Annotated in this window: 102 protein-coding genes, 1 tRNA gene and 1 pseudogene (2 of these 104 cut by a window edge); 55 read left to right on the forward strand and 49 right to left on the reverse strand. The window is 73.8% G+C overall.

The genetic code is table 11. The features are described 5' to 3' along the window. The 3 genes from ACFY23_RS04140 to ACFY23_RS04150 form a co-directional block, all read right to left on the reverse strand. Window positions 1-92, reverse strand: the 5' portion of a protein-coding gene (locus tag ACFY23_RS04140) for an AAA family ATPase (protein WP_350677993.1). The gene continues 535 nt to the left of window position 1, outside the view; only the first 92 of its 627 coding nucleotides appear in the window; its start codon is at window positions 90-92; its stop codon lies off the left edge, out of view. A gap of 99 nt (window positions 93-191) precedes the next feature. After that, window positions 192-788: a hypothetical protein gene (locus ACFY23_RS04145; protein ID WP_350677992.1), complete on the reverse strand. Its 597-nt coding sequence runs from the start codon at window positions 786-788 to the stop codon at window positions 192-194. A gap of 190 nt (window positions 789-978) precedes the next feature. Then, window positions 979-2,250, reverse strand: a complete 1,272-nt coding sequence (locus tag ACFY23_RS04150; RefSeq protein ID WP_350677991.1) for a hypothetical protein — start codon at window positions 2,248-2,250, stop codon at window positions 979-981. A gap of 257 nt (window positions 2,251-2,507) precedes the next feature. On the opposite strand from ACFY23_RS04150, the gene solA reads away from it, so the two are divergent. Further along, a complete protein-coding gene (gene solA, locus ACFY23_RS04155; RefSeq protein ID WP_350677990.1) occupies window positions 2,508-3,653 on the forward strand; it encodes an N-methyl-L-tryptophan oxidase in 1,146 nt (381 codons plus the stop codon). 57 nt (window positions 3,654-3,710) lie between these two features. On the opposite strand, the gene ACFY23_RS04160 is transcribed toward solA, so the two are convergent. Both ACFY23_RS04160 and ACFY23_RS04165 read right to left on the reverse strand, forming a co-directional pair. Continuing rightward, on the reverse strand, window positions 3,711-3,902 hold the full coding sequence (locus ACFY23_RS04160; RefSeq protein WP_350677989.1) for a general stress protein CsbD: 192 nt from the start codon (window positions 3,900-3,902) through the stop codon (window positions 3,711-3,713). 298 nt (window positions 3,903-4,200) lie between these two features. After that, window positions 4,201-4,746 carry a M23 family metallopeptidase gene (locus tag ACFY23_RS04165; protein WP_350678146.1) on the reverse strand — a complete coding sequence of 182 codons (546 nt, stop codon included), beginning with the start codon at window positions 4,744-4,746 and terminating at the stop codon, window positions 4,201-4,203. Between the two features lie 251 nt (window positions 4,747-4,997). Between ACFY23_RS04165 and ACFY23_RS04170 the strand changes: the two genes are divergently transcribed. Beyond that, window positions 4,998-5,687: a hypothetical protein gene (locus ACFY23_RS04170; protein WP_350677988.1), complete on the forward strand. Its 690-nt coding sequence runs from the start codon at window positions 4,998-5,000 to the stop codon at window positions 5,685-5,687. 86 nt (window positions 5,688-5,773) lie between these two features. On the opposite strand, the gene ACFY23_RS04175 is transcribed toward ACFY23_RS04170, so the two are convergent. From ACFY23_RS04175 to ACFY23_RS04185, 3 genes are all read right to left on the reverse strand, one after another. Further along, window positions 5,774-6,778, reverse strand: coding sequence for a DUF4352 domain-containing protein (locus ACFY23_RS04175; protein WP_350818886.1), 1,005 nt, complete (start codon window positions 6,776-6,778; stop codon window positions 5,774-5,776). Between the two features lie 152 nt (window positions 6,779-6,930). Next, window positions 6,931-7,587, reverse strand: coding sequence for a 4'-phosphopantetheinyl transferase superfamily protein (locus ACFY23_RS04180; protein WP_350677984.1), 657 nt, complete (start codon window positions 7,585-7,587; stop codon window positions 6,931-6,933). Next, entirely contained in the window at window positions 7,580-8,692 is a 1,113-nt protein-coding gene (locus ACFY23_RS04185) for a DNA glycosylase AlkZ-like family protein (RefSeq protein ID WP_350677982.1), read from the reverse strand. The genes ACFY23_RS04180 and ACFY23_RS04185 overlap by 8 nt, the downstream gene beginning before the upstream one ends. 174 nt (window positions 8,693-8,866) lie before the next feature. On the opposite strand from ACFY23_RS04185, the gene ACFY23_RS04190 reads away from it, so the two are divergent. After that, window positions 8,867-9,103 carry a hypothetical protein gene (locus ACFY23_RS04190; protein WP_350677980.1) on the forward strand — a complete coding sequence of 79 codons (237 nt, stop codon included), beginning with the start codon at window positions 8,867-8,869 and terminating at the stop codon, window positions 9,101-9,103. 16 nt (window positions 9,104-9,119) lie between these two features. On the opposite strand, the gene ACFY23_RS04195 is transcribed toward ACFY23_RS04190, so the two are convergent. The 7 genes from ACFY23_RS04195 to ACFY23_RS04225 all read right to left on the reverse strand — a co-directional run bounded on the left by ACFY23_RS04195 (window position 9,120) and on the right by ACFY23_RS04225 (window position 19,927). Beyond that, window positions 9,120-9,944, reverse strand: coding sequence for a BPL-N domain-containing protein (locus ACFY23_RS04195; RefSeq protein ID WP_350677978.1), 825 nt, complete (start codon window positions 9,942-9,944; stop codon window positions 9,120-9,122). A gap of 16 nt (window positions 9,945-9,960) precedes the next feature. Then, window positions 9,961-11,289, reverse strand: coding sequence for a heparan-alpha-glucosaminide N-acetyltransferase domain-containing protein (locus ACFY23_RS04200; RefSeq protein WP_350677976.1), 1,329 nt, complete (start codon window positions 11,287-11,289; stop codon window positions 9,961-9,963). After that, complete coding sequence (locus tag ACFY23_RS04205; RefSeq protein ID WP_350677974.1) at window positions 11,286-12,089, reverse strand: BPL-N domain-containing protein; 804 nt, start codon at window positions 12,087-12,089, stop codon at window positions 11,286-11,288. Before ACFY23_RS04205 ends, ACFY23_RS04200 begins: the two co-directional genes overlap by 4 nt. After that, complete coding sequence (locus tag ACFY23_RS04210) at window positions 12,089-12,898, reverse strand: arginine deiminase-related protein (RefSeq protein WP_350677972.1); 810 nt, start codon at window positions 12,896-12,898, stop codon at window positions 12,089-12,091. The genes ACFY23_RS04205 and ACFY23_RS04210 overlap by 1 nt, the downstream gene beginning before the upstream one ends. Before the next feature lie 82 nt (window positions 12,899-12,980). Then, window positions 12,981-17,060 carry a Pls/PosA family non-ribosomal peptide synthetase gene (locus ACFY23_RS04215; protein WP_350677970.1) on the reverse strand — a complete coding sequence of 1,360 codons (4,080 nt, stop codon included), beginning with the start codon at window positions 17,058-17,060 and terminating at the stop codon, window positions 12,981-12,983. Between the two features lie 273 nt (window positions 17,061-17,333). Further along, window positions 17,334-17,630: a hypothetical protein gene (locus tag ACFY23_RS04220; protein WP_350677968.1), complete on the reverse strand. Its 297-nt coding sequence runs from the start codon at window positions 17,628-17,630 to the stop codon at window positions 17,334-17,336. A 605-nt stretch (window positions 17,631-18,235) separates the two neighbouring features. Beyond that, the gene (locus tag ACFY23_RS04225) at window positions 18,236-19,927 is read right to left on the reverse strand and encodes a phospholipid carrier-dependent glycosyltransferase (RefSeq protein ID WP_350677966.1); all 1,692 of its coding nucleotides are present in this window, start codon (window positions 19,925-19,927) and stop codon (window positions 18,236-18,238) included. Window positions 19,928-20,018: 91 nt separating this feature from the next. Between ACFY23_RS04225 and rsmI the strand changes: the two genes are divergently transcribed. Continuing rightward, window positions 20,019-20,858, forward strand: a complete 840-nt coding sequence (gene rsmI, locus ACFY23_RS04230) for a 16S rRNA (cytidine(1402)-2'-O)-methyltransferase (RefSeq protein ID WP_387035866.1) — start codon at window positions 20,019-20,021, stop codon at window positions 20,856-20,858. A gap of 13 nt (window positions 20,859-20,871) precedes the next feature. On the opposite strand, the gene ACFY23_RS04235 is transcribed toward rsmI, so the two are convergent. Beyond that, complete coding sequence (locus ACFY23_RS04235) at window positions 20,872-21,819, reverse strand: hypothetical protein (RefSeq protein ID WP_350684203.1); 948 nt, start codon at window positions 21,817-21,819, stop codon at window positions 20,872-20,874. 158 nt (window positions 21,820-21,977) lie between these two features. Between ACFY23_RS04235 and metG the strand changes: the two genes are divergently transcribed. Beyond that, window positions 21,978-23,780 carry a methionine--tRNA ligase gene (gene metG, locus ACFY23_RS04240; protein ID WP_350684204.1) on the forward strand — a complete coding sequence of 601 codons (1,803 nt, stop codon included), beginning with the start codon at window positions 21,978-21,980 and terminating at the stop codon, window positions 23,778-23,780. A gap of 105 nt (window positions 23,781-23,885) precedes the next feature. On the opposite strand, the gene ACFY23_RS04245 is transcribed toward metG, so the two are convergent. Further along, a complete protein-coding gene (locus ACFY23_RS04245; protein WP_350684205.1) occupies window positions 23,886-24,737 on the reverse strand; it encodes an alpha/beta hydrolase in 852 nt (283 codons plus the stop codon). 70 nt (window positions 24,738-24,807) lie between these two features. Then, complete coding sequence (locus tag ACFY23_RS04250; protein ID WP_350684206.1) at window positions 24,808-26,037, reverse strand: hypothetical protein; 1,230 nt, start codon at window positions 26,035-26,037, stop codon at window positions 24,808-24,810. A gap of 95 nt (window positions 26,038-26,132) precedes the next feature. On the opposite strand from ACFY23_RS04250, the gene ACFY23_RS04255 reads away from it, so the two are divergent. The 7 genes from ACFY23_RS04255 (at window position 26,133) to ACFY23_RS04285 (ending at window position 32,368) form a co-directional block, all read left to right on the forward strand. Continuing rightward, the gene (locus ACFY23_RS04255; protein ID WP_350684207.1) at window positions 26,133-27,020 is read left to right on the forward strand and encodes a TatD family hydrolase; all 888 of its coding nucleotides are present in this window, start codon (window positions 26,133-26,135) and stop codon (window positions 27,018-27,020) included. A 100-nt stretch (window positions 27,021-27,120) separates the two neighbouring features. Beyond that, complete coding sequence (gene rsmA / locus ACFY23_RS04260; protein ID WP_350684208.1) at window positions 27,121-27,990, forward strand: 16S rRNA (adenine(1518)-N(6)/adenine(1519)-N(6))-dimethyltransferase RsmA; 870 nt, start codon at window positions 27,121-27,123, stop codon at window positions 27,988-27,990. A 9-nt stretch (window positions 27,991-27,999) separates the two neighbouring features. Then, a complete protein-coding gene (locus ACFY23_RS04265) occupies window positions 28,000-28,140 on the forward strand; it encodes a hypothetical protein (protein ID WP_350684209.1) in 141 nt (46 codons plus the stop codon). Further along, window positions 28,137-29,093 (forward strand): 4-(cytidine 5'-diphospho)-2-C-methyl-D-erythritol kinase, encoded by a 957-nt coding sequence (locus ACFY23_RS04270; protein ID WP_350684210.1) that lies wholly within the window; start codon window positions 28,137-28,139, stop codon window positions 29,091-29,093. Before ACFY23_RS04265 ends, ACFY23_RS04270 begins: the two co-directional genes overlap by 4 nt. A 174-nt stretch (window positions 29,094-29,267) precedes the next feature. Then, window positions 29,268-31,076, forward strand: coding sequence for an ABC-F family ATP-binding cassette domain-containing protein (locus ACFY23_RS04275; RefSeq protein ID WP_350684211.1), 1,809 nt, complete (start codon window positions 29,268-29,270; stop codon window positions 31,074-31,076). A gap of 114 nt (window positions 31,077-31,190) precedes the next feature. Beyond that, complete coding sequence (locus ACFY23_RS04280; RefSeq protein WP_350684212.1) at window positions 31,191-31,646, forward strand: DUF4383 domain-containing protein; 456 nt, start codon at window positions 31,191-31,193, stop codon at window positions 31,644-31,646. Window positions 31,647-31,891: 245 nt separating this feature from the next. Further along, window positions 31,892-32,368, forward strand: a complete 477-nt coding sequence (locus ACFY23_RS04285) for a DUF4383 domain-containing protein (protein ID WP_350684213.1) — start codon at window positions 31,892-31,894, stop codon at window positions 32,366-32,368. Between the two features lie 56 nt (window positions 32,369-32,424). Here the strand turns inward: ACFY23_RS04285 and ACFY23_RS04290 are convergent, their stop codons facing one another. Together ACFY23_RS04290 and ACFY23_RS04295 are read right to left on the reverse strand one after the other, a co-directional pair. After that, a complete protein-coding gene (locus ACFY23_RS04290) occupies window positions 32,425-33,108 on the reverse strand; it encodes a TetR/AcrR family transcriptional regulator (protein WP_350684214.1) in 684 nt (227 codons plus the stop codon). Between the two features lie 226 nt (window positions 33,109-33,334). Continuing rightward, window positions 33,335-34,294 carry an acyl-CoA desaturase gene (locus ACFY23_RS04295; protein WP_350684215.1) on the reverse strand — a complete coding sequence of 320 codons (960 nt, stop codon included), beginning with the start codon at window positions 34,292-34,294 and terminating at the stop codon, window positions 33,335-33,337. Between the two features lie 197 nt (window positions 34,295-34,491). Between ACFY23_RS04295 and ACFY23_RS04300 the strand changes: the two are divergent. From ACFY23_RS04300 to cysN, 10 genes and pseudogenes are all read left to right on the forward strand, one after another. Further along, window positions 34,492-34,566 (forward strand): annotated as a pseudogene (locus tag ACFY23_RS04300) (helix-turn-helix domain-containing protein); the annotation flags it as partial. A 69-nt stretch (window positions 34,567-34,635) separates the two neighbouring features. Next, window positions 34,636-35,013 carry a hypothetical protein gene (locus tag ACFY23_RS04305; RefSeq protein ID WP_350684216.1) on the forward strand — a complete coding sequence of 126 codons (378 nt, stop codon included), beginning with the start codon at window positions 34,636-34,638 and terminating at the stop codon, window positions 35,011-35,013. An 81-nt stretch (window positions 35,014-35,094) separates the two neighbouring features. Then, a tRNA-Gln gene (locus ACFY23_RS04310) sits at window positions 35,095-35,165 on the forward strand. A gap of 32 nt (window positions 35,166-35,197) precedes the next feature. After that, window positions 35,198-36,811 carry a bifunctional UDP-N-acetylglucosamine diphosphorylase/glucosamine-1-phosphate N-acetyltransferase GlmU gene (glmU, locus tag ACFY23_RS04315; protein WP_350684217.1) on the forward strand — a complete coding sequence of 538 codons (1,614 nt, stop codon included), beginning with the start codon at window positions 35,198-35,200 and terminating at the stop codon, window positions 36,809-36,811. Window positions 36,812-36,868: 57 nt separating this feature from the next. Continuing rightward, window positions 36,869-37,849 carry a ribose-phosphate diphosphokinase gene (locus ACFY23_RS04320; protein ID WP_350684218.1) on the forward strand — a complete coding sequence of 327 codons (981 nt, stop codon included), beginning with the start codon at window positions 36,869-36,871 and terminating at the stop codon, window positions 37,847-37,849. A 446-nt stretch (window positions 37,850-38,295) separates the two neighbouring features. After that, window positions 38,296-38,985, forward strand: a complete 690-nt coding sequence (locus ACFY23_RS04325; protein ID WP_350684219.1) for a 50S ribosomal protein L25/general stress protein Ctc — start codon at window positions 38,296-38,298, stop codon at window positions 38,983-38,985. Between the two features lie 105 nt (window positions 38,986-39,090). Continuing rightward, window positions 39,091-39,681, forward strand: coding sequence for an aminoacyl-tRNA hydrolase (gene pth, locus ACFY23_RS04330; protein ID WP_350684220.1), 591 nt, complete (start codon window positions 39,091-39,093; stop codon window positions 39,679-39,681). A gap of 111 nt (window positions 39,682-39,792) precedes the next feature. Beyond that, entirely contained in the window at window positions 39,793-40,626 is an 834-nt protein-coding gene (locus ACFY23_RS04335) for an inositol monophosphatase family protein (RefSeq protein WP_350684221.1), read from the forward strand. 80 nt (window positions 40,627-40,706) lie between these two features. Further along, complete coding sequence (gene cysD / locus ACFY23_RS04340) at window positions 40,707-41,618, forward strand: sulfate adenylyltransferase subunit CysD (protein WP_350684222.1); 912 nt, start codon at window positions 40,707-40,709, stop codon at window positions 41,616-41,618. After that, the gene (cysN, locus tag ACFY23_RS04345) at window positions 41,618-42,922 is read left to right on the forward strand and encodes a sulfate adenylyltransferase subunit CysN (protein WP_350684223.1); all 1,305 of its coding nucleotides are present in this window, start codon (window positions 41,618-41,620) and stop codon (window positions 42,920-42,922) included. Before cysD ends, cysN begins: the two co-directional genes overlap by 1 nt. A 3-nt stretch (window positions 42,923-42,925) precedes the next feature. On the opposite strand, the gene ACFY23_RS04350 is transcribed toward cysN, so the two are convergent. The 3 genes from ACFY23_RS04350 to galE form a co-directional block, all read right to left on the reverse strand. Further along, on the reverse strand, window positions 42,926-44,203 hold the full coding sequence (locus ACFY23_RS04350; RefSeq protein ID WP_350818882.1) for a tetratricopeptide repeat protein: 1,278 nt from the start codon (window positions 44,201-44,203) through the stop codon (window positions 42,926-42,928). A 77-nt stretch (window positions 44,204-44,280) separates the two neighbouring features. After that, window positions 44,281-45,441 (reverse strand): galactokinase, encoded by a 1,161-nt coding sequence (gene galK / locus ACFY23_RS04355; RefSeq protein WP_350679242.1) that lies wholly within the window; start codon window positions 45,439-45,441, stop codon window positions 44,281-44,283. Next, window positions 45,438-46,460 carry a UDP-glucose 4-epimerase GalE gene (galE, locus tag ACFY23_RS04360; RefSeq protein ID WP_350679244.1) on the reverse strand — a complete coding sequence of 341 codons (1,023 nt, stop codon included), beginning with the start codon at window positions 46,458-46,460 and terminating at the stop codon, window positions 45,438-45,440. Before galE ends, galK begins: the two co-directional genes overlap by 4 nt. A 136-nt stretch (window positions 46,461-46,596) precedes the next feature. On the opposite strand from galE, the gene ACFY23_RS04365 reads away from it, so the two are divergent. The 6 genes from ACFY23_RS04365 to ACFY23_RS04390 all read left to right on the forward strand — a co-directional run bounded on the left by ACFY23_RS04365 (window position 46,597) and on the right by ACFY23_RS04390 (window position 51,243). Beyond that, complete coding sequence (locus ACFY23_RS04365; protein ID WP_350679246.1) at window positions 46,597-47,622, forward strand: hemolysin family protein; 1,026 nt, start codon at window positions 46,597-46,599, stop codon at window positions 47,620-47,622. Window positions 47,623-47,655: 33 nt separating this feature from the next. Next, complete coding sequence (trpS, locus tag ACFY23_RS04370; RefSeq protein ID WP_350679248.1) at window positions 47,656-48,681, forward strand: tryptophan--tRNA ligase; 1,026 nt, start codon at window positions 47,656-47,658, stop codon at window positions 48,679-48,681. Between the two features lie 22 nt (window positions 48,682-48,703). After that, entirely contained in the window at window positions 48,704-49,285 is a 582-nt protein-coding gene (locus tag ACFY23_RS04375) for a 2'-5' RNA ligase family protein (RefSeq protein WP_350679298.1), read from the forward strand. A gap of 111 nt (window positions 49,286-49,396) precedes the next feature. Next, window positions 49,397-50,320 (forward strand): YhjD/YihY/BrkB family envelope integrity protein, encoded by a 924-nt coding sequence (locus tag ACFY23_RS04380; protein WP_350679250.1) that lies wholly within the window; start codon window positions 49,397-49,399, stop codon window positions 50,318-50,320. Window positions 50,321-50,334: 14 nt separating this feature from the next. Further along, window positions 50,335-50,709 (forward strand): GntR family transcriptional regulator, encoded by a 375-nt coding sequence (locus ACFY23_RS04385; protein WP_350679252.1) that lies wholly within the window; start codon window positions 50,335-50,337, stop codon window positions 50,707-50,709. 90 nt (window positions 50,710-50,799) lie between these two features. Next, a complete protein-coding gene (locus tag ACFY23_RS04390) occupies window positions 50,800-51,243 on the forward strand; it encodes a hypothetical protein (protein WP_350679254.1) in 444 nt (147 codons plus the stop codon). Window positions 51,244-51,378: 135 nt separating this feature from the next. On the opposite strand, the gene ACFY23_RS04395 is transcribed toward ACFY23_RS04390, so the two are convergent. The 3 genes from ACFY23_RS04395 to ACFY23_RS04405 all read right to left on the reverse strand — a co-directional run bounded on the left by ACFY23_RS04395 (window position 51,379) and on the right by ACFY23_RS04405 (window position 54,944). Next, window positions 51,379-51,750, reverse strand: coding sequence for a VOC family protein (locus tag ACFY23_RS04395; protein WP_350679256.1), 372 nt, complete (start codon window positions 51,748-51,750; stop codon window positions 51,379-51,381). Between the two features lie 179 nt (window positions 51,751-51,929). Further along, the gene (locus ACFY23_RS04400) at window positions 51,930-53,564 is read right to left on the reverse strand and encodes a glycoside hydrolase family 13 protein (protein ID WP_350679258.1); all 1,635 of its coding nucleotides are present in this window, start codon (window positions 53,562-53,564) and stop codon (window positions 51,930-51,932) included. A 288-nt stretch (window positions 53,565-53,852) separates the two neighbouring features. Continuing rightward, window positions 53,853-54,944: a LacI family DNA-binding transcriptional regulator gene (locus tag ACFY23_RS04405; protein ID WP_350679260.1), complete on the reverse strand. Its 1,092-nt coding sequence runs from the start codon at window positions 54,942-54,944 to the stop codon at window positions 53,853-53,855. Window positions 54,945-55,145: 201 nt separating this feature from the next. On the opposite strand from ACFY23_RS04405, the gene ACFY23_RS04410 reads away from it, so the two are divergent. The 4 genes from ACFY23_RS04410 to ACFY23_RS04425 all read left to right on the forward strand — a co-directional run bounded on the left by ACFY23_RS04410 (window position 55,146) and on the right by ACFY23_RS04425 (window position 60,986). After that, window positions 55,146-56,399 carry a maltose ABC transporter substrate-binding protein gene (locus ACFY23_RS04410; RefSeq protein WP_350679262.1) on the forward strand — a complete coding sequence of 418 codons (1,254 nt, stop codon included), beginning with the start codon at window positions 55,146-55,148 and terminating at the stop codon, window positions 56,397-56,399. After that, window positions 56,399-58,033: an ABC transporter permease subunit gene (locus ACFY23_RS04415; protein ID WP_350679264.1), complete on the forward strand. Its 1,635-nt coding sequence runs from the start codon at window positions 56,399-56,401 to the stop codon at window positions 58,031-58,033. Before ACFY23_RS04410 ends, ACFY23_RS04415 begins: the two co-directional genes overlap by 1 nt. A 5-nt stretch (window positions 58,034-58,038) precedes the next feature. Next, a complete protein-coding gene (locus ACFY23_RS04420; RefSeq protein WP_387035863.1) occupies window positions 58,039-58,956 on the forward strand; it encodes a sugar ABC transporter permease in 918 nt (305 codons plus the stop codon). A gap of 218 nt (window positions 58,957-59,174) precedes the next feature. Further along, window positions 59,175-60,986 (forward strand): glycoside hydrolase family 13 protein, encoded by a 1,812-nt coding sequence (locus ACFY23_RS04425; protein ID WP_350679266.1) that lies wholly within the window; start codon window positions 59,175-59,177, stop codon window positions 60,984-60,986. Between the two features lie 72 nt (window positions 60,987-61,058). Here the strand turns inward: ACFY23_RS04425 and ACFY23_RS04430 are convergent, their stop codons facing one another. Then, window positions 61,059-61,658, reverse strand: coding sequence for a TetR/AcrR family transcriptional regulator (locus tag ACFY23_RS04430; protein ID WP_350679268.1), 600 nt, complete (start codon window positions 61,656-61,658; stop codon window positions 61,059-61,061). A 90-nt stretch (window positions 61,659-61,748) separates the two neighbouring features. Between ACFY23_RS04430 and ACFY23_RS04435 the strand changes: the two genes are divergently transcribed. The 9 genes from ACFY23_RS04435 to ACFY23_RS04475 all read left to right on the forward strand — a co-directional run bounded on the left by ACFY23_RS04435 (window position 61,749) and on the right by ACFY23_RS04475 (window position 71,934). Then, window positions 61,749-62,777: a hypothetical protein gene (locus tag ACFY23_RS04435; RefSeq protein ID WP_350679270.1), complete on the forward strand. Its 1,029-nt coding sequence runs from the start codon at window positions 61,749-61,751 to the stop codon at window positions 62,775-62,777. A 46-nt stretch (window positions 62,778-62,823) separates the two neighbouring features. Beyond that, on the forward strand, window positions 62,824-63,165 hold the full coding sequence (locus tag ACFY23_RS04440; protein WP_350679272.1) for a hypothetical protein: 342 nt from the start codon (window positions 62,824-62,826) through the stop codon (window positions 63,163-63,165). Between the two features lie 278 nt (window positions 63,166-63,443). After that, window positions 63,444-64,508, forward strand: coding sequence for a BMP family ABC transporter substrate-binding protein (locus ACFY23_RS04445; RefSeq protein ID WP_350679274.1), 1,065 nt, complete (start codon window positions 63,444-63,446; stop codon window positions 64,506-64,508). A 148-nt stretch (window positions 64,509-64,656) separates the two neighbouring features. After that, on the forward strand, window positions 64,657-66,312 hold the full coding sequence (locus tag ACFY23_RS04450; protein WP_350679276.1) for an ABC transporter ATP-binding protein: 1,656 nt from the start codon (window positions 64,657-64,659) through the stop codon (window positions 66,310-66,312). Window positions 66,313-66,388: 76 nt separating this feature from the next. Continuing rightward, complete coding sequence (locus ACFY23_RS04455) at window positions 66,389-67,720, forward strand: ABC transporter permease (protein WP_350679278.1); 1,332 nt, start codon at window positions 66,389-66,391, stop codon at window positions 67,718-67,720. A 3-nt stretch (window positions 67,721-67,723) separates the two neighbouring features. After that, window positions 67,724-69,004, forward strand: a complete 1,281-nt coding sequence (locus ACFY23_RS04460) for an ABC transporter permease (protein WP_350679280.1) — start codon at window positions 67,724-67,726, stop codon at window positions 69,002-69,004. A 14-nt stretch (window positions 69,005-69,018) separates the two neighbouring features. After that, window positions 69,019-69,723 (forward strand): cytidine deaminase, encoded by a 705-nt coding sequence (locus ACFY23_RS04465; RefSeq protein WP_350679282.1) that lies wholly within the window; start codon window positions 69,019-69,021, stop codon window positions 69,721-69,723. 138 nt (window positions 69,724-69,861) lie between these two features. Next, a complete protein-coding gene (locus ACFY23_RS04470) occupies window positions 69,862-71,142 on the forward strand; it encodes a thymidine phosphorylase (protein WP_350679284.1) in 1,281 nt (426 codons plus the stop codon). Window positions 71,143-71,253: 111 nt separating this feature from the next. Further along, window positions 71,254-71,934: a DUF4272 domain-containing protein gene (locus ACFY23_RS04475; protein ID WP_350679286.1), complete on the forward strand. Its 681-nt coding sequence runs from the start codon at window positions 71,254-71,256 to the stop codon at window positions 71,932-71,934. 80 nt (window positions 71,935-72,014) lie between these two features. On the opposite strand, the gene ACFY23_RS04480 is transcribed toward ACFY23_RS04475, so the two are convergent. From ACFY23_RS04480 to ACFY23_RS04500, 5 genes are all read right to left on the reverse strand, one after another. Next, window positions 72,015-72,890: a putative RNA methyltransferase gene (locus ACFY23_RS04480; protein WP_350679288.1), complete on the reverse strand. Its 876-nt coding sequence runs from the start codon at window positions 72,888-72,890 to the stop codon at window positions 72,015-72,017. A 1-nt stretch (window position 72,891) separates the two neighbouring features. Further along, a complete protein-coding gene (locus ACFY23_RS04485) occupies window positions 72,892-73,536 on the reverse strand; it encodes a response regulator transcription factor (protein WP_350679290.1) in 645 nt (214 codons plus the stop codon). After that, window positions 73,524-74,741, reverse strand: coding sequence for a sensor domain-containing protein (locus ACFY23_RS04490; protein ID WP_350818880.1), 1,218 nt, complete (start codon window positions 74,739-74,741; stop codon window positions 73,524-73,526). The genes ACFY23_RS04485 and ACFY23_RS04490 overlap by 13 nt, the downstream gene beginning before the upstream one ends. After that, window positions 74,738-76,945: an MMPL family transporter gene (locus tag ACFY23_RS04495; protein ID WP_350818879.1), complete on the reverse strand. Its 2,208-nt coding sequence runs from the start codon at window positions 76,943-76,945 to the stop codon at window positions 74,738-74,740. Before ACFY23_RS04495 ends, ACFY23_RS04490 begins: the two co-directional genes overlap by 4 nt. A 113-nt stretch (window positions 76,946-77,058) precedes the next feature. Continuing rightward, the gene (locus tag ACFY23_RS04500; protein WP_350685439.1) at window positions 77,059-77,532 is read right to left on the reverse strand and encodes a MarR family transcriptional regulator; all 474 of its coding nucleotides are present in this window, start codon (window positions 77,530-77,532) and stop codon (window positions 77,059-77,061) included. 146 nt (window positions 77,533-77,678) lie between these two features. On the opposite strand from ACFY23_RS04500, the gene ACFY23_RS04505 reads away from it, so the two are divergent. Genes ACFY23_RS04505 through ACFY23_RS04515 form a run of 3 tightly spaced genes read left to right on the forward strand, consistent with a single transcriptional unit; the run spans window position 77,679 to window position 79,359 of the window. After that, the gene (locus ACFY23_RS04505) at window positions 77,679-77,810 is read left to right on the forward strand and encodes a hypothetical protein (protein WP_350685437.1); all 132 of its coding nucleotides are present in this window, start codon (window positions 77,679-77,681) and stop codon (window positions 77,808-77,810) included. Then, window positions 77,807-78,220, forward strand: coding sequence for a PPOX class F420-dependent oxidoreductase (locus tag ACFY23_RS04510; RefSeq protein ID WP_350685436.1), 414 nt, complete (start codon window positions 77,807-77,809; stop codon window positions 78,218-78,220). Before ACFY23_RS04505 ends, ACFY23_RS04510 begins: the two co-directional genes overlap by 4 nt. Window positions 78,221-78,279: 59 nt before the next feature. Further along, complete coding sequence (locus ACFY23_RS04515) at window positions 78,280-79,359, forward strand: adenosine deaminase (RefSeq protein WP_350685434.1); 1,080 nt, start codon at window positions 78,280-78,282, stop codon at window positions 79,357-79,359. A gap of 21 nt (window positions 79,360-79,380) precedes the next feature. Here the strand turns inward: ACFY23_RS04515 and ACFY23_RS04520 are convergent, their stop codons facing one another. After that, window positions 79,381-79,902, reverse strand: a complete 522-nt coding sequence (locus tag ACFY23_RS04520) for an ATP-binding protein (protein ID WP_350685432.1) — start codon at window positions 79,900-79,902, stop codon at window positions 79,381-79,383. 277 nt (window positions 79,903-80,179) lie between these two features. On the opposite strand from ACFY23_RS04520, the gene ACFY23_RS04525 reads away from it, so the two are divergent. From ACFY23_RS04525 to ACFY23_RS04540, 4 genes are all read left to right on the forward strand, one after another. Next, window positions 80,180-83,770, forward strand: a complete 3,591-nt coding sequence (locus ACFY23_RS04525; RefSeq protein WP_350685431.1) for a nitrate- and nitrite sensing domain-containing protein — start codon at window positions 80,180-80,182, stop codon at window positions 83,768-83,770. Beyond that, window positions 83,767-84,171, forward strand: a complete 405-nt coding sequence (locus tag ACFY23_RS04530; RefSeq protein ID WP_067370442.1) for a roadblock/LC7 domain-containing protein — start codon at window positions 83,767-83,769, stop codon at window positions 84,169-84,171. The genes ACFY23_RS04525 and ACFY23_RS04530 overlap by 4 nt, the downstream gene beginning before the upstream one ends. A gap of 96 nt (window positions 84,172-84,267) precedes the next feature. Continuing rightward, window positions 84,268-84,645: a DUF742 domain-containing protein gene (locus ACFY23_RS04535; protein ID WP_350685443.1), complete on the forward strand. Its 378-nt coding sequence runs from the start codon at window positions 84,268-84,270 to the stop codon at window positions 84,643-84,645. 1 nt (window position 84,646) lies between these two features. Continuing rightward, window positions 84,647-85,240 (forward strand): ATP/GTP-binding protein, encoded by a 594-nt coding sequence (locus tag ACFY23_RS04540; RefSeq protein WP_350685429.1) that lies wholly within the window; start codon window positions 84,647-84,649, stop codon window positions 85,238-85,240. 157 nt (window positions 85,241-85,397) lie between these two features. On the opposite strand, the gene ACFY23_RS04545 is transcribed toward ACFY23_RS04540, so the two are convergent. The 3 genes from ACFY23_RS04545 to ACFY23_RS04555 form a co-directional block, all read right to left on the reverse strand. Further along, on the reverse strand, window positions 85,398-86,618 hold the full coding sequence (locus ACFY23_RS04545; protein WP_350685428.1) for an ABC transporter substrate-binding protein: 1,221 nt from the start codon (window positions 86,616-86,618) through the stop codon (window positions 85,398-85,400). 131 nt (window positions 86,619-86,749) lie between these two features. Continuing rightward, entirely contained in the window at window positions 86,750-89,101 is a 2,352-nt protein-coding gene (locus tag ACFY23_RS04550; protein ID WP_350818878.1) for a transposase, read from the reverse strand. A 40-nt stretch (window positions 89,102-89,141) separates the two neighbouring features. Then, window positions 89,142-90,083, reverse strand: coding sequence for a DNA primase (locus tag ACFY23_RS04555; RefSeq protein WP_350687079.1), 942 nt, complete (start codon window positions 90,081-90,083; stop codon window positions 89,142-89,144). A 117-nt stretch (window positions 90,084-90,200) separates the two neighbouring features. Between ACFY23_RS04555 and ACFY23_RS04560 the strand changes: the two genes are divergently transcribed. Beyond that, window positions 90,201-90,542 carry a helix-turn-helix transcriptional regulator gene (locus ACFY23_RS04560; RefSeq protein ID WP_350687074.1) on the forward strand — a complete coding sequence of 114 codons (342 nt, stop codon included), beginning with the start codon at window positions 90,201-90,203 and terminating at the stop codon, window positions 90,540-90,542. Window positions 90,543-90,611: 69 nt separating this feature from the next. On the opposite strand, the gene ACFY23_RS04565 is transcribed toward ACFY23_RS04560, so the two are convergent. The 10 genes from ACFY23_RS04565 to deoC all read right to left on the reverse strand — a co-directional run bounded on the left by ACFY23_RS04565 (window position 90,612) and on the right by deoC (window position 102,131). Then, entirely contained in the window at window positions 90,612-91,280 is a 669-nt protein-coding gene (locus ACFY23_RS04565) for a permease prefix domain 1-containing protein (protein WP_350687075.1), read from the reverse strand. A 92-nt stretch (window positions 91,281-91,372) separates the two neighbouring features. Further along, a complete protein-coding gene (gene cydC, locus ACFY23_RS04570) occupies window positions 91,373-93,229 on the reverse strand; it encodes a thiol reductant ABC exporter subunit CydC (RefSeq protein ID WP_387035859.1) in 1,857 nt (618 codons plus the stop codon). A gap of 11 nt (window positions 93,230-93,240) precedes the next feature. Next, window positions 93,241-94,920: a thiol reductant ABC exporter subunit CydD gene (gene cydD, locus ACFY23_RS04575; RefSeq protein WP_350818876.1), complete on the reverse strand. Its 1,680-nt coding sequence runs from the start codon at window positions 94,918-94,920 to the stop codon at window positions 93,241-93,243. Then, entirely contained in the window at window positions 94,917-95,924 is a 1,008-nt protein-coding gene (locus tag ACFY23_RS04580; RefSeq protein WP_350685889.1) for a cytochrome d ubiquinol oxidase subunit II, read from the reverse strand. Before ACFY23_RS04580 ends, cydD begins: the two co-directional genes overlap by 4 nt. A 9-nt stretch (window positions 95,925-95,933) precedes the next feature. Continuing rightward, complete coding sequence (locus ACFY23_RS04585) at window positions 95,934-97,184, reverse strand: cytochrome ubiquinol oxidase subunit I (protein WP_350685888.1); 1,251 nt, start codon at window positions 97,182-97,184, stop codon at window positions 95,934-95,936. Window positions 97,185-97,323: 139 nt separating this feature from the next. After that, window positions 97,324-98,226, reverse strand: a complete 903-nt coding sequence (locus ACFY23_RS04590) for a M56 family metallopeptidase (protein WP_350685887.1) — start codon at window positions 98,224-98,226, stop codon at window positions 97,324-97,326. A 10-nt stretch (window positions 98,227-98,236) separates the two neighbouring features. After that, window positions 98,237-98,701 carry a BlaI/MecI/CopY family transcriptional regulator gene (locus tag ACFY23_RS04595; protein WP_350685886.1) on the reverse strand — a complete coding sequence of 155 codons (465 nt, stop codon included), beginning with the start codon at window positions 98,699-98,701 and terminating at the stop codon, window positions 98,237-98,239. Window positions 98,702-98,887: 186 nt separating this feature from the next. Further along, window positions 98,888-99,712: an aldehyde dehydrogenase family protein gene (locus ACFY23_RS04600; RefSeq protein WP_350685884.1), complete on the reverse strand. Its 825-nt coding sequence runs from the start codon at window positions 99,710-99,712 to the stop codon at window positions 98,888-98,890. Next, complete coding sequence (locus ACFY23_RS04605) at window positions 99,705-101,135, reverse strand: aldehyde dehydrogenase family protein (protein ID WP_350818874.1); 1,431 nt, start codon at window positions 101,133-101,135, stop codon at window positions 99,705-99,707. Before ACFY23_RS04605 ends, ACFY23_RS04600 begins: the two co-directional genes overlap by 8 nt. A gap of 6 nt (window positions 101,136-101,141) precedes the next feature. Continuing rightward, window positions 101,142-102,131 carry a deoxyribose-phosphate aldolase gene (gene deoC, locus ACFY23_RS04610; protein WP_350685882.1) on the reverse strand — a complete coding sequence of 330 codons (990 nt, stop codon included), beginning with the start codon at window positions 102,129-102,131 and terminating at the stop codon, window positions 101,142-101,144. A gap of 133 nt (window positions 102,132-102,264) precedes the next feature. On the opposite strand from deoC, the gene upp reads away from it, so the two are divergent. The 4 genes from upp to ACFY23_RS04630 all read left to right on the forward strand — a co-directional run bounded on the left by upp (window position 102,265) and on the right by ACFY23_RS04630 (window position 105,497). After that, window positions 102,265-102,897: a uracil phosphoribosyltransferase gene (gene upp, locus ACFY23_RS04615; RefSeq protein ID WP_350685881.1), complete on the forward strand. Its 633-nt coding sequence runs from the start codon at window positions 102,265-102,267 to the stop codon at window positions 102,895-102,897. Window positions 102,898-103,097: 200 nt separating this feature from the next. Further along, window positions 103,098-103,628, forward strand: a complete 531-nt coding sequence (locus ACFY23_RS04620) for a sigma-70 family RNA polymerase sigma factor (protein WP_350685880.1) — start codon at window positions 103,098-103,100, stop codon at window positions 103,626-103,628. Between the two features lie 10 nt (window positions 103,629-103,638). Next, complete coding sequence (locus ACFY23_RS04625) at window positions 103,639-104,679, forward strand: CU044_5270 family protein (RefSeq protein WP_350818873.1); 1,041 nt, start codon at window positions 103,639-103,641, stop codon at window positions 104,677-104,679. Between the two features lie 140 nt (window positions 104,680-104,819). Then, a complete protein-coding gene (locus ACFY23_RS04630) occupies window positions 104,820-105,497 on the forward strand; it encodes a GPP34 family phosphoprotein (RefSeq protein WP_350685906.1) in 678 nt (225 codons plus the stop codon). Between the two features lie 141 nt (window positions 105,498-105,638). Here ACFY23_RS04630 and ACFY23_RS04635 read toward each other — a convergent pair whose 3' ends face one another. Further along, window positions 105,639-107,363: a phospho-sugar mutase gene (locus ACFY23_RS04635; protein ID WP_350685904.1), complete on the reverse strand. Its 1,725-nt coding sequence runs from the start codon at window positions 107,361-107,363 to the stop codon at window positions 105,639-105,641. Between the two features lie 48 nt (window positions 107,364-107,411). Further along, window positions 107,412-109,565, reverse strand: a complete 2,154-nt coding sequence (locus tag ACFY23_RS04640) for a protein kinase (RefSeq protein ID WP_350685903.1) — start codon at window positions 109,563-109,565, stop codon at window positions 107,412-107,414. Window positions 109,566-109,773: 208 nt separating this feature from the next. Here ACFY23_RS04640 and ACFY23_RS04645 point away from each other — a divergent pair, with 208 nt between their 5' ends. Then, window positions 109,774-111,357: a methylmalonyl-CoA mutase family protein gene (locus ACFY23_RS04645; RefSeq protein WP_350685901.1), complete on the forward strand. Its 1,584-nt coding sequence runs from the start codon at window positions 109,774-109,776 to the stop codon at window positions 111,355-111,357. Window positions 111,358-111,995: 638 nt separating this feature from the next. Beyond that, window positions 111,996-113,255, forward strand: coding sequence for an amidohydrolase (locus ACFY23_RS04650; RefSeq protein ID WP_350685899.1), 1,260 nt, complete (start codon window positions 111,996-111,998; stop codon window positions 113,253-113,255). Here ACFY23_RS04650 and ACFY23_RS04655 read toward each other — a convergent pair. Then, on the reverse strand, window positions 113,212-113,962 hold the 3' portion of the coding sequence (locus ACFY23_RS04655) for a DUF4349 domain-containing protein (RefSeq protein ID WP_350685897.1). It continues 227 nt past the right edge of the window; only the last 751 of its 978 coding nucleotides appear in the window; its start codon lies beyond the right edge, outside the window; the stop codon is at window positions 113,212-113,214. The two genes, ACFY23_RS04650 and ACFY23_RS04655, sit on opposite strands and share 44 nt — an antisense overlap.

The raw sequence follows: 113,962 nt of genomic DNA on the forward strand, positions 1-113,962 counted from the left end.
AGGCGGCGCGCCGTTGCCGAGGCAATGGTGGTCTTTCCTGCTCCCGGGGACCCGCACACGGCGACCACCACCGGTCTTTCCCTCCCGAGCATCCGCCGATAGTGCCAGAACTCCAGCAGTGCTGCCGACGAGCCCCAGCGTGAACTGCGAGGCCCAGTTGCGCTTCGAGGCGCCGAGGACCTGATCGCGAGCTAGGCCGGCAGCAGCGGGGCGCTCCGCCAGCTCCATTCCTTCAGTTGCGGGTGCCCCGGCAGCTCGATCCGGCCGGTGGACCACCGCAGCGCCGCCCACGGGTCGACGGCGGCCAGTTCCTGCGCCGCCTCAGGAAACAGGCGAGCGAGTACCCGGGTGCACACCTCGCGCGGGGGATCGATGGCGAGACCCAGGCCCTGGGCGATGTCATCGCCGTGCAGCAACGTCTCCACGCACCCCATGGCGGCGAAGCCCTCCGGGTCGGCCTGACCGCTGGGGTGGTAGGCCCGGGTGTCCGGTCCGGATGTGCGTATCGTGGCTGCCAGGATCCGGCCACCCGCCTCGGCGAACTCCAGCACCTCTTCTGAGGAGGCGTCCTGGTCGGCGTTTGCCACGAAGCGTACGAACCGCTTCTCCGGCCGGGCCACGAGTTGGCCCGCGAACGACATCAGGCAATCACCGATGTGCTCGGCGGTGTGCCAGCAGTCCCACTCCAGGCTGCCCGCCCGCGCAGACCAGTCCAGGCCGGTCGCTGGTCGTAGGGTGGCAACAACGCTGGACAATGCTGCGTCGAGATCATCGGCGGTGACTGTCACGGTTTCCTCCAGGTTCGCCAGGCCGATGCCGCACTGGCCTTGATCAGTAGCGGCCCAGCTTGCCTGATGGGTGTGACGAAACCAAGTGACGAGACCTGGGTGCCGGCCCCCGCCCGGCGACAGGTCGACGCGGGCGGGGGCCGGGTCCCGGGCGGCGGGAGGGCCGGCCCCGGGTTCGAGGATCAGTCGGTCAGCAGCGGACCACGGCGGCGTCGATGACCACCTCGCCGGCCGGAGCCAGGGTCGCCGGGTTGCTGGCGGCGGTGCCGCCGCCGTACGAGTAGTTGTGGTACATCGCCAGATCGCCGTCGGTCGAGTCGGCGAAGCAGTACGGCGCCTGGATGGTGAAGCTGGCGACCACCCCGCCGGGGCGGAACAGCGCCGTCCAGGTGCCGTCCGCGGCCACGGTGGCCCGTACGGACGTCTGGCCGGTCTGGTCGTCCTGTACCCAGACCGACAGTTGGCCGCCGGTCACGCCGGTCTCCTCGGCGTCGCGTACCCCGTCCCGGTCGGCGTCCAGCCAGACCGTGCCGCGTACCGTCCCCGGCTCGGCCACCGTGACGGAGACCTGGCCGGTGTTGTCGGCGAGGTCGTCCTCCGGGGAGGTGGTGGTCGCCTTGGCGGTGAAGGTCACCACGTCGCCCGGGGCGGCGGTGGCGATGGTGGCCGACAGGTCCAGCGGCTCGTCCGTCCACCCGTTCACCATCTGGTAGTTCACGCAGTCCCAGCCGGGCTGGCCGGCGACGAGGGTGTCGCCGAATTCGCAGTACCAGGGGCTGTTGTAGTCCTCACTGACGCGGGTGACGCCGGCGGGCAGCGGCACCAGGACGTGGACCTGTTCCGCCGTCATGTTCCCGGTGTTGTGCACCTGCACGCTGACGTTGACGGTGTCGCCCACGATCGGTTGGGCGGGTTCGGCCTGGGTCGCGATGACCTCCAGGTCGGTCACCCCTCGCACGTACGTGATCGGGGCGCTGCCCGTGTTGTTGCTGGTGGAGAGTTCGGGGCTGGTGGTCTTCGCGGTCGCGGTGACGGCCGAGACGGTGCCCGCCGGCGCGGGCGGGAAGTAGAAGTGGAACCGCAGTGACGGTGCGCTCGCCCCCGCGGCCAGCGCTTCGTATGTGCAGCTGGCAGCCGGGCCGAAGTCGCAGGTCCAGCCCTGGGGGGCGCCGTTGCCGTCGGTGAAGTACGCGCCGTCCGGCAGGCCGTAGGTCAGGGTGACGTCCGACGCGGACCGGGTGCCGGCGTTGCGGACCTGGACCTCGACGGTCACCCCACCGCCGACGTCGACGACCTGGTCGCGGGGGGCGATGGCGGTGGCGGTGACCGTCAGGTCCGCCCGGGACGGCGCGGCGCCGGCCGGCGCGGCCGGGAGCGTCGCGGCCGCGAGCGAGAGCAGCGCGGCGAGGCCGGACGCCGCGGCGAGCCGGCTACGGCGGGTCGGATGGGGAGTGGGACGCATCAGATCCTCGTCTGTGACAGGAATCGGCCGGCGTGAGTCCGGCCGGAGCGGGCCTCCGTGCCCGCCCCGTGATCCAGCGCCGGAGGCTGGCTATCCGTCACAGTCGATTGGTTCCGCTGGTACTCCACGCCTCGGCTTCGCCCAGCTCAAGGCCCGTTTTCCCGGGTGGGAGGCGGCTCATTGGGTTCTGTACGGTAGCGGCGGGCCAGGCAATGCGCCGTTTGCCGATCATGCCCGAAATTGTGAGGAAGTGGGATATGTCGGTCTACGACGTCATCGTCGTGGGGCTCGGTGGGATGGGCAGCAGCGCCGCCTACCACCTGGCCGCCCGGGGGCAGCGCGTGCTGGGACTGGAGAGGTTCGGGCCGGCGCACGACCGGGGGTCCAGCCACGGCGGCTCGCGGATCATCCGGCAGTCGTACTTCGAGGACCCGGCCTACGTGCCGCTCCTGCTCCGCGCGTACGAGCTGTGGGAGAAGCTGGAACGCGACGCCGGACGGGAGATCGTCTCGCTCACCGGCGGGCTGTTCGTCGGCCGGCCGGAGAGCCTCGCCTTCGCCGGCAGCCTGCGCGCGTCGCGCGAGTGGGGCCTGCCGCACGAGATCCTCGACGCGGGTGAGCTGCGCCGCCGCTTCCCGACGTTCAGCCCCCGGGACGACGAGTTGGCGCTGTACGAGGCCAACGCGGGCTTCGTCCGCCCCGAGGCGACCGTCGCCGCTCACCTCGACCTCGCGGCCCGGCACGGCGCCGACCTGCGCTACGGCGAGCCGGTGGCGCGCTGGCAGGCGCTGCCCGAGGGCGGCGTACGCGTGACGACCGAAAATGGTTCCTACGCCGCCGACCGGCTCGTCGTCTGCCCCGGGGCCTGGGCGCCCGAACTCCTCGCCGACCTCGGTGTGCCGTTGACCGTCGAGCGGCAGGTCATGTACTGGTTCCAGCCGGAGACCGGGGTCGGCCCCTTCGAGCCCGAGCGGCATCCCATCTACATCCACGAGGACGCCGCCGGCACGCACGTCTACGGCTTCCCGGCCATCGACGGGCCCGACGGCGGCGCCAAGGTGGCGTTCTTCCTCGGCGGTGAGGTCTGCACTCCGGAGACCATCGACCGGCAGGTGCACCCGAAGGAGGTCCAGGACATGCGACAGCATCTCGCCGGCGTCCTGCCGACGCTTCCGGGCCGGTTCCTGCGCGCCGCGACCTGCATGTACACGAACACGCCGGACCAGCACTTCGTGATCGCGACACACCCGCGGCACCCGCAGGTCACCGTCGCGTGCGGATTCTCCGGCCACGGCTTCAAGTTCGTCCCGGTCGTCGGGGAGATCCTCGCCGACCTGGCGACGAGCGGCGCGACCGCGCACCCCATCGGGCTCTTCGACCCGCGACGCGACTTCTCCGGATAGCCCGCGACGTGGAGCACCGCCCCCGGCGCGTGGGCCGGGGGCGGGCGACGGGCCGGGTCAGGTCGTGAAGCTGTCCCGCGCGTCCCGCGCGTCCTCCTGGACGTGTTCGCCGGGCTGTCTGCCCCGGATCTCGTCCCGCTTCGCCACCCGCTCCGCCTGTGACCGTTCGTCCTGGGTCATGTCGCCCATACGTGCCCTGGCGGCGCCGGCCACCCGCTCGACCTTGTCCTTCGCCCTCTCCAGGCTCATGTCGCCTCCCTGCCGTCCGCACCGGGGCGCTTTCGCCCCGCCGGACTCGCGTCCCCGCCTCTCCGGGGGGTGAAACCCCTGATCGGAAACCCGGGCACACGGCGCGGCAGGTCGGCGGTCCAGCCGCCGCCAGGGTGCGATCGAGGAGAGGGACCCGCCGGCCACCGCGAGGCCGCAGGGACCGTACGGGGATGCGGCGCGCGCCCACCCGGCCACGCGCCGCATCCCCACCAGGGCCCCACCGCGTGCTCGTCGTCGTGCCGTCACGGCAGCGCTAGACCGGCGAGGGGCGTGGGCGTCAGGCGTAGTAGTTCACGCTGACCGGATAGGTGCCCGTCCACGGCGTCCAGCCCTGGAGCGTGGCGGGGATGCCCACCCGGTTGTAGCAGTTGATCACCTGGAAGTGCAGGTGCGGTCCGCTGGACGCGCCGGTGCTGCCCGACCAGCCGATGACCCGCCCCTGCGGGACCCAGGTGCCGGCGTTGTAGATGGCCCGGTTCAGGTGCGCGTAGTGGGTGCACTGACCGTTCGAGTGCCGGATGATCACCTCGATGCCGTTCTGCCAGTACGGCGACCAGTTCGAGTAGATGATGGTGCCGCCCTGCGAGGCGGAGACCTCGTAGTTCGCCGGCAGGCCGAAGTCCCAGGCGTACTCGTTGTACGCGCCGACGTGCGAGTACGTGCCCTCCGGCCCCTGGGTGACCCGGTAGGCCTCGCCCGCCGGGTACGGCAGCTCGTAGTAGTAGTTCGCGGCCGAGGCCGGCGTGGCCCCCACGACCGTGGCACCGGCAACCATCAGCAGCGCGCTCACGGTCGCGCCGATCCGGCGCAGCACCGTCGTCATTCTGTTCACCGTGGATCTCTCCCTCTAACGGGCAGCAGAGATTCAGCCTCGTCGTCGTTGACGGTGCCGGTGGAAACTGAACCGCACGCCGGACGGTGGATCAACGAGCCCTGTGGATGTCTGGGGTGCGATCGGTGGTCGGCAGGGGTCGGCACGACGCTGGGTGACGGAGGGGCGGCGTGCCGTCGGCGGAACCCCGTAAGGCGTTCCGAGGGCCGGCGGGCGTGCGGTCGGTCACTACGCTGCCGCCCGTGGACCGATTGACGACCGTGTTCTGGATGGGTGGCTGCGGGGCGCTCGCCGTCCTCCTCGTGGTGGGGCTCGTCGCGCTGGTCGTGACGGCCCACCGGCAGGAGCGGGAACGGCGGGACCGGTGGCGGCAGTGGGCCGCCCGGTACGGCTGGACGTACGCCGAGCATCCCCAGGTCGCCTGGACCGACCGGGTGCCGGGCCGGAGCCGACGGGGCGTGCGGTTCCTGCTGACCGGGATGCTGCACGGCCGCCCGGTGGGGGTGGCCGAGTACGCGTACACGGAGACGCACACCTCGACCGGCGCGGACGGCAACCAGACCACCAACTCGCAGACCCACACGTACGTCGTCTGTTCGGTGTGGCTGCGGCGGCAGTTCCCGGCGCTGGCGGTCGCGCCGCGCCACGTGTTCTCGAAGCTGGGACGCGCGCTGTTCGGCAGCGACAGCTACGCCACCGGGCACGAGGAGTTCGACCGGCAGTGGCGGGTGGGCGCGGCGGCCCCGGGGCAGCAGGCCCTGGTCGGGCCGACCCTGATCGGCGCGCACCTGGCGGGGGCGGTGCCGGCCTGGAGCGTGCGCGGCACCGAGCTGATCACCTACCGGCGCGGCCGGCTGGAGGACCCCGCCCTGGTGCCGTCCCTGGTGACCCCGCTGATCACGGTGGCCGACCTGCTGGAGCAGGGCCGGTGACCAGGCGCCGGCCCGGGGGAGGGGAGGGTCGGTGACAGCACGGGAGGCCGGCCCGAAAGGACCGGCCTCCCGTCACCAGGCGCGGACTACGGCTTCCAGGAGCCGGCGCTCTCGAACTTGTGCTTGTACTCCAGCGCGCCGTTCTTGTCGCGGACGTCGAACACCACGGTGCCCGCACGCTTGCTGCCCTCGCGCAGGTTGTTGCCGGAGCTCAACGTGTCGCCGCAGCCGGAGAGCGCGCTCGCCAGCCCGTTGGTCGTGGTGCCGTCGCTGGCCACCCACTCGAAGTAGAACGGGTTGATCGAGCCCTTGCCCTTGGTCACCGTGGCGGTGACGTGGGCGATCAGGTACATGCCCTTGTCGGGGTCCGGAGCGTACTCGCGGCAGCCCTTGGTGGCGGTGGTGAACCGGGTGACCGTGACCTCGACCGTCCCTTCCTCGTCGGAGAGGACCAGCGTGTCGCCGGGCTTCATGTTGTAGGTCTCGTCGTCCTCGCCCGGGGCGGCGCTGCTGGCGGGCGCGCCGCCCGGCGCCACGTTGGTGGTCGCCGGGGTGGGCAGGGCCTTCTCCAGGTCGTCCGCCGCCTTGTCGGCGCCGGCGACGACCGCCGCGATGCCGCCGACGCAGCAGAGCAGGGTCAGCACGACCGCCACGATCGCGATGATCAGGACCGTCTTCTTCTTGTTGTTCGGCGGGGCGACCGGCTGCGGCGGGCCGAGCGGGTAGCCGGGCGCGCCGGACGTCACCTGCGGGTACGGCGTGCCGGAGACCGGCGGCTGCGGCATCCCGGACGTCGGCTGATGCGGTGCCGCCCACGGCTCGCCCGGGCCCCCGGACACCGGCGGCTGCGGCGCGCCGGAGACCGGCGGCTGGGGCGCGGCCCACGGGTCGTTGGTCGGCTGCTGCGGCACGGGCGGGAGCGGGGCCCACGGGTCGCCCGCGGGCTGCGGGCCGCCGGAGACCGGCGGCTGGGGCGCATAGCCGCCCTGGCCGGTGGGGAACTGCGGCGTCGGTGCCGGCGGGTACGGCTGCGGCTCCGGGCTCGGCTGGTAGGGATCCTGAGGCCCGTATGGGGGCTGGGGGTGACTCACCGTACTCCTAGGCACCTGACGACGACGGCAAACGCGGGTGACGCTACCGTGCGCGGACAACGGAACATCCTCGCGTCTCCGGCGGCCCGGCGTCGTCCCCTGAACGGGTCCCGTTCGGGTCGAAGGGGCCAGGAAGCCCGTGGCGGGTCGGGTCAGCGGGGCAGCAGCACGGCGGCGGTGCGCACCAGGGCGTCGTCGACGCTGAACCGGCCGGCGACCAGGGCCGGCGGGTCGGCCACCGGGGCGGCGTCGGTCCGGGCCGGCGTGATGCGGGCGGTGAACGTGCCGGCGTCCGGGTCGAGCTCCACCAGCGCGTCGTGGAAGTCCAGCCAGGTGCCGACCACGGGGTGCCACACCTTGTAGACGGTCTCCTTCGCGCTGAACACCACCGCCGGCCAGGAGATCCCCGCCGGCAGGCGGGCGCACCGCTCCTCCTCCTCGGGCAGGCAGATCAGTCGGCGTACGCCCGCGTTGAGCTCCTTGTGCCGCTCGGCGTCGATGCCGATCGACCGGATCTCGGCGCCGCGGGCCACGGCGGCCGCGCAGTAGTCGCGGGTGTGGGTGATGGCGCCGACCACGCCCGCCGGCCAGACCGGCGACCGGTCGGCCGCCGCCGGCACCGGGGCCGCGGGCACGCCGAGCGCCGCCATCGCCCGGCGGGCGCACACCCGCCCGGCGGTGAAGTCGCGCCGACGGCTCTCCACCGCTCGCGCGCTGAGGCACGCCCGCTCGGCCGGCAGCAGCTCGCCCGTCCAGTCCGCCGGCCCGGCCACCGCCACCGCCACCGACGGCGGCAGCAGGTCACGCATCGTCGCCCCCCGAGAGGTACGCCCGCACGCGCGCCCGCTCGGCGTCGAGCCCGCCGGTCGGCACCGGCGGCGACTCCGGCCACAGGTCCACCACCGGCTCGCCGTCGCGGGCCTCCCAGGTGCCCACGATCCGCCCCCGGTGCACCACCACCGGCGAGATCCACCCGGCGGCCCGGCTGACCGAGGCGCGCCGGTCGGCGGGGATGATCGTGGTGTCCTTCGTGCCGGGCCCGAGCACCCACTGGTCGAAGGCGGGCAGCAGGCGTACGGCGTCGTCGGGGCGGGCGGCGGCGATCTCGTCCACGTCGACGGCCCGGGCGTACGCGGGCCGCTCGTCGACGGTCACCGGCACCAGCTCGCCCGCGTCGACGAGGCGGGCGAACCAGCCGCGCAGCGCCGCCCGCTTCGAGCCGCCCCGGCTCAGCCACTGGTCGAAGGTCTCCGCGCTCGCCGGCCCGTACGCGCCGAGCCAGGCCGGCACCACCCGGGACGCGGCCTCCGCCGGGTCGGGCAGGCCGGGCCAGTCGGGCAGCATCGTCTCCGGCCGGGTGAAGGTGACCCGGTTGGCCTCGGCCGGCCCCTGCACCAGCAGGCCCTGCCAGGCCAGTGGCTTGAGCACGGCCCCCCACCCGGAGTCGAGGTGCGCGGCGACCGTCCGGTCGCCGGTGCGCTCCACGATCTCCGCGGTGAGTTGCTCCCGGGTCAGCGTCCGGCCGTCCAGCGCGGCGGCGGCCGCCTCGGCGATCGCCGCGAGCCGGTCCACGGTCACGAAGGCGCGCTGCCACGAGCCCTTCTCCCAGAACCGGCCGGCGGCCAGCAGGGAGAGGCAGGCGGGCGCGTCCTCGACGCGCAGCACGTGCAGGGTGCCGCGCATCGCCCAGGTGCGCAGCAGCCGACGCCGCGCGAGCGCGGCCGCGACCGCCCCGGGCCGGGGGTCGGCCTGTCGGGCGGCGACGGCCTGCTCGGCGGCGGAGGCGACCTGCGCCTGCACGCCGACCAGCCGGCCGACCACGTCGACGGGGTCCACGCCCGCCGGCCGGTGCAGCAGATGCCGGCCGGCCCGCCAGGCCAGCACCTGGTCCACGGTCAGCGTCGTGATGGCCATGGTTGGTGAACGTACCGCAACGGCGTAACGCCGCAGCGTTCCGTGGCGCTGTTGGGGCGTCGCAGGGGGGACGACTCTCATCCATTGTCGACCGTGGTCCGTCGGGGGTGGACCCGCCACGTGAACCGGAGAGGGAGTGCGATGACCGATGGGGTGGAAGGTCCACCGTCCCCCATGGACGACCATGCGCCGCTGACGCCGGGCTGGACCTGCGGCACCTGCGGCGCCGACTGGCCGTGCGCCGCCAAGCGCGCCCGGTTGCTGGAGGAGTACCGGGTCGACCGCGCCATGCTCAGCGTCTACCTGGGCTCCTGCCTCGCGGCCGCCGCCCAGGACCTGACGCCGGCCCCCGGGACCACCCTCCAGGACCGGTTCATCGGCTGGCTGCCCCGGCAGCACCGGCGCGAGTGACGGACGCGCCGGTCGATCAGCTCCCGCCGGACGCCGGGACCCACCCGCCCACCGTGCTCTGGACCAGGTCATGGCCCAGGTCGAGGCGGATGCCGTCCGGGTTGGTCAGCTCGGCGTCGGCGTACCACGACCGGTCGGCCTCGGGGTGCGGTCCCACGAGTCCGACCCGCCCGGCGCCGAACGCGGTGACGACCGCGGCGGGCGTGCCGTTGTCGTAGGTGGCGAGCACGATGCCCGGCGCCCCGGGTCGCAGGGTGAACGTCGGCCCGTCCTGGAAGAACATGTGCCGGGACCGGCCGCGCCACCGGACGGGGACCACCGCGTCGTCGACGCTGTCGACGCTCGCCCCGGCGGTCCTGATGTACTGGCCGACCTTCCCGTCGAGCAGGCCGAAGCCGGGCTGGGCGGCGGCGAGGTACGCCCCCAGGCAGAAACCGAGGTAGTGGCCGCCGTCGCGGACGAAGTCACGGATCTCCTCGGCGTGGTCACGCAGCCTGCGCCAGGCCGGGCCGACGTTGCCGCCGCCGGGCTGGGCGTATACCACCGCCTCGGTCAGCGTGCTCCGCGAGATCGGCCGCTGCTCGTCCGGGCCGCAGTATTCGGTGCGGAACCCGCCCGGCGCGCTGCGCAGGAGAGCGGCCACGGCCTCGGCGCAGCCGGAACAGGCGGCCGGCCCCCGGTAGACCAGCGCCAGCGGCCGATCGCCGTCCCCGGTGACCGCCGACACCCCGGCCAGCCCGAGGGCGGCCAGGGTGCCGGCGGCGCCGGCACCGACGACGAGGCGCCGCCGGTTGATCCGTCGTGTCTCGCCGCGCGGCAGGCCCCACATGGTCCGTCCCATGTCGCACCGCTGCCGTTCAGCCGCGCCAGGTGGCCGCGTGCCGGTCGGCGGGGTGCGGCGCCGGCCGTGCGTACATCCCCATGCCGGCCCGACCGCGCGATGCCCGGCCCGGCCGGGTTGCCAGTCGACCGGCGCCGCGCGAGAGCAGCGTCACGAGCCCTTCCAGCGGGCCACGGCCCGCGGTGGCCCACCACGCCGTCCCGACCAGCACGATGGCCACGACCTGCGCGAGGTATCCGGCCATGGGCTCGAACGAGTCGAGTTCGGAGTTGATGAACACGATGTGCGCGGTGTAGAGCGTCAGCGTCATGCTGCCGGCCGCGGCCAGAGGCACCAGCAGGACGGCGGCCGCCCGCCGTGCCACGTGGCCGAGGAACAGCATGGCGGCGAGCACGGCGACCGCGCTCCCGATCGTGCCGAGCAGATCGAGCGGGGTGCTGGTGTGCGGCGCGTCGACCGCGAGCCACCACCACGTCGAGGTGGGCGTGCGGCCGTCCCCGCCGAACAGGAGGAGTTCCGCCGTCTCGGCCTCGGTCAACCCGCTCCTCGGCTGCGTGAGCCAGATCTGGTGCAAACCCTCGTACCGGTTCAGCAGGATCCACGACGCCACCGGCGCCGCCGCGGCGAGCGCGACTCCGGTGTAGAGCAGGCCGACGATCACCGCGACCCGGGTGAGGGTCAACCGCCCGACCACCAGCCCGGCGCAGAGGTACGCCAGCCAGATCACCGCAGGGAACTCCCCGGTGATCGACAGCTCGGTGAGCAGCACGCCGGGATCGTCGACGAGGTGCGCGAACGCCGGGTTGTCATAGGTCGGTGCCGGCAGCCGCGGCAGCAGGAGCTGGCGGAGCACGGGACCGCCGCCGGCCACGGCGAGGCCGGTGAACGCCACCAACCAGGTCGGCAGGAACACCAGCGGGATGGCCAGCACGAACATCACCGCGTAGAAGGGCAGGATCACCGACGCCAGGGACGCGTCGGCGTAGCCCAGCGCCAACCCGATCGCGCCGATGGCCAGGGCCCGGATGCCGAGCGCCGCCACCGGACCCGCGCCTTCGGTCAGGCGGACCCGCCGTCGGCCGGTCATGAACGCGATACCGACCCCGGCCAGCACGGCGAACAGGGCGGCCGCCCGACCGCCGAAGATCGTGAACGACCAGGTCGGCCGGCCCAGCGCGTCGGAGTCGTAGAGCGAATGCACGGCGATCATCCCGAACAGGGCGACGCCACGCGCGGCGTCCACGCCGAGCAGCCGGGAGCGCCCGACCGACACGTCACCCGTCGCGGGCGGATGGTCGCCGGCCCGGTCCAGGGCGGCGCGGCTGAGGTGAGCGGTCAGTGTCATGGCCTCATCACGGTGTCGATCAGGTCGCAGCCGAGATCCGTGCCGAGCCGGTCGGCGATCGGCAACCCGGCGTCGACGTACCAGTCGTCGGTGGCTTCGGGGTGGGGGCCGACGACTGCGACCCGGCCCGCGCCGAAGGGGGCGACCATCGCGGCGACGGCGCCGTTCGGGTAGGTCGCGAGGACGTCGGCCGCGGCCTCCGGGCGCAGCCAGAAGTACGGGCCGTCCTGGAAGAAGAGCGTCCGCCGCCGGCCGCGCCAGGAGACCCGGACGACGGTGCTCTCCGCCGAGTCGACGGTGGCGGCGGACGAGGCGATGTACTGGTCGGTGTCCCCGGGCAGGAGGTCGAAGCCGGGGGTGGCCCCCGCGAGGTAGCCGCCGAGGCAGATGCCGAGGTAGTTGCCGCCGGAGCGGACGAACTGCCTGACGTCGTCGCGGTGGCGCCTCAGGTGGCGGTAGCCGCGTCGGAGGGTGCCGCCACCGGGCTGGGCGTAGAGCGTCGCCCCGGCCAGGGTCCGCCGGGTCAGCGGCAGGTCCTCGTCCGGCCCGACGTACCGGACGTCGAAGCCCCAACGGCTGGACTTGAGCAGCGCCGCCACCGCCTCCGGGCACCCGGGCAGCGTCGCCGGCCCCCGGTAGACCAGCGCCACCGGCGGCTCCGCGATCAGCGCCACCGGCGGCTCCGCGATCAGCGCCACCGGCGGCTCCGGCAACCCGGGCAGCGGCGAGCGGACCGTCCGGCCACGGCCGGCGAGGGCCCGCCCGGCGGCGAGCAACCGGCCCACCTTCCCCATCGCCATCACGACCCCGCCGGCAGCGGGTTGTCGAGGGTCAGCGCGGTGCAGCGGACCCCACCCCCGCCCTTGGCGAGCTCGGTCGTGTCGAGTTCGACGACCCGCAGGCCGCGCTCACGCAGCGCGGCCGCCAGCCGCGGTGCCCCCCTGGTCATGGTCACGGTCGTGCCGTCGCTGATCAGGTTCAGCGCGAAGCGCGCCGCCTCCTCGACGCGGACCTCGATCAGGTCCATGCCGAGGCCCTGCAGCCGCTGGCGGCTCGGCTCGTCGAGGGCCTCCGGGCAGTAGGCCAGCGTGCGCCCCGGCTCGACCACCCCGACCGCCAAGTCGAGGTCGTACCACTGCTGGCTCACCGTCCGCAGTGGCACGATCTCGTAGCCCAGCTCACGCGCGAGCACGGCGTGCATCCGTCGGTCGGTCCGCTGGCCGTAGCCGGCGAGCAGCAGGTCGCCGCAGGCCAGGGCGTCGCCCTGCCCGCTGAACGGGTACGGCGCCTCCAGCACGTCGAAGTCGTGGTTGATCAGCCACTCCTGGAAGTACGGCAGCTCCGCCTTGCGCTCGGGTGGCGGTGCTCCCAGCACGGCCCGGCGGCCCCGTACCAGCGCGGCGTTCGCGGTGAAGACCATGTCCGGGCACTCCGGCGCCGACGTCACGTACTCGATGCGGCGGCCCGCCGCCCGGTGCGCGGCGACGATGCGCTCGTGTTCGAGGATCGCCACCGCGTGGTCGGGCTGGATCTCGGTGTGCATGTACGGGTTGATCTCGTAGTCGACCCGGAAGTGGACCGCGTCGGAAACCAGCAGTGCCTTGTTCATCGATCGTGCTTTCCTCTCGGTGAGTGGATGGTGGACGGATCGGGCCGCCGCCCGGTGCGAGCCGCAGCCGTACGGCGCGGCATCAGGCCGCCTGCGGTCTGGTGGTGTCGCGGGCGAGCACGCCCTGGGCGGGGATCCCGCGCCACCGGGTCCCGCGGACCAGGTGCTCGCCCTTCATCAGCAGCGAGAGGGAGCCCAACATGACGTCGTCGCCCACGACCGCGTCGTAGAGCACGATCGCGCGGGTGCCGATCGTGGCGCCGGCACCGACCGTGACGACGGACATCTTCATCACCCGGTCCTCGAACAGGTGGGTCTGCAGCGACACCTCGGTGCCCACGGTCGCGTCGTCGCCGATCTCGACCAGGTCGAACTCGGTGATGTACGTCGTGCCGATCCAGGTGCGTCGGCCGACGCGGACCCCGAACCAGCGCAGCACCGGCGGCAGGAACGGCGTGCCGACCAGGAGCCCGATGCCGGCGGGGACCGCCGCGGCCTCGTAGAGGCCGGTGACGAACTCGGTGCGCCGGACGAAGCCGCTCCACAGCGGTTCCACCCGGGGCCGGTAGGTGCCGACGACGTTGCGCTTGGTCGCCGCGCAGAAGGCGATGACGGCGACGCTCGAGGTCATCGCGACGAAGGGCGACACCAGCGCGGGCACGAGCAGGTCCCGGCCGTTGGCGAGCTGGGACAGCGCCAGGAGGTAGAGGTAGAAGCTGGCGCCGAGCACCGACACGGGCAGGGTCGCGCGGAAGAACTCGACGAACAGCCGGCGGGCCACCACGGGGCGCGGCGGGCGGTACGTCACCTCCTCGGAGAAGGAGCCGCTGCTCTGGCGCGCCGGTAGGTGCATCGCCGGTGAGCCCAACCAGGACGTCCCCTCCGGGACGCCGTCGTCGGGCGGGAGCGTGCCGACGCCGATCAGGGACCCCTCGCCCAGCACCGTGCCGGCCGGTACGAACGCGGCGTTGCCGACGAAGGCTCGGTCACCGACCGTGGTGGGCAGGAACGCCATCCGGCCGTTGGCGAACGTCGCGGCGCCGAGGCTGGCCATGTCGGCGACGAAGCTCTCCGATCCCAGGGTGAGCAGGTCCGGGTCCAGGTGTGCGGCGGTGGAGACCTCGGCGCCGCGGCCGACCCGGGCACCGAGCAGTCGCAGCCACGGCCCGGTGTAGAGGGTCGCGTAGAGCGAGTTGGTGAACATCAGGCTGCACTCGAGCAGCTTGTCGGCGATCCACTTGCGTACGCCGAGCATCGAGTGGACGCGGTGGTGGACGCCGACCGGCACCCGCGGCAGCACGAGACGCTTGCCGGCGGCGACCAGCGCGCAGACGGTGAGCACGTAGACGACTCCGGCCGGGATGGTCGCGACCAGGCCGGCGAGCAGGCCCCGGGTCAGCAGCACCCACCACACCAGCGCCACGCTGGGCAGGACCATCGCGATCGCCATGAGTTCCAGTCCGATCGCGCCGACCAGTGCGGCGGCGATGTGGTGCGGGCGCCAGCCACGCCGCAGGCGGCGGTAGCTGAGCAGGGATTCCGCGGTGGGAGCGAGCCGTGGGGTCGGTGCCGGCGGCGAGCCCGCCCAACGTGCCCCGGGCGGCACCGTCTCCCCGTGGACGAGGACGGACTGTTCGCCGAGGCCGGCGTCCTCCCCGACCGAGGCGCCGGGCTCGAGGACCGCGTTCGCGCCGACGAAGGCGTTCGCCCCGATCGTGACCGGCCCGACGACGACCCAGCCGTCCTCCGCCCGCCACGGCCGCAGCGAGACGCCGTATCCGACCGCGGCGTCCGGCCCGATGGAGATCAGGGTCGGCAGGCTGATCGCGCTGGTCGCGATCGTGGTCCGGCGGCCGATCCGGGCACCGAGCAGCCGCAGGTAGGTCGCCATCAGCGGAGAACCGCTGAGCACGGGCAGCGGCCCGACAGCAAGCAGCGTGTTCAACGCCCAGAGCCGGACGTACGTGGGTCCCCACAGGCGGTAGCGGCCGGGCCGGATGCGCGCGGCCAATGGCCGGGCCAGCAGCACCGGCAGCACCCACCGCACGCCGAGGTAGCTGAGCAGGACCGCGACCATCAGCTCCACGAGGACGCGGACGGACACGAAACCGTCGTTGCGGGTGTAGACGTAGGAGACGGGGAGCGTGACCGCCAGCAGCAGCAGGTAGATAACCGCCGCCTGGCCGGACCCGGCCAGCGCGATCCGCCGGCTGCTGTGCCGCAGTGGGGCGGGACGGGGCGCGGCGCTGGGCGCGCCGGCCCGATCGGCGGCGCCGAGATGAGCGGCCATGCCTCGTACGGTCGGGTGGGCGTACAGGTCGCGGACCGCCGGACTCGCGCCGACCTTGCGGGCGCGCAGCAGCGACACCACCCGCGCCGCGAGCAGCGAATGCCCCCCGAGGTCGGCGAAGAAGTCCGCCTCGACCGACAGCGCCTCGGACTCGATGCCGAACGCCTCCGCCCACGCCGCACGCACCTGCTCCTCCAGCTCGCTCGCGGCGGCCACGACCGGGCCGGTGGCGAGGGTGAGCCGGCGGTTCGGCGGGGGCAACCGCTTCCGGTCGACCTTTCCGCTGGGCATGGTCGGCAGCGCGGAGACGACATCCAGGAAGGAGGGCACCATGTAACCGGGCAGCCGGGTCTGCAGCGTCTGGCACAGCCGGGCGACCAGTTCCTCGCGCCCGCCCTCGTCGCTGTCGTGCGCGACGAGGTAGGCGGCCAGCTCGTGGGGGGCGTCCGGGCCGTCGGCGACCGGGACCAGGGCCGCGACGGCCTCGGCCACCCCCGGGTCCTCCAGCAGCACGCTCTCGATCTCGCCGAGGTCCACCCGGTGGCCACGGATCTTGACCTCGGAGTCCGCCCGGCCCAGGTACTCGATCTCGCCCTCCCCGGTGATCCGACCGAGGTCCCCGGTGCGGTACAGCCGACCACCGGGCGGCGCCAGGGCATGCGCGATGAACCGGTCGGCGGTCAGGTCCGGGCGCCCCACGTACCCGCGCGCCACCCCCGGGCCGCCGATGCAGATCTCACCCACCTCGCCGTCGGCGACCGGCTGCCGCTGCTCGTCCAGCAGCACCACGGAGTAGGTCGGCAGGGGCCGCCCGATGGTGACCGGGCGTCCGGGAAGCAGCTCTCCCCAGGTCGCGGTGACCGTGGCCTCGGTCGGCCCGTAGGTGTTGAGGATCCGCCGGCCGGGCCGGCTCCACCGGTCGACCAACTGCCCCGGGCAGGCCTCCCCGCCGACGAGCAGGTTGCGGATCCGGGGCAGGTCGCGCGGAATGGTGGCCAGCAGGGTGGGCACGCAGTAGAGGACGGTGACGCGTGCCTCGTCCAGGAAGTCCGCCAGCTCCGCGCCGAGGCGGCGGGAGTCGTTCGGGCCGGCGACCAGCGTGGCGCCGACCGACCACGTCGGCCAGATCTCCTCGATCGCGAAGTCGAAGGCGATCGTCATGCCCTGGTAGACCCGGTCCGTCGCACGCACGTCGTACACGCCGGGCACCACGTCGAGGAAATTGCAGATGCTCGACTGCGCGACCTCGACGCCCTTGGGCCGACCGCTCGAACCCGAGGTGTAGATCACGTAGGCGCTGGGGTCCTGGGAGCCGCCGAGTTCCGGCCGGTCGGCCGGCCTGGCGGCGAGTTCGGCGGCACACTCGTCGACGACGAGAGCAGGTCGGTCGCCCACCCGGTCGGCGAGCGCCGAGGACGTCAACGTCAGGTCGACGGCGGAATCCTCGGCGATGTAGGCGACCCGGTCGGCCGGGGACTCGGGGTCGATCGGCACGAACGCGGCACCGGCCTTCCCCACGCCCAGCAACGCCACGTACGTCTCGACGGAGCGCTGGAGCAGGATGGCCACCCGCGAGCCGTCACCCACACCGAGCGCGCGCAGGTGGTGGGCCAACCGGTTGGCGCGCTCGTCCAGCTCGCGGTAGGTCAACCGCGCCCCGCCGCATTCGAGCGCGACGGCCGACGGGTTCCGGTCGCACGCGGACTCGAACACGTGGTGCAGGCGCCGCGTGCGCCTGACGGCGCCCTCGTCCCGCGACTTCCGCACGGCATCGACAACCAGCGAGCCGACCGCGGCGCGCGCCTCCGCGTCCGGGAGACGCTCCAGCCGCGGGGGAGACGTGGGCGTACCGGTGAGACCTACCTGTTCCACGGAACCGCGAACCTCCTGCGTCGATCACGAGCGGGCAACCGGCGCCCTGCGGCGGACGACTGTGCCCCCGTCGTCACCGGACCGGTGGCAGGGGTGTCGACAGAAGCCACATGCAGGGCTTGGGCAATGGACAGCGAGACTGCCGTGAAGCCCGCAGGGCGTCACGGAAGTAGCGAATGGTCGTAGCGGGTGCCGGCTGAACCGTCGACCGTCAGCCGGCGCTTCCGCCGGCGGCCGAACCGTCAGCCGGCGCTTCCGCCGGCGGCCGAACCGTCAGCCGGCGCTTCCGCCGGCGGCCGGGCGGGGCCGATCGGTCGCGTGCGGGTGGGGCGCGCCGTCGACATCCCGGGGGCCGCGGGCCGAGTGCGCCGGTCCGGACAGGACGGTGGCGGCGACGGCCGAGCGGTGCGTCAGGGCGCCCGCCGCGGCGCGGACGCCGCTGCGGCGCGCCGGGCGATGTCGCTGCCCGGTGGCGGCGACGAGGGCCGGGGCGGCGACGGCGGGACGGCCGGCGACGGACAGTCCATCGAGGACGGCAGGTGACCCACCGTCGTGAATGTAAACGACCACTCGGACGAGAGTAGGGAGGCAATAAGAGGTTTATGTCGGGTTATGCCACGTTGCGCGAGGGGGAGTTTCCAGAAGGTGAATATCTGGATGAACGGCCTGTGAGGCGACGCCGGTGACGATCGACGCAGCCGGTCGGATACCGAATGGCCGGGCATAAAACACGCGCCCCGGAGGGAGACGGTGGGCCGGACGAACCGGACCGGCGATGGTCTCGGTCCGGTTCCCTGCTCGATGTCCGGGTCGGACGGTTCGGTCGCGGAGGTCGCGCCGCCCGCCGGTCAGGGGTTGGCCGATGGGGAACCGGGTCGGCTGCCGACCTGCGGGTGGCCGCCGATCCGCACCGTTTGCGCAGGATGACGGACCGTAAGATGCCGGATGTAAACCATCCGTTCGGTGTCGCGTAGGTCGGAAATCTGACCGAAGTCGACCCGTTGTGCCAGTGGTGTGGGGTGGTTAAGCTCTTCATGCGCGCCCCAATCGCCCGCTTCCCCCGTGGCAGGCGATCGGGGCGCGCTTCTATGTCGACGGGCCCGCACGCCACCGCGTGCGGGCCCGTTCTCGTGCGTCCGCCGCGGCCCGGAGCCGCGGCGGGTCGCGCGTCGTCGTCAGATCCAGCGGCCGTCCAGCCACATCCGCGCCGACCACTCGGCGTACGGGAGCAGCTTGCCGACGAAGATCGGATAGAAGTACGCGGAGCAGAGCGCGACCAACAGGACGTACGCCCCGGCGATCACCCCGCCCACGAGCCGGCGGTCCTGGCCGGCGTCCGGCGGCGCGAGGGTGCCGCCCCCGGACGGGCCGGCGGGGGTGACGATCGCGCCGAGCACGTAGACCACCGCCAGTACCAGGAACGGCAGCGCCGGCGCGGTGTAGAAGGAGAACATCGTCCGGCCGTCCAGCGCGAACCAGAACCAGGGCAGCAGACCGGCCGCCACGACGAGCAGGATCGCGCCGGCCCGCCAGTCCCGCCGGGCCAGGCCCAGCCACGCCAGCGCCACCAGGGCGGGCAGGAACGACCACCAGAGCAGGGGCGTGCCGAGCAGCAGGACCTCCGAGGCGCAGCTCGGCGCGCCGCAGGCTCCCTCGCCCGACCAGTAGAAGGCGACCGGCCGGCCCAGCAGCAGCCACTGCCACGGCCACGACTGGTACTTGTGCGGGTCGTCCAGGCCGGTGTGGAAGCCGTACGCCGCCTTGTGGTACTCGACGAGGTTGTGCAGCGCCCCGATGACCGGGGTGTCGCTCAGCGGGGCGTTCGGCCACCGCTGCCCGTCGACGACCCGGTAGTAGCCGTCGTCGCCGAGCAGCCAGCCGGACCAGGTGGCGACGTAGGTGACCACCATCAGCAATCCGGCCAGCACCAGCCAGGGCAGCTCGTCGAGGGCGGTGTCCCGCCACGGTCGCCGGGCGCCCGCGGAGCGGCGGACCCCGACCTCCCAGAGGATCACCAGCAGCGCGAACACGGGCAGGAAGTAGAGCGCGCTCCACTTCACCGCGCAGGCGCAGCCGAACAGCACGCCGGCGGCCAGCCGCCACCACGGCCAGTTCCGCCAGCCGCCCGCCGGCCGCCCGGCCCGCCCCGGCCGGCCCGGGTCGAGGCCCGCCTCCAGCGCCCGGGCCCACCTGCGCCGCCGGGCGTCCCGGTCGAGCACCAGGGCGCCGAACGTGGCCAGCACGAAGAACAGCAGGAAGATGTCGAGCAGCGCCGTGCGGGACAGCACCAGGTGGAAGCCGTCCAGCGCGAGCAGCAGGCCGGCGGCGCAGCCGAGCGTGGTCGAGCGGAACATCCGCCGACCGATGCGGACCAGCATCAGCACCGACAGGGTGCCGACGACCGCCGCCGAGAACCGCCAGCCGAACTCCGGCGCGGTGGTCACCAGGTGCCCGGGCACCGAGATGCCGTGCTCGGCGTCGGAGTAGCCGAAGGCCCACTCGCCGAGCCCGATCAGCCACTTGCCCAGCGGCGGGTGGACGACGTACGAGGGGCCGTCGTCCTTGTAGTTCCACTCGACGCCCTTGTCGACCAGGGCCCAGCCCTCGCGGGCGTAGTAGATCTCGTCGAAGATCTTACCGGGCGGGTGGCTCAGGCCGACGAACCGCAGGATCGCCGCGATCGCGACGATCACGCCGGTGGCCAGCCAGGAGCGCCCGTCCAGCCGGGCCTCCACGCTCCCGAGCCGGCGCCGGACGATGCCGGGAACACCGCCGCCGGGAGTCGGGGAGGACCCCTCCGCCGCCGCCCCCGTCGTGGGATCCGATCCCGCCTGGCCCGCGCTCTGTGCTGTCGACGCACTCGTCACCCGGCGATCGTAGGCTGCGGAGGTGCCCGGTGGCGCCCGTCGTCTCCGATACCGGCACCCCTGTCGATGAAGGAGCCGTTCCGTGGGTGAAATGTCCGACACCGGGCGCCTGATCCTCCTCGGCGCGCCGCTCGGCAACCCGGCCGACGCCTCGGCCCGCTTCCGCGAGGTGCTCGCCACCGCCGACGTGGTGGCCGCCGAGGACACCCGCCGGCTCACCCGCCTGGCCCGCGACCTGGACGTCACCGTCGGGGGCCGGATCGTCTCCTACTTCGAGGGCAACGAGGAGCGGCGCACGCCCGAGCTGGCCGACGTGCTGACCGCGGGCTACGTGGTCGCCCTGGTCACCGACGGCGGCATGCCGAGCGTCTCCGACCCCGGCTACCGGCTGGTCCGGGCCGCACTGGACGCCGGCGTGCCGGTCACCGCCGCGCCCGGCCCGAGCGCCGTCACCACCGCGCTGGCGCTGTCCGGGTTGCCCTGCGACCGGTTCTGCTTCGAGGGCTTCCTGCCGCGTACGCCCGGCGCCCGCCGGTCCCGGCTGCGGGCGCTCGCCGCCGAGGAGCGGACGCTGGTCTTCTTCGAGGCGCCACACCGGATCGCCGGCGCGCTCGCCGACCTGGCCGCCGCGTTCGGCGCCGACCGGCCCGCCGCGCTGTGCCGCGAGCTGACCAAGACGTACGAGGAGATCGTCCGCCGCCCGCTCGGCGAGCTGGCGGACTGGGCCGCCGCGGGGGAGCCGCGCGGCGAGATCACCCTCGTCGTGGCGGGCGCGCCCGAGACCGCCCCGGAACGGCCCGACGACGACACGCTGCGCGCCGCCGTCGCCGCCCGGGAGGCCGCCGGCCTGTCCCGGCGGGACGCGATCACCGAGGTCGCCACGGAGTACGCCCTGCGCCGGCGCGACGTCTACGGCGTCGTGCACGCCTGACGCGCGAGGCGGCTCACCAGGCGGCGACGAGGAAGCCGAGGGCGATCACCAGCGGGCCGGCCACGGCGCCGGCGACCGCCCAGCGGCGGGCCCGGGGGTCGGCGAGCCGGGTGGCCCCGGTCCACCGGGCGATCCCGGCGCAGCAGCCCAGCACCACCAGCAGGCCGAGCAGCCAGCGCAGGTGCCCGGCCACCCCGCCGTCCGCGTACGCGGTGCCGCCGTCCGGGCCGGTCATCCGGGCCGGCAGCGTCGAGCCGGTCGCGGTCCGCTCCTCGGCCACCCCGCTGACCCGTACGCCGTGCGCGATCCACGGCTCGCCGGCGGGGGCGAAGTTGCCCCGGCAGCGCTGGGCGAGCCCGCCCCCGGTGCAGTCGACGATCACCACCGTGCCCCGGGTGGCGTGCCCCACCGCCAGCCAGAACGGCCCCGCGCTGACCCAGGCGAAGAAGGCCGCGACCAGGCTCAACGCCAGCAGCACGGCCAGCCCCGGCAGCGGGTCGGGCGGGCGCGGGGCGCGCCGGGCCCGCCGGTCCCCGTCCCGGGACGACCGCTGCGCCTCGTGCGGCGGCACCTCCCTGATCGGCGTGCCGTCCCAGTGCACCTGCTCGATCGGCGGCCAGTACGCGTCGTCGTCGGACGTACCGGCGGGGTCGTCGCCGTCCGGCGTACCGCCGTCGGCGGGGCGTCCCGGGCGGGCGCGGTGGGACTGGCGGACCGGGACCCGGCGCGGCACGGCGTCGACCGGCGCCCCGGTCGTGGGTTCGACCTCGGCGGCCGGCTCGACCGACCCGGCGGGGTCGCTGGGTGGCCCGGCGGGGTCGGCGGGCGGCTCCGCCGGCGCGGCGGCCGGGACCACCCGCGGATGCGGCGCGACGGTGCCGCGCGATGCGCCCGCCGTACCGCCGTCCGGCGGGCCGGAGGGCCGGTCGTCGTGATCCCGGGCCGTTCGTCTGCCAGTCACGACGTTCATTGCACCCCGCCACCCGCACGCAGACGGGCAGGTCAGGCCGCGTGTCGACGACAAATCGGACAAATAGCCGACCCGGTCCGGCCGGTCCGCCGACCCGCGAGCCCTATTGGTTCGCGGTCACCCGAAGCGGGTCACTAGGCTTGCTGGTCATGAGTCACGTTCTCGCGGCGGTTGCCTGGCCGTACGCCAACGGCCCGCGCCACATCGGCCACGTATCCGGTTTCGGCGTTCCCTCCGACGTCTTCAGCCGGTACATGCGGATGGCCGGCCACGACGTGCTCATGGTGTCCGGCACCGACGAGCACGGCACCCCCATCCAGGTGCAGGCGGACGCCGACGGCGTCACCCCGCGCGAACTGGCCGACCGGTACAACCGGGTGATCGTCGAGGACCTGCACGGCCTCGGGCTCTCCTACGACCTGTTCACCCGCACCACCACCCGCAACCACTACGCCGTGGTGCAGGAGCTTTTCGAGGGGATGTACCGCAACGGCTACATCGTCCCGAAGACCACCATGGGCGCGATCTCCCCGTCCACCGGCCGGACCCTGCCCGACCGCTACATCGAGGGCACCTGCCCGATCTGCGGCTACGACAGCGCCCGCGGCGACCAGTGCGACAACTGCGGCAACCAACTCGACCCCATCGACCTGATCGACCCCAAGTCGCGGATCAACGGGGAGACCCCGAAGTTCGTCGAGACCGAGCACTTCTTCCTGGACCTGCCCGCCCTGGCCGAGGTGCTGCGGCAGTGGCTGGACACCCGGGAGGGCTGGCGGCCGAACGTGCTGCGCTTCTCGCGGAACCTGCTCGACGACCTCCAGCCCCGGGCCATCACCCGCGACCTGGAGTGGGGCGTGCCGATCCCGCTCGACGGCTGGCGGGACCGCCCCGACAAGCGCATCTACGTCTGGTTCGACGCGGTGATCGGCTACCTCTCCGCCTCGATCGAGTGGGCCCGCCGCTCCGGCGACCCGGAGGCGTGGCGCAGGTGGTGGTCCGCCGACGCCGAGGGCAAGGACGCCCGCGCCTACTACTTCATGGGCAAGGACAACATCGTCTTCCACTCGGTGATCTGGCCGGCGCTGCTGTCCGGCTACTCCGGCGAGGGCGACCGCGACGGCGAGTCGGGCGAGCTGGGCCGGCTCAACCTGCCCACCGAGGTGGTCTCCAGCGAATACCTGACCATGGAGGGGCGCAAGTTCTCCTCCTCCCGACGGGTCGTCATCTACGTCCGCGACTTCCTGGAGCGGTACGACGCCGACGCGCTGCGCTACTTCATCGCCGCCGCCGGCCCGGAGAGCAACGACACCGACTTCACCTGGGCCGAGTTCCTCCGCCGCAACAACGACGAGCTGGTCGCCGGCTGGGGCAACCTCGTCAACCGCTCCATCTCGATGGCGGCGAAGAACTTCGGCGCGATCCCGCCGGTCGACCCGGCCGGGCTCACCGAAGCCGACGAGGCCCTGCTCGCCGTCGCCCGGGCCGGCTTCGCGACGGTCGGCGACCTGATCGCCCGGCACCGCCAGAAGCAGGCCATCGGCGAGGCGATGCGGGTGGTCGCCGAGGCCAACAAGTACCTCTCCGAGCAGGCCCCGTGGAAGCTCAAGGGCGAGGCCGACAAGCCCCGGATGGGCACCATCCTGCACGTCGCCCTCCAGGTTGTCAGCGACGCCAACACACTGCTCACCCCGTTCCTGCCGCACTCCGCGCAGAAGGTGCACGAGCTGCTCGGCGGCACCGGGGTGCACGCCCCGATGCCGGTCATCGAGGAGGTCGACGACCTCGACGGCGGGCCCGCGTACCCGGTGCTGACCGGCGACTACTCGGTCGGCGCGCGCTGGGAGTCCGTGCCGCTGGAGGTGGGCCGGGCGCTGGCCGCGCCGAAGCCGGTCTTCCGCAAGCTCGACCCGTCGATCGTCGACGAGGAGCTGGCCCGCCTGGCCGGCTGATCCCGAGCGTGCCGACGGGCGCGGCCCCGAGGGGGTCGCGCCCGTCGTCGTCCGCGCCCGTCGTCGTCCGCGCCCGTCGTCGTCCGCGCCCCGGGGGCGGGGCGGTCAGGCCCGCGCCATCGCCGGCGCGCCGATGAAGTCCATGATGCTGCGGTTCACCTCGAACGCGTTCGTCCAGGGGATGCCGTGCGGCGCGCCCTTCAGGGTGACCAACTGGCTGCCGGCCAGCAGCGGTTGCAGCCGCTGCCCGGTCTTCGGGTACGGCAGCACCGCGTCGGCGTCGCCCTGCACGATCAGCACCGGCACGTCGATGCGGGACACGTCGCCCCGGAAGTCGGTCTGCCAGGCGTCCACGCAGTCGTGCGTGCCCTTCGCCGAGGCCCGGGAGCCGATCTCCCAGTGCGCCCGGAACGCCTCCTCGCTGACCAGCCTGCCCCTGTTCTCCTGGTAGTTGAAGAACGCCTCGCAGAAGGTGGTGAGGTACGCGAAGCGGTCGTCGACGATGGCCTGCTGGAAGCCCTGGAAGAGGCTCTTCTCGACCCCCTCCGGGTTGTCGGAGGTCTTCAGCAGGAACGGCGCGAGCGGGGCCAGCAGCACCGCCCGGTCGACCCGCTGCGAGCCGTACACGCCCAGGTAGCGGGTCACCTCGCCGGTGCCCATCGAGTGGCCCACCAGGATCGCGTCGCGCAGGTCCAGCTCGGTCATCAGCAGGTCGAGGTCGGCGGCGAACGTGTCGTAGTCGTACCCGAACGCCGGTTGGGCGGAGGCGCCGAAACCCCGCCGGTCGTACGTGATCGTCCGGTATCCGGCGGCCAGCAGCGGCCCGGTCTGCTTCTCCCAGGTCGCCCCGTTGAACGGGAAGCCGTGGATCAGCACGATCGGCTGACCGGAGCCGTGGTCCTCGTAGTACAGGTCGATGGGGGCGGAGTTCTCCGTCCCCACGGTGATGAACGGCATGCGCGTCTCCTGGTCCCGTGACGGTCCGACGCGTGCGGGTTCCCAACCCGTCCTCGGATATGCCGCCGGGTCAGAGCCGGTACGGCAGGTCCACCACCCGGTCCTCGGCGACCTCGGCGGACGGCGCCCACGCCTCGTAGACGCCCCGCTCCTGGCACTGCGCCCCGGTCTCCGCCACCGCGTCCGGATCCGGTCGGCGCAGCCGCAGGCGGAGCCAGCCCGTCTCCTCCCGCAGCACCAGGCAGGGCACGCCCCGCCAGTCAGCCAGCCGCAGCCGGCGGGCCGCCCACTCCACCGGGTACCGGGCGGCGCGGGTCATCGCCAGCACCCGGAACCCGCCCGGCAGGTCGGCCACCGCCTCGTACTCGCCGCCGGCGAAGCCACCGACCAGCCGGGTGGAGCGGGGCGCCTCGCCCGTCGGCACGTACTCCTGGTCGGGGGAGAGCCCCGGCACCGCCGCGAGCAGGTGCCGCCACTGCGGGCCGACCATCCGCAGCCAGCCGCGCTGCTCGGCCTGGTAGCTGTAGAGCACCACCTCCGAACCGTCTCCCGGGTAGGCGAGCAGGGTGGCGTTCGCCGGCATCGGCAGGTCCGCGAAGTCCCGCGTGACGAACTCCGGAACGAGCTGTCCGTTGCTCGGCGCGAACCCCGTGCCGAGGACCGCCGCGCCGAGCCGGTCCCGGGGCGCCAGCGCCGTCAGGCCGCGGTGCGCCTCGCCGACCGGCACGTCGTAGTCGTCCGGGTCGGCGGCCCGCCAGCGCAGCGCGTAGGTCACGTCCGCGCCGTCGCGGCCGTCCGAGCCGTCGGTGCGCAGCACGGTCGTCGCCGCCGGGGTACGCAGGTGCGCCACGTCGTGCTCCCGGTAGCAGAAGCCGTGCGGCAGCCAGCCCCGCACGTGCCCGGCGAGCTGCCGGGCGGAGAGCACCTTCACCATGCGGGTGCCACGCCGGACCACCGCCGAGGCACGCACCGCCGTCAGCGTCGGGTCACCGGCCGCCGACGGCTGCTGGCTGAGCTGCTGCACGTACGACCAGCCCCGCTCCCGGTGCAGCGGCACCAGCAGCGGCGCCTCCGGCTCCTCGACCGGCTCCGTCACCGGACGCACGTCGGTGACCTCGGTGGCGTGCACGAACTTGCGCCACGGCCGGGTCGTGCCCGGCCGGGTCCACTCGAAGCCGGGCGCCTCGGCGGCGCTGGACAACTCGTACGCCGCGCCCCGGGCGATCTCCTCCGCCGGGTACACCGCGCCCCCGTACGTGACGCTGAGGCCGTTGCCGCTGGTCTGAGGGGTGACGGTCACCCCGCCGACGCTAGGCCCGGCATGTGCCGAGTCGGTGAACGGCCGGTGGCGTCCCCGCGACGCGGGCCGCCGACGGTGTGTGATGCTGGCCTGCGATGAGCGAGCCCACCGAATCCCGCAAGCAGCGCGCCGCCCGCCGGGCCGGGGAGTTCCCGCCCGCCCCCGAGCCGCTGCCCCGTCCCGTGCTGGACAGCCACACCCACCTCGACATCACCGTCAGCGAGGCCGGCGTGCCCGGCGGGGGCACGACGGACGACCCCGTCGCCGCGGCCGTCGCCGTCGCCGCCTCGGTCGGCGTGGACCGGCTCGTGCAGGTCGGGGTGGACGTGGCCTCGTCCCGCTGGGGCGCCGACGCCGCCGACGCCCACCCCGCCGTGCTGGCCACCGTGGCGCTGCACCCGAACGAGGCGCCCCGCCTGGCCGACCTCGACGAGGCGCTGCGCGAGATCGAGGCGCTCGCCGCCCGCGACCGGGTACGCGGCGTCGGCGAGACCGGAATGGACTTCTTCCGCACCGGGGAGGAGGGGCGGGCCGTGCAGGAGGAGAGCTTCCGCGCGCACATCGCCATCGCCAAGCGGTACGGCAAGGCGCTGGTCATCCACGACCGCGAGGCCCACGCCGACGTGCTGCGGATCCTCGACGACGAGGGCGCCCCCGACACCGTGGTGCTGCACTGCTTCTCCGGCGACGCCGACTTCGCCGCCGAGTGTGTCCGCCGCGGCTACCTGCTCAGCTTCGCCGGCACGGTCACCTTCGGCAGCGCCGGGGCGCTACGCGAGGCCGCCGCGCTGACCCCGCTCGACCAGATCCTGGTGGAGACCGACGCGCCGTACCTGACCCCGATGCCGCACCGCGGCCGGCCCAACGCGTCGTACCTGATCCCGCTGACGGTCCGGTCGCTGGCCGAGACGACCGGCGCGGACCTGGACGACCTCTGCGCCGCCATCTCCGCCACCGGCGACCGCGTCTTCGGCCCGTGGTGACCTCCGCGCCGACGCCGCCGAGCCGGGTGGTGAGGCCCGGCGGGTCCCCCGCCACGGGCCCCCTCCGCACACCCGCGCCGGCCCGCATAGGCTACGGGGCGTGACCGGTCTCCTCGGCCCGGCGGAGATCCGGGAACTGGCCGCCCGGCTGGGCGTCGCCCCCACCAAGAGGCTCGGCCAGAACTTCGTGCACGACCCGAACACGGTGCGGCGCATCGTCACCACCGCCGGGCTGACCCCGGACGACGTGGCGCTGGAGGTCGGCCCCGGCCTCGGCTCGCTCACCCTGGCCCTGCTCCCCGCCGCCGCCCACGTGCACGCGGTGGAGATCGACCCGACGCTGGCCGGTGCGCTGCCCGAGACCGCCGCCCGGCACGCCGGCCCGGACGCCGCCCGGCTCACCGTGCACCACGCCGACGCGCTGCGCGTACGCGCCGCCGACCTGGCCGACCCGGCGCCGACCGCGCTGGTGGCGAACCTGCCCTACAACGTGGCCGTGCCGGTGGTGCTGCACCTGCTCGCCGAGCTGCCCAGCCTGCGGCACGGCCTGGTGATGGTGCAGAAGGAGGTCGCCGACCGGCTCGTCGCCGGCCCCGGTTCCAAGGTGTACGGCGTTCCGTCGGTCAAGCTCGCCTGGTACGCCCGAGCCCGCGCCGCCGGGAAGGTACCGCCGAACGTGTTCTGGCCGGTGCCGAACGTCGACTCCGGACTGGTCGCCTTCACCCGCCGCGAGCCGCCCCGCGACGACGTACCGCGGGAACGGGTCTTCGCCGTGGTGGACGCGGCGTTCGCGCAGCGCCGCAAGACCCTGCGCGCCGCGCTGGCCGGCTGGGCCGGCGGCGCGGACCGGGCGGCCGCCGCGCTCGCCGCCGCCGGGGTCGACCCCGCCGCGCGCGGCGAGTCGCTCTCCGTCGAGCAGTTCGCCGCCATCGCCGCGTCGGCCCCGGCCGCCCCGTCGGCCGCACAGTAGGCTGACGCCGTGCCCGCCCAGGGCCACCCGCACGTGTACGCGTACGACCTGGTCGACGGCCGGTGCCAGCCGGCCGCCGACGCCGCCGAGGAGCTGATCGTGGAGAAGCCGTTCGACATCCGCCTGCGCCTGCGGGACACCGCCCCGTGACCGAGGCCTGGGGACCGGACGACGAGGACGACCAGCGGCGGCGCGGCGCCAGCGGACCGGTGCGGGTCCGGGTGCCCGCCAAGGTCAACCTGCATCTCGGGGTGGGGCCGCTGCGCCGCGACGGCTACCACGAGCTGAACACCGTCTACCACGCCATCTCCATCTACGACGAGCTGACCGCCCGCCGGGGCGACACGCTCGCCCTCACCATGGAGGGCGAGGGCGCCGGCGAGCTGGCCCTGGACGACTCCAACCTGGTCGTCCGGGCGGCCCACGCCCTCGCCGGGTACGCCGGGGTGACCCCACACGCCCGGCTGCACCTGCGCAAGCAGATCCCGCTGGCGGGCGGGCTGGCCGGGGGCAGCGCCGACGCCGCCGCCGCGCTGGTCGCCTGCGACGCGCTCTGGGGCACCGGGCTGTCCCGCGACGAGCTGGCCGGGATCGCCGCCGACCTGGGCTCCGACGTGCCGTTCCTGATCCACGGCGGCACCGCGCTCGGCACCGGCCGAGGGGAGGCGGTCAGCCCGGTGCTGGCCCGCCCCACCTCCTGGCACTGGGTGGTGGCCGTCGCCGACGGCGGCCTCTCCACCCCGGCCGCCTACCGCGAACTGGACCGGCTCCGCGACGCCGGCACCGCCGGCGAGCCGCTGGGCAGCACCGACGCGCTGCTCGCCGCGCTGCGCCAGCGGGACCCGCGGGTGCTCGCCGCGACCCTCGGCAACGACCTCCAGGACGCCGCCCTGGCCATGCGCCCCTCGCTGGCGGCGACCCTGAAGGCCGGCGAGGCCGCCGGCGCGCTCGCCGGCATCGTCTCCGGCTCGGGGCCGACCTGCGTCTTCCTCGCCGTGGACGCCGTTGACGCCGAGCGGATCGCCGCCGAGTTGGCGTCCGCCGGGGTGTGCCGCGAGGCGCGGACCGCCCACGGCCCGGTCGCCGGCGCCCGCATCATCTGACCGCCGACGCCCCCGGCGCCCGCCTGACCTGGAACAAGCCGGCCCCGCCGTCGGTTGATCCGCGGCGGGCCCGGCTCCGGCCGGGGCGGGCCCCGACGTCCGCGTACCCTGGGAGGCTCAGGCGTCCCAGGTGCCGACCGGCACGGGGACGCCTTGATCATGGGAGGTGAGGTCGTGGCCAACATCGTCAACCTGGACCGGGTGTCCAAGGGCTACGGCGCCGCCGGGCCGCTGCTCACCGACGTCTCGCTCGGCCTCGACGACGCCGACCGGATCGGCGTGGTCGGCCTCAACGGCGCCGGCAAGTCCACCCTGCTGCGGATGCTCACCAAGCAGGAGGAACCGGACGACGGGCGGGTCACCCACCGCCGCGACCTGCGGGTCGCCTGGCTGCCGCAGAGCCTCACGCTCGCCCCCGACGCCACCGTCCGGGACGTGGTCCTCGGCACCGCCTGGCTCGGCGAGAGCATGGGCGCCGAGCACGAGTGGGCCGGCGACGCCGGCGTCCGCGCCATCCTCGACGGCCTCGGCATGCCCCACCTCGGGCTCGACCAGCCGGTCGGCCCGATGTCCGGCGGCGAACGGCGCCGCGTGGCCCTCGCGGCGCTGCTGGTCCGGGAGTCCGACCTGCTCATCCTCGACGAGCCCACCAACCACCTCGACGTCGGCGGCGTCGACTGGCTGGCCCGCCACCTCGTCGGCCGCAAGGGCGCGCTCGTCGTCGTCACCCACGACCGGTGGTTCCTCGACGCCGTCTGCACCACCACCTGGGAGGTCGCCGACCAGACCGTCCGGGCGTACGAGGGCGGCTTCGCCGCCTGGACCCTCGCCCGCGTCGAGCGCGAGCGGGTCGCCGCCGCCACCGAGGCCCGCCGGCAGAACCTGCTCCGCAAGGAGATCGCCTGGCTGCGCCGCGGCGCCCCGGCCCGCACCTCGAAGCCGAAGTTCCGCATCGACGCGGCCAACGCGCTCATCGCCGACGTCCCGCCGCCGCGCGACACCATGTCGCTGCAACGGCTCGCCACCGCCCGGCTCGGCAAGCAGGTGTACGACCTGGAGCAGGTGACCCTGCACGCCGGCCCGAAGGAGATCCTGCGCGACGTCACCTGGCAGGTCGGCCCGGGCGACCGCATCGCGATCCTCGGCCGCAACGGCGCCGGCAAGACCACCCTGCTGCGGATGCTGGCCGGCGTCACCCGCCCCGACGACGGGCGCCTCGCCACCGGCTCGACGGTCCGGCCGGCCTTCCTCTCCCAGGAGCTGGCCGAGCTGCCCGGCCACCTGCGGGTGCTCGAAGCCGTCGAGGAGGTCGCCCGCCGGGTGCAGCTCGGCGACCGGGAGGTCTCCGCCGCCCAGCTCGCCGAGGTGTTCGGCTTCGACGACCGGCGGCTCTGGACCCCGGTCAGCGACCTGTCCGGCGGCGAGCGCCGCCGGTTGCAGATGCTCCGGCTGCTCGCCGGCGAACCCAACGTGCTCCTGTTCGACGAGCCCACCAACGACCTCGACACCGACACCCTCGCCGCGCTGGAGGACCTGCTCGACTCCTGGCCCGGCACCATCGTCGTGGCCAGCCACGACCGCTACCTGATCGAGCGGGTCGCCGACGTCGCGTACGGGATGTTCGGCGACGGCCGGCTGGTGCACCTGCCCGGCGGCGTCGACGAGTACCTCGCCCGGGCCGCCGGCCGACCCGGCCCGGCCCCGACCGAGCCGGCCTCCGCGGCCCGCTCCGACGCGCCGGCCGCCGGGACCGGCATGTCCGCCGCCGAGGCGCGCCAGGCCCGCAAGGAACTGGCCCGGCTGGAACGGCAGATCGCCAAGCTCGAGCAGAAGGAAGCCACCCTGCTCGACCAGCTCGCCGCGCACGCCACCGACTACGCCAAGGTCGCCGAACTCGACGCGCAGCTCAAGGAGCTGCGGGCCGAGCGGGAACGGACCGAGGAGACCTGGCTGACCCTGGCGGACGAGATCCCGGCGAGCTGAGCGACCCTCGTCGTTCGCGCCGCACGCGGGAGGCCCCCCGTGTGCGGCGTCACACCGCCACGTGCGGGACAATCGTCCGCGACCCCTCACCCGAACGGCGTTGGAGACACAGACATGGCCCACACCCCCGTCAACCACCCCGCGCGGCCGGTCTACCGGGCGATCGGCGGGCTGACCGGTCTGTACCTGGTGGCCTTCGGCGTGCTCGGCATCATCGCGAGCGCCGGTAACGAGGTTCTCGCCCAGGACGACACCCAGGTCCTCGGCCAGGGCACGAACCTCGGCTTCTCGCTGCTCAGCGCCCTGCTCGGGGCGGCGGTGCTGGCCGGCACCGTGATCGGTCGCAACATCGACGTCATGATCAACCAGTGGCTGGCGTACGCCATCATGGTGGTCAGCCTCGCCGGTCTCGCCTTCATCCAGACCGAGGCCAACATCTTCAACTTCAACATCATCACCGTCATCGTGCTGATGGTGGTCAGCCTGGTCCTGCTGATGGTCGGCATGTACGGCAAGGTCGGCACCGACGCGGAGAAGGAGGCCTGGCAGAAGGCCCGCCTCGTGCTCTGAGCCGTTCGCTGCTCTCCGGGTCGTCGCCGGAGCCCGCCCCGCTCCGGGCGGTCAGGCTTGATCCCTGCGCGGGTCGGGCTCCGGCGACGACCGACGTGGTCCCGCTCCGTTCCGGCCCTGCGGCCGGTGGGGTGGGACCTTTGTGGTTCCGCCTCTGCCGGGTGTGGTATCCGGGTGTTTTGCCGGACATCGGGCGTCTGCCCGGGTGACAATCGGGTGATCGTCACTACTCGGGCGGAGGGGTCATGGCGCACTTTCCGGTGAACCACCCGGCGCGGCCGATCTACCGGGTCCTCGCCGGGCTGGTCGGGCTCTACATCCTGGTCTTCGGGGTCTGGGGCACCGTCCAGACGGTGGGCGAACCGCTCTTCGACCGGGGCGACACCTGGGTCCTCGGGCTTCGCACCAACCTGGCGTTCTCGCTGGCCTCGGTGATCTTCGGGATCGTGCTGATCGTCGGCGCATCCCGGCGCGGCAACCTCGGCCACTACATGAACCTGACCGCCGGGGTCGTCTTCCTGGTCACCAGCATCCTCATGATGGCCGTGCTCCAGACCGAGGCCAACTTCCTCAACTTCTCGATGTCCACCGTCATCGTGTCGATGCTCTTCGGCCTCCTCCTGCTCGGCACCGGCCTCTACGACAAGGTCGGCACCGACGAGCACGCCGAGGCGGAGCGGCTCCACCGCCACCACCCCGTCTCCGAGGCACACACCCGCTGACGGTCCGGAGGCCCAGCAATGGCCGGCGGTTGCCGCTCGCCGACGTCCGGTGGCGCTCAGCGCCCCCGCACCGTGATCAGGCCCGGCTTGGCCTCCAGGTGCGACAGCCCGTTCCAGGCCAGGTTGACCAGGTGCGCCGCCACCGTCTCCTTCCGCGGCTTGCGCACCTCCAGCCACCAGCGGCCCGTCAGCGCCACCATACCCACCAGCGCCTGCGAGTAGAGTTCGGCCAGCTTCGGGTCGTACCCACGGCTGGAGAACTCCGCGCCCAGGATGTGCTCCACCTGGTGCGCGACGTCGTTCATCACGCTGCTGAAGTTGCCCGTCGCCGACAGCACCGGCGACTCGCGCACCAGCACCCGAAAGCCGCTGGTCTCCTCCTCGATGTACGTCAGCAGGGCCATCGCCGCCTGCTCCAGCAGCTCCCGTGGGTGGCCGGCCGTCAGGGCCGTGGTGATCCGGTCCAGCAGGGCCCGGACCTCCCGGTCCACCACCACCGCGTAGAGCCCCTCCTTGCCGCCGAAGTGCTCGTAGACCACCGGCTTGGAGACCTTCGCGCGGGCCGCCACCTCCTCTATGGAGGTGGCGTCGAACCCGCGCTCGGCGAAGATCTGCCGGGCGATCGAGATGAGCTGCTCGCGGCGCTGGGCGGCCGACATGCGTACCCGTGCGGAGGGCTTGCCGGCGGCGACCGCTCGCCGCCGGCCGGTGCTGCCGTCGCTGCCAGGGACATCCGCCATGTCGTCGCTCCGCCGGCGCTCGGTGACGCCCTGTCGTGGGATGGTCCCGCCGGTGTGCTGGCTCATCCGGCCGCCCCACCGGCGGCCGGCCGGGTGGCGCCGCCGCGCCGTCCGACCGTATCCCCGCCGGGCCCGGCCGCCACGGCGCCGGTCCGTCCGTCGTTGCCCCCGCTGTGCTCGGTCACCCGGCCATACTGCCAGGTAGCCTCCGTAGGCACCGCCCGGTTTACTGCTCGGTGACCGGCTTGACGAGTTTCGCCGCGATGCGTTCGGGCTTCGGCCAGCGCACGTCCCAGGCCGCGCCGACCCGCTCGAACAGCCAGATCACCCGCGCCGAGATGTCCACCTGACCCCGCAGCACGCCGTGCCGGGCACTGGTCGGGTCGGCGTGGTGCAGGTTGTGCCAACTCTCGCCCAGCGACAGGATCGCCAGCGGCCAGAAGTTCGACGCCCGGTCGCCCTGGCGCATCGCGAACGGCCGCTCGCCGTAGACGTGGCACACCGAGTTGATCGACCAGGTCACGTGGTGCAGCAGCGCGATGCGGACCAGGCCGCCCCAGAAGAGGGCGGTCAGCGCGCCCTGCCACGACCAGGTGAGCAGGCCGCCCATCAGCGCGGGCCCCAGCACCGAGACGGTCACCAGCAGCGGGAAGAGCCGGTCCACCCGGTTGATGTCGCGGTCGGCGAGCAGGTCCGGGGCGAACCGCTTCCGGTTGGACAACTCCCGGCCGAACAGCCAGCCGACGTGCGCGTGGAACAGGCCCTTGACCAGGCCGCCGACGCTCTCCCCGAACCGCCACGGCGAGTGCGGGTCGCCCTCCAGGTCGGAGAAGGCGTGATGGCGCCGGTGGTCGGCCACCCACTGGATGATCTCGCCCTGCACCGCCAGCGAGCCCGAGACCGCCAGCGCCACCCGCAGCCACCGCTTCGCCTTGAACGAGCCGTGCGTGAAGTACCGGTGGTAGCCGACGGTGATGCCCAGCCCGGAGATCACGTACCAGACCGCGGCGACGGCCACATCGGTCCAGCTCAGCCAGCCGCCCCAGGCGACCGGTACGGCGGCGACGAGGGCCAGGAAGGGAACCACCACGAAGGCCCAGAGGGCGACGAGGATGCCTCGGGACTGGCTGCCCTGGGTAAGGGGTTTGGGGCCGGCTGCGGCGGGCTCGAGGAGTGTGGTGGACATGGCACCTCGCAGAGGGACGGAAGATCACGAAGTTACGCCTACGTCACCGTAACTTAGGTTCCCGGGGGGCGCAGCGGACAGCGGCGGGAATGAATGTTCGGGGCTGTCGTACCTGCGTTCTAGCGTGCTGTTCATGACCATTTCCTCGGCCGACGGGTCGCGGGCCAGTCCCAGAGCTGTACGAGGAAGCGCTTCGCCTGCGCCGGCGAGGATGCACCGTCCCGGAGATCGCGAAGCGCGTCGGCGTGGCACGTTCCACCGCGTTCCGGTGGGTCCGTCACCTCCCGATCGACCGCGACTCAGAGGAGGCGAGGGCGCGCCGGCAGGCGCACTCCAAGGTGATGACCGACGCGCAGTGGGGCCAGCACCGCGAGGCTCGCGACGCCGCCCGGGCGGAGGCGGTGGCGAAGGTCGCGGCCTGGGTGAAGCAGCGGCGCCGCCGGGAGTTGATCCTCGTCGGCGCGGCGATCTACTGGTGCGAGGGCGGCAAGGCCAAGCCATGGCGACCCAACGACTGCCGCGTCAAGTTCGTCAACAGCGACCCGGTCCTGGTGTTGTTGTTCCTCCGGTTCGTGGAGGCGCTCGGAGTCGGCCCGGCCGCGTTGCGGTTCCGGGTCAGCATCCAAAACGGCAGAACGTCGGAGAGGGCTACCGGGGCTGCCTTACCGTCAACGTCCTGCGATCGAGCCGCCTCTACTGGAAGATCGAGGGGATCATGAAGGGAATGAGCGATGGCGTCTCGGACTGGGGGCGCTAAGGTGTAGGGGCCGACGGGCCGAATTCTTGTCCGTTTTAGACCGTCCCGGGTCGTCTAATGGCAGGACGTCAGGTTTTGGTCCTGATTGTAGGGGTTCGAGTCCTCTCCCGGGAGCTTCCGCTCGTCGCGGACGATGTCTGGTTAGCATGGCCGCGAGACTGTCCGCCGTCCCGACGGGAGCCCGCGTCGTGTCCCAGCCCCACCTCCGCACCGTTGTCGTGCTCGCCGCCGGGGAGGGCAAGCGGATGAAGTCGGCGCTGCCCAAGGTGCTGCATCCGCTGCTCGGTCGTACCCTCGTCGGCCACGTGCTCACCGCGGCCGCGCCACTGGCCGCCGACCGCACGGTGGTCGTGGTGGGGCACGGCGCCGACCAGGTCCGCGCGCACCTGGCGGAGATCGCCCCCCGGGCCACGCCGGTGCTCCAGGCCGAGCAGCTCGGCACGGGGCACGCCGTCCGGATCGCCCTGGACGCCGCGCCGGACGCGACCGGCACGGTGGTCGTGATCAACGGCGACGTGCCGCTGCTCCGTCCGGAGACGGTGGCCGCGCTCGTCGAGGCGCACGAGGGGGTGGGCGCGGCGGCGACCGTGCTCGCCGCGGAGGTGCCCGACCCGACCGGCCTGGGCCGGATCGTGCGGGACGCCGACGGGCGGCTGGAGCAGATCGTCGAGGAGCGCGACGCCACCCCCGCGCAGCGCGCGATCCGGGAGATCAACGCCGGCATCTACGCGTTCGACGCGGCTCGGCTGCGCGACGCGCTCGGCAAGCTGTCGACCGACAACGACCAGGGCGAGGAGTACCTGACCGACGTCTTCGGCCTGCTGGTCTCGGCCGGCGAGCCGGTGGCGGTGCACGTCGCCGCCGACCACGTCGAGACGCTGGGCTGCAACGACCGGGTCGAGCTGGCCGCGCTGCGCCGCCTGTTGCGGGACCGGGTCAACGAGGGCTGGATGCGCACCGGGGTCAGCCTGCTCGACCCGGAGACCACGTGGATCGACGTGACGGTCGCCCTGGACCGGGACGCGGTGGTCGACCAGAACACCCAGTTGCGCGGCGGCACGGTGGTCGGCACCGGCGCGGTCGTCGGGCCGGACGTGACGCTGATCGACACCGTGGTCGGCCCGGGCGCCACCGTGCTGCGCAGCCACGCGGTGGGCGCCGAGGTCGGCCCGGGAGCCACCGTCGGGCCGTACGCGTACCTGCGGCCGGACGCCCGGCTGGCGGAGAAGGCCAAGGTCGGCACGTTCGTCGAGGTGAAGAACTCCGAGGTGGGCGCGGGCGCGAAGGTGCCGCACCTGTCGTACGTGGGGGACGCGACGATCGGCGCGAAGGCCAACATCGGCGCGGCGACGATCTTCGTGAACTACGACGGGGTGAACAAGCACCGCACGACGGTCGGCGAGGCCGCCTTCATCGGCTGCGACACCAGCCTGATCGCGCCGGTCGAGGTGGGCGCGGGGGCGTACGTGGCGGCGGGCAGCGCGATCACCCAGGACGTGCCGCCCGGCGCGCTCGGGGTGACCCGGGCGCCGCAGCGCAGCATCGAGGGCTGGGTGGCCCGCAAGCGGGCCGGCACGGTCTCCGCTGCGGCGGCCGCGCGGGCTGGCGGGGCTGGCGGCGCCGGTGGGGCTGGTGGGGCTGATCGGGCCGACGAGGGTGCGTCGGCGCGCGCTGTCGGGGCAAGTGAAGGTGAGGCAATCCACGGGGATGCCGAGGCGGTCAGCCCGGCGTCCGGCGCGGGGGATACTGCAACCGAATAGTCCCCGGCCCACCACCACCATGCCGGGTACCACCGACCAACGGGAGCAGACGGGCCCATGGGCAGCATCGTCGCCGAAAACCGCAAGAGCCTGATGCTTTTTTCCGGACGTGGCTTTCCGGAGTTGGCCAAGGAGATCGGTGAGGTGCTCGGCGTCGCGCCGACGCCGGCCGACGCGTACGAGTTCGCCAACGGTGAGATCTTCGTACGCTTCAAGGACTCGGTGCGCGGTTCGGACGCCTTCGTGGTGCAGTCCGTGACGCACGGGGTCAACACCTGGGTCATGGAGACCCTGATCATGATCGACGCGCTGAAGCGCGGTTCGGCCAAGCGGATCACCGTGGTCCTGCCGTTCTACCCGTACTCCCGGCAGGACAAGAAGCACCGCGGCCGGGAGCCGATCTCGGCGCGTCTGATCGCCGACCTGCTCAAGACGGCCGGGGCGAACCGCATCCTCACCGTCGACCTGCACACCGCGCAGATCCAGGGCTTCTTCGACGGCCCGGTCGACCACCTGTTCGCGATGGACATCCTCGCCGAGTACGTCCAGCACAAGTACGCGGGCCGCCCGATGACCGTGGTCGCGCCGGACTCGGGCCGGGTGCGGGTGGCGGAGCGGTGGACCGACCGGCTGGGCGGCTGCCCGCTGGCCTTCATCCACAAGACGCGGGATCCGCTGAAGCCGAACCAGGTGGTGGCGAACCGCGTGGTCGGCGAGGTCGAGGGGCGGGTCTGCCTGATCGTCGACGACATGATCGACACGGGCGGCACGATCTGCAAGGCGGCGGACATCCTCCGGGAGTCCGGCGCGGCCGACGTGATCGTCGCCTCCACCCACGCCCTGCTCTCCGACCCGGCGACGGAGCGGCTGAAGAACAGCCCGATCAGCGAGGTCGTGGTGACCAACACGCTGCCGCTGCCGCCGGAGAAGCAGCTCGACAAGATCACCGTGCTGTCGATCGCGCCGCTGCTGGCGCGGGCGATCCGCGAGGTGTTCGATGACGGTTCGGTGACCACCCTCTTCGGCGGCCTGAGCTGACGACCTGACGCGTCCCGGGCCGGCCGGGCACCACCCGTCCGGCCCGGTGCTCCTGGCCCGGCGTCGCGTCCGGGTCTGCACCCCCGGCGGGGTCAGCCAGGCACCGGGGGCGCGCGGCGGGCCAGGCGGCCGAACGGCGCGGCGGGTCGGAGTTCGGGTGCCGCCCGGCGGGCGGGCGTGGCCGCCCAGGGCGGGCTCGGATCGTCCTGCGGGCCGGCGGGAACGGTGACGAGGGGACTGCCGGATAGCGCGGAATCAGCTCGGGTAGACTGGTGCGGTTGCCACGGCGAGGGTGCCCGGCGGGCCGCTGACAAGCGCCGCACGGAGGCACCGTCATCGACGCGGTGCTCCGGGCAGTCGTTCTCGACGCATGAGCCCCAGCGAGCCCCTCGCCCCAGCACCGCCAGTCGACAAGCCGCCGCAGCGAAAGCATCAGGAGTTTCCCCGTGTCCGAGGTAAAGATCAGCGCCGAGCCCCGTACCGAGTTCGGCAAGGGTGGTGCCCGTCGTACCCGCCGGGCCGGCAAGGTGCCCGCCGTGCTGTACGGCCACGGCGAGAAGCCCAAGCACATCGCGCTGCCGGCCCGTGAGTTCGCGGCCGCGATCCGCAAGGGCGGCGCCAACCAGCTCTTCGCGATCGAGGTCAGCGACGGCACCCAGGTGCTCGCGCTGCCGAAGGCGATCCAGCGTGACCCGATCAAGGACACCTTCGAGCACGTGGACCTGCTCCTGGTCCGTCGCGGCGAGAAGGTCACCGTCGAGGTCCCGGTCCAGCTGACCGGCGAGGCCGCGAAGGACACCCTGATCGTGCACGACCACGACACCCTCTCGGTGACCGCCGAGGCCACCAAGGTGCCGGACCACCTGGAGGCGTCGATCGAGGGCCTGGAGGCGGGCAACCAGATCACCGCCGGTGACGTGGAGCTGCCGGCCGGCGTCGAGCTGGCCGCCGACCCGGAGCTGCCGGTCGCCGCGGTGACCGCCGCGCCGACCGCCGAGCAGCTCGAGGCCACCCTCCCCGAGGTCGAGGAGGCCGCCGAGGAGGCCGAGGCCGAGGTCGGCGAGGAGACCGCCGAGGGCGCCGAGGCTCCGGCCGCCGAGGGCGAGGAGACCGCCGAGGCGAAGACCGAGGCCTGATCGGTTCGCAGCGTTGCGACAGGCGTCCCCGCGCGGTCGGGGGCGCCTGTCGGCGTATCGGTGTCCGGGCGGGTGGGTGACGGCGAGCAGCGGGAGGGGCGGGGCGTGACGGACGAGACGGGGCCGTGGCTGGTGGTCGGCCTGGGCAACCCGGGTCGGGAGTACGCCGGCAACCGGCACAACGTCGGCTTCATGGTGGCCGACCTGCTGGCGGGCCGGCTCGGGGCGAAGTTCGGCCGGCACAAGCGGGCGGTGGCGGAGGTCGCCGAGGGGCGGCTCGGGTTCGGCGGGCCGAAGCTGGTGCTGGTGAAGCCGTTGACCTACATGAACCTCTCGGGCGGGCCGGTGGCCGGCCTGGCCCAGTTCCACAAGGTGCCGCCGGGCCAGGTGATCGCCGTGCACGACGAGCTGGACATCGGCTACGGCCAGGTGCGGGTGAAGTGCGGCGGTGGCGAGGGCGGGCACAACGGCCTGCGGTCGATGTCGAAGTCGCTGGGCACGAAGGAGTACGTCCGGGTGCGGTTCGGCATCGGCCGGCCGCCGGGGCGGCAGGACCCGGCGGACTACGTACTGTCGGATTTCGGCGCGGCCGAGCGCAAGGAACTGGAGTTCCTGGTGGACCGGGCGGCGGATGTGGTGGAGTCGGTGATCACCAAGGGCGTGGAGCCGACGCAGAACCTCTACCACGGGGTGTGAGCGCCGGATCGCCCGCGGTGGGCCGGTAGTCTTCGCCTTTCGGCCTGGCGCACCGGCGACGCGGCTCGGCGCGCCGGCGCGGAGCGTGGCGAGGCGACGGGAGCATGAGTCATGGGCAGTCCTCCGATGATCGACGGCGCGTTCGCCCGGTGGCTGGCGGCCCGGGCCGGTCAGGCGCTGCTCGGCCTGCGGGCCGAGATGGGTTTCGCCGACGTGGGCGCGCTGAAGTCGGCGGGCGACAAGGTCTCGCACGACCTGATCCGCACCGAGCTGGCGAAGTGGCGGCCGGGTGACGCGGTGCTCTCCGAGGAGGACGAGGGGTCGCGGCTGGCCTGGGCGGCGGAGGTGAACGCCGGGGCGGTGTCCCGGCTGACCGCGGACCGGGTGTGGATCATCGATCCGCTGGACGGCACCCGGGAGTTCGCCGAGGAGGGCCGGGCGGACTGGGCGGTGCACGTGGCGCTCTGGTCGCGCACCGCGCCGACGCCGCACGGCCTGGTCGCGGGCGCGGTCGGGCTGCCGGCGCAGCACCGGGTGCTTGCCACGGACTATCCGCCGGCGTACCCGCCGATGACGGTGGAGGCGGCGACCGCGCCCGGCGGGCGGACGATCCGCCTGGCGGCGAGCCGGAGCCGGCCGCCGGTGTTCCTGACCGACCTGGCGGAGGACGTCGGGGCGCACCTGGTGCCGATGGGCTCGGCCGGGGCGAAGATCGCCGCGGTGGTGACCGGTGAGGTGGACGCCTACATCCACGCGGGCGGGCAGTACGAGTGGGACTCGGCGGCGCCGGTGGCTGTGGCGACGGCCACCGGACTCCACGCTTCCCGGATCGACGGTTCTGCGCTGAAATACAACGAGGCGGATCCGCGTCTACCGGACCTGCTGGTCTGTCGCAAGGATCTCGCCAGTCGGTTGCTTGCAGCGCTGCAGCGTCATTCCGGGTAGCCTGAGCGGCACTTCTTGGCATGCCCGACCGGAAAGGTCTGGAATCAGATGAGCGGATTCGACCGAAGCGAGCCCGTGTCATGACCGCCCCCGCCGCCTACCAGGTGTCCCACCTCGACGCGCTGGAGGCCGAGAGCATCTTCGTGATGCGCGAGGTGGTCGCCGAGATGGAGCGGCCGGTGCTGCTCTTCTCCGGCGGCAAGGACTCGATCGTCATGCTCCGGCTGGCCCAGAAGGCGTTCGCCCCGGCCAACATCCCGTTCCCGGTGATGCACGTGGACACCGGCCACAACTTCCCCGAGGTCCTCGAATACCGCGACCAGCGGGTCGCGGAGCTGGGGCTGCAGCTGGTGGTGGCGAGCGTGCCGGAGGCCCTGGCCAGCGGCCTGGTCCGCGAGTCGGCCGACGGGATGCGCAACCGGATCCAGACCCCGGTGCTGCTGGAGGCGGTGGAGAAGCACCGCTTCGACGCGCTCTTCGGCGGCGCCCGCCGCGACGAGGAGAAGGCCCGCGCCAAGGAGCGGGTGTTCAGCTTCCGCGACGAGTTCGGCCAGTGGGACCCGAAGAACCAGCGGCCCGAGCTGTGGGCGCTCTACAACGGTCGCCACCACCCGGGCGAGTCGATCCGGGTCTTCCCGCTGTCCAACTGGACCGAGCTGGACGTGTGGCACTACATCGCCCGCGAGCGGATCGCCCTGCCGTCGATCTACTACGCGCACGAGCGCGAGGTGATCGAGCGGGACGGGATGCTCTACGCGGTCAACGAGTTCTTCCGTCCCCGGGCGGGCGAGGAGCAGTTCAAGGCGCGGGTGCGCTACCGGACGGTGGGCGACGCGTCCTGCACCGCGGCCGTCCGCTCCGACGCCGACACGGTGGAGAAGGTCATCGAGGAGGTCGCCGCCACCCGGATCACCGAGCGCGGCGCGACCCGCGGCGACGACCGGGTGAGCGAGGCCGCTATGGAGGACCGCAAGCGGGAGGGCTACTTCTGATGACCACCGAGACCGTCGCGCCGGCGACCGCCGAGGCGACCGCCCGGCCCATGGACCTGCTGCGCTTCGCCACCGCCGGCAGCGTGGACGACGGCAAGTCGACCCTGATCGGGCGGCTGCTCTACGACACCAAGTCGCTCTTCACCGACCAGCTCGCCGCCGTGGAGGCGGTCAGCGCGGCGCGCGGCGACGAGTACACCAACCTGGCGCTGCTCACCGACGGCCTGCGGGCCGAGCGGGAGCAGGGCATCACCATCGACGTGGCGTACCGCTACTTCGCCACGCCGCGGCGGAAGTTCATCATCGCCGACACCCCGGGGCACATCCAGTACACCCGGAACATGGTCACCGGGGCGTCGACCGCCGACCTGGCGCTGATCCTGGTGGACGCCCGCAAGGGTTTGGTCGAGCAGTCCCGCCGGCACGCGTTCCTCTGCTCGCTGCTGCGGGTGCCGCACCTCGTCCTCTGCGTCAACAAGATGGACCTGGTCGACTACTCGCAGGAGGTCTTCGAGCGGATCGCGGACGAGTTCACCGCGTTCGCCGCGAAGCTCGACGCCCCCGACCTGACCGTGGTGCCGATCTCCGCGCTCAAGGGCGACAACATCGTCAGCCGGTCGGAGAACATGCCCTGGTACGAGGGGCCGTCGCTGCTGCACCACCTGGAGCGGGTGCACATCGCCAGCGACCGCAACCTGGTCGACGTCCGGTTCCCCGTGCAGTACGTGATCCGGCCGCAGTCCACCACCGTCACCGACTACCGGGGCTACGCCGGCCAGGTCGCCTCCGGCGTGCTCAAGTCGGGCGACGAGGTGATGGTGCTGCCGTCCGGCTTCACCAGCCGGATCTCCGCCGTGGAGACCGCCGACGGGCCGGTCGCGGAGGCGTTCCCGCCGATGTCGGTGACCGTACGCCTGGAAGACGAGATCGACATCTCCCGGGGCGACATGATCTGCCGGCCGAACAACGCCCCGGCGGTGGCCCAGGACATCGAGGCGATGGTCTGCTGGATGGACGAGACCCGCCCGCTCCAGGTCGGCGGCAGGTACGCCATCAAGCACACGACCCGGTCGGCGCGGGCCATCGTGCGCGGCCTGCACTACCGGCTGGACATCAACTCGCTGCACCGGGACGATTCGGCCGGCGAGTTGCGGCTCAACGAGATCGGCCGGGTGCGGCTGCGCACCACCGTGCCGCTGCTCGCCGACGAGTACCGCCGCAACCGCACCACCGGCGGGTTCGTGATCATCGACGAGACCACCAACCGTACGGTCGGCGCGGGGATGATCGTCGAGGCGCAGTGACCCTCACCGACGGGCGGGCGCCGACGCCCGCCCGTCACCCGCCGGGCTGACCACGCCACTCGCCGGGCCGACCACGCCGCCCGTCGCGCTGGGCGCGCCGGCCGCCGGGCTGGCCGCGTCCGCCGCAGCGCCGGCCCCGTCCTCGGTCGGGGTGGCGGCGCCGGCGACCGTGGCCCGCGCGGCCGCCCGGGCCACGAGGCGCATCCAGACCCGGTAGCCGATCCAGCGGACCACCGGGACGGCCCGGCGCGTGAGCTGCCGCCAGGCGCGGAAGGCGAGGACCGCGCCGGCCGGGATCAGCAGTAGCGCGGCCACCCCGCCGGCGGGGGTGTCCCTCCCCGGGGCGAGGCCGCTGACCACCAGCCCGCCCAGCGCCGTTGCGGTGAGCGCCAGGCAGAGCACGACGGACGTCGAGCCGAGCTGGCGGCGCAGTTGGAGACGGACCGCCGGCGGCTGCCGCCGCCACACCGGCGGGGCCGACCCGGCGACGACCGCCAGGAGTGCCAGGGCGGCGGCGAGCCGCCCGGGTCGACCGCCGTCGACCAGCGCGAACAGCGCCCAGTGGCCGACGCCGGCCAGCGCCGCCGCGTCGAACAGGCGCCAGCACAGGGCCACCGCGACGGCCTCGTGCGCCGCGGCGGCCCCCCGCGCGTGCGGGTTGGCGGCCAGGGCGTCGGTGAACCCCCGGGCGGCCCGGCCGACCCGGTCCCGCGACGCCTCCATCCGCGCCAGCAGGGCCAGCGCCGGCTCGTACGTCGGCTCCAGGACGAGGGCCTGCCGGCACGCGTCCCGGGCCGCCCGGAGCCGGCCCATCCGCAGGTGGATTCGGGCGTCCAGCAGATGGACGTCGGGGATGTCGTGGCGGATCTCCCGCGCGGTGTCGGCGTGCCGGCGGGCGACCACGACGCGGGTGGGGTTGCCCAGGGTCAGCAGTGCCTCCGCGAACAGCGCGTGGGCCTCCCAGGACCGCGGCGCCAGCTCCAGGGCGCGTCGGGCGGCGGCTGCCGCGTGGCCGGGGTGCCCGGCCGCCAGCAGGATCCGGGCCTTCTCCGCGAGCAGGTGCTCCTGGGCGCGGGCGGTGCCGAGGGCCTGGTCCACCAGGCGCATGGCCTCCGCCAACTGGCCCATCGACCGGTGACAGCGGGCCAGGTGGAGCAGCAGACCGGCGTGCTGGGGTTGCTCGGCCAGCGCGCCGCGCAGCACCTGCGCCGCCTCGGCGTGCCGTCCGACGCGGCTCAGCGCCTGGGCGCGCTCCTGCGCGACCATTCCGGCATCGCTCACGTCGCCTCCCTTTCCGGCACGATCCGGTCGACGCCACACCCTACCGACCGTCCCGATCGGCCCGTCGTCGCGCGCGGTCAGTCCAGCCGGGTCGCTCCGGGGCCGGGCAGGACGGTGACGTGGCCGGGCGCGGCGAAGCCACGTTCGGCGTACGCGGCCGTGACGGCGGCGGCGACCGCGTCGGCGCGGTCCGCGTCGACCAGGGCGAGGACGCAGCCGCCGAAGCCGCCGCCGGTCATCCGTGCCCCGAGGGCCCCGGCCGACAGGGCGGCCTCGACGGCGGTGTCGACCTCCGGCACCGTGATCTCGAAGTCGTCGCGCATCGAGGCGTGCGAGGCGGTCAGCAACTGGCCGATCTCGCGTACCTTGCCGGCGCGCAGCAGGGCGACGGTGTCGAGCACCCGCTGGTCCTCGGTCACCACGTGCCGCACCCGGCGGCGGGCCTCGGCGTCGTCGAGCCGGGCCAGCGCGTCGGCCAGCCCGTCGGCGGGGACGTCCCGCAGCGCCGCGACGCCGAGCAGACCGGCCGCCGCCTCGCAGGACCTGCGGCGGGCGGCGTACTCGCCGTCGGCGTGCCGGTGCGGGGCCCGGCTGTCGACCACCAGCACGGCCAGGCCGGCCGTTTCCAGGTCGAACGGGATGTGCTCGACGGACTCGTCGCGGCAGTCCAGGAAGAGCGCGTGCCCGGCGCGGCAGCGGATCACCGCCGACTGGTCCATGATCCCGGTCGGCGCGCCGACGTAGCCGTTCTCGGCGCGCTGGGCCAGCCGGGGCTGCCGGTCGGCGGGCAGGTCCAGCCCGCCCAGGTCGACCAGGGCGGCCAGCACGGCGGCCTCCAGCGCCGCCGACGAGGAGAGCCCGGAGCCCAGCGGCACGTCGGAGGCGATCGCCAGCCGGGCGCCGGGCACGGCGTGCCCCGCCTCCCGCAGCGCCCAGACGACCCCGGCCACGTACGCGCCCCAGCCGGTGACCCGGCCCGGCTCGGCGATCTCGTCGGCGCCGAAGGCGATCGTCTCGCCGGACAGCTCGGACCAGACCGTCCAGCGCTCGCCGGGTTGCGGCGCGGCGGCGGCGACCGTGCGCAGCGGCAGGGCGAAGGGCAGCACGAAGCCGTCGTTGTAGTCGGTGTGCTCGCCGATCAGGTTGGCCCGGCCGGGAGCCGCCCAGCGGCCGGCGGGCGGCTCCGCGTACGCAGAACGGAAGCCGGCGGCGGCGCGGGCCGCGACGTCGTCGGTCACCGCGGCAACGCGACGTGCGTGCGGTAGAAGGCCCAGGCGTCGCCCACCATGTCGTGCAGGGTCGGCTTCCGCGGCACCCAGCCCAACTCCTCGCGGGCCAGCGCGGAGGAGGCCACCAACTCGGCGGGGTCGCCCTCGCGGCGCGGGGCGACCTCGACGGGCACCGGGTGCCCGGTGACCTCGCGGACCACGTCGACGACCTGGCGGTTGGTGAAGCCGTTGCCGTTGCCCAGGTTGTAGATCCGGTGCTGGCCGGCGGTCGCCGCGTCGAGCGCGAGCAGGTGGGCGCGGGCCAGGTCGGCGACGTGGATGTAGTCGCGTACGCAGGTGCCGTCGACGGTGGGGTAGTCGTCGCCGAAGAGCTGGAGCTTCTCCCGCCGCCCGGCGGCCACCTCCAGCGCGATCGGGATCAGGTGGGTCTCCGGGTCGTGCCGCTCGCCGAGCGCGACGTCGCCGTCGAGGTGTGCCCCGGCCACGTTGAAGTAGCGCAGCGACACGGCGGCCAGGCCGTGCGCGACCGCCTCGGAGGTGAGCGCCATGTCCACGGCGAGCTTGGTGGCCCCGTAGGTGTTGGTGGGCGCCTTGACCGCGGTCTCCGGGATCGGCAGCTCGGCGGGGTTGCCGTAGACGGCGGCGGTCGAGGAGAAGACCAGCCGGGGCACGCGCGCGGCCCGGACGGCGTCGATCAGGGCGAGCGAGCCGACGGTGTTGGTGTGCCAGTAGAGCTCCGGCTTCACCATCGACTCGCCGGCGGCGATGAGGGCCGCGAAGTGCAGCACCCCGTCGAAGCCCGCCTCTGGCGTGAGCACCTGGGCGGCGTCGTGGATGGTGGCGTCGACGTGCGTGGCGTCGGGGGCGAGCGCCTCCCGGTGGCCGGTGCGCAGGTCGTCGAGGACGACCACCTGGTGGCCGGCGTCGAGCAGCATCCGGGTCACCACGCTGCCGATGAAGCCGGCGCCGCCGGTGACGAGCAGTTTCACGTCGATCTCCTCCCACCTGGCCGCCCGCGTCGCGGCCATGTCGTGATCACCCTAAGGCCGGGCGCCGTGCTTCCGCTCTCCGTCGACACTCCCGCCATCCCATCACGAACTCCCATGTTCGAACAGAGGCGAACATGGCGCGCCCGGCGGCCCGGCGCTGTCTACCATCACTGTCATGCGGGAAGCGGGTGGTCCCGGGCCGCGTCGACGTGCCCGGGCGCGACCGCGCCGCGAGCCGGGCCCGCTGGCCCGGGCCGTCGCCCGGATCGTGGTACGCGCCGCCGACGGCGCCACCCGCGCGGTGACGGACCTGCTCGGCGCCAGCCCCGCGGCCGGTCGGGAGCGGATCAGCGAGGCGGAGCTGCGCGACCTGGTCGCCGCCAACACCCTGCTCGACCCGGTCGAGCGCCGGATCATCGACGAGGTGCTGGTGGCCGGCGCGAGCCTGGTCCGCGAGGTGATGATGCCCCGCACCGAGGTGGTCTTCCTCTCCGCCCGGCTGACCCTCGCCGAGGCGGAGCGGCTGGTCCGGGCCGAGACGCACACCCGCTACCCGGTCGTCGACGGCACCCACGACGACGTGGTCGGCTTCGTGCACCTGCGCGACGTGCTGCTGCGTCCCGACCTGGACCCGTGCACCACGGTCGGCGAGCTGACCCGGGAGGTGAAGCAGCTGCCCGGCAGCAAGCGGGTGCTCGCCGCGCTCAGCGAGATGCGCCGGGAGCGCCACCACCTCGCCGTGGTGGTCGACGAGTACGGCGGCACCGCCGGCATCGTCACCCTGGAGGACCTGATCGAGGAGCTGATCGGGGAGATCCACGACGAGTACGACACCGCCCCCGACCCGGTGCACGCCGGCCTGCCCGCCGTGGTGGACGGCCGGCTCAACCTGGCCGACTTCGCCGAGCGGACCGGGGTGACCCTGCCCCCGGGGCCGTACGAGACGGTGGGCGGCTTCGTGATGGCGGCGCTCGGCCGGCTCCCGGTCGCCGGCGACGAGGTGCCGGTGGCCGGCGGCCCGGCCGGCGCCGGCGGCCCGGCAGCCGACGACCCGCCCGGCGGCTGGCTGCTGCGGGTGCACACGCTGGAGGGGCGCCGCGTGGCCCGGCTCACCGTCTCCGCCGTGCGCCTTCCGGAACCCCGGCGCGAGGTCACCGCTCCGGCGCCGGTGGGTCCGAGCCGACCCGCCGGCCCGTCATGACGTACGCCAGGCGTTGCTGACAGAATTGCCGGCATGTCCGACGTTCCCGCCCGGCCCCGCGTCTTCTCCGGCATCCAGCCGACCGCCGACTCGTTCCACCTCGGCAACTACCTGGGCGCGGTGCGGCACTGGGTGGCCCTGCAGGACACCCACGACGCGTACTACTGCGTGGTCGACCTGCACGCGATCACCGCCGGGCACGACCCGAAGGTGCTGACGCAGCGCTCCCGGCTGGCCGCCGCGCAGCTGTTCGCCGTGGGTCTCGACCCGGAGCGCAGCACGCTGTTCGTGCAGTCGCAGGTGCCCGAGCACCCGATGCTCGCCTGGGTCCTGGGCTGCATCACCGGGTTCGGCGAGGCGAGCCGGATGACCCAGTTCAAGGACAAGTCGCAGAAGCAGGGCGGCGAGCGGGCCAGTGTCGGCCTGTTCACCTACCCGATCCTGCAGGCCGCCGACATCCTGCTCTACCAGGCCCACGCCGTGCCGGTCGGCGAGGACCAGCGCCAGCACCTGGAGCTCTCCCGCGACCTCGCCCAGCGGTTCAACACGCTGTTCGGGCAGACGTTCACGGTGCCCGCGCCGCACATCGTCAAGGACACCGCGAAGATCACCGACCTGCAGGACCCGACGGCGAAGATGTCGAAGTCGTCGTCCTCGCCCGCCGGCATCATCGACCTGCTGGAGGACCCGGCCCGCTCGGCCAAGAAGATCCGCTCGGCGGTCACCGACACCGGCCGGGAGATCGTCTTCGACGCCGAGACCAAGCCGGGCGTCTCCAACCTGCTGACCATCTACTCCGCGCTGACCGGGCGGAGCATCGACGACCTGGTGGCCGCGTACGCCGGCAAGGGCTACGGCGACCTGAAGAAGGACCTCGCCGAGGTGGTGCGGGAGTTCGTCACGCCGATCCAGGAGCGCACCCGGACCTACCTCGACGACCCGGCGCAGCTCGACAAGCTGCTCGCCGCCGGCGCGGAGAAGGCCCGCGTGGTCGCCGCGGCGACGCTGCGGACCGCGTACGAGCGGGTGGGCTTCTTCCCGCCGGTGCGCGGCGAGTAGCGCCGCGGCGCGACGGGTGAGGGTGGACAGGTCGGTGGCCGGAGGGGTGGCGCGGAGCGTGGATCGCAGGGACGGGGCGCCGGACGCCGGCGACACCATCCAGATCGGCATCGCGGTGGACATCCCGGAGCCGTGGGGCGGCATGCTCACCCGACGCCGGGTCGAGGCCGGCGACCCCCAGGTCGTGCCCGCGCACGTGACCCTGCTCGGGCCGACCGAGATCCCGGTGGCGGCGCTGCCGGCGGTGGAGCGGCACCTCACCGCAGTCGCCGCCGCCCACCTGCCGTTCACGCTGCACCTGCGGGGCACCGGCACGTTCCGCCCGGTGACCCAGGTGGTCTTCGTGGCGGTGGCCGCCGGGATCAGCGAGTGCGAGCTGCTCGCCGCCGCGATCAGCGCCGCCCCGGAGCTGCGCCGGGAGGCGCGCTTCCCGTACCACCCGCACGTCACCGTGGCGCAGGACGTCGCGCCGGAGGCGCTGGACAAGGCGTACGAGGACCTGGCCGACTTCTCCGCGATGTTCGAGGTGGAGGCGTTCACCCTCTTCTCGCACAGCGGGCAGACCCGGTGGCAGCCGCGCCGGGACTTCCGGCTGGGCGGCTGACCCGTCCGCCGGTGGGCCGGGGCGACGACCCCGACCGGGCGACGCGCCGGGCCGGCGAGGGTCGGCGGCCGGTTGCCCCCGTGACCGCTGGAGATCGGCGAGGATGACGGCGTGAACGTGTGGGGCCGCATCGAGGCGGACATCGACCGCCGGATCAGCGCCGCGCGCCGCCGGTCCGGTGCCGTCGACCACCTGTGGCGGGCCGGCGTGCTCTACAACGACGTGCTGGGCGGGCGGCTGGCCGCGGCAATCGCCTACTACGGGTTCTTCGCGGTGTTCGCGCTCGCGCTGGTCGCGTACTCGGTCTTCGGGGCCATCCTGGAGGACAGCGACGAGGTCAGCGCCGCCGCCGCCGACTTCCTGCGGGAGAACCTGCCGTTCCTCGACCCGGTGCAGATCGCCGACAGCAGCGGCACGGTCGGGGTGGTCGGCCTGATCATCCTGGCCCTGACCGGCATCGGCTGGGTGGAGGCCATCCGCTCCTCGCAGCGGCTCATGTACGGGCTCAACCAGCAGCCCGGCAACCTGGTGGTACGCCGCCTCGTCGACCTGGGCGTGCTGCTCGTCGTCTTCGTGCTGCTCGGCGTCTCGGTGGCGGCGGTGGACGCGCTGGAGTCGCTGCTGCGCTTCCTGCTGCGCAGCACCGGCTCGGTCGGCCTGACCACGGTCAGCGCGCTGCTCAGCGTGCTGGTCAACGCGGTGCTGGCCACCCTGCTGCTGGTGGCGGTGCCGAGGCTGCGGATGAGCCGGGCGCGGCTGCGCCCCGTGGTACTGCTTGTCGCGGTCGGTATCACGCTGCTGAACACCGTCGGGCGCTACTACGTGGTGCGCACCGAGCGGAATCCGGCGTACACGGTGGTGGCGGGCGCGGTGGGCCTGCTGCTCTACCTCTACCTGCTCAACCAGTTGGTGCTCTTCGGCGCGGCGCTCGCCGCGACCAGCCGGCGCGGGCGGGTGGTGGACCTGGCGGAGGGCCCGCCGCCGGTCGACCTCGACGCGGACACGGAGCCCGGCGCCCCCGGCGGGGCCGGATGAACGGAGGAGCGGGCGTGCGGATCTCGGTCGACCCGGGCTCGGCGGTGCCGCCGTACGAGCAGGTGCGCGGGCAGCTCGCGGAGCTGATCGGGACGGGCCGGCTGGCGGTCGGCACCCGGCTGCCGACGGTGCGGCAGTTCGCGGCGGACCTCGGGCTGGCGGTAAACACGGTGGCTCGGGCCTACCGGGAGCTGGAGGCGGCCGGCCTGCTGGAGACCCGGGGGCGGCACGGCACCTTCGTCGCACCCGGCCGCGATGACGCGCTGGACCGGTTGCAGCGCGTGGCGGCCGACTACGCCGCCGAGGCCGCCCGGTTGGGGGTGCCGGCGCCGGCGGCCCTCGACCTGGTCCGCGCGGCTCTCGACGCCGCCCACCCCTCTTCGCGTTGATCAAGAAGTTTGCGCCTCCAGAACCCCGATTTCGGGCCCAAACTTCTTGATCACGGGAGCTGGAGGGGGCGGACGGACGATGATGGGCGCGTGGGCGCACTCGTGACACTGGACCTGCCGGAAGACTCCCCGATGCTCGGCCTGCCGTGGATCATCACCTTCGGCCCGCTCGGCAACGCCGACGAGTGGGAGCCGGTGGTCTGCGGCCCGTACGAGCGGCCGCACGCCCTCGCGTTGGCCGAGGCGGTGGTCGCCGAGGAGCAGCTGATGGCGGTGGTCGAGCCGCTGCTGCCGGCGGTGTCGGCGGACGAGGTCCGGGGCGAGATCGCCGCCGCGCAGGTCGCCGCCGAGAACGAGGCGGCGCGGATCGAGGAGGCCGACCTCTACGGCGACTTCGAGGACACCATCGACGAGGAGCTGGAGGCGGCGGCCGCGGAGAACCACCGCACCGAGCCGCTCGCCCCGCCCACCGAGGCGGAGCTGCGGGCCGGCTTCGCCCGCATCGCCGCGAAGCTCACCGGCGGCACCGCCTGAGCCGACCGGAGCGCGGACGGCCACGCGGCGGCGCGGGCGGGGCTCGCGGGGGCGCGGGCGGGGCTCGCGGGGGCGACGAGACCGCGGGGCGCAGGCGCGGGGCTCAAGGGCGACGAGACCGCGGGGCGCGGTCGGTCAGGGGCGGTGCGGCGGCCGGTGCAGCACGCAGAACTCGTTGCCCTCCGGGTCGGCCAGCACCTCGAAGCCCTCGTCGCCGCGCTGTCCCACGTCGGCGCGCCGGGCGCCGAGCCCGATCAGCCGGCGCACCTCGTCGGCCGGGTCACCGTCGGCGACGAGGTCCAGGTGCAGCCGGTTCTTGCCGGGTTTCGGGGTGCCGGAGCCCTGGAGCCAGACCGTCGGCGCACCGGCCCGGCCGTCCGGCGGCCAGAGCTTCGCGCTGCCGTCACCGCCCGCATGGACCGTGTAGCCGAGGGCGGCCGACCAGAAGTCGGCCATCAGGTCGAGGTCGACGACGTCGAGGGTGTACTGCGTGACACGAACCACCATGGGTCCGTCGTACCCGGGTGGGCCGGGGGCGACACCCGTCCGAGATGGACGCCGGCGCCCCGGGAGCGGACTCCACGAGGCGCCGGCGCCACCTCACCCCCCACCACAAGGGGTCGGTGGCCCAGCCGCCCGTCGGCGCGGGGCACAACGGACGACCAGGTCGATGACGGGTTACCCGCTCAGCGCCGTTCGAACCAGGCAGCCGCGTCGACCGGGAGCAGGTGACCCGTGCCCTGGCCGGTGAGCGCCTCGCTGGCGGCGATCGGCTCGCCGTACCCGTCGATCAGGGCCGGGGCACCGCTGATGTTGACCACGCAGGTCAGCACGGTGTCGCCGGCGGCGCGGCTGAAGGCGAGCACGCCCGGCCCGGTCTCCAGCCAGGTGACCCCGCCCGCGTCGGCGGCCAGCGCCGGGTGCGCGTGGCGGATCCGCAGGGCGGTGCGGTAGAGCTCCAGCGTCGAGCCCGGCACCCCGGTCTGGGCGGCCACCGACAGCTCGCGCCAGGTCGCCGGGGCCGGCAGCCAGCTCAGTTCGCTGCCCTCCGGCCCGAAGCCGTACGGGGCCAGCTCGCCGCTCCACGGGATCGGCACCCGGCAGCCGTCCCGGCTCTCGCCGGTACGCAGGAACGCCGGGTCCTGGCGCAGCTCGTCCGGCAGGTCGAGCACCTCCGGCAGGCCCAGCTCCTCGCCCTGGTAGATGTAGGCGCAGCCGGGCAGGGCGAGCATCAGCAGGGTGGCCGCCCGTGCCCGGCGCAGCCCCTCGGCGCCGTCGCCGTAGCGGGTGACGTGCCGCTGCTTGTCGTGGTTGGACAGCACCCAGGTGGTCGGCGCGCCGACGATGGTCGACTCGGCGAGCGCCGTGTCGATCACCTTGCGGAACGATTCGGCCGACCACGTCGCGTCGAGGAAGTCGAAGCTGAACGCCTGGTGCAGCTCGTCCGGGCCGATATACCGGGCCAGCCGCTGCGGGGTCTCGGCCCACGCCTCCGCGACGGCCATCCGGCCGCCGGGGTAGCTGTCCAGGATCGGCCGCCAGGCGCGGTAGATCTCGTGCACCTCGTCCTGGTCGAAGTAGGGGAGCCGGCCCTTGCCGAGCAGCTCCACCTGGCGCTGCCCGGTGGTCATCGTGCTGAAGCCGACGTCCGGCAGGCCCTCGGCCTTGATCATGCCGTGCGCCACGTCGATCCGGAAGCCGTCCACGCCCCGGTCCAGCCAGAAGCGCAGGACGTCCTCGAACTCGGCGCGGACCTCCGGGTGGCGCCAGTTCAGGTCCGGCTGGGCCGGGTCGAACAGGTGCAGGTACCACTGGCCGTCGTCGACCCGCGTCCAGGCGGCGCCGCCGAAGATGCTCTCCCAGTCGTTGGGGGGCAGCTCGCCGTCCGCGCCCCTGCCGTCGGCGAAGAGGTAGCGCTCGCGCTCGGCGGAGCCCGGGCCGGCGGCCAGGGCGGCCTGGAACCACGGGTGCCGGTCGGAGGTGTGGTTGGGCACCAGGTCGACGATGATCCGCAGGCCGAGCGCGTGCGCGTCGGTGATCATCGCGTCGAAGTCGGCGAGGGTGCCGAACATCGGGTCGACGTCCCGGTAGTCGGCGACGTCGTACCCGCCGTCGATCATCGGGGAGGTGTAGAAGGGGGTCAGCCAGAGGGCGTCCACGCCGAGGTCGCGCAGGTACGGCAGACGCTCGCGGATGCCCTGCAGGTCGCCGATCCCGTCGCCGTTGGAGTCGGCGAAGCTGCGGACGTAGACCTGGTAGACGACCGCGGAACGCCACCAGTCGTCGTCGGAGGTCAGCGGCGTGGGGTTGCTGACGGTCATCGGAGGCGGTTCCCCGTTCTGTGACGCGCGGGACAGCGCACCCGGCGCGGTGCGGGTGGAAGGCGCGGGATGTCTGAGCAGGATGCCGCCCGGATGCTGCAAGAGTCAAGCATTTCTTGCGCAAGGAATGACGCCGGTCACGCGCGAGACCGCCCACGGCCGCTCCGCCGGGTCCCGGGCCGGGCCGGTCGGACCGGGACGGCTTCGAACCGGGGGGGCGGCCGGCCGGGACGGCGCGGACCGGGGCGGGTGGTCAGCCGGGGACGGCGCGGGCCCGAAGGCGGGCGGTCAGGCGGGGACGGCGAGCGCGGGCGGCGCGGGGCGCTGGTGACCCGGGGCGCCGCCCCGGGCCGGGCGGGAGCCCTCTGCCGGGGCGACCGCGGTGGAGCCGCGCACCACCAACTCGGGCCGGAACAGGTACTCCGAGTGGGGGGCCGCGTGCCCGTTGATCTCGTCGACCAGGGCCCGGACGGCAGCGACCGCCATCGCGGCCACCGGCTGGCGCATGGTGGTCAGCGGCGGGTCGGTGAAGGCCATCAGCGGGGAGTCGTCGTAACCGACCACCGAGAGGTCGGCCGGCACGGACAGGCCGCGCTGCCGGGCGGCCCGGATCGCGCCGAGCGCCATCAGGTCCGAGCCGCAGACGATGCCGGTGACGCCCCGGTCCAGCAGCCGCGCGGCGGCCGCCTCGCCACCCTCCACACCGAACAGGGAGAGCTCGGCCAGCTCGCCGAGGTCCGCCTCGGCCGTGCCGACCAGCCGGCTCATCGCGGCGCGGAAGCCGGCCACCCGCCGCTGCACCGGCACGAACCGGTCCGGCCCGGTGATCAGGCCGATGCGGCGGTGCCCGAGCGCCACCAGGTGGGCCACAGCCAGCTCGGTGGCCTCGCCGTCGTCGCAGGAGACGAAGGGGGCGGGGATGCCCGGCGCGTACCCGTTGATCATCACGATGGGCAGCGGACGGGCGATCAGGGCGCGGTACCGGTCGTGGTTGGCGGCGGTGTCGGCGTGCAGGCCGGAGACGAAGACGATCCCGGAGACCTGCCGGTCCAGCAGCATCTCGACGTACTCGTCCTCGGTGACGCCGCCCGGCGTCTGGGTGCACAGCACGGGGGTGAACCCGCTCTGCGCCAGCGTCGACTCGATGACCTGGGCGAAGGCGGGGAAGATCGGGTTGTCCAGTTCGGGGACCACCAGGCCCACCAGGCCGGCGCTGCGCTTGCGCAGCCGGGCCGGGCGCTCGTAGCCGAGCACGTCGAGGGCGGTCAGGACGGCCTGCCGGGTTTCGGGAGCCACTCCCGGGCGGTCGTTGAGCACCCGCGACACCGTGGCCTCGCTGACTTCGGCCTGCTGGGCGATGTCGGACAGTCGAGCGCGCATGGCCCGCACTTTAGCTCACAAGCAAGATCTTGCGTACACTTCTGCAAGCCCTTCCATTCTCTGAAACCCCTTGCTAACGTCCCCGCAACACGCGAGAGCAGCGGCGCAGCACACCGGGCGCCGGTTTGGCAAGAAATTCACAGAGGTTTCCACTGGCGGGTCGCCTTCCCCCGGCGGGCCGCCATGACGACAGGAGTACCGATGCGCATCCGTACCGCGGGTGTGGTCGCCGTCCTCGGCCTGGCGCTCGCCGCCTCGGGCTGCGGCAGCGACAGCGGCGACGAGCCGGCCGCGAACGAGTCCACCAAGGCCGCCGCCGGCGGCAAGCTGGTGATCTGGGCCGACGACAAGCGCACCGCCGCCCTCAAGCCGTTCGCCGAGAAGTTCGGCCAGGAGAACGGCGTCACGGTCGAGGTCCAGGCCGTCTCCAAGGACCTCCAGACCAACTTCGTCACCGCCTCGCAGCAGGGCAGCGGCCCGGACGTCGTGGTCGGCGCGCACGACTGGATCGGCAACCTCGTCCAGAACGGCGCCATCGACCCGGTGCAGCTCGCCGCCGAGCAGAAGAGCGGCTTCAACGAGACCGCCGTCAAGGCCGTGACCTTCAACGGCCAGCTCTACGGCGTGCCCTACGCCATGGAGAACCTGGCGCTGATCCGCAACACCGAGCTGGCCCCCGAGGCGCCGAAGACGATCGAGGACCTGGTCGCCGCCGGCAAGAAGCTCAAGGCCGAGAAGAAGGCCAGCGAGATCCTCTGCCTCCAGTCCGGCCAGAACGGCGACGCGTACCACATCTACCCGCTCTACACCTCCGGTGGCGGGTACCTGTTCGGCACCGCCGCCAACGGCGACTACGACCCGAAGGACCTGGGCGTCGGCAAGCCGGAGTCGATCGAGGCGTTCAAGAAGATCGCCGCGCTCGGTGAGAAGGGCGAGGGCGCGCTCAAGCGGTCGATCACCCCCGAGAACGCGATCGCCACCTTCACCGGCAAGAAGTGCGCCTTCCTGGTCTCCGGCCCGTGGGCCGTCGCGGACGCCAAGAAGGCCAACATCAAGTACGACATCTCCCCGGTCCCCGGCTTCGCCGGTGGCAAGGAGGCCCAGCCGTTCGTGGGCGTCCAGGCGTTCTACGTGGCGTCGAAGGGCAAGAACAAGGCCCTGGCCCAGGAGTTCGTGGCCAACCACGTCACCACCCCCGAGCTGGCCGTGGCGCTCTACAACGCCGAGCCCCGTCCGCCGGCGCTGACCGCCGCGCTGGACCAGGTCAAGGGCGGCGACCCGGACCTGGCCAAGTTCCAGGAGGCCGGCAAGAACGGCCAGGTGCTCCCGGCGATCCCCGCCATGGCCACCATCTGGGACCCGTTCGGTAAGGCCGAGGCCGCCATCATCGGCGGCGCCGACCCGACCACGACGATCACCGCGGCCGGCAAGACCATCTCCGGCCAGATCAAGTAATGAGCACGTCGCTGTCCGGCCCGGGCCCTGTCACGCAGGACCCGGGCCGGGAGCCCGTTGGCTCCGGGCTTCCGCGCCGCGCCGCGCGACACCACGCGCCGATCACCGCGACCGGTCTACTCGTCAAGGTGATCCTGCTCGGCCTGACGGCCGGGATCGCGATCTGGGCGGCCTTCCCGCTCGTCGAGGCGGAGAAGTGGATCGGGCTGGCCGTGCTGGCCGCCACCACCGCCGGGCTGTTCTACCTCTACCTGACCCGCCGGCACATCCCGGCGAAGTACCTGGTCCCCGGCACGCTCTTCCTGATCGCGTTCCAGGTGGTCCCGGTCCTCTACACGGCGAGCACCGCCTTCACGAACTTCGGCGACGGGCACCGCGGCACCAAGGACGACGCGATCGTCGCCATCCAGACCGCCTCGGTCAAGCAGGTGCCCGGCTCCACCGAGTACGCCCTGTCGGTCGCCACCGAGGGCGACCCGGCCACCGGCCCGCTCGTCTTCCTGGTCTCCGACCCGGCCACCGGCGTGGTCTCGGCCGGTGACACCGGGGGACTGCGCCAGCTCGACGCCGGCCAGGTCACCGTCGCGCCCGGCGGCAAGGTCACCGCCGCCGAGGGCTACACCGTGCTCAACTTCGGTCAGGCCAGCGCGCGCAGCCAGGAGATCACCGACCTGGTGGTGCCGACCTCCGGGGGCGCGCTGCGCTCCGCCGGCCTGTCCCGCGCCTACGAGGGCAAGGCGGTCCGGGCGTACGACGCGGGCTGCGACTGCATCCGGGACACCGAGACGGGCAAGACCTGGACGGCCGACGAGGAGACCGGCGCCTTCGTCGCCGCCGACGGCGAGCGGCTGGCCCAGGGCTGGAAGGTCACCGTCGGGCTGAAGAACTTCTCCCGGGTGCTCACCGACCCGGCCATCTCCGGGCCGTTCTTCGGCACCCTGCTGTGGAACTTCGCCTTCGCCATCGGCTCGACCGGCGGCACGTTCCTCCTGGGCATGTTCATCGCCCTGGCGCTGCACTCGCCCCGGATGCGGGGCACCAACCTCTACCGGGTCCTGCTGATCCTGCCGTACGCCATGCCGTCCTTCGCGATGCTGCTGGTCTGGCGGGACATGTTCAACACCGACTTCGGCCTGATCAACAACCTGTTCGGGATCGGGGTGGACTGGTTCGGCCAGGAGTGGTCGGCCCGGATCGCGGTGATCCTGGTGCAGCTCTGGCTGGGCTACCCGTACATGTTCCTGGTCGCCACGGGCGCGTTGCAGGCGATCCCGCGCGAGCTGACCGAGGCGACCTCGGTCGACGGGGCGTCGCCCTGGCAGTCGTTCCGGGCGGTCACCCTGCCGCTGCTGCTGGTCGCGCTCTCCCCGCTGCTGATCGCGTCGTTCGCGTACAACTTCAACAACTTCAACGCGATCTACCTGACCACCGAGGGTGGCCCCTTCCCGGCCGACAACCCGACCGCAGGGGCGACCGACCTGCTCATCACGTACACCTACCGGCTGGCCTTCGGCGCCCAGGGGGCCCAGTTCGGCCTGGCGGCCGCGGTGTCGATCTTCATCTTCACCATCGTCGCGGTGGTCTCGGCGGTGAGCTTCCGGCGCACCCGCAAGCAGGAGGAGGTGTACTCGTGACCGCGCTGCACGGCACTCCGGTCGCGGGCGGCGGCACCGGCGCCGCCCCGGCCGCCAACCGCAACGCGGGGCGGGGCCGCAACCGTTGGTTCGCCCAGGTCGGCTGGCGCCACCTCGTCGGCGTGCTGGCGGTCGCGTTCAGCCTCTTCCCGATCCTGTTCGTGCTCTCCGCCGCGCTCAACCCGCTCGGCACGCTCTCCTCGACCGAGCTGGTGCCGACCGGCGCGTCCTTCGGGAACTTCGTGGACCTGTTCGACCGCACAGCGTTCGAGTGGTGGTTCTTCAACTCGCTGCTGATCGCCGGGGTGGCCTCGTTCGCGTCGGTGTTCCTGTCGGCGCTGGCGGCGTACGCCTTCTCGCGGATGCGGTTCTCCGGGCGGCGCGTCGGGCTGCTGTCGCTGCTGCTGATCCAGATGTTCCCGCAGTTCCTGGCGATCGTGGCGATCTTCCTGATCTTCACCACGATCACCGACCTGTGGCCGGCGATCGGCTTCAACACGCCGTGGGGCCTGCTGCTGCTCTATCTGGGCGGCGCGCTCGGCGTGAACACCTGGCTGATGAAGGGCTTCTTCGACACGCTCCCCCGGGAGCTGGACGAGTCGGCCACGATGGACGGCGCCACACACGCCCAGGTCTTCTTCCGGATCATGCTGCCGCTGGTGGCGCCGATCCTGGCGGTGACCGGCCTGCTCGCCTTCATCGGCACCATCAACGAGTTCCTGATGGCGAACGTCTTCCTGACCAACAGCGAGTCCAAGACCCTCGCGGTCGGCATGTTCGGTCTGGTGGCCGGGGAGCGGAACAACAACTTCGGCATCTTCGCGGCGGGCACCCTGCTCACCGCCATCCCCACGGTGCTGGTCTTCCAACTGGTCCAGCGCTACATCGTCTCCGGCCTCACCGCCGGAGCTGTCAAGGGATAAATCGGATAGGTGGCACCCTCGCCGAGGTCGAGGCGAGGAGTGCCGCTCCGTCGCGAGCAGCCGGGTCCACCGGCCGTTCAGCGACAACGCAGCGCTGCGGCAAGGGCGTCGGCGTCCGACGTACACCGGAGCAGTCGCGGGTCGACCGCCGCGGTCGGGAAACCGGCCGCGGCGGGTGACCCTTTCTCTCCCGTCCGAACGACGCGAAAGGTACCCCCATGTCCCTGTTGCCGCACCACGACGGATCCGCCCTGTACGTCCCCGAGCAGGAGCCCTCGCTCGGCGACACCGTCGACGTCTTCGTCCGGGTGCCGGCCGGTGCCGACGTCCGCCAGGTGCACGTGCGCACCACCGGCGACGGCGAGCCCCGGTTCGCCGAGGCCGTCGTCGACCGCACCGACGGCGACGACGTCTGGTGGCGGGCCGCGGTCGAGGCCCGCAACCCGGTCAGCAACTACCGGTTCATGCTCACCGGCCGCCGCGGCTACCGCTGGCTGAACGCCGCCGGCGTGGTCGACCACGACGTGCCGGACAACGGCGACTTCAAGCTGGTCACCCACGCCCCGCCGCCGGCCTGGGCCCGGGACGCGGTGATCTACCAGATCTTCCCGGACCGGTTCGCCCGGTCCGCCGCCGCAGACGGGCGCGAGCTGCCGGACTGGGCGATCCCGTGCGACTGGGACACCCCGGTGATCGGGCGCGGCCCGGAGACCCCCTACCAGTTCTACGGCGGCGACCTGGACGGCGTCACCGAGCGGCTGGACCACCTGGACCGGCTCGGCGTCAACACCGTCTACCTGACCCCGGTCTTCCCCGCCCGCTCCAACCACCGCTACGACGCGTCCAGCTTCGACACCGTGGACCCGCTGCTCGGCGGGAGCGCCGCGCTGGCCCGGCTCGCCGACGCCGTACGCGCCCGCGGCTGGCGGCTGCTCGGCGACATCACCAGCAACCACACCGGCGACGCGCACGAGTGGTTCACCCGGGCCGCCTCGGACGTGTCCGCGCCCGAGCGGGAGCTGTACTACTTCGACGAGGTGACCGGCGACTACGAGTCCTGGAACGGGGTCAAGTCGCTGCCGAAGCTGAACTGGGGTAGCGCCGAGCTGCGCCGGCGCTTCGCCACCGCCGAGGACTCGCTGCTGCGCCGCTGGCTGCGCCCGCCGTACGGGCTGGACGGCTGGCGGGTGGACGTGGCCAACATGACCGGGCGGCGGGGCGCCGACGCGTACACCCACGAGGTGGCGGCGCTGCTGCGCCGGGTGGTCGCCGAGACCCGCGCCGACGGCCTGCTGCTGGCCGAGCACGGCCACGACCACACCGGCGACCTGGACCGCGACGGCTGGCACGGGACGATGAACTACGTCGGCTTCACCGACCCCGTGTGGTCCTGGCTGCGGCACGGCGACGACCCGCTGCCGAACTTCCTCGGCACCCCCGGCGGGGTGCTGCGGCGGAACGCCGACGCCGTGCTCGCCACCATGAACGCCTACCGGTCGCTGGTCTCGTGGCGGTCGTACACGCACTCGTGGCAGCTGCTCGGCTCGCACGATTCGGCCCGGATCCGTACGGTCGTGGGCGACGCCGCCCGGCAGGAGGTCGCCGCCGGCCTGCTCGCCACGATGCCGGGCACCCCGGTGATCTTCGCCGGCGACGAGCTGGGCCTGACCGGCACCAACGGGGAGGGCTCCCGGACCCCGATGCCGTGGCACCGGCCCGAGACCTGGGACGCGTCCACGTTCGCCAGCTACCGGGCGCTGGTCGCGTTGCGCCGCGCCGAGCCCGCCCTGCGTCACGGCGGCCTGCGTTGGCTGCACCACGACGCGGACACCCTGGTCTTCCTGCGGGAGGCGGCGACCGGCAGCGTGCTGGTGCTGGCCCGCCGGGCGGCCGGCGCCCCGGTCCGCCTGGCCGGGCTGCGGGCGGCGGAGAACGTCTACGGCGGCGCACCCGCCCTCCGTCCCGACCAGGACGGCACGGTCACCCTGCCCGCCGACGGCCCCACCTTCCAGGCCTGGCGCCTCGCCTGACCCGGCTCCGCCCCGGCGTCGCGCCCGGCCCTGTGCGCCCCGCCCCGCCAGCCCGGGCGGGGTAGGGGTCGGTCAGGGGGCGAGGAGCGCGCGGACGCCGGCGAGGTAGGTGGCGCGGTCCGGGCGGCCGGTGAGGAGCCGCTGGAGGAACCAGCCGGGCACGAGGGCGAACAGGGCGGCGGCGACGGCCTCCGGGTCGGCGTCGGCGGCCACCTCGCCGGTGCCCTGGGCGCGCCGGACGAGCGCCTCGAAGTGGCGGCGGATGTCGTCGTACCTGGCGGCGACGAACTCGGCCAGCGCCGGGTCCCGCTGCGCCTCGCCCCAGACCTGGATCGCGATCCGCAGGGCGCCGTCGTCGCCGAGCTGGGTCTCCACGTACGCCAGTGCGCGGTCGAGCGCCTCGACCAGGGGGAGCGGTGGCTCCCGCCGGAGCAGGTCGTCGAGGACGACCTCGGCGCCGCCGACCGCCTCCTCGGCGATCGCGCTGATCAGATCCGCCTTGCTCGGGAAGTAGCGGTAGACGGCGCCCACGGAGAGGCCGGCCTCGGCGATCACGTCCTGCATCGTCGTGCGGTGGAAGCCCTCCCGCAGGAAGCACCGGCGGGCCGCGTCGACGATCTGGCGACGGCGGGCGGCGAGGTGTTCCGGGGAGACGCGTGGCACGGGATACATCGTAAAGCGAACGTTCGTTCTTGACAGCCGAGGTGGGAGGGGAGGAGCCTGAATCCATAAGAGAACGAGCGTTCGTTTTAGGAGTCCTCCATGTCTACCCGCACCCGGCCGCCCCTGTCGGCCGCCCTCGGCGTCGCCGCCCTGGCGGCGGTCCTGCTGGCGCTGCTCGTACCCCTCTTCGCGGCCCCGGCCGTCAACCTGGCGCCGCGCGACCTGCCCGTGGCCGTCGCGGGCCCGGCGCCCGCCGCCGGCGACCTCGCCGCTCGGCTCGCCGCCGCGCGGCCGGGAGCCTTCGACGTGACCACCCTCCCGGACGCCGCGGCCGCCGACCGGGCCCTGCGCGACCGACAGGTGTACGCGGCGTTCGTCGCCGGCCCCGAAGGCGTCGCCCTGCACACCGCGCCGGCCGCCAGCCCGACGGTCGCCGCGCTGCTCACCGAGGCGGCCGGTCAGCTCGCCGCCGGCCGCCCGGTGCCGGTGGTCGAGGTGGTCCCCGCGGCCCCGGACGACCCCCGGGGCGCCGGATTCGCCGCCGGCTTCCTGCCGTTCGCGATGGCGAGCATCCTGGCCGGCGCGCTGCTGACCCTCCTGGTCCCCGGTCGGGTCGCCCGGCTGCTCGGCCTGGTGGTCTTCGCCGTCCTCGCCGGGAGCGCCGGCGTGGCCGTGCTGCACGGCTGGCTCGGCGTGCTCGACGGCGACCCGTTCGCCGAGGCGGCGGCGATCGGGCTCTTCGCGCTGGCCGGCGCGGCCACCGTGGCGGGTCTCGGGGCGCTGCTCGGCCGGCCGGGAATCGGCCTGGGCGCACTGCTGGTCTTCCTGGTCGGCAACCCGCTCTCGGCGGTCGGCGCGGCGCCCGAGCTGCTGCCGCAGCCGTGGGGCACGGTCGGTCAGTTCCTGCCGGTGGGCGCGGGCGGCACCCTGCTGCGCTCGGTGGCCTTCTTCGACGGCGCCGGGTCCGCCCGGTCGCTCGCCGTCCTGGCCGGGTACGCGCTGGTCGGGCTGGTGCTGGTCCTGGTGGCACGCCGGGCGTCCGGCACCGCCGCGACCGCGCCGTCGCACCCGGTCGACGCCGAGTCGCCGCGCCCGGTCGGCCGCCGGGCAGCGATCGACACGCTCTGAACCGCCCCGCTACTACGATCCGTCGTTGATGGGGGAGGATGTGCGCGTGGAAGCTCTCAGACTGATACTGCGCTACGTCCATCTGATCGGTTTCGCCCTGCTGCTCGGCGGCGCGATCGTCCAGTACGTCAGCGGCAAGCTGCGGATCAACCCGGCCATGCTTTGGGGGTCGGTGATCATGCTGCTGACCGGCATCGGCCTCTCCGCGCCGCTGCGCGACGGCGACGAGCCGGACCCGGCGAAACTTGTTACCAAGTTGGTGCTCGCCCTGCTGATCTTCGTCATGGTCTTCTTTTCCCGGAAGCGCGACGTGGTCAACCGCGGCCACTTCCTTGCGATCGTCGGGTTGACCCTGGTCAACGCGGCCGTGGCGGTCTTCTGGCGGTAGCGTTTTCACCAGCGGCCGCCCCGAGGAAACGGGCGCTTCCGCGACGCCCCGGCGCTCACCTACCAGCACCCAGAGTGATCTGCCCCACCTAAGGGTTACGTAGGGGTAACAGGCGCTCAACGTTCGTGCACGATTGTCGGCCGGTGGGTGGGCGCGGGCGTACGCTCCCGTCCGTAACGTGGGACGCCGGCGGCGGCAGCGCAGCCGGCTCATAGGGCTGCCACCGTGCAGGACGCGGTGTGCAATGGGAAGGAGACGTCTTGCGCTCGGTGCGTGGGATGCGGATTGCCTCGGTCTTCGCGGTGGGTGGGCTCGTGCTGAGCGCCGCCGCGTGCGGTGAGGCTCCCGAGGACAGCAACAACGCCGGCAGCGGCGACAAGAAGTACAGCGCCTGCATGGTGACCGACGTCGGCGGCATCGACGACAAGTCGTTCAACACCTCGGCGTGGCAGGGCCTCGAGGAGGCCAAGAAGGCCAACGACAACATCGACATCAAGTACGTCGCGTCGAAGGCCGAGGCGGACTACGAGGTCAACCTGACCCAGTACGTCAACCAGAAGTGCGACTTCATCCTGGCCGTCGGCGGCCTGATGGGTACCGCCACCTCCAAGATCGCCAAGGCGAACCCGAACCAGCAGTTCGGCATCGTCGACGCGAAGCTGCCGGAGAGCAACGTCTACCCGATGCAGTTCGACACCGCCCAGGCCGGCTTCCTCGCCGGTTACCTGGCCGCCGGGATGACCAAGAAGAACACGGTGGGCACCTACGGCGGCATGAAGATCCCGCCGGTCACCATCTTCATGGACGGCTTCGTCGACGGCGTGGCCCACTACAACCAGACGAAGAGCAAGACCGTCAAGGTCGTCGGCTGGGACAAGGCGAGCCAGAACGGCTCCTTCACCAACGACTTCGTCAAGCAGGACGAGGGCAAGAAGGTCAGCGACGCGCTGGTCGCCCAGGGCGCCGACATCATCATGCCGGTCGCCGGCGGCTCGGGCCTCGGCACCACCGGCGCGGCCAAGGCGTCGGGCGGCGCGTACAACACCATCTGGGTGGATGTCGACGGCTGCGAGAGCACCCCGGACTGCTCGGCCATCATCACCACCGTCGAGAAGAACATCCCGGAGGCCGTCAAGGAGGCCGTCGTCAAGGCCGCCAACGGCGAAAAGCTCTCGCACGACCCGGGCTACCTGGGCAACCTCGCCAACAACGGCGTCGGGCTCGCCCCGTACCACGAGTTCGACAGCAAGGTCCCGGCCGAGCTGAAGGCGGAGATCGACAAGCTGAAGGCGGACATCGCCGCCGGCACCGTCAAGGTCACCTCCGCGGCCCAGCCGAAGTGAGGCACCGCCGGCCTACCCCGGTGAGACGATCACCGGGGTAGGCCGGCGAGCGGTACAGCACGACGTTCCGGCCGCCCCGGCGTCGCGGGGACACCCCCGCCGCGCCGGGGCGGCCGATCCGCTCCACCCCCGACGACGGCCCCGCGCCGTGAGCGGTCCGCCGGCAGCTACGCTGCACCATCGCTTCGCACTCCAGGAGGTTGCGCTGAGACTCGAACTGCGCGGCATCACCAAGCGGTTCGGTGATCTGGTCGCCAACGACCACATCGACCTGACGGTGGAGCCTGGAGAGATCCATGCCCTGCTCGGCGAGAACGGCGCGGGCAAGTCGACCCTGATGAACGTGCTCTACGGGCTCTACCAGCCCGACGAGGGCGAGATCCTGGTCGACGGCGAGCCGTTGAAGCTGAGGGGGCCGTCCGACGCGATCGCGGCCGGGATCGGCATGGTGCACCAGCACTTCATGCTGGTGCCGGTCTTCACCGTCGCCGAGAACATCATGCTCGGCGCCGAGCAGGTCCGGGGCGGCATCGCCGGATTCCTGGACCGGCGGCGGGCCCGGCGCGAGGTTGCCGAGGTCTCGGAGCGCTACAACCTGCGGGTCGACCCGGACGCGGTGATCGAGGACCTGCCGGTCGGCATCCAGCAGCGGGTGGAGATCGTCAAGGCGCTCACCCGCGACGTCGACCTGCTCATCCTCGACGAGCCGACGGCGGTGCTCACCCCGCAGGAGACCGAGGAACTGCTCACCGTCATGCGGTCGCTCAAGGCCGCCGGCAAGTCGATCGTCTTCATCACGCACAAGCTGGGCGAGGTCAAGGCGATCGCCGACCGGATCACCGTCATCCGGCGCGGGAAGACCGTCGGCACCGCCTCGCCCGAGGCGAGCCGGGACGAGCTGGCCGCGCTCATGGTCGGCCGCAGCGTCCGGCTCACCGTGGAGAAGGAGCCCGCCACCCCCGGCAAGCCGATCCTGGAGATCTCCGGCCTGGTCGTCGACGACGACCGGCAGATCCGGGCGGTCGACGGGGTCGACCTGACCGTGCGCGCGGGCGAGGTGCTCGGCGTGGCGGGCGTGCAGGGCAACGGCCAGACCGAGCTGATCGAGGCGATCATGGGGCTGCGCCCCACGCTCGCCGGCACGATCACGCTCGACGGGCAGCAGGTCAACGGCTGGTCGACCAAGAAGGTGCTGCGCGCCGGGGTCGGCTACGTGCCCGAGGACCGCAGCGTCGACGGCGTGGTCAAGGAGTTCTCCGTGGCGGAGAACCTGGTGCTCGACATCTACGACCGGCCGCCCTTCGGCAAGGGCCTGGCGCTCAAGCCGGACGCCATCGCGAAGTCGGCGAAGGAGCGGATCGCGCAGTTCGACGTCCGCACCTCCTCGGCCGACGCGCCGGTCGGCACCCTCTCCGGCGGCAACCAGCAGAAGGTGATCGTGGCCCGGGAGCTGTCCCGGCCGCTGAAGCTCTTCATCGCCGCCCAGCCGACCCGCGGCGTCGACGTCGGGTCCATCGAGTTCATCCACAGCCGGGTCATCCGGGAGCGGGACGTCGGCACCGCCGTCATGGTGGTCTCCAGCGAACTCGACGAGGTGATCGGCCTGGCCGACCGGATCGCCGTGATGTACCGCGGCCGGATCATCGGCATCGTCGGCCCGGACACCCCGCGCGAGGAGATCGGCCTGCTGATGGCCGGCATCACCCCCGACGCGGCGTCCGGTACGACCGCGGGCGCCACGACGGTCGACGGCGGCGCGGCGGCCCCCACCGCCGAGGGCCCTGGTAGCGAGGACGAGGCATGAGCGAGCGAAGCGAGCGAATCATCAGGCTCAGCGCGGTGGTGGCTCATGGCGGCACGGAGCGAAGCGGAGTGCCGGCATGACCAACGCGAACCCCCCGTCGGGCTCCCCGGACAAGGAGCCGGCGACCGAGGCGCAGGCCGCGCAGACCGCGCTCGGCAACACCGAGCGCGCCGAGTCGGCCACCTCCCCGAAGCGGCCGGGCCCGGAGGCGAAGCCCTCGCTGGGGCGGCTGTTCCTGGACAATCTCTGGGCCGCGAACACCTTCACGGTGACCCTGCTGTCGCTGCTCCTGGCGATGGTCGTCGGCGCCGTGCTGATGATCGTCTCCGACCCCGAGGTGCTGGCCACCTACAGCTACATCACCGCCCGGCCGTCCGACGCGCTCAACGCGAGCTGGACGTTGGTCAGCGAGGCGTACGGGAACCTGTTCAAGGGCGCCGTCTTCGACCCCGAGGCGGTCGGCTTCCAGGCCGTGATGAGCCCGATCTCCGAGACGCTCACCTACACCGCGCCGCTGGTCTTCACCGGCCTGTCGGTGGCGCTGGCGTTCCGGGGCGGCCTGTTCAACATCGGCGCCCAGGGCCAGGCCACGATGGGCGTGATCCTGGCCGCGCTGGCCGGCTTCCTGCTGCCGCTGCCGCCCGGCCTGCACCTGCTCGTCGCGGTGCTCGCCGGCGCGCTCGGCGGGGCGATCTGGGGCTTCATCCCGGGCATCCTCAAGGCGCGCGCCGGGGCCCACGAGGTGATCAACACGATCATGCTCAACTACATCGCCACGTACTTCCTGACCTGGATCATCGTGCAGAACGGCATCCAGGACCCGAACCGTACGGACGCGATCAGCAAGTCGGTCGACCCGTCGGCGCAACTGCCCCGGCTGCTCGGCGACAGCCTGCGGGTGCACGCCGGCATCATCCTGGCGGTGCTGGCCACCTGGGCGGTCTGGTGGCTGCTGAACCGCTCCACGCTCGGCTTCGAGCTGCGCGCGGTGGGCGCCAACCCGGACGCCGCCCGGACCGCCGGCATCAGCGTGACCCGGACGTACATCCTGATCATGGTCTTCGCCGGGATCCTGGCCGGCCTCGGCGGGTCGAACATGGTGCTCGGCTCCACCGCCAGCGCGCTGACCCCGCTGGTGGTCGCGCAGATCGGCTTCGACGGCATCCTGGTGGCGCTGCTCGGCCGGGTGAAGCCGTGGGGCGTGGCGCTGGCCGCGTTGCTCTTCGGCGCGCTCCAGGCCGGCGGCAACCGGATGCAGTCGTACTCGGGGATCTCGCTGGAGCTGGTCACCGTGCTCCAGGCGCTGATCGTCATCTTCATCGCCGCGCCGGCCCTGGTGAAGGCGATCTTCCAGCTCCGGGCCGCCCGCGCCGCCCGGTTGCAGACGAGCCTGGCGAAGGGCTGGTAACTCATGTCCACCATGGCTGTCGAAGACGTCGCCGTCGCCCCCGTCGACCAGGGGTTCTGGACCCGTACCCGCAAGGTCGGCACCGTGCTGCTCGGGCTCGGCCTGCTGGCGACGGTGCTGTTCGGGTCGCTCGCCACCGGAGAGCAGGCCCGCTTCACCCTCAGCGAGGACGCCGCCGGCGCCGCGCTGAAGATAGACGGCACGATCGGCGCGATCCTCTTCGGAATCGTCGCGGTGGCCGCCGGCGTCGCGATGCTCGCCGGGCTGCCGAAGCGCTGGTTCACCCTCGTGCTCGGCGTCGGCCTGGTCGGCTTCATGCTGTCGTTCCTCTGCTGGCAGGTCTCCGCCGCGCCCAACGGGCAGAACTTCATGCCGCTGGTCAACATCGTCCGGAACACGTTCATCCTGGCCCTGCCGCTGATCTTCGGCGCGCTGGCCGGCGTGCTCTGCGAGCGCTCCGGCGTCGTCAACGTGGCCATCGAGGGGCAGTTGCTGATGGGCGCGTTCAGCGGCGCGCTGTTCGGCAGCCTCTCCGGCAACGTCTGGGTCGGCCTGGTCGCCGCGGCCATCGGCGGCGCGCTCATCTCGCTGCTGCTGGCCGTCTTCTCGATCCGCTACCTGGTCGACCAGGTGGTCATCGGCATCGTGCTCAACCTGCTGGCGGTCGGCGTCACCGGCTTCCTCTACGAGCGGCTGATGCAGCCCAACGCGGAGAAGTACAACAGCGCCCCCCGGTTCAGCGACTGGGAGATCCCGCTGCTGTCGGACATCCCGCTGATCGGGCCGGCGCTGTTCCGGGGCAACATCTTCCTCTACCTCGGCCTGCTGCTGGTGCTGGTCATCCACATCGCGCTGTTCCGCACCCGGTGGGGCCTGCGGACCCGCTCGGTCGGCGAGCACCCCACCGCCGCCGACACCCTCGGCGTGAAGGTGCTGCGGCTGCGCTACCGCAACGTGATCATGGCCGGACTGGTGGCCGGCGTGGGTGGCGCCTCCTACACGCTGGCGCTCTACTCGTTCACCAAGAACATGATCGGCGGCAAGGGCTTCATCGCCCTGGCCGCGCTGATCTTCGGCCGGTGGAGCCCGACCGGCGCGCTGCTCGCGGCGCTCTTCTTCGGCTTCGCCGACCAGCTCGCCACCTACCTCGGCGCGATCGGCAGCAGCATTCCCAGCCAGTTCCTGGCGATGCTGCCGTACCTGGCGACGATCCTGGCCGTGGCCGGCCTGGTCGGAAAGGTCCGGGCGCCGGCGGCAGACGGCAAGCCGTACATCAAGGGCTGACGGGGGAGCACGACATGGAGATCGACTGGGAGCGGCTGCGGGCCGCCGCCACGGACGTGATGCGGCACGCGTACGTGCCGTACTCGAAGTTCCCCGTCGGGGCGGCCGCCCTGGTCGACGACGGCCGCGTGGTGGTCGGCTGCAACGTGGAAAACGCCGCGTACGGCGTGGTGCTCTGCGCCGAGTGCGGTGTGGTCTCCTCGCTGCACGCCACCGGCGGCGGCCGGATCGTGGCCCTGTCCTGCGTCGACGCCACCGGCGAGCCGCTGATGCCGTGCGGCCGGTGCCGCCAGTTGCTGTGGGAGCAGGGCGGCCCGGAGTGCCTGATCGAGGCCAAGGGCGGCCCGCTGCGGATGGCCGAGCTGCTGCCGCACGCCTTCGACGTGGCCGACCTCGAGGCGGTGACCGGCGAGGCGCCGATGCCGGTGGTGCCGGAGCGGCTGGCGGCCTGGCGCGGCCGGGGCACCGTCTTCGTGCACCCCGACCTCTCCGCCGGCCAGCAGGTCTGGACGGCCTACTGGGAGCGGTCCGCGGGGGACAGCGAGGGCGCCGAGACCGGCGTGCTGGAGGAGGGCCCGAGCTGGAACGACCCGGCGGAGGCGATCGCCTGGGGGCTCGCCCGCACGCCCCGGGTCGTGGTCGTGGACGCCTCGGGCACGATCTTCTGGGCCGGCGAGGGGGAGCCGCCGATGGAGATCCCGATCCGCTGGGCGGGTTGAGCTCAAGGCCGGCGGGGGCCTGCCGTGCCCGGCTCCGGGCGGTCAGGCTTGATCCCTCCGCCGGGCACGGCAGGCCCCCGCCGTCGGTGGTCACGGTTAGCGGATCGGTATCCGCATCGACTAGGAAGATCTTCTGTGATGAGTGGTTTTGCGGCGGTTGATGTCATCCGGGTGAAGCGGGACGGGGGTGTGCTCTCCGACGCGCAGATCGACTGGGTGGTGGACGCGTACACCCGGGGGCTGGTCGCCGACGAGCAGATGTCGGCGCTGGCCATGGCGATCCTGCTGCGCGGCATGACCGCGCCGGAGATCGCCCGGTGGACCGCCGCGATGATCGCCAGCGGGGAGCGGCTCGACCTCTCCGCCGTCGACCGGCCGACCGTCGACAAGCACTCCACCGGCGGCGTCGGCGACAAGATCACCCTCCCGCTGACCCCGCTGGTGGCGGCGTGCGGCGCGGCCGTGCCGCAGCTCAGCGGCCGCGGCCTCGGCCACACCGGCGGCACGCTGGACAAGCTGGAGTCCATCCCCGGCTGGCGGGCGGCGCTGCGCAACGACGAGTTCATCGCCCAGCTCCGGGACGTGGGCGCGGTCATCTGCGCGGCCGGCGAGGGGCTCGCCCCGGCCGACCGCAAGCTGTACGCGCTGCGCGACGTGACCGGCACCGTCGAGGCCATCCCGCTGATCGCCAGCTCGATCATGAGCAAGAAGATCGCCGAGGGCACCGGGGCGCTGGTGCTCGACGTGAAGGTCGGCTCCGGCGCGTTCATGAAGTCCGTCGAGCAGGCCCGCGAGCTGGCCCGGACGATGGTGCAGCTGGGCGGCGCGCACGGCGTGCGGACCGTCGCCCTGCTCACCGACATGTCGACCCCGCTCGGCCTGGCCATCGGCAACGCCGTCGAGGTGACCGAGTCGGTCGAGGTGCTCGCCGGGGGTGGCCCCGCCGACGTGGTCGAGCTGACCCTGGCGCTGGCCCGCGAGATGCTCGACGCGGCCGGGCTGCCGGACGCCGACCCGGAGGCCGCGCTGCGCGACGGCCGGGCGATGGACTCCTGGCGCGCGATGATCCGCGCCCAGGGCGGCGACCCGGACGCTGCGATGCCGACCGCGAACGAGGTCGAGGTGGTCCGCGCGGACGCGGACGGCTTCGTCGCCTCGGTCGACGCGTACGCCATGGGGGTGGCCGCCTGGCGGCTCGGCGCCGGACGGGCCCGCAAGGAGGACCCGGTCAGCGTGCCGGCGGGGGTGGTGCTGCACAAGCGGCCCGGCGACCCGGTGCGGGCCGGCGACCCCCTCTACGAGCTGCGCGCGGAGCACGCCGCCCGGATCCCGGCGGCGCGGGACGACGCCGCGCGGGCGGTGCGGATCTCGCCGACCGTGCCCGCCGCGACGCCGCTGGTCATCGAGCGCATCGGCTGAGCGCGGCGGTCGCCGGGGCGGGCATGGTGCCGGCCGGCTCGGAGCGCTATCCTCCCTGGCCAGGGGGACAACCGGCGCTGAGTCGTCGCGAGCAGACAGGACATTTCCGCCGTGACCGTACCTGCCCCCGATCCACGGGAGGTGCGTGAGGCGAGCCTGGACGAGTTGTCCCGGCTGCGTCTCCCGCTGCCGCCACCCCAGTTCCCGCTGGTCTGGGAACCCGGCGACCAGATCGAACTGCGACCCACCGCGGAGATCGAGGCCCGGATCGCGGTGCTGCACCTGATCCTCGCCCGCTGCTTCGGGATGCCGCCGCAGGCCGCGATGAGCTGGCTGCTCGCCTCGCACCTGGTCGAGAAGGTCACGCCGCCGGAGTTCCAGTTCGTGACCGGCGGCAAGGGCGACCACCGGTCGTTCGTGCTGCACCACGACGCGCTCTTCGCGCTGGCCTGGGTGCTCGGCCTGACCAAGCAGCTCGACCCGACACTGCCGGTGGACGAGCGGCTGGTGGAGCGGATGCCGCACATCCCCGGCGGGGAGACGTTCGGCCAGTGGCGCGCCCGGATCCTCGCCGCGCCGCAGCACCCCGCCGACGCGGCCGCGCTGCTCGACCTGCACTACTGCCTGGACTGGGCGTACCTGGAGACGGAGCGGGCCGGCCGCACGCCGCCCGGGGTGGTGGACGCCAACGCCATCGGCCAACGCCGGTGGGCGCTGGAGTGGGCGGTGATCCTGCGGGGGCCCTACCACGACGACCCCCCGGGCTGGGAAGAGGTCGACCTCTCCACCTGACCCGCCCAGCTCGGCCGGACGTGTAAGGAAGGGCACCTTCCTAACGCCTTGAGGTATAGGAAGGGTCCCTTCCTTACATCTCAGCGGGGCGTGGGACGCCAGACGGTGAGGTCCACCGCGACGGTCACCCGGACCGGCTCGGGCAGCGCGGCGATCCGGGCGGCGAGCCCGGCCGGGTCGGTGTGCCAGGCGCTCGGACCCATCCCGACCAGCGTCGCGACCTCCGGCCCGGTCAGCGCCAGCTCCCGCCGGTGCCCGGTCGACGCCACCCGGGCGAAGCGCCCGCCCAGGCTCTCGGCGACCCGGTCCGCCTTGGCCGGGTCGACCCGGAGCAGGCCGAGGGCGCCGACCAGTTCGGCGAGGTGGTCCTCGGCCGGCGTCACCACCAGCAGGGACCCGGCCGGGTCGAGGACCCGGTGGAACTCCGCGCCGTTGCGCGGGGCGAAGACGTTCAGCAGCACGGCGGTGCCGGCGTCGGCCAGCGGCAGCCGCTGCCAGGTGTCGGCCAGCGCCGCCGCCGCGCGGGGGTGTGCCCGCGCCGCCCGGCGCAGTGCCGGCTTCGACACATCCAGGGCCAGCCCCACCGCGTCCGGCAGCGCCGCCAGCACCGCCGCGAGGTGCCGGCCGGTCCCCGCCCCGGCGTCCACCACCAGGGGGTACGCCTCCGGCCGCGCCGCGCGGGCCCGGTTCACGGCCTCCGTCGCGGCCGTGGCGAGGGCGGTCGAGATCAGGTCGTAGTGGCCGGCGGCCAGGAAGTCGGCGCGGGCGGCCACCATCTCGGCGGTGTCCCCGGCGTGCGGGGCGCGGCCGGCGAGCAGGTTGACGTAGCCCTGCCGGGCGACGTCGAAGCTGTGCCGGCGCGGGCAGCGCAGTGCGGTGGCGGTGCCGGCGTCGGCCTCCGCCAGCGGCTCGGCGCAGACCGGGCAGCGGAGCCGGTCGACGATGCGGGTGTCCACGTCAGGCGTCCAGGTAGGTCAGCACCGCGCGTACCCGCCGGTGGTCGTCGTCGCAGTCGCGCAGGTCGAGCTTCGCGAAGATCGAGTTGATGTGTTTGCTGACCGCCTTCTCGGTGACCACCAGGCGCTGCGCGATCGCGCCGTTGGAGCGGCCCTCGGCCATCAGCGCCAGCACCTCGTGCTCGCGCGGGGTGAGGCGGCCCAGCGGCGCGGCGCGGGTCGGGCGGGCGAGCAGTTGCGAGACCACCTCGGGGTCCATCGCCATGCCACCCCCGGCCACCCGGTGCACCGCGGCGACGAACTGCGCCACGTCGGCCACCCGGTCCTTGAGCAGGTAGCCCACCGCGCCCGCCCCGTCGGAGAGCAGCTCCCGGGCGTAGAGCTGCTCGACGTACTGGGAGAGGACCAGCACCGGCAGGCCGGGCACCCGGGCCCGGGCGGCCAGCGCCGCCCGCAGCCCCTCGTCGGTGTGCCCGGGCGGCAGCCGGACGTCCACCACGGCCACGTCGGGGCGGTGCTCCACCAGGGCGGCGAGCAGGTCGTCGCCGGTCTCCACGGCGGCCACCACCTCGTCGCCGTACGCGGTGAACAGCCGGATCAGCCCGTCGCGCAGCAGCACCAGGTCCTCGGCGATCACGATGCGCACGGCAGCTCCACGTCGACCACGGTAGGCCCACCGTCCGGGGAGCTGATCCGCACCCGGCCGTCGAAGACCGCGAGCCGCCGTCGGATCCCGGCCAGGCCCGTGCCCCGCGCCGGGTCGGCGCCGCCCCGACCGTCGTCGGCGACGGTGAGCCGGATCGTCCCGTCGTCCCCGCGCAGCCGCACCGCCACCCGGGCCGCCCCGCTGTGCCGGGCCGCGTTGGTGATCAACTCGGCGGCGGTGAAGTAGAGCGCCGACTCCAGCGGGGCCGCCAGCCGCCGGGGCAGGTCGACCTCCAGGTCGACCGGGAGGGCCGCGCCGAGGGCCAGGGCGGCGAGGCCCCCGGCGAGCCCCCGGTCGGCCAGCACCGGCGGGTGGATGCCGCGTACGACGTCGCGCAGCTCGGCCAGGGCGGTGCCGGCCGCCGAGCGGGCCTCGGTGACCAGCCCACGGGCCGCCTCCGGGTCCCGGGCCAGCAGCTCCTCGGCGAGGCCGAGGTTCATCGCCATCGCCACCAGCCGCGCCTGCGCGCCGTCGTGCAGGTCCCGCTCGATCCGGCGCAGCTCGGCCGCCTGGGCGTCGACGGTCTGGGCGCGGGTGTCGGCCAGCTCCTCCACCCGCTCGGCGAGGGCCGCCCGGGCGGTCGGCCCGAGCAGCGCCCGGGTCAGCCGGCCGTCCAGGTCGATCAGCCCCCGGGGCAGCCAGTACGCGCCGACCGCCACCAGCAGCCCGGCCACGACGGCCAGCCCGGCGTTGCGGGGGGAGTCGACGGGGATGCCGAGGTAGTTGTCGACGGCGTCCGGCCACAGCGCGTGGATCAGCGGCATGACCAGGCCCTGCGCGGCGCCGAGCCAGAGCCCCGCGGCGAGGAACGCGGCCGCCGGGGCGTAGGCGAAGTGGGCGAACTGGAAGGCGAGGTCCCGGTAGGTGGCGGGATCGGCGGCCATCGTGCGCAGCCGGGCCGGCAGCCCGCCGGCCACCGGCCGGTACGGGGACCGGACCGGCGGCCCGGGCACCCGGCGGCGCTGCCGGTCGAGCAGCGCCCGGGTGCCCGGGATGACGCGGTCGAGCAGCGGCAGGCCGACGCCGACCAGGCTGAGCCCCGCGGCGGCGACCGTGGCGACGGCGAGCACGATGCCCACGCTGGCCGTGCCCAGCCCGACGGCCAGGTGGCACAGCTCCCGCCACGCCCGCCGACCCCAGCTCATCGCGCCATTGTCCCAGCCGCCACGACGTCGGCCGGTCGCCCGGGTGCCGGTGCGGGCTCCGGGCGCGCACGGGCGGGCCAGAACGCCGCCCGCCCGGTGAGCGCGGTCAGCGCCGGCACCAGCAGCCAGGACAGCCCGAACGTGGCGATCAGCACGCCGACGGCGACGGCGAAGCCGACCTGCGCCAGCATGGGGGACGCGACGAGCACCGCGAAGCTGCCGGCCAGGATGACGCCGGCCGCGGCGACCGCCGGTCCGGTCCGGCGCAGCGCCTCCTCGGCGGCCTGCCGGGCGGACCGTCCCGCGCGCAGCTCCTCCCGGAGCCGGGCGATCATCAGGATGTTGTAGTCGGTGCCGATCGCGGTGACGAAGAGGAACACGACGAGGGGCACCTGGAAGTCGAGCCCCGGCCGACCCCCGACGACCTGGAACGCCAGCACGCTGGTGCCGAGGGTGGCGGCGTACCCGAGGGCGACGGCGACGAGCAGGCCCAGCGAGGCGAGCAGGCCGCGCAGCATCAGCAGCAGGAGCAGCCCGATCAGGCCCGCGGCCACCGGGAAGACCAGCCGGAAGTCGTCGTCGAGCACGGTGCGGACGTCGGCGAAGGTGGCCGTCTCACCGCCCACGTACGCCCGGGTGCCGGGCGGCGCCGCGGCATGCGCGGCCGGCCGCAACTGTGCCTCCACCGCGTCGATCGCGCGCTGCGAGTACGGCGGCTCGGCGAGCAGCAGCAGGACCCGGGCCACGTCCCCCTCGACCTCGACGCCCGCCGGGGCCGCCACGATCGGCACCTCGCCGAGTCGTTCGGCGTACCGCTCGGCGGTGGCCAGGGTGACCCCGGTGCCGGTGAGGTAGACGACCGTCGGGGAGAGCGTCCCGGCGGGGAAGCCCGAGCGGAGCGTCTCCAGGGCCCGCGCCGACTCGGTGCCGGGCGGCATCGCGCCGAGCTCGTAGCTCGGCCGGTGGTGCAGCGCGCCGAGGCCGAGCAGCAGGAGCGCCGCGACCGTGGCCAGGGCGACCGGGCCGGGCCGGCGCGCGACCAGCCGCCCGGCCCGGGCCGCCAGCCCCGTCACCCGCGCGCCGGCCGGAGCGTGCCCCGCGACCGACGCGTGACCGGCCGGAGCGTGCGCCGTGGTCGTGGCGGCACCGGACGGCGCGTGCGCCGTGGTCGGGGCGACCAGCCGGGCCGGCCAGTAGGCCCGCCGGCCGAGCAGCGACCAGACCGCTGGGAACAGGGTCAGCGCGGCGGCCACCATCAGCAGGACGGCGACGGCGAGGGCCGGCCCCAGCACCTGGAAGGAGGCGAGCCCGGAGAGCAGCAGCGCGCCGAACGCCACCGCCACGACCAGCGCGGAGACGGTGACCGCGCCGCCGATCCGGCCGACGGCGTGGACCATCGCGGCGCGCTTGTCCTCACCGGCCCGGAGCCGTTCCCGGTAGCGGAAGAGCAGGAAGACGGCGTAGTCGGTGCCGATGCCGAGCAGCACGACGGGCAGCAGGCCCATGGTGGACGCGTCCAGGGCGTACCCGAAGACCTTCCCGCCGAGGGCGAGGACGCTCGTGGCGGCCTGCGCGACCAGCAGCACGAGCAACAGGTTGAGCAGCGCGATCGTCGGGCTGCGGAAGATGACCAGCAGCAGGAGCAGGATCACCAGCATCATCGCGCCGTTGACGATCGCGTCGAGCAGGAAGCTGTCGGCGGCGCCGGCCGCCTCCCCGGTCCAGCCGGCGACCAGGCCGCTGCCCGCCAGCGCGTCGTCGGTGGCCCGCCGGAGCCGCTCCACCGCCTGGTTGGTCGCCTCCGCGCCGGCGGCGTCGGGGAACCGCGCCTCGGCCAGGCGCAGCCGCCCGTCCGGGGCGACCGGACCGGCGGCCACCCCGGTGACGCCGGCCACCCGCAACTCCTCCGGCAGCCGGTCGATCCGGGCGCGGTCGCCGGCGGTCAGCGCCGCCCCGTCGGCCCGGCGGACGACCAGTACCGCGCTGCTGCCGTCGGCCTCGGGAAAGACCCGGGCGGCGATGTCGGCCGCCTGCGCGGACTCGAACCGGTCCGGCAGGAAGTCGGCCTGGGCGCTGTCGGCCCGCGGCCCCTCGGGCCCGTAGACGGCGAAGGTGGCGCCGCTGAGCACCGCGATCGCGAGCAGCCAGGCGGCGATCACCCGCCCCGGACGCCGGACCACCGCTGTGGCCAATGTCGTGAACACCTGCAACTCCCCGTGTCGGCTCCTGTGTGCGCCACTGACGCTAGGCAGCCGGACGGGTCACTTCGATGGTGTGCGCACGCCGGTCCGATGGTGGTGCCCGCACCACCATCGGTTCACCGTGGCGCCCGGTCCACACCCGTCAGGTGGTCGACCACGCGATGGGTCAGCGCGTCCAGCGCGGCGATCTCGTCGGGGGTCAGCAGGTCGATGAGGTGCCGGCGGACGGCCGCCACGTGGCCGGGGGCGGCGGCCTCGATCGCGCGCCGACCCTCGGGGGTGAGCGCGATGACCGCGCCCCGTCCGTCAGTCGCGCACTCCTCGCGGGTGACCAGGCCGCGCTGCTGCATCCGGGTGAGGTGGTGGGAGAGCCGGCTGCGGGACCAGAGCATCCGGTCGGCCAGCTCGCTGAGGCGCAGCCGCTGGTCAGGGGTCTCGGAGAGGTCGGACAGGACGTCGTAGTCCGGCTCGGAGAGGCCGGCGTCCCGCGCCAGCTCGCGGGCCAGCTCCAGGTCGAGCAGGCGGCGCATCCGCCGGTAGCCCCGCCAGGCGCGCTGCTCTTGGTCGTCGAGCCAGCGTGGTTGCTCCATGCCGGTCATCCTAGCCATCTGGTTGACATGTCATCAATTGGCTCCTAGGGTCGGTGACATGTCAACCAGATGGGTTGGCGCGCCACCTCGTCCGACGTTCACCGTGCCGGTTTCGGGCCGGCCCGTCACCCAGGAGCGACACCGTCATGCCCCGTCTGAACGTCATCGTCGCCAGCACCCGGCCCGGCCGGGTGGGCCGCCGGCTCGGCGACTGGTTCACCGAGGTCGCCGTCGCGCGGCTCACCGCCGCCCTCGCCCCGCTGCGGATACCGGCGTGACCGCCCGGCTGTGGGAGCTGTTCGGCGAACGCGGTCGGGGCGTGCTGGTGACCCTGCGCCGGGACGGCCGACCGCAGCTCTCCAACGTCGACTACCTGGCCGAGCCCGGCCTGATCCGGTGCTCCACCACCGCCGGCCGGGCCAAGGTGCGCAACCTGCGCCGCGACCCCCGGGTCAGCCTCCACGTCACGACGGCCGACGGCGGAGCGTACGCCGTGGCGGAGGGGGCGGCCGCCCTCACCCCGCCGGCGGCGGCGCCCGACGACGCCACCGTCGAGGAGTTGGTCGAGGTCTACCGGCGGATCCGCGGCGAGCACCCCGACTGGGCCGAATACCGGGCGGCGATGGTCGCCGACGGCCGGCTGGTGCTCCGGCTCACCGTCGACCGGCTCTACGGCTGGCGTCCCTGACCGATCGCGGGGCCGCCGGTCGCGTGGGCCGGGACGACGGGGCCGACTAGGGTCTGGGCATGGTCGCGACAATCCGTTACGAGGACATCGTCAAGGTCCCGAAGGCGCTGCTGCACGATCACCTCGACGGCGGCCTGCGGCCGGCGACGATCGTCGAGCTGGCCGCCGAGGCAGGCCACGAGCTGCCCACCACCGACCCCGAGGCGCTCGGCCGGTGGTTCGTCGAGGCGGCCAACTCCGGCTCCCTGGAGCGTTACCTGGAGACGTTCGCGCACACCGTCGCCGTCATGCAGACGGCGCCGGCGCTGCGCCGGGTGGCCCGGGAGTGCGCGCAGGACCTGGCCGCCGACGGGGTGGTCTACGCCGAGGTGCGGTTCGCCCCCGAGCAGCACCTGGAGCGGGACCTGACCCTGGACGAGGTGGTGGAGGCGGTGCTGGCCGGCTTCGTCGAGGGCAGCGCGCTGGCGGCCGAGGCGGGCACCCCCATCCGGGTCGGCACCCTGCTCACCGCGATGCGGCACGCCGCCCGGTCGCAGGAGATCGCCGAGCTGGCCGTCCGGCACCGGGACGCCGGGGTGGTCGGCTTCGACATCGCCGGCGCCGAGGCGGGCTTCCCGCCCACCCGGCACCTGGACGCCTTCGAGTACCTCCAGCGGGAGAACTTCCACTTCACCATCCACGCCGGCGAGGCGTTCGGCCTGCCGTCGATCTGGCAGGCGATCCAGTGGTGCGGGGCGGACCGGCTCGGCCACGGGGTGCGGATCGTGGACGACATCACGCCCGGCCCGGAGCCGGTGCTCGGCCGGCTGGCCGCGTACGTGCGGGACAAGCGCATCCCGCTGGAGCTGTGCCCGTCGTCGAACGTGCAGACCGGGGCCGCCGCCTCGATCGCCGACCACCCGATCGGGCTGCTGCGGGACCTGCGCTTCCGGGTGACGGTGAACACCGACAACCGGTTGATGAGCGGCACCTCCATGTCGCGGGAGATGGCTCTGCTGGCGGACGCCTTCGGCTACGGCTGGAAGGAATTCCAGTGGTTCACCATCAACGCGATGAAGAGCGCCTTCATCCCGTTCGACGAGCGGCTGAAGATCATCGACGAGGTGATCAAGCCGGCGTACGCCAAGCTGCTGGGCTGAGCGCGGGCCGCGCGCCCGGCGTCAGGGGCGGTGCGGGTGGCCGGCGAGCAGGCCGGCCACCCGGCGCAGCACCTCGCCCGCGCGCGCGGCCTCCGCGCCGAGGCCGGTCTGCCGGCGCAGCACGGCCGGCTCGCTGCGCAGCAGCGTCAGCCCCCGGCGCACCAGCACCCGGGGTGCCTTGCGCTGCTCGGCGAGGTCGCGGGCCAGCCGGCGGACGAAGGTCGCGCCGCGCGGCCGCCGCAGGGCGTACGCCCCGGCGAGCACCCCCCGCCGGCGGCACTCCTCAACGATCTCGGCAGCGAAGATCCCTTCGGCAACGAAAAGTGGCGAACCGGCTATGTCGAATGGCCGGGTGGAGACGCGGCGGTCCTCACCGATCGCATAGACCGGCACATCGGCCTTGCCCTCCCTGGCCAGTCGGGCAATCGTTTCCACGGCCGCCTCGGCGTCCCAGGACCGGGGTGACTCCCAGTCGACCAGGCCGTCGCGTCGCGGCACCGTAGGGTCGTCGCCGTCCTTGTAGAAGTCGTCGAGGCAGAGCACCGGGAGGCCGGTTCGTTGCGCTATGTACGACTTTCCCGAGCCGGAAGGGCCGGCGAGCAGGACAACGCGGTGAGGGTGATCCATTACCTTCAGTGACTCCGGCCAGACGGACTGCTATCAAATTGCATCAACATCTCATCACACCTCGAGTGACGGCCAACCTGGGCTTTCTCTTTCAGGGGTGGCCGTGATGGAATCTCGGATGGTCCGACCCGCCGGGTCGGCCGCTGGGCGTTGCCCGAGGGCGACGCGGACGCTTAATCGCGAGGGCGGTGACGTGAGCAAACGGCCAAAGACGGCGGGCTCCTTCCTGTCACGGCTGCGCCGGCCTGCCGGTCGGGTCCGTGACATGCCGATCTGGTCCAAGCTCGGTCTCATCATGATCGTGCCGACCATCGCCACGGTCGTCGTGGGCACCAGCGGTCTGGTGGACCACCTGGAGACCCTCAACAATGCCAACCGGGCCGGTGACCTGGCCAATCTCGTCGGCTACTCGGGTGACCTGGTCGACACGCTCCAGGACGAGCGGACCAACGCGCTGCGCCTGCTGGGCGTGCCGAAGGGCCAGGACGCGGCCCGCTTCAAGAAGGCGTACGAGGAGGCCAACGGCGAGGTCGACAAGGCCAAGGGGCCGTACTCCCAGCAGCGGGGCAAGGTCGAGGACCTCCCGGCCAACCTCGAGACCCTGCTGGGCGAGATCGACCAGACCCTGACCGACCTTCCCGGCACCCGCAGCCAGGTCTTCAACGGCAAGCTCGGCCTCGTCCCGGCGATGCAGGCGTACGACGGCCTGATCGACAACCTGCTGAGCGTCCGCGACTCGGCCACCCAGCTCGCCGGCGACAACGACCTGAGCGACCAGATGCGCGCCGCGACCGCCACCGCCCGGAACAAGGAGTTCCTGTCCCGCCGCCGGGACGTGGTGCACCGCGCGTTCATCCAGCAGCGGCTCACGCCGAACCTGCGCAACGAGTACATCGCCGCCAGCACCGGCTCCAGCCAGTGGCTGCAGAGCTTCCGGGTGGTGGCCGCCCAGTCCGAGCAGGAGTACTACGCGCAGGTGGTCGCCGGCCCCGACCTGCGCGAGGCGAACACGTACAACAGCTGGCTCAACGGCATCACCACCGCCGACAGCCTGACCGGCGCGCCGTTCGACGCGGACGAGTGGGACGCGGCCATGGTGGCCAACGCCAAGCTCATCCGCACGGTCGAGTCGAAGATCGACAGCGACGTCGTCGCGGTCGCCGACGACCTGCGCTCGGACGTGCAGCGCCAGGTGTTCCTGGAGACCGGCCTGCTGCTCAGCATGCTGCTGCTGGCCATCCTCTTCGCCTACCTGGTCGCCCGCTCGATGGCCCGCTCGCTGCGCGACCTGCGACAGGGCGCCCTCTCGATCGCCCAGTACGGCCTGCCCCAGGCCGTGGCCCGGCTGCGTGACCCCCAGGTCACCGGCCAGCTCTCCCCGGTGCAGCTCGCCAACCAGATCGCCGAGCCGCTGCCGGTGCGCAGCAAGGACGAGTTCGGCCAGGTGACCGAGGCGTTCAACGCGGTCCACCTGGAGGCGGTCCGCACCGCCGCCGAGCAGGCCGCGCTGCGCGCGTCCGTCGCCACGATGTTCGTCAACCTGGCCCGCCGGTCGCAGATCCTGGTCGACCGCCTGATCGGCCACCTGGACCGGCTGGAGCGCGGCGAGGAGGACCCGGACCGGCTGGCCGAGCTGTTCCAGCTCGACCACCTGGCCACCCGGATGCGCCGCAACGACGAGAACCTGCTGGTGCTCGCCGGCGCCGACTCCACCCGCGTGCAGCGCGAGCCGGCCGCGCTGATCGACGTGCTCCGGGCCGCCCAGTCCGAGGTCGAGCACTACACCCGGATCGAGTTCGGGGTGATCGACCGGGACATCGAGGTCGCGGCCCACGCCGTCAACGACATGGTGCACCTGGTCGCCGAGCTGTTCGACAACGCCACCGCGTTCTCGCCGCCGGACTCGCACGTCATGGTCGAGGCCCGCCGGGTCGGCGACCGCGCCTCGCTCTACGTCGAGGACCGGGGCATCGGCATCAGCCGCGAGCAGCTCAACGAGCTCAACGAGCGGCTCGCCACGCCGCCGCAGGTGGACGTGGCGGTCTCGCGGATGATGGGCCTGGTCGTGGTCGCCCGGCTGGCGTCCCGCCACGGCGTCAAGGTCGAGCTGCGTCCCGGCACCGACCGGGGCACCGTCGCCGAGGTGGTCATGCCCACGTCGGTGCTCGTCCCCCGGGCCCTCTCCGGCCGCGCCCAGTCGTCGCCCGCCCTGCCCGTCTCCGGCGCCCCGGCGCCCGGCCCGGCGTCGGCGTTCGGCGGGCCGTCGTCCGGTCCGGCCCCGGCGTTCGGCGGGCCGTCGTCCGGCCCCGCCCCGGCCTTCGGCGCGCTGCCGGCGCTCGGCAGCCGCCCGGCCAACCCGATGCCGAGCCAGCGTCCCGGCGAGTCCGGCAACCAGGTGACCCTGGGTGGCCGGCCGTTCGACCCGGCGCCACGCAACGGGGCCGGCACGCCCGCCTCGACGGGCGGGATGGGGTCCATGCCGGCCTGGTCCGACCTGACCGGCGCCAGCGGGACCACCAACGGCGAGGCGTTCCGCCCGCGTACCTCCAACGGCCAGCCGATCGATCCGCTGCCGCAGCGGCGGTCCGGCGACGACCCGGACGCGACCGGCCAGCAGTCCGCCGTCCCGCGGCAGCTGCCCAGCAGCCCCGAGGCCCGGCCGTACTCGGCCCCGCCGGTTCCGCCGGTCTCCGCGCCGCCGGCGCCCTACGCGGGACCGCCGGTGTCGACCCCGCCGAGTCCCTACTCCGCGCCCCCGGTGTCCAGCCCACCGGTCTCCGGCATGCCGGTCTCGGCGTCGCCGGTGTCCGGCCACCCGGTCTCGGCCGCGCCGTTCTCCGGCCCGCCGGTCTCGGCGCCGCCGAGCAGCCCGCTGCCGCAGCGCCCGGTCCCCGGCGCGCAGGGCCCGGCCACGCCGGCACCGCCGGCCTGGCCGCCGGTCGCCGGGGCGGAGCGCGAGGCCGTGACGCCGCCGGTGCCCGAGCGCCTCGCCGCCGCGCTGGACATGACCACCGAACTCCCGCGGGTGCCGCGCGCCGGCGCGGACAACCCGGTCGCCCCGGCGCCGGAGCCGGCCGCCGCGTCGGCCCGGCTGGCCACCCCGCAGCCGGCCCAGAGCCGGCAGCGGTACGCGGACGAGACGATGGAGCTGCCGATCTTCCGGGAGCTCGAGTCGGCCTGGTTCCGGACCCGTCGGCCGGGCCCGGAGGAGGCGGCGGCGCCCGCCGCGAAGACAGCGGCCACCGGCGCCGCGACGCAGCAGTTCGCCCAGGTCGACGCCGGCGGTCAGGGCTCGCAGCAGACACCACCCGGGACAGGTAACGCACCGATGGCAGAGAAGCCGACGGCCGGAGGAGCGCCGCGCGAGGACGGATCGACGGTCAACGGGGCTGCCCGCCCCGGTGTCGCCGACAGCTTCGGTCATCGCCGGCCCTCCCCGCAGCAGGGCAGCGGCTGGCAGACCGCCGCCGACGACGGGTGGCGCGCGGCTTCGGCGGCGACCGAGGTCCCGGTGGCGGCGACCACCTCGACGGGCCTGCCCAAGCGCACCCCCATGGCACAGTTGGTGCCGGGTGCGGTGGAGAAGCCCACCACCTCGGTGCAGCGGCGCACGCCGGAGGGTGTCCGTGGCCTGCTCTCGGCATACCACCGGGGCGTGCAGCGGGGGCGTACGCACCCGGACAGCAACCCGACCAACCCGGAGGCGACTCCGGGAGGGCAGCAATCCTCGCAGTCTGGCTCAGGCCCGATGGCCGGGAGCGGGCAGAAGGAGCAAGAAGGATGACAACTACGCAGGATCTCGGTTGGCTGCTGGCCAACTTCGCGGACCGGGTGCCCGGTGTCGCGCACGCGGTCGCCGTCTCCGCGGACGGCCTGCTCCTCGCGTCGTCTCGGGACCTCCCGCGTGACCGGGCCGACCAGTTGGCCGCGATCGCGTCCGGCCTGGTCAGCCTCACCCAGGGCGCGGCCCGCTGCTTCGAGGGCGGCGCGGTGCTGCAGACCGTGGTCGAGATGGACAACGGCTTCCTGTTCCTGATGTCCATCTCGGACGGCTCGTCGTTCGCGGTGCTGGCCGCCCGTAGCTGCGACGTCGGGCAGGTCGGCTACGAGATGGCCCTGCTCGTCGACCGGGTGGGCGACGCGTTGACCCCGCAGCCGCGTGCGGCCGCGGGCATGCTGGGCTGACGACCTGCTGACCGGTGAGGTCGGCGGGGCGACAACGACAACGACGGGCTCCATCCGGAGCCGGTGCCGGGTACGACGAAGGAGGTGAGCGGCGACATGGTCGATCGTGACGAGCCGACAGGAGCGTTGGTCCGTCCGTACGCCGTGACCCGCGGTCGTACCCGCCCCCGTCTCGACATCGCGTTGGAGGCGCTCGTCGAGACGACGGTGCGCGGCCGGGCCGCTGCCAATGGCAACGGCGGCCAGGGCCGCGAGCACCAGTACATCGCCGCGCTGTGTGACGGACGTGTGCAATCGCTCGCCGAGATCGCGGCGCGGATGCAGCTTCCGCTCGGTGTGGCCCGGGTGCTCATCGCCGACATGGCGACGGACGGCCTGGTCGCGGTCCACGAGCCGACCATCCTGGACGACTCGGACGACGCGGTGGGCACTGAACTGCTGGAGAGGGTGCTGAGTGGACTTCGCAGGCTCTGACATGTCGCACCGGCCGCCGGCCCCGAGCGGGCGCGTGACGTCGGCGAAGATCGTGATCGCCGGTGGATTCGGCGTCGGCAAGACGACGCTGGTCGGCTCGGTCTCGGAGATCACGCCGCTGACGACCGAGGCGATCATGACCTCCGCCGGCGTGGGCGTCGACGACACCGCGCAGGTGCCGGGCAAGACGACGACCACCGTGGCGATGGACTTCGGTCGTATCTCGATCGACCGCGATCTGATCCTGTACCTGTTCGGTACGCCGGGTCAGACCCGGTTCTGGTTCATGTGGGACGAGCTGGTGCGCGGCGCGATCGGCGCGGTCGTGCTGGTGGACACCCGCCGACTGGCCGACTGCTTCGCGGCGATCGACTTCTTCGAGCACCGGCGGCTGCCGTACCTGGTGGCCATCAACTGCTTCGACGGGATGCAGTACCACGACCCGCAGGACGTCCGGGACGCGCTCGCGATCTCGAGCGACGTGCCGGTGGTGGCCTGCGACGCCCGGAACCGGGAGTCGACGAAGCACGTGCTGATCTCGCTGGTCGAGTACGTGCTCACCATGCGGCGCTCGCGCGCCGTAGCCCCGGCCTGATCGCGACGACGAGCGCCCGGCGTCGGCTTCGGCCGTCACCGGGCGCTCGTCGCTGCCCACGTCCCTCGGTGGGCTGTCGCTCACGCCCTTGGGCGGGCCGCTGCCCGCGTCGCGGGTGGCATGCCGGCGGGCGACGGTGGGGACGCGGGCGCGGGAGTCAGGACACCCTCGTCCAGGCGCCCGAGCTGACGGTGTAGAGGCCCAGCGACCCCTCGTCCATGCCGCCGTGCCGGATGGGGGTGAACGAGTACATCCCCGCCATCCCCTCGGTGACCTGGTTCTGCAGGAACGCCCGCAGGCGTCCACGGTCGACGCTGGTGGACAGCCGGGCCGCGTCGGCGATCAGCTGCACCGCGTCGGACGCGTACGGGGCGAAGCCGCTGAACCCACCGTGCAACTGCACGTACCGGTAGACGAAGTCCTTGCGCTGCAGTGCCGACATCGTGGTGTTGGCGAGCATGGCCCCGCCCAGCGAGACCGGGTGGACCGCGTACGCACCCTCCATCAGGGACGCGTTGGCGCCCCGCAGGGTCTCCTCGGCGACCGCGCCCGCGTCGAGGAACACCGGACCGTCGTACCCGGCCCGGCGCAGCGCCCCCACGGCGGCGGCGGAGTCCGGGGCGGTCGCCCAGACCACCACGCCGTCCGGGCGGGCGGCGGCCGTCGACCGGGCGGCGCGACGGAAGTCCTCGCCGGTGCGGGGCAGCCGGGTGCCGGCCGCCGGCTCCACCCCGGCCGTCCGCAGAGCCCCCGTCATGGCCCGTACGCCGGAGTCTCCGTGCAGCCCGTGCGCGGCCAGCACCGCCACCCGGCCCAGCCGCTGCGAGGCGATCAGCCCGGCCAACCGCCGGGCCATGTCACCGGCGTCCGGCGTGAGCTTGTAGACGTACGTCCGCTGCGGCAGCGGCAGCACGATGCCGTCGCCGAAGCCGAGCGAGAGGAACGGCACCCGCTGCTGCTGCGCCACCTCGGCCAGGGCGATCGAGGTCTCGGCCATGGTGCCGCCGAGCAGGGCGTGCACACCGGTGTCGCGGGCCAGCTCGGTGGCCTGCCGGGCCGCCAGCCGGGGATCGCCCGCGTTGTCCCGCACCTCCAGCCGTACGCTGCGGCGCAGGTTGCCGACCGGGACGCCCTTGGCGTTGAGCGCCTCGACGGTGATGTCCAGCGCCCGCTGCTGGAGTACGCCGAGCACGGCACCGGGGCCGGTCAGCTCCAGGCAGGCCCCGATCAGCAGTTCCCGACCGCCCGGCGCGACCGTCCTGACCGGATTCCCCTCGCCCGCCTCGCCGCGCCCGCAGGCGCTGAGCAGCAGCGTGCCCGCCGTCGCGGCCAGCAGACCGCGACGGGTGAGCACGGAGGGGTTGGTTGCCGATGTCACCACGAGTCGCCTTCCCACCCCGGCGACCCCTGCCGCCGGCTGTTCCGCCGGGTATGGTCCCGGCCGCCGCAACCCGGCGTCAAATTATCCGGGTGTGGGCAGGAACACCAGGTGGGAGGCGGTTTTGCGGCTCAGGAGCGGTAGCCGGCGGAGCGGTACTCGTATTCCCGGTCGTCGTCGCGGTCGCCGGTGTCGCGGCTGAAGTCCCAGCCGCCGGCGGCCTCCCGGCCAGGTCGACCGCCGACCGCGAACCCGCCGATCTCCTGCCCGCGACGCCAGCCGCGGAAGTAGCCGGTGGTGTTCTCGGCGAGGCTCGCCGCGTCCCGGACGATCCGCAGGGGACGCTCGTCCCGCAGCGGTGACCCGGGGACGAGGTTGGCCTGCGGGACCCGCTTGGGCAGCCCGGCCGAGGTCTCCGCGCCGACCGCCGGGCGGGCGGCCTGCTCGGCGGCCTGCCAGCCGGTGTCGGCCGTGGTGGACCAGTCCAGGTCGGACTCCTCGGCGTGCCCGACGAACCAGGCGGACTTCGCCTGGGCGAAGATCAGCAGGTCGCCGTCGCCCTCGTCGGAGATCGGCGGGGGCCGCCGCTCCACGGGCGGCGCCGGTCGGTGCTCGGCCACCGGGTGTTCGGCGCGGGGGGCCGGCCGGCCGTTGCGTCCGGGCTCCTCGCGGTCGACCAGCCGCAGCGGTGGCGTCTCCGGGTCGGGGGCCTGGCCCGGTCCGTCGCGCAGCGCGCGGTCGGCCAGCGGCGGCGGCTCGACCAGGCGCAGCATCGGCGGTTCCTGGGGCAGGTCGTCGGCGAGCCAGGGCGGGGTGACGCGACGCTCGGTGCCGGGGTCGGTCGGCGCGTCGATGCCGCTCCCGCCCCGGTCGCCGTAGGAACCGGCGACCGGGTTCTTCGCCGGGCTGTCGGACGGGTCCTCCGGGTTGTTGACCAGTGGCCAGTTGGCCCGGGACCCGGGGGGAGCGGACTCCTGGTCGGGCCGCGGCGTGGGCACGGGCACGGGCACGTTGTGGTCGGTGACGCTGAAGCCGCCCGTGGGCGCGGGAGACTCGCTGTTGGTCTTGGGCCGGGGCGGGATCACGGTGCGCTGCCGCTCGGCGCGGGCGCTCTGGATCGCCGCGGTGGTCAGCGTGGGCCGGAACGGCTCCCCGGCCTCGGCCGGGGGCACGGTGCCGCGCTGTACCGGGGCGATCGGGGTGATGCCGGGCGGCGGGGGCGGCGGCGCGGAGACCGGGCGGTTGGTCGGGCCGTCGATCCGGCTCGGCGCCGGGGCCGGCCGCGAGGGTGGCGCGGAGACCGGGGGACCGGCCACCGCGGCCGGGGCCACCGGCGCCGGGGCGACCGGCGGCGGCGTGACGGGTGCCGGGGCGACCGGCGGCGGGCCGAGCGGCCGGGGCGCCGGGGGCGGCGTCGCGCCGGAGACGGGCTCCGGACGGCTCCGGCGGCCGCCGGACGGCGTCGGCTCGGGCTCCGTGGGCCGGACGGGACGCAGGCCCGCTCCGGTGGGGGCGAGGCCGGGCAGGTCGCCGACCGGCTCGCCGCGTCGGGCCGCGGCCCGACGTCCGGGGGCCGACGCGGCGGGCGTGCCGGCACGGGCGTTGAGCGCGCCGACCAGGGCCTCGCAGCCGGCGTCGCACGCCCGGACGGAGGCGACGGCCTGCCGCACGGTCTCCGCCACGGCGGAGGTGAGGGCGCGGTTGACAGTGGCGCGCCGCGGTGTCTCGCTGATGGCGACCCGCAGGGCCGTCACGGCGTCGGTGAGCTGCTCGGCGCCCGCGACCCCGTCGGCCGCGAGCCGCGCCGCGATCGCGTCGGCGGCGACCGGCACCTCGCGGCCGCTCAGCATGCCCGGCTCGGGCAGCGCGTCCAGGACGGCCAGCGAGACCGGCTCGGCCGGGTCCGGGTACGCGCGCAACGCGGCCGGGTAGAGCTCGCGGAGCACCTCGCGCAGCGCGACGGCGGCGGAGTGCCGCCCGCTGGCCAGCGCGGCGTGCGCGGCGAGCACCTGCTTGTATCCGGCGAGGTCCCGGGGGGCCGGGAGGGTGACGGCGGAGAGCGCGCCGGCCTGCAGGGCACGCGCCAGGCCGACGGCGCGCCGCTCGGCCGGGGGCGACTGCATCTCCTCCAGGGAGTCGTCGTCGGCGAACCGCTCGGCGAAGTCGTCGACGGAGTCGTCGTCGGCGATCGCCAGGGGGCGACCCGCGGCGCTGAGCAGCGAGGTGACCGTGTGGTCGTCGCTGTCGGCGGCGATCGCCGCACCGCTCGGCCCGCCCGACCGCTCCACGAGCAGCGCGACCAGCTGGGCGTAGCCAGCCGGGTCGTCGCCGATCTCGCAGACATGCAGCAGACGGCCTGCGTCGTCGACCACAGCGGACGTCAGCGTCGAACCGGCCGAAGCCGGTCGGTCGGCCGGATCCGCCGAGGCCAGACCGCAGTACACGCGCACGAGCGCCACGGCGTCGTCCTCCTCCCGGGACACGAGGCTTTCTCTGCCAGAGACTGATGCTCCCCGTAAAGGGTCAGTCGCGCCAGTCCACGACCGCAGAGATCTTGCCGACAATGGTGCGCCAACCCAGACTTGCGGTTTGTGCCCCGATTTTCTTCAGCCGCCGACGGCCGAAGAACGCACCGAGGCCGCCGTCGACCGTGGCGCGCAGCGCCTCGTCCAGGTCGTCCAGGCTGGAACCGGCGGAGAGCATGTCCAGCACCGCGGGCAGGCGCAGCGCGTACGCCAGGTCGCGGGCCACCTCGCCGGCCTCGATGAGCAGCGTGGGGTCCCAGGTGTCGTGGCCGCCGCGGAGGTTCTCCACCACCAGGTCGAGCTCGTAGATGTCCTCGTCCAGCGGCGCGATGTCGGCCGGCTCCACCCGTTCGGACAGCTCGCTCCAACTGTCCAGTTGGGACAGGTCGTTGGGCGCGCCGGAGCGGATGAAACTGACCAGCGACTCCGGCGTCTTGAACAGCAGCAGCTTGCCGCGGTGGCTGAGGAAGACCGGAACCTCCTCGTCGCCCGCCTCGTCCTCGTCCTCGTCCTCGGCGGCCGCCTCGGCCTCCTCGTCGGCCTTGCCGCGGCGGGTCTTGCCGTCCTCCTCGTCGCTCTCGGCGAACTCCTGGGCGACGTCCTCGTCGAGGATGACGACGGTCTCGTCGTCCTCGTCCTCCTCGACGACCTGGCGCCGGGCCAGGAACGGGTCGTCCTGGTCGCGCTCGGCGACGTCCGTGGGGGTCAGCTCCCGCGCCGGCCGGTACGCCCGCAGCGTGTAGCCGGTGCCGGCGGGCAGCGCGATCTCCACCGGGTCGATCCGCAGCTCGTCCCAGAGGGCGCGGGCGGCCTCGGCCGAGACCGTTGCGGTGTCGGACTCGGCCGTGTCGTCCACGTCGTCGAGCTCGGGCTCGTCGGCGTCGGGCCGTTGGGGCGACTGGCGGGCCACGCTGACCTCCGTGTGCTTCGGGTTGCCCACCCGCCGACGTGCGCCGTCGACGAGTGACTCTGGGCACATACCCTAGTGGGCGACTCCCTGTGACCGTGCCCGCACCCCGGTGGCGGAGCGGCCCGCCAACAAGTAGCCTCTCTACACATGAAGGCCCAGGCGCTGCACGGACACCTCGACGCGCTGCTGCTCGCGGTGCTGGAGCAGGGCTCGATGCACGGCTACGCGATCATCGAGGCGCTGCGGAGCCGCAGCGACGGCGCGCTCGACCTGCCCACCGGCACCATCTACCCGGCGCTGCGCCGCCTGGAGCGGGCCGGCCACGTGGCCAGCACCTGGAGCACCGTCAACGGGCGCGAGCGGCGGACCTACCAGCTCACCGAAGCGGGGCGGCGGGCGCTGGCCGGAGAGCGGTCCGGGTGGCGCGAGTTCAGCAGCACCGTCGGCCGGTTCCTCGACACCGACGCCCCACCCACCGCGCCCGCCTGACGGCGCGGGCGGCCCGCTGACGGCCGGCACCGCGATCGTGGCCACGCCGGTTACACGCCGGCCCGCGGGTCAGCGGACGGCGAGCAGCCAGGTGCGGGCGGCCCGGCCGAGCCACACGTAACCGGCGGTGGCCACCACGGCCCCGACGAGCATCGGCGGCCAGGTGAGCGCGCCTTCCCACAGCCCGATCGACCACGCGAAGAGGGCCGCGCCGGCCAGCACGCCGAGGGCGAGGGCCCCGGTCAGCGCCGTGCCCACCGCCCGGCCGACCGCGCAGTCGCCGCGCAGCGCCCACCGACCGGCCCCGGCCAGCAGCAGCCCGACCGCCGCCAGCACGAACGCGGCGGCCCAGATCCAGTCCACCGAGGCCGACAGGAGCAGGTAGCCGGCCGGCGGGCGGGGTCCGTCGCTCCAGCTCGCCCCACGCCAGGTGAGGTCGCCGGCGACGAACGCGACCGCGGCCAGCCCGAGGACCCGCAGCGACAGCCCGCGCAGCGCGCCCACCGCCAGCTCCGCCTGGTAGGTCGGGGCCAGCAGCGCCGCGGAGCCGAACTCGGCCACCGCCCGGCGCTGGGCCTCCGCCGCCGGCAGCCCGTCCTCCCGGTACGCGTCGACGGCGTCCAGCAGACCGTGCCGCGCCTCGGTCAGCAGGTCGGACTTCAGCCGGCGCGGCCCGCGCAGCCGCGCGTCCAGCTCCCGCAGCCGCTCCTCCACCATCGTCGCGTCGTCGCACCGCATGGCACCACCCTGTCACGGACGGCCGCCGGGCGGTGTCCGGGACAACCCTGGCCCGACCCGGAGGTGCGGGCCGGGGAAGGAGCGTGCCGGGCTCAGGGGCGCAGCGCCAGGTACCCGCGTTCGGCGGCCTCCTGGAGCAGCCACTGGTCCCGGTACCAGCCGGGGGCCGCGACGAGGTCGGCGTGCCGGCCGCGCTGGGCCACCCGGCCGGCGTCCAGCACCACGATCTCGTCGAGGTCGGCCAGCCCGCTGAGCCGGTGGCTGATCAGCAGCACGGAGTGCCCGGCCGGGGTGGCCGCCAGCGCGGAGGCGAGCACCGCGTCGGCGGCGGCGGGGTCGAGCCCCTCGGTCGGCTCGTCGAGCACCAGCACGCCCGGCGCGGCGAGCAGCGCCCGGGCCAGCGCGAGCCGCTGCCGCTGGCCGCCGGAGAGCTGACCGCCCTCCTCGCCGACCACGGTGTCCCAGCCGTCGGGCTGCGCGCGTACCCAGTCCAGCAGCCCGGCCGCCGCGGTCGCCGCCGCCAGCTCGTCCTCGTCGGCGTCGGGCCGCCCGAGCAGCAGGTTCTCCCGCACGGTGGCGTGGAAGACGTACGCCTCGGCGAGCAGTCCGCCAACGGCACGGGGCAGCTCCCCGGCCCGGTACGCCGACAGGTCCCGCCCGTCCAGGGTGACCCGCCCGCGCTCGGGGCGTACGGAGCCGGTGAGGACGGCGGCGAGGGTGCTCTTGCCGGCGCCGCTGGGCCCGACCACGGCCACCCGGCGGCCGGGCGGCAGCTCCAGGCCGAACCCGTCCAGGGCGGGCGCGGCGCCCTCCCGGTAGCGCACGGTCAACTCCTCGAACCGCACGTCGTACGGCCCGGGGCCGACCGGCTCGCCGTCGGACGGGGGCACCTCGTCCGCCTCCTCGAGCAGGGCGGCCACCCGGGTCAGGCCGGTGCGGAGCTGGGTCCACTGCCGGGCGGCCCCGACCAGCGCCAGGGCGATCTCGACGGCGGCGAGCGTGCCCACCGCCAGTACGCCGACCAGCACCCCGCCCACGTCCGCCGCCAGGGCGGCGAGGACCACCGCGCCCGCGGTCAGCCCGGCCACCAGCACCCCGGCCGCGTCGACGGCGAAGCCCGTGGCGGCGAGCCGCCGTTCCAGCCGGGCCAGGCGCCGGGCGCGTTCCCCGGCCGCGTCCAGCGCGTGCCCGGTGGCGCCGAACGCGGCCAGGTCGGCGGCGCCGTGGGTGAGGTCGACGGCGTCGGTGGCGAGCGCGCCGCGCAGCGGCGCCAGTTCGGCGGCGGCGCGCCGGGTCAGCGCGGTGGCCAGGGCGGGCAGCGCGACCCCGGCGACCAGCAGCCCGACGGCGAGCGCCCCGGCGGCGGCCGGCGAGACCAGCGCCGCCCCGCCGACCGCGACCAGGCTGACCAGGGCCGCCGCCGAGGCCGGCACCAGCACCCGCAGCAGCAGGTCCTGGACCGCCTCGACGTCCGAGACGAGCCGGCTCAGGGCGTCACCCGAGCGCTGCCGCAGCGTCGGCCGGGCGGCGAGGCTGGCGAAGACCCGGGCCCGGACGTCGGTGATCAGCCGCAGCACGGCGTCGTGCCCGGCGAGCCGCTCGGTGTAGCGGAGCACCCCCCGGCCCACCGCCAGCGCCCGGACCGCGACGATCGCCACGGTGAGGCGGTCCAGCGGGGGCCGGCCGGCGGCGCTCATCAACAGCCAGGTCGCGGTGGCCATCAGGGCGAGGCCGGCGAACTCGGTGGCGGCGGCGAGCAGCCCCGCGCCGAGCAGCCGGTTCAGGTACGGCCGGGCCAGCCGCAGCACGGTCCGCTCGGGCGAGCGGGCGCGGCCCGGGGCCGGCGTGGTGGCGCCGCCCTCGGGTCGTGGCCCGGCAAGGTCGCCGGCCGGCCCCGGCCCGCCGGCGGCACCGTCCCCGGGTCGGGTCCGGCCGCCGCCGGGCGACATCGGCTCGTCGGTCATCGGGTCGCCTCCCCGGCCGCCGCCGGGGCCAGCTCCGTGACCCGGCCGTCCTCGATCCGCAGGATCCGGTCCGCGTCGGCGAGCAGCGCCGGCCGGTGCGCCACCAGCAGGGCCGTCCGCCCGGTCACCAGGCGACGGGTGGCGTCGAGGACGACGGCCTCGCTCGCGCTGTCCAGCCGGGCGGTCGGCTCGTCGAGCAGCACCACCGGGGCGTCCCGCAGGAACGCGCGGGCCAGCGCGACCCGCTGCCGCTGCCCGCTGGACAGGCCGTGCCCGCGCTCGCCGAGCACGGTGGCGAGCCCGTCGGGCAGCCCGGCGACGACGTCGTCGAGGGCGGCGTCGCGGACGGCGGTGGCGAGGGCCGCGTCCGGGGTGTCGGGGGCGCCGAGCCGGATGTTGTCGGCCAGCGAGGCGGCGAAGAGGTGGGCCCGCTGCGGCACCCAGGCGACCTGGCGGCGCCAGGCGTCCAGGTCCGCGCCGGCCAGGTCCACCCCGCCGACGGTGACCCGGCCGGCGGTGGGGGCCACGAAGCCGAGCAGCAGGCCGAGCAGCGTGCTCTTGCCGGCGCCGCTCGGGCCGACGACCGCGACGCGTTCGCCCGGCCGGATGGTCAGCGTGACGTCGCGCAGCGCGGTGGTCCGCTCGTACTCGACGGTCACCGACTCGAACCGGATCTCGCCCCGGCCGTCCGGCGTCGCCGCGGCGCCGGCGCGGGCGGCCGGCGCGGGGGCGGCGGCCGAGAGGGTCAGCGCCTCGTCCAGCGCGGTCAGTCCCTCCATGCTGGCGTGGAAACGGCTGCCGGCCGCCCGCAGCGGCAGGTACGCCTCCGGCGTGAGCAGCAGCACCAGCAGCGCGGTCTGGAGGGTCAGGCCCCCGCCGAGCAGCCGTACGCCCACCGGCACGGCGACCAGCGCCACCGAGAGGGTGGCGACCAACTCCAGCACCAGGGCGGAGAGGAACGCGATCCGCAGCGTCTTCATGGTCGCCACGCGGTGCCCGTCGGCCATCCGGCGGACGGCGTCGGTCTGCGCCCGGGCCCGGCCGAACGCGCGCAGCGTGGGCAGCCCGGCGACCATGTCGAGGAAGTGCCCGCCGAGCAGGGAGAGCCGCCGCCACTGCCGCTCGGTGGCGGCCTGCGCCTGCCAGCCGAGCAGCGCGCCGAAGATCGGGATCAGCGGCAGGGTGACCGCGATGATCAGCGCCGAACTCCAGTCGGCGACGAAGACCCGGGCCAGCACGGCGACCGGCACGGTGACGCTCAGCACGAGCTGCGGGAGGTAGCCGGTGAAGTAGGCGTCCAGTGCGTCCAGCCCGCGCCCGGCCAGCGTGGCGAGCTGCCCGGCGCGCTGGCCGGCGACCCAGCCGGGGCCCTGTCGGCCGACCGCCCCCAGCAGCTCCTCGCGCAGCGCCGCCTTGACCGTCGCCGCGACCCGCGCCGACACCGTGCCCTGCGCCCAGACCAGCAGCGAGCGGGCGGCCACCGCGGCGACGAAGCCGGCCAGGGCGGGCCGGTCCAGCCGCCCGTCGAACCCGGTCGCCAGCAGCGCGGCCAGCGCGGTGGCCTGCGCGACGACCAGCCCCGCGGCCAGCACGCCGAGCACCGCGAGCACGGCGAGGTCGCGCCGGGCCGCGGGGACCCGGCGCAGCAGACGCGGGTCGAAGGGACGGCGGTTCACCAGTACACCGGTGCCCTGCCGTCGGTCCGTCCCCGGAAAACCCACCAGCACATCGCCTGAAAGCCTAGTAGGGCCGGCAGGAGCGGCACCGTCAGCCAGCCCAGCAGCCGCAGCGTGGGCGCGCTCGCCGCCGCGTCGGCCACCGTCAGGGACGCGCCGGGGTCGACCGTGGAGACCAGCGCGTAGGGCCAGAGGGTCGCGCCGACCAGCGCCACCGGCAGCGCCAGGGCCGCCCCGGTGGCGGCGAAGGCCAGCCCGGGCCGCCGCCGGCCGAGCGCCACCCGGGCCGCCAGCACCGCGGCCACCAGCAGCACCGGCAGCAGTACGCCGGCCACGGGCTGCCGGACGGCGGCGCGTACGTCGGCCGACAGCAGGCCGAGCGCGGTGGCCGCGCCGACGGCGGCGAGCGCCACCGGGACGAGCCGGCGGGCCAGCCGCCCGACCGGCGCGGCCTCGGCGGCCGGCAGCCGGAGGGTGAGGAAGGTCGCACCGTGCAGCGCGACCAGCGCGACGACGGCGAGCCCGACGGCGGCCACGAACGGGGTGAACAGGTGGGTCACGCCGGCGACGTGCCCGTCGGCGTGCAGCGGCACGCCCTGGAGCAGCCCGGCCAGCAGGGCGCCCCAGCCGAGCGCGGCGAGCAGACTGCCGACCACCACGATGCGGTCCCACCCGGCGCGGGCCCGTGGGCCGGACGGGCGGCTGCGTAGTTGCACCCCGGCGGTTACCAGGATCACCCCGGTCAGCGCGCCGACCACGGCCGGGTAGAAGCCGGAGAGCAGCTCCCCCTCCAGCACGGGGAAGGCGCCGAACAGGATGCCGACGGCGGCCACCAGCCAGACCTCGTTGCCGAGGAAGAACGGGCCGACGGCGTTCAGGGCGGCGCGGCGGCGGGCGGGATCGGCGCCCCGGGCGAGCAGCAGGCCCACGCCGTAGTCGTAGCCGCCGAGCACCAGGTAAGTGGCGAAGAAGAGGCCGAGCAGGGCGTACCAGGCGAGTTCCACGTCGTCTCCTCAGGCGAAGGCGGGCTCGGGGCGGGGGTCGGCCGGCGGCTGCTGCGGCGGGCGGCCCAGCGCGGGGTCGGCCGCGCCCCGGGCGGCGTGCCGGGCCAGCAGGACCCAGTTGGTGACGGCGAGGGTGCCGAGCAGCAGGCTGAATCCGATCAGCGAGGCGAGCATCAGCGCGGGGTCGACCGGCGACACCGCCCGGTCCACCGGCAGCAGCCCGTACGCGACCCAGGGCTGGCGGCCGACCTCGCGGGAGATCCAGCCAAGGATGACCGCGACGAACGGCAGCGGCAGGGCGAGCAGGATGAGCCAGAGCGGGAAGCGCAGCCGGACGGCCCAGTCCCGCCAGAGCAGGGGGAGCAGCAGCCAGAGCAGGCCGAGTCCGAAACCGATCAGGATCATGAAGCCGAGGCCGACGCTGGCCAGCACGGGCGGGGTGTAGTCGCCGGGGCCGAACCGGGCGGTCCAGTCGGCGACCAGCGCGTCGGCCGCGGGGCTTCCGCCGAACTTGGTGGGCTGCACCTGCCCGACCGGGCCGAACTGGGCGAAGCCGAAGCCCTGCACCATGGTGATCGACAGCGCCGCGGTGACCAGGCCGATCCGCAGCGAGGTGCGGAACAGCGCGTAGTCCGGGGTGCGTCGGAGCAGGTGCCACGCGCTGACCGCGGCCATCAGCATCCCGCCGACCAGCAGCGCGGCGAAGACCACGTGGCCGAACGCCATGCCGAGGCTGGGGTTGGTCAGCAGCGCGGTGAAGTCGGTGAGGTGGGCGACGCCGTCGCGCACCTCGTAGCCGACCGGGTTCTGGAGCCAGGAGTTGGCCACCATGATCCAGAACGCCGAGGCGTACGCGGTGAGGGCGACGCCCCAGAGCAGGGCGAGGTGGACGCCCTTGCGCAGCCGGTGCCAGCCGAAGATCCACATGCCGAGGAACGTCGACTCCAGGAAGAACGCGACCAGCGTCTCGATGGCCAGCGGAGCCCCGAAGACGTTGCCGACGTAGCGCGACAGGCCGCTCCAGTTCAGCCCGAACTGGAACTCCATCACGATGCCGGTGGCGATGCCGAGCACGTAGTTGATCACGTAGAGCTGACCCCAGAATCGGGTCAGCCGCCAGTAGACCGGCTTGCCGGTCAGTACGGCCGTGGTCTGCAACCCCACCAGCAGGGTGACCAGGCCGAGGGTCACCACCACGAACAGGAAGTGGATCGAGGTGGTGGTGGCGAACTGCAGGCGGGCGAGGAGCAGCGTGTCCATGGCCGGCTCTCCGTACTGTCGGCTCACTTGTCGTAGTGAGCCTACACGTAGATTCGCTACATATAACTACTACGCCCTGTCGTAGTAAAGATTACGACAGGGCGTAGTAGTTTGGGGGGCGCGCGTCCGACGCGCCGGGTCAGTTGAGGAAGAGCGAGATCGGCAGGGCGGCCAGCGTGGTGGCCACCGACAGGGCGACGGCGCCGAGCACCCGGGGCGGCCGGTCGGTGACCAGCAGCCGCTGCACCCGGACGTCCAGGTCACGGTCGCCGAGGCCGAGGGCGCCGGCCGGAGTGACCCGGTGGCCCGCCGCGGCGAACCGGCGCAGCGCGCGGCCCAGCGCCTCGGGGTGCGCCTCCCGGGCCTTGTCGTCGGCGCGCATCTCGACCAGCAGGGCGACCCGCTCGTGGATCCCGCGCACCCAGCCGAACCAGGGCAGCGCCCGGCAGAGCGCGGTGAACGGGAGCAGCACCAGATCGTGCCGCTCCTGGGCGTGCGCCCGCTCGTGGCTGAGCACCGCCGCCAGCTCGGCGCGGTCCAGCAGGCTGAGCGTCCCCGCGCTGACCACCACCTGCGGCTTCACCCCCGGCAGGCAGTACGCCGCCGCGCTCGGGTGGTCGAGCACCAGCGCGCCGGGCGCCGCCGGATCGTTCCGGGCCACCAGGGCGAGCAGATCCCGGTGCCGGCGCTGGGCGCGCGCCGTGTGGAGCAGGGTGCGTACGGTCGCGGTCAGCAGCACGGCGCCGATGCCGAAGCCGAGGGCGACCAGGCTCAGCTGGACGGCCCCGAGCCCGGGTGGCAGGGTGCCGTGCACCAGGTCGCCGCCCAGGGCCAGCAGCGCGCTCCCGGTCGGCCGCTCGTACGGGGCCAGACCCACCGCGATCGGCAGGCCGACCTCGGAGAGGCCGAGTGCCAGCCCGATCGCCTGCCAGCAGAGGATCGCGACCCGGGGGCTGCGCCACGTCCAGGTGGAGCGGGCCAGGACCTGCGCGGTCAGCAGGCAGGCCAGCATCGACGCGGCGAAGTGCAGAGCGTACGCCACGGCCGCCGCCCTACCGGTCCGTGACCTCGTCGGCGACGGGCGGGCGGGCGACCCGGTCGGTCGGCGCCTCGACCCGGTCGGTCAGCGCACCCGGCGCGGCCGGCACGACGCCGGCGGCCTCGGCGGCCAGCGCGGCCCGCAGCACCTCGGCCTCGGTGCCGGTCACCGAGTGGGCGAAGCGCACCAGCGCGGCGTCCCGGCTGCCGCCGAGGTCGAGGGCGTCGAGCATGAGCTGGGCGATGTGCGCCTCGCGGCTGGCGGCGGCCCGGTAGCGCCAGGCCCGCCCCTCCCGCTCGCGCTGCACCATGCCCTTGCCGGCGAGCCGGTCCAGCACGGTCATCACCGTGGTGTACGCCAGCTCCCGGCCGTCCAGCGCGTCGGCCACCTCGCGCACGGTGATCCCGTCCGACGTGGCGGGGACCGAGTCCCACAACACGTCCATCACCGCACGTTCGAGATCACCAAGCCGAGTCACGCCCCAATCCTACCCCTGGTAGTAGACCCACCCCGACGGCAGTGCTTCTTCGAGGCGGTACCCCTGAGCTCGATCCTTCCCGCGGGACCTGGCCACGGACGGTTTCCGGGGAGCCCCGCCCGCGCAGGGATCAAGCGTGACCGCCCGGAGCGGGCGGGGCTCCCCGGAAACCCAGGACAGGAACCGTCACACCCCCTTGGGGTGCCAGACCGTCTTCGTCTCCAGGAGGCTGGTCATCCGGGTGATGCCCGGGTCGGCGAACCAGTCGTGGTCGGCCGGGGCCGGGCGGAGCACCCGCTTGAGGTTCTCCGCCGCCTTGACCTCCAGCTCCGCCGCCAACTCGGCGTCGGCCACCCCGGTCAGGTCGATCGCGTTGACGTCCATGTGGCTCGCCAGCGTCGGCACGGTCTCCGACAGACGGCCGGTCAGGATGTTGACCACCCCGCCCGGCAGGTCGGAGGTGGCCAGCACCTCGGCCAGGGTCACCGCGGCCAGCGGCGCCGCCGGCGAGGCCGCCACCACGACGGTGTTGCCGGTGACGATCGCCGGGGCGATCACGCTGACCAGGCCGAGCAGCGCCGGGGACTCCGGGGCCACCACGGCCACCACGCCGGTCGGCTCGGGCGCCGACAGGTTGAAGTACGGCCCGGCGACCGGGTTGGCGCCGCCGTACACCTGGGGGAGCTTGTCGGACCAGCCCGCGTACCAGACCCAGCGGTCGACCGCCGCGTCCACCTCGTCGCCGGGCACGCCGAGGGCGACGAACTGCTCGCGCCGGCCCTCCAGCATCTCGGCCACCCGGTAGAGGATCTGACCCCGGTTGTACGCGGTCGCCCCGGCCCAGCCCTTGACGGCGGCGCGGGCGGCGACGACGGCGTCCCGCGCGTCCTTGCGGGAGGCCAGGGAGACATTCGAGTCCTGCACGAGATACGACCGTCCCGACTCGCTGCGCGGGAACTTCCCGCCGATGAAGAGCTTGTACGTCTTGCGTACCGCGACCCGCTCAGACATTGAGGTAGCCCTCCAGCCCGTGCCGGCCGCCCTCGCGACCGTAGCCCGACTCCTTGTAGCCGCCGAACGGCGAGGTGGGGTCGAACTTGTTGAACGTGTTGGCCCAGACCACGCCGGCGCGGAGCCGGTCGGCCATCCAGAGGATCCGGGAGCCCTTGTCGGTCCAGATCCCGGCCGACAGCCCGTACGGCGTGTTGTTGGCCTTCTCCACGGCCTCGGCCGGGGTGCGGAAGGTCAGCACGGACAGCACCGGGCCGAAGATCTCCTCCCGGGCGATCCGGTGCGCCTGGGTGACCCCGGTGAAGACGGTGGGCGCGAACCAGAAGCCGCGCTCGGGCAGCTCGCACGGCGGCGACCAGCGCTCGGCGCCCTCGGCGGACCCGGCCTCGGACAGCTCCCGGATCCGCGCGAGCTGGGCGGCGGAGTTGATCGCGCCGATGTCGGTGTTCTTGTCCAGCGGGTCGCCGACCCGGAGCTGGGCCATCCGCCGCTTCAGCGACTCCAGCACCCGGTCGGCGACCGACTCCTGGACCAGCAGCCGGGAGCCGGCGCAGCAGACGTGCCCCTGGTTGAAGAAGATGCCGTTGACGATCCCCTCGACCGCCTGGTCGACCGGGGCGTCGTCGAAGACGATGTTGGCCGCCTTGCCACCCAGCTCCAGGGTGAGCTTCTTGCGGGTGCCGGCCACCGCGCGGGCGATGGCCCGGCCGACCTCGGTCGAGCCGGTGAAGGCGACCTTGTCCACGCCCGGGTGCTCGACCAGCGCGCGGCCGGTGTCGCCGGCGCCGGTGACGATGTTGACCACGCCGGCCGGCAGGTCGGCCTGCTGGCAGATCTCGGCGAACAGCAGCGCGGTCAGCGGGGTGGTCTCGGCCGGCTTCAGCACGACCGTGTTGCCGGCGGCGAGGGCCGGGGCGATCTTCCAGGCCAGCATCAGCAGCGGGAAGTTCCAGGGGATGACCTGCGCGGCCACCCCGAGCGGCTTCGGGTCGGGCCCGAAGCCGGCGTATGGCAGCTTGTCGGCCCAGCCGGCGTAGTAGAAGAAGTGCGCGGCGACCAGGGGCAGGTCGACGTCCCGGGACTCCTTGATCGGCTTGCCGTTGTCCAGCGACTCCAGCACCGCCAGCTCGCGGGAGCGCTCCTGGATGATCCGGGCGATCCGGAACAGGTACTTGGCCCGGTCCCGCCCCGGCATCGGGCCCCAGACCTTCTCGTACGCCTGCCGGGCGGCGCGGACGGCGCGGTCCACGTCCTGCGCGCCGGCCTCGGCGACCTCGGCGAGCACCTCCTCCGAGGCCGGGTTGATCGACTTGAAGCTGCCGCCGTCGGCCGGGTCGACGAACTTCCCGTCGACGAAGAGCCCGTACGAGGGCTTGATGTCCACCACCGAGCGGGACTCGGGGGCGGGTGCGTATTCGAACATCGGCTCTCAGTCCAGGGTGAAGTAGTCGGGACCGGAGTAGGTGCCGGTCGTCAGCTTGGTGCGCTGCATGAGCAGGTCGTTGAGCAGGCTGGAGGCGCCGAACCGGAACCAGTCCGGGTCCAGCCAGTCCGCGCCGACGGTCTCGTTGACCATCACCAGGTACTTGATGGCGTCCTTGGTGGTCTTGATGCCGCCGGCCGGCTTCACGCCGACCTGCCGGCCGGTGGCGGCGCGGAAGTCGCGGACCGCCTCCAGCATCACCAGGGTCACCGGCGGCGTCGCGGCCACCGGGACCTTGCCGGTGGAGGTCTTGATGAAGTCGCCGCCGGCCAGCATCGCCAGCCAGGAGGCGCGGCGCACGTTGTCGTACGTGGCCAGCTCGCCGGTCTCCAGGATCACCTTGAGGTGGGCTCGCGGTCGCCCCTGGCGACCGGCATCAGCACTGCCGCAGGCCTCCTTGATCGCCACGATCTCGTCGTAGACCTCCTTGTAGCGGCCGGCCAGGAACGCGCCCCGGTTGATCACCATGTCGATCTCGTCGGCGCCGGCCGCGACGGCGGCCCGGGTGTCGGCGAGCTTGACCTCCAGCGGGGCCTGGCCCGAGGGGAAGGCGGTCGCCACGCTGGCCAGGTGCACACCGGAGCCGCGCAGCACCTCGGCGACGTGCGGGACCATCGAGGGATAGACGCAGACCGCCCCGACGTGCGGGCAGGACGGGTCGGCCGGGTCGGGGCGCAGCGCCTTCGCCGCGAGGGCCCGCACCTTGCCGGGGGTGTCCGCCCCTTCCAGGGTGGTCAGGTCGACCATCCGGATCGCCAGGTCGATGGCCTGCGCCTTCGCGGTGGTCTTGATGGAGCGGGTGCCGAGCTGTGTCGCCCGCTGCTCCGCGCCGACCTGGTCCACGCCGGGCAGGCCGTGCAGGAAGGTCCGCAGAGCGGTCTCGGATCGTCCCAGCTCGGAGAGCTCCGACCGGGCCGACGTCGCTGTCGCCGTCATGCCCCGAAGTCTACGCATCCGACCGACTCGTGATCTTGGTCACGGTGTCGCCGGTCGATCTGGTGGTGAGCGGCGTCGCTGGTCCGCCCGCACCCGCAGTACGGACGCGGGCGGACCGGTAGGTTGAGCGATCGTGGACGTACACGTCATTGACCATCCGCTCGCCCAGTCGCGGCTGACCGCCATGCGGGACGCGCGCACCGACTCCTCCTCGTTCCGGGCGGCGCTGCACGAACTCACCACCATGCTGGTGTACGAGGCCGCGCGCTCGTTCCCCGTCGAGAAGTACCCGGTGCAGACCCCCGTCACCGGCACCGAGGGCACCCGGCTGGCGAACCCGCCGCTGCTGGTGCCGGTGCTGCGGGCCGGCCTGGGCATGGCCGACGCCGCGCTCGGTCTGCTGCCGGAGTCGTCGATGGGCTTCGTCGGCCTGGCCCGCGACGAGGAGACGTACGAGCCGCGCGCCTACATGGAGTCGCTGCCCCGGGACCTGAGCGGCCTGCCGGTGCTGGTGCTCGACCCGATGCTCGCCACCGGCGGCTCGCTGGAGCACTGCTGCCGGCTGCTGGCCGACCGGGGCTGCACCGACATCACCGTGCTCTGCGTGCTCGCCGCGCCCGTCGGCATCGAGCGGCTGGAGCGCTCCGGCCTGCCGCTGCGCCTGGTCACCGCCTCGATCGACGAGGGCCTCAACGACAAGATGTTCATCGTGCCGGGCCTCGGCGACGCCGGCGACCGCCAGTTCGGCGGCATGCCCCGCTTCTAGCGGAGCCCCACGCCACACCACCCGCCCCGGCGCCGCCGGGGCGGGTGCTCCCGGCCGACAGGCGCGTCCCGCCCCGGCCGGCGACTTCCCGCCCCGGCCGGTGACTTCCCGCCCGGTCGCCGGTAACGATCCGCCCCGCCCGCGACACATACCTGGTGTCCCTGTCAGGAACTGCGGTCGGGAGATCGATAGTGAAACCCGTGGGTGAGCGGGGCGAGGGCTGGTTCACCAGCCTCTACGCCGCGCACTACCCGGACATCGTCAGATACGGCATACGTCGGCTTCCCGATGCCGACGCGGCCGCCGAACTCGCCCAGGACGTGTTCGTCGTCGTCTGGCGGCGGCGCGGCGAGGTGCCGGAACGCGCGCTCCCGTGGCTCTACGCCGTGGCGCGTCACGTCGTGGCGAACCGGTGGCGGTCCCAGCGTGGCGGCCCGAGCCTGCTCCCGCTCGCCGAGGCGGACCGCGTACCGGCACGAATCGTCGAGCCCGACGCCGTCGCGCCGGTGCTCGACCTGCACCGGGCGCTGCGCACGCTGCCCGAAGTCGACCAGGAGATCCTCCGGCTGATCGGCTGGGAGGACCTGAGCGTCGCCGATGCCGCCGTCGTCCTGGGCTGCACCCGGTCCGCCGCCGCCGTGCGGCTCTACCGGGCCCGGCGCCGACTGCGCTCCGCCCTCACCACGCCCGCCCCCGCCCGAGACGCCCGGCCGGCGTCCGCCCATGTCTGAGAGGAGCACCATGCACACCAAGCAGCAGGTCCGGAAGATCCTGGGCCCGGCCGACCCGGCGCGCGACGCCGTCGTACCGCCGGCCCCGTTGTCCGCCCACGACGTGATCATCCGGGCGGAGGCCGCGACCGCGACCCCGGCCGGGCCGGTGCGGCGGGGCGCGCCCCGCCGCACCGTGCTCGTCGGCGCGGCCGCCGCGCTGGCCGTGCTCGGCTCCGCCGGGGTGGCACAGGTGCTGCGGGACGGGCCGGTGCCCGCCCCGGCACCCGCGCAGCCGGTCGCCGGGACCGTGCTCCAACCGGTGTCCTACGAGGTCACCGCCGCCGAACCGGCCGGGCGGCACCTGCGGGCGCTCGCCGCGCGCATCGTGGACGCACCACACGAAGGCGCCGGTGGTCGCTACGTCTACCACCACACCAAGTCCTGGGGCGGCATGACCGCGTTTTCGCCCGAGGGTCACATGATGAGCTACGTGCACGAACGCCGCCACTGGGCGGCGGACGACGGCAGGCGCTGGCAGGACGATCGGGTCCTGGACGTCGAGTTCCCCGACCCGGCGTCCCGGGAATACTGGTCCACGCGGCCACAGTCGCCCAGTGCCAACCCGTCGGCCACCAGGCCGCCGGAGGGGATCCAGGAGATCCCGCGCGACGAGGTGGCCCGGCGGGTGCCGGCCGACCGGGCGGAACTCGCGCGCTGGCTCTGGACCGACCGGCCGGCGGGCGAGGTGGCCATGCGCATGTACCAGATCTACAGCAGCTACCTGGTGCCGCGGCGGACCCGGGCCGACCTCCTCACTCTCCTGGCGGAGAAGCCCGGCTTCGTGTGGCGCGGCCGGGTCGTCGACCGGGCCGGCCGCCAGGGCGTGGCCGTCACCGCCGACCTCGTCCCACCGCCGGGGGAGACCCCGCAGCGGGCGCAGATGTTGCTGGTCTTCCACCCGTCGACCGGCGAACTGCTCGCGTACGAATACCTGGAGACGGCCCCGAAGCGCCGCGTGCTGCACTACCTGCTCATGATCGAGGCCCGTCGCACCGACACGGTGGGCTGACCGTCCGGCCCGCCGGGGCGGTCGGGGCGCGCGCCCCGACCGCCCCGGCCTGCGGCGACGGCGAGGCGTACGGGCGGAGCGGCGCGTCGCCGGCATCCGGTTGCTGCGCGGAATGCGCGCACCCGCTAGCGTCTCCGGCCATGACTGGTGTTGCGCTCGCCGAAGAGCTGCTTCTCCTCGCGTACGACGACGAGACCGGCAAGGCGACCATGCCGCGGATCAGCCTCGACCTGGGGATGGCCGCCGCGGTGCTGATCGAGCTGGCCCTGGCCGGACGGATCGTCTACTCCGAGGGGTCCCTGGCGGTGGCCGACCCGACGCCCACCGGCGAGCCGCTCGTCGACGGGGTGCTCGCCCGGATCGCCGCCGACACCCCGCACAGCCCGTGGTCCTGGGTGCAGCGGCTGCGGCACGGCCTGCGCGACAAGATCCTCGGCGACCTGTGCGCCGAGGGCGTCGTGCGGGACGTGGACGAGACCGAGCTGGGCTTCATCCACGTGCACCGCTACCCGACGGTGAACCCCGAGGTGGAGGCGGACACCCGCCGCCGGCTCGCCGAGGCGCTGGCCGACGGGCAGCTCCCCGACGAGCGCACCGCCGCCCTGGCCACCCTGGTCGCGGTGCTGCGGATGGAGCCGGCGCTCGGCCTGACCGGCGACGCCGCCCGGGACGCCCGCCGTCGGCTGGAGGAGATCGCCGGCGGCGCCGGCTTCTCGGGCAACGTCAGCCTCGACGACTCCGTCGTCCGCCCCTCGGTGGGCCTCGTCGTGGCCGCCCTAGGGCGCGCGGTCGACGCCGCCCTCGGCCCCCGCCCCTGACCCACCCCACCCCGCACCCCGCCTCACCCCGCCGCTCGCGGGTGATGACCAAGAGGTTTGCGTCCGGAAACGCGCTTTCCGACGACGCAAACCTCTTGATCAACAGGGGCCAGGGCGGGGGTGCGGGGGGTGGGTAAGGGGTTAGAGGGCGAGGGCGGTGGCGATCTCGGTGCGGAGGGCGGCGACCGACTCCGTGGCCCGGGCTCGGGCCGCGGCGACGTCGCCGTCCGTCACCGGCTCCACCACCTCCAGGTACGCCTTCAGCTTCGGCTCGGTGCCCGACGGCCGGATCACCACGCGGGCGGCCGCGGTGCGCAGGATCACCACGTCCGCCTCGGGGAGCAGGTCCTGCGCCTCCGTGACCGGGTGGCCCAGCAGCGCGGTCGGCGTCGCGGCGCGAATCCGGGCCATCGCGTCCGCGATCACCCGCAGGTCGTCCACCCGCACCGAGAGCTGGTCGGTGTGGTGCACGCCGAACTCGGCGGCCAGCTCGTCCAGCCGGTCGGTCAGGGTGCGTCCCTGCGTCTTGAGCCCGGCGGCCAACTCGGCCACCGTCAGCGCCGCGGTGATGCCGTCCTTGTCGCGGACGTGCTCCGGGGCGACGCAGTAGCCCAGCGCCTCCTCGTAGCCGTAGACCAGCGGCTCGGCCCCGCCGCCGGCCCGCACGATCCACTTGAACCCGGTCAGCGTCTCGTCGTACGGCAGGCCCCGTGCGGCGCACATGGCCCGCAGCAGGGACGACGACACGATCGTGGTGGCGTAGAGGCCGGTGACGCCGCGCCGCATCAGGTGGTCGGCCAGCAGCACGCCCACCTCGTCGCCGCGCAGCATCCGCCACCCGGGCCGGTCGGCGTCCGGGTCGGTGGGACCGGCGACCTCGGCGTTGGCGCTCGCCGCCGGGCCGGTGTCCCGGACGACCACCGCGCAGCGGTCCGCGTCCGGGTCGTTGGCGATGGCGATGTCCGCGCCGGTCGACTCGGCGAGGGCGATCAGCCGGTCCACCGCCCCCGGCTCCTCCGGGTTGGGGAAGGAGACGGTCGGGAACGCCGGGTCCGGCTCGGCCTGCTCGGGCACCACCCCCGGCACGGGGAAGCCGGCGCGGGCGAAGGCCGCGGTGAGCACCGCCGCCCCCACCCCGTGCAGCGGCGTGTACGCCACGGCCAGGTCGCGCGGCCCGTCCGGGTCGATCACTGCCGTGGCCCGCTCCACGTAGGACGCCACCAGGTCGTCGCCGAGCACCTGCCCGGCCGGGCCGAGCGGTACCTCGGCCAGCGGGCCGACCGACCGGATCGCGGCCTCGATGCCGGCGTCGGCCGGCGGCACGATCTGCGCGCCCGCCCCGAGCGCCCCACCCAGCTCCGCGCCGAGGTACACCTTGTAGCCGTTGTCCTGCGGCGGGTTGTGGCTGGCGGTCACCATCACCCCGGCGACCGCCCCGAGGTGCCGCACCGCGTACGCGAGCACGGGGGTGGGCAGCGGGCGGGGGAGCAGCAGCGCCGGGCGTCCCGCTCCGGTGGCGACCTGGGCCGTCCGCTCGGCGAACTGCCGGGAGCCGTGCCGGGCGTCGTACCCGATCACCAGCGGGCCGGAGCCGCCCTGGGCCGCGAGCCACGCGACCAGCCCGGCGGCGGCCTGGGTGACCACCGCGAGGTTCATCCCGTTCGGACCGGCGCGCAGCGGGCCGCGCAGGCCGGCGGTGCCGAAGGTCAACGGGCCGGCGAACCGGTCGGCCAGCTCCGAAGCGCTCGCCGGCAGGCGGTCGAGCACCGCCCGCAGCTCGTCCCGGCTGGCCGGGTCGGGGTCGTCGTCGAGCCAGCGCCGAGCTTGCTCGCGGATGTCGTCGATGTCAGTGGTTTCCGCCGGCATGCCTCTTGATAGCACGCCGGCGGATCACCGCTTCTTCTTCCCCTGCGATCAGCCGGCGTCGGTGAGCTGGAACGTCTTCACCATCTCGTCGAAGATCGGCTTGCTCTCGGCGAACTTGGCGTCGGTGGAGGTGAGGTAGAACGAGTACGCCTTGCCGTCGTGGACCACGCCGCGCCACACGCCGTGCCGCTTGGTCTCGCCCTCGCCGCAGGTGTACTCCAACTCGGCCGCCTGCTTGCCGACCCACTCCATCTCGTTCATGGCGAGCTGGGCGTACGGCTTGACGCAGGACTTGGAGCGGTTCTTCAGGCCGTCCTCGGCGACCTCGGCCCAGCGGATCGAGGTGGTGCTGAAGTTCTCCACCAGGATCCGCACCTTGCGGCCCTCGTCCTCCGGGTCGACGTAGTCGACCCAGTTGCCGGCGCTCTTGCGCTCCCAGCCCTGCGGCACCATGACCCGCACGCCCTTGCCGGAGTGCTCCTTCATCTCGGGCGCGCCGGCCGGGGCCGCCGAGGTCGGGGCGGCCTGCGGGACGGTCGGCGCGTCGTCGCCGCCGCTGAACAGGACGACCGCCCCGATCAGCAGCAGCACGGCCAGGCCGCCGGCGGCGGCGAGCTGCACCTTGCGGGGCCAGCCCTTGACGGTGCCGACGACCTGGTTGCCGATCGCGCCCACCCGACTGGTGAACCCGCCGTTGGCGCCGCCCGCGGCGGGCGCGGTGGCGGGGGTCGCCCAGGGCTGCCCGGTGCCCGGCACCGACCACTGGCCGCCGCCGTACGGGCCGCCGAGGTGCTGGGTGGCCTCCGGTGGGCCGCCGAAGACGGGGGCGCCCACGCCCACCCGCTGGGTGGCGTCCGGCTGCCCGAAGGCGGGCGCGCCGGCCCCCATCCGCTGGGTGGCGTCCGGCTGGCCGCCGAACCCGACCAGGCCGGCCGCGTTGGTGCGTAGCTGCTGGGTGGCGTCGGCATCGCCGACGTGCGGGGCGGCCTGGGGGCCGCCGTACGTGCGGCCGGCCGGCGCGGGCTTGTCCGGGGCCGGCATCGCGCCGGTGGGGGTGTGCAGCGGCCCGGCCAGCGCGTCCGCGCTGGTGTCCTCCATCGCGGTGGGGCTGGCGGGGAGGGCGGCCTGCGCGGGGCGCTCGCCCCGGCGCAGCGCGGCCAGCCGGTCGGTGAGCGACTCGCCGGGGTTGAGCATCGCCCGCCCGCCGATCTGCCCGCTCGGCTTCGGCTGCTCCGGCTTGGCGGCCGGCGGAGCCGGCAGCGGCCGCTGCTGCACCGGCACGACCGAGTACGGGTCGGTCACCGAGTTCACCGCGGCGGCGTTGCTGGTCAGGGGGCCGGCGAGCAGCTCGCGCAGCATCGCCCGGGCGGTGTGCACGTCGAGGCGGCGGGCCGGGTCCTTCTCCAGCAGGCCCATCAGCACCCGGGTCAGCGGCCCGCTGCGCTGCGGCGGGGCGGGCGGGTCCTCGACCACCGCGTGCATGGTCTCGATCGGGTCGCCCTTGTCGAACGGGGGCCGCCCCTCCACCGCCGTGTAGAGCGTGACTCCCAGCGAGAACAGGTCGCTCGGCGGGCCGAACTCCTGGCCCATCGCCCGCTCCGGGGAGATGAAGTGCGGCGAGCCGAGCACCATCCCTGGGGTGGTGAGCTGCACGTCGGTGGGCATCCGGGCCACACCGAAGTCGGTCAGCACGCAGCGGCCGTCGGCGCAGATCAGCACGTTGGCCGGCTTGACGTCGCGGTGCAGCACGCCGATCGCGTGCGCCACCTCCAGCGCGCCGAGCAGCGCGATGCCGATCTTGGCGACCACCCGCTGCGCGACCGGCCCGTCCTCGATCACCATGTCGGCGAGGCTGCGGGCGTCCAGCAGCTCCATCACGATCCAGGGCCGGCCGGCCTCGGTGACCACGTCGTAGACCTGCACGACGGCCGGGTGCTGGATCGCGGCCGCCGCGCGGGCCTCGCGCAGGGTGCGCTCGTACATGGCCTCGCGGTCGCTCGGGGCCAGGCCCGGGGGCAGGACGACCTCCTTGACGGCGACGTCCCGCCGCAGGAGCGTGTCTGTGGCACGCCAGACCGTGCCCATGCCGCCGTTGCCCACCGCGGAACGCAGCGAGTAACGGTCACCGATGGTCGTGCCGGGGGTCGCGCGTCCGTTGGGGGGACTGACTGGTCCGCCGCTCCACGTCGGGATCTGAGTCACAGAAAAGCCACCGGGGGAAATCGAGGGGGGCTGGGACACAACCCCCCTATCTTGCTGGTTCCGACGCCCGATGCGAAACCCGGCGCGACGGACGTTTACCGAACTGGACCTTACGTGCCCTGACGTTCACCTCTCGTCGATGTCCACGGGGTCGAGGTGTGCGCTATCCCTCACCCGCCGACGCCGTCGCGCGTCCTACCATCCGCTAATGAGCGAACGGCGGTCAAGCGAGTCCGGCTTCCCGATCAAGGGCGTCTACACCGCGGCAGACCTTCCGGAGGACCTGGACTCCCGGCTGGGCGGCCCGGGCGAGTTCCCGTACACGCGGGGGGTCTACCCCACCATGTACACCTCCCGTCCCTGGACGATGCGCCAGTACGCCGGCTTCGGCACCGCCACCGAGTCCAACGCGCGGTACCACCAGTTGTTGCGGGCCGGCACGATGGGCCTCTCGGTGGCCTTCGACCTGCCGACCCAGATGGGCTACGACTCCGACGACCCGATCGCGCACGGCGAGGTGGGCAAGGTCGGGGTGGCCATCGACTCGATCGAGGACATGCGGCTGCTCTTCGACGGCATCCCGCTGGACAAGGTCTCCACCTCGATGACCATCAACGCGCCCGGCTCGGTGCTGCTCCTGCTCTACCAGCTCGTGGCCGAGGAGAACGGCGTCCCCGGCACGGCGCTGAACGGCACGATCCAGAACGACATCCTCAAGGAGTACATCGCCCGGGGGACGTACATCTTCCCGCCGAAGCCCTCGCTGCGGCTGGTCGCCGACACCTTCGGCTACTGCCGCAAGGAGGTGCCGAAGTGGAACACCATCTCCATCTCCGGCTACCACATGGCGGAGGCCGGCGCGACGCCCGCGCAGGAGATCGCGTTCACCCTGGCCAACGGCGTCGAGTACGTCCGGGCCGCGCTCGCGGCGGGGCTGGCCGTGGACGACTTCGCGCCCCGGCTGTCGTTCTTCTTCGTCGCCCGCACGACGCTGCTCGAGGAGGTGGCGAAGTTCCGGGCGGCCCGGCGGATCTGGGCCCGGCTGATGCGCGACGACTTCGGCGCCAAGGACCCGAAGTCGATGATGCTGCGCTTCCACACCCAGACGGCGGGCGTGCAGCTCACCGCCCAGCAGCCCGAGGTGAACCTGGTCCGGGTGGCGGTGCAGGGGCTCGGCGCGGTGCTCGGCGGCACGCAGTCGCTGCACACCAACAGCTTCGACGAGGCCATCGCGCTGCCCACCGAGAAGGCGGCCCGGCTGGCGCTGCGTACGCAGCAGGTGCTGGCGTACGAGACCGACCTGACCGCCACCGTCGACCCGTTCGCCGGCTCGTACGTGGTGGAGGCGATGACCGCCGAGATCGAGGCGGCGGCGACCGAGCTGATGGACCGGGTCTTCGACCACGGGTCGGCGGTGGACGCCATCGAGGCGGGCTTCCAGAAGCGGGAGATCGAGCAGTCCGCGTACCGGATCGCGCAGGAGATCGACTCCGGCGAGCGGGTGGTGGTGGGCCTCAACCGGTTCGCCATCGACGAGGAGGAGCCGTACGAGCCGCTGCGGGTCGACCCGGCGATCGAGGCGGCGCAGGCCGAGCGGTTGGCCCGGCTGCGCGCCGAGCGGGACGCGGGCGCGGTCGAGCGGGCCCTGGCGGAGCTGCGCGCCGCCGCCGAGGGCACGGAGAACGTGCTCTACCCGATGAAGGAGGCGCTGCGGGCCCGCGCCACCGTCGGCGAGGTCTGCGGCACCCTGCGCCAGGTGTGGGGGCTGCACCGCCCGGCCGACCGCTTCTGATCACCCCGACCCGACCGGCCCGTCGGCCGTTCCGGTAGACCGCGCGGGCCGGTCGGTCGAGGCGTTTGCGCAGGTCGCGCCGCATGCCGGGCGAGCGCTACAGTCGGAGTCAGATCCCGTCGCCGATCGGCGACGCAGACCGCGGGAGCAGGCCCGGCGACGGCGCCGGAGGGCTTTCCGCGTGCGGCGGGGCGGCGCGGCCCACCGGTCGCGGCGTGTGCCGGAGGGGTTCGGGGGTAATGCGACCGGGTGAACTCGGACGCACACGGTGTGCGGTCGTTCCGTCCTCGGTCGTGTGACCGTCTTCGGGGCCTCGTCGCTGACAGTGGTCGCGTAATTGTCGGAGTGTCAGTTCATCGGACCGACTAATGCGACAATTCGGAACGACGGTCCCGAGACCGGCGTCGATCTGGTGACGGCCGGGTCGGTTACGCGTTGTAGGAGGTGTGGGGCAGATGACGGCGTTCGAACGCGATCTACCTGCTGTCCCGCAGATCTACGAACGCTCCCAGCAGGGCATTCGTGACTCTGTGCGCTCCGATCATCACCGGAACGAGGTTGCGCAGCGTCACCGCCGGAGGTCTAGGCTGTCTGCTGTTCCTGATGATCCATCCATCTCTAGCGAACGAGAATTCGACGTGACGAGTGCGTTGACGCTGCCGACCGGCAGCCAGCTGGCGTCGTCCTGGCCGGAGGCGCCGTCCGGGTCCCAGCCCCTGCCGTTCGAGCTGGACCACCTGCTCGCCCTCCGGGTGCCCGGGTTGATCGCCACCCGTCGTCACCTCCACTCGCATCCGGAGCTCTCCGGCGAGGAGTTCGAGACGGCCGCCCTCATCGCCCGGGAACTCTCCCTGGCGGGGCTGAGCCCGCGACTGCTCCCCAAGGGCAACGGGGTCATCTGCGACATCGACGGTCGCCCCGACGGCCCGGTGGTCGCGCTACGCGCCGACATCGACGCGCTTCCGCTGACCGACTCGAAGGACGTGCCGTACCGCTCCACCGTGGACGGCGTCTGCCACGCCTGCGGCCACGACGTGCACACCACCGTCATGCTCGGCGTCGGCATGCTGCTGGCGCAGCTCGCGGACCTCGGCGAGCTGCCCGGCCGGGTCCGGCTGATCTTCCAGCCGGCCGAGGAGATCCTGCCCTGCGGCTCGCTGGAGGTCATCGAGGCCGGCGGCCTCGACGACGTGGTGCAGATCTTCGCGCTGCACTGCGACCCCAACCAGCCGGTCGGCAAGGTCGGCCTGCGGGTCGGCCCGATCACCGCCGCCGCCGACAACGTCACCGTCCGGCTCACCGGCCCGGGCGGGCACACCGCCCGCCCGCACCTGACCGTCGACCTGGTCGACGCGCTGGGCCGCCTGATCACCGAGGTGCCGGCCCTGGTCAGCCGCCGGGTGCCGGCCAACAGCGGGCTGCTGCTGGTGTTCGGCCACGCCTCGGCCGGCACCCGTTACAACGTCATCCCCTCCGAGGCGTGCGCCTCCGGCACCCTGCGGGTGATGGACCGCGACACCTGGGAGCTGGCCCCCAAGATCGTGGGTCAGGTCGTCCGCGACGTCATCGCGCCGACCGGCGCCACCGTCGACCTGGAATACCTGCGCGGCCGCCCGCCGGTCAGCAACGACTCGCGGGCCATCCAGATCCTGACCGCCGCCACCGCCGCCGCGCTCGGGCCGGAGGGCATCGCCGAGACCCCGCAGAGCATGGGCGGCGAGGACTTCTCCTGGTACCTGGAGTACGTCCCCGGCGCGCTCGCCCGGCTCGGCGTGGGCCGCTCCGGCCCGAACGTGGACCTGCACCGCGCCTCGTTCGACGTCGACGAGCGGGCCATCCCGGTCGGCGTACGGCTCATGGTCCAGACCGCGCTGCGGGCACTGGCGGCGGCGCGGTAGGCAGCGGCGCCGCCGGCCCGGCCGGCGGCGCCGGCGGGGGGTTCGCGCGCCGCCGCCGGCGCAGCATCACCAGCAGCACCGCCAGCGGCACGCCGAACACCAGCAGCCACGGCAGCACCGCGCCCAGCACGGTCAGCAGGATGGTCATCGAGGTCAGGAAGACCTCCCAGCCGCCCTTGAGCCCGACGAGGAAACCGATCTCGGTCTCCTCGTCGGCGGTGGTCGCGTCCGGCCCGACCAGCGACACCGTGATCGTGGACAGGCTGGTCAGGTCCGTCAGCCGCTCCTTCTTCGCCTCCAGCGAGGCGAGATCGGCCTCCCGGCGGGACAGCTCGTTCTCCAGCGACACGAGGTCGGAGATCGTGGTGGCCCGGGCCAGCAGCCGGCGGGCGCTCTCCACCCGGGCGCGCTGGGTGGTGATCCGGGCGTCCAGGTCGACCACCTGCTCGGTGACGTCCTCGGTGTCGATCTCCCGCCGATCCTGTCGGCCCAGCTTCGCCAGCTCGTCGACGACCCCGTAGAACTTCGCCGCCGGCACCCGCAGCTCCAGTTGGGCCGTCGCGTCGGCGTCGGCGCTGCGCCGCCGGTCGCCGCCGACGAAGCCGCCGGCCGCCGTCACGGTGGCGATCGCGCTCCGCGCGGCGGCGTCCACATCGTCCACCTGCACCCGCATCGTGCCCGTGTAGATGATGGACCGCTGGTCGACC

This window comes from Micromonospora sp. NPDC000121 (genome assembly GCF_042899165.1).
In the GTDB taxonomy this organism is placed as follows: Bacteria; Actinomycetota; Actinomycetes; order Mycobacteriales; family Micromonosporaceae; genus Micromonospora.

What these genes read in the sequence shown, in the direction of transcription:
- ACFY23_RS04150 (WP_350677991.1), bottom strand. Translation starts at nt 2,250, where the DNA reads ATGCGTCCCACTCCCCATCCGACCCGCCGTAGCCGGCTCGCCGCGGCG.
- solA (WP_350677990.1), top strand. Translation starts at nt 2,508, where the DNA reads ATGTCGGTCTACGACGTCATCGTCGTGGGGCTCGGTGGGATGGGCAGC.
- ACFY23_RS04160 (WP_350677989.1), bottom strand. Translation starts at nt 3,902, where the DNA reads ATGAGCCTGGAGAGGGCGAAGGACAAGGTCGAGCGGGTGGCCGGCGCC.
- ACFY23_RS04165 (WP_350678146.1), bottom strand. Translation starts at nt 4,746, where the DNA reads ATGACGACGGTGCTGCGCCGGATCGGCGCGACCGTGAGCGCGCTGCTG.
- ACFY23_RS04180 (WP_350677984.1), bottom strand. Translation starts at nt 7,587, where the DNA reads ATGCGTGACCTGCTGCCGCCGTCGGTGGCGGTGGCGGTGGCCGGGCCG.
- ACFY23_RS04185 (WP_350677982.1), bottom strand. Translation starts at nt 8,692, where the DNA reads ATGGCCATCACGACGCTGACCGTGGACCAGGTGCTGGCCTGGCGGGCC.
- ACFY23_RS04190 (WP_350677980.1), top strand. Translation starts at nt 8,867, where the DNA reads ATGGACGACCATGCGCCGCTGACGCCGGGCTGGACCTGCGGCACCTGC.
- ACFY23_RS04195 (WP_350677978.1), bottom strand. Translation starts at nt 9,944, where the DNA reads ATGGGACGGACCATGTGGGGCCTGCCGCGCGGCGAGACACGACGGATC.
- ACFY23_RS04200 (WP_350677976.1), bottom strand. Translation starts at nt 11,289, where the DNA reads ATGACACTGACCGCTCACCTCAGCCGCGCCGCCCTGGACCGGGCCGGC.
- ACFY23_RS04205 (WP_350677974.1), bottom strand. Translation starts at nt 12,089, where the DNA reads ATGGCGATGGGGAAGGTGGGCCGGTTGCTCGCCGCCGGGCGGGCCCTC.
- ACFY23_RS04210 (WP_350677972.1), bottom strand. Translation starts at nt 12,898, where the DNA reads ATGAACAAGGCACTGCTGGTTTCCGACGCGGTCCACTTCCGGGTCGAC.
- rsmI (WP_387035866.1), top strand. Translation starts at nt 20,019, where the DNA reads ATGTCCGACACCGGGCGCCTGATCCTCCTCGGCGCGCCGCTCGGCAAC.
- metG (WP_350684204.1), top strand. Translation starts at nt 21,978, where the DNA reads ATGAGTCACGTTCTCGCGGCGGTTGCCTGGCCGTACGCCAACGGCCCG.
- ACFY23_RS04245 (WP_350684205.1), bottom strand. Translation starts at nt 24,737, where the DNA reads ATGCCGTTCATCACCGTGGGGACGGAGAACTCCGCCCCCATCGACCTG.
- ACFY23_RS04255 (WP_350684207.1), top strand. Translation starts at nt 26,133, where the DNA reads ATGAGCGAGCCCACCGAATCCCGCAAGCAGCGCGCCGCCCGCCGGGCC.
- ACFY23_RS04280 (WP_350684212.1), top strand. Translation starts at nt 31,191, where the DNA reads ATGGCCCACACCCCCGTCAACCACCCCGCGCGGCCGGTCTACCGGGCG.
- ACFY23_RS04285 (WP_350684213.1), top strand. Translation starts at nt 31,892, where the DNA reads ATGGCGCACTTTCCGGTGAACCACCCGGCGCGGCCGATCTACCGGGTC.
- ACFY23_RS04290 (WP_350684214.1), bottom strand. Translation starts at nt 33,108, where the DNA reads ATGGCGGATGTCCCTGGCAGCGACGGCAGCACCGGCCGGCGGCGAGCG.
- ACFY23_RS04295 (WP_350684215.1), bottom strand. Translation starts at nt 34,294, where the DNA reads ATGTCCACCACACTCCTCGAGCCCGCCGCAGCCGGCCCCAAACCCCTT.
- ACFY23_RS04305 (WP_350684216.1), top strand. Translation starts at nt 34,636, where the DNA reads ATGACCGACGCGCAGTGGGGCCAGCACCGCGAGGCTCGCGACGCCGCC.
- glmU (WP_350684217.1), top strand. Translation starts at nt 35,198, where the DNA reads ATGGCCGCGAGACTGTCCGCCGTCCCGACGGGAGCCCGCGTCGTGTCC.
- ACFY23_RS04320 (WP_350684218.1), top strand. Translation starts at nt 36,869, where the DNA reads ATGGGCAGCATCGTCGCCGAAAACCGCAAGAGCCTGATGCTTTTTTCC.
- ACFY23_RS04335 (WP_350684221.1), top strand. Translation starts at nt 39,793, where the DNA reads ATGGGCAGTCCTCCGATGATCGACGGCGCGTTCGCCCGGTGGCTGGCG.
- cysD (WP_350684222.1), top strand. Translation starts at nt 40,707, where the DNA reads ATGACCGCCCCCGCCGCCTACCAGGTGTCCCACCTCGACGCGCTGGAG.
- cysN (WP_350684223.1), top strand. Translation starts at nt 41,618, where the DNA reads ATGACCACCGAGACCGTCGCGCCGGCGACCGCCGAGGCGACCGCCCGG.
- galE (WP_350679244.1), bottom strand. Translation starts at nt 46,460, where the DNA reads ATGGCCGCGACGCGGGCGGCCAGGTGGGAGGAGATCGACGTGAAACTG.
- ACFY23_RS04365 (WP_350679246.1), top strand. Translation starts at nt 46,597, where the DNA reads ATGCGGGAAGCGGGTGGTCCCGGGCCGCGTCGACGTGCCCGGGCGCGA.
- trpS (WP_350679248.1), top strand. Translation starts at nt 47,656, where the DNA reads ATGTCCGACGTTCCCGCCCGGCCCCGCGTCTTCTCCGGCATCCAGCCG.
- ACFY23_RS04395 (WP_350679256.1), bottom strand. Translation starts at nt 51,750, where the DNA reads ATGGTGGTTCGTGTCACGCAGTACACCCTCGACGTCGTCGACCTCGAC.
- ACFY23_RS04400 (WP_350679258.1), bottom strand. Translation starts at nt 53,564, where the DNA reads ATGACCGTCAGCAACCCCACGCCGCTGACCTCCGACGACGACTGGTGG.
- ACFY23_RS04405 (WP_350679260.1), bottom strand. Translation starts at nt 54,944, where the DNA reads ATGCGCGCTCGACTGTCCGACATCGCCCAGCAGGCCGAAGTCAGCGAG.
- ACFY23_RS04410 (WP_350679262.1), top strand. Translation starts at nt 55,146, where the DNA reads ATGCGCATCCGTACCGCGGGTGTGGTCGCCGTCCTCGGCCTGGCGCTC.
- ACFY23_RS04415 (WP_350679264.1), top strand. Translation starts at nt 56,399, where the DNA reads ATGAGCACGTCGCTGTCCGGCCCGGGCCCTGTCACGCAGGACCCGGGC.
- ACFY23_RS04425 (WP_350679266.1), top strand. Translation starts at nt 59,175, where the DNA reads ATGTCCCTGTTGCCGCACCACGACGGATCCGCCCTGTACGTCCCCGAG.
- ACFY23_RS04430 (WP_350679268.1), bottom strand. Translation starts at nt 61,658, where the DNA reads ATGTATCCCGTGCCACGCGTCTCCCCGGAACACCTCGCCGCCCGCCGT.
- ACFY23_RS04435 (WP_350679270.1), top strand. Translation starts at nt 61,749, where the DNA reads ATGTCTACCCGCACCCGGCCGCCCCTGTCGGCCGCCCTCGGCGTCGCC.
- ACFY23_RS04445 (WP_350679274.1), top strand. Translation starts at nt 63,444, where the DNA reads ATGCGGATTGCCTCGGTCTTCGCGGTGGGTGGGCTCGTGCTGAGCGCC.
- ACFY23_RS04455 (WP_350679278.1), top strand. Translation starts at nt 66,389, where the DNA reads ATGACCAACGCGAACCCCCCGTCGGGCTCCCCGGACAAGGAGCCGGCG.
- ACFY23_RS04460 (WP_350679280.1), top strand. Translation starts at nt 67,724, where the DNA reads ATGTCCACCATGGCTGTCGAAGACGTCGCCGTCGCCCCCGTCGACCAG.
- ACFY23_RS04465 (WP_350679282.1), top strand. Translation starts at nt 69,019, where the DNA reads ATGGAGATCGACTGGGAGCGGCTGCGGGCCGCCGCCACGGACGTGATG.
- ACFY23_RS04470 (WP_350679284.1), top strand. Translation starts at nt 69,862, where the DNA reads ATGAGTGGTTTTGCGGCGGTTGATGTCATCCGGGTGAAGCGGGACGGG.
- ACFY23_RS04490 (WP_350818880.1), bottom strand. Translation starts at nt 74,741, where the DNA reads ATGAGCTGGGGTCGGCGGGCGTGGCGGGAGCTGTGCCACCTGGCCGTC.
- ACFY23_RS04500 (WP_350685439.1), bottom strand. Translation starts at nt 77,532, where the DNA reads ATGGAGCAACCACGCTGGCTCGACGACCAAGAGCAGCGCGCCTGGCGG.
- ACFY23_RS04505 (WP_350685437.1), top strand. Translation starts at nt 77,679, where the DNA reads ATGCCCCGTCTGAACGTCATCGTCGCCAGCACCCGGCCCGGCCGGGTG.
- ACFY23_RS04515 (WP_350685434.1), top strand. Translation starts at nt 78,280, where the DNA reads ATGGTCGCGACAATCCGTTACGAGGACATCGTCAAGGTCCCGAAGGCG.
- ACFY23_RS04530 (WP_067370442.1), top strand. Translation starts at nt 83,767, where the DNA reads ATGACAACTACGCAGGATCTCGGTTGGCTGCTGGCCAACTTCGCGGAC.
- ACFY23_RS04535 (WP_350685443.1), top strand. Translation starts at nt 84,268, where the DNA reads ATGGTCGATCGTGACGAGCCGACAGGAGCGTTGGTCCGTCCGTACGCC.
- ACFY23_RS04540 (WP_350685429.1), top strand. Translation starts at nt 84,647, where the DNA reads ATGTCGCACCGGCCGCCGGCCCCGAGCGGGCGCGTGACGTCGGCGAAG.
- ACFY23_RS04560 (WP_350687074.1), top strand. Translation starts at nt 90,201, where the DNA reads ATGAAGGCCCAGGCGCTGCACGGACACCTCGACGCGCTGCTGCTCGCG.
- ACFY23_RS04565 (WP_350687075.1), bottom strand. Translation starts at nt 91,280, where the DNA reads ATGCGGTGCGACGACGCGACGATGGTGGAGGAGCGGCTGCGGGAGCTG.
- cydC (WP_387035859.1), bottom strand. Translation starts at nt 93,229, where the DNA reads ATGTCGCCCGGCGGCGGCCGGACCCGACCCGGGGACGGTGCCGCCGGC.
- ACFY23_RS04585 (WP_350685888.1), bottom strand. Translation starts at nt 97,184, where the DNA reads ATGGACACGCTGCTCCTCGCCCGCCTGCAGTTCGCCACCACCACCTCG.
- ACFY23_RS04600 (WP_350685884.1), bottom strand. Translation starts at nt 99,712, where the DNA reads ATGTCTGAGCGGGTCGCGGTACGCAAGACGTACAAGCTCTTCATCGGC.
- ACFY23_RS04605 (WP_350818874.1), bottom strand. Translation starts at nt 101,135, where the DNA reads ATGTTCGAATACGCACCCGCCCCCGAGTCCCGCTCGGTGGTGGACATC.
- deoC (WP_350685882.1), bottom strand. Translation starts at nt 102,131, where the DNA reads ATGACGGCGACAGCGACGTCGGCCCGGTCGGAGCTCTCCGAGCTGGGA.
- ACFY23_RS04625 (WP_350818873.1), top strand. Translation starts at nt 103,639, where the DNA reads ATGCACACCAAGCAGCAGGTCCGGAAGATCCTGGGCCCGGCCGACCCG.
- ACFY23_RS04630 (WP_350685906.1), top strand. Translation starts at nt 104,820, where the DNA reads ATGACTGGTGTTGCGCTCGCCGAAGAGCTGCTTCTCCTCGCGTACGAC.
- ACFY23_RS04635 (WP_350685904.1), bottom strand. Translation starts at nt 107,363, where the DNA reads ATGCCGGCGGAAACCACTGACATCGACGACATCCGCGAGCAAGCTCGG.
- ACFY23_RS04645 (WP_350685901.1), top strand. Translation starts at nt 109,774, where the DNA reads ATGAGCGAACGGCGGTCAAGCGAGTCCGGCTTCCCGATCAAGGGCGTC.